This window comes from Nostoc sp. DSM 114167 (genome assembly GCF_052692655.1).
Genome location: NZ_CP195116.1, coordinates 5,722,093 through 5,837,435, shown reverse-complemented (window position 1 = coordinate 5,837,435; position 115,343 = coordinate 5,722,093). Strand labels below are relative to the sequence as shown.

Genomic DNA, 115,343 nt, shown 5'->3' with positions numbered 1-115,343 from the left:
TAAATTTGTAAAATAGATGGCTACCACACTTCTTACAGAATCCACGCTCTGCCCATTCTGAAGATTGATAAACTTCGATATATTCTTCACCAGAGAAGCTAACATCATCACTTTCGCACTCAACTACTAACAAAGGTCCTCCACCCCAGTTGCGACACATACTACAATGACATGCTTCTACCTGATTACTCATACGGGTTGTAGAAACGTTTACTACTCCGCACAGGCAGCTACCTTTTGCAATGCTCACATTAGACATATTTTTTCTCTGCTCCCAAAAATGCGCTTCAATTTGACATTCTTTTTTGTTTTATGCTGGAAGTATCTGCACTATTGAGTTTAGAGGCTGATACAACTAATCTAGTCGCTTCTTGACGCTGATTTAAATCAACATTGATGTTACATCTCCAATTTAAAAATATTGGAGTTTTGCGTCGATCGCGTGGAGTGTAACTCAATGGATGGGCTGAGGTACGAAGCCCATCTACCGTGCTTGAGTACAAACGTCTTATTTGAGTTTGCAGCTTGCGGTAAGTTCTAGATTGTAGAAAGTCCCTGGTTTGGGATTAATTGAACGCAACTGCTGGATAAAAGCATTAAATGTTGTATTGCTGATTCCGAAGCCAGCTTCAGCACAAGCAGATAAACCTCCTTCGATGGGAATAGATCCAGCCCTGGGACTATATACAATGAATTTATCGACGGTACTAGTGCCGACAGCAGACCCGATAACCTGACGAACTGTTCGCAAAGCAGCATTATCTAAGGAACCACCAATACTGCCAATACTGATATTAACGGCACGACTTTCAGCCACAGCCGGCGCACTAATCGACAATATTGCCCCCACAATCATCAAACAGCTGAACTTCTTCATTTTTCTCTCCTCCAAAAAATTGAAAAACTAATAATTAGGTTTCGACATGGATGAAGTACATCAGAGACTTTACCATGTAAGGTTTTCAGACACTAGGGTGTGTGTAAACTACAAAATCTATGATTCTGAACTTTTGGGGATTACTTCAGCATTAGGTCTTTCGTTTTCTGAAAAATGTTAATTTCTTAAAAATTCTTTATAAAATTGCCTTTGCAGACCCTAGCTGTCTAATTGGTGTTGGTTACAGGAAAGCTGAAAAAACATCTAGCAACAACCATCCCAGCATGAGACTGACTAACTCAATCTCAATCTAGAACAGACTAGCGCTGTCGAATCCTTGCCTGATTCGCAACTTCAGCCGCTTATATCCTTCAATAACAATATCAGGTAAACTTGGCAGTGAATTTAGATATCGCAACTAACTGCCATAAATCCTCTTTTCATAACCTATCCATTCTTTTTCTCGTAAAAGATACTTTTGAATTTTACCAGTACTAGTTTTTGGCAGAGTAGTAAATTCAATTGTCGTAGGGCATTTAAAAGCAGCAATTCGATCGCGGCAGAATTGGATTAATTCTTGTGCTGTAACTTGCGCGTTTTCTTTGAGGGTAACAAAAGCTTTTGGCACTTCACCACGCTTGGCATGAGGTACAGCAATAACTGCACATTCTAACACGGCTTCATGGCGGTAAAGACATTGTTCAACTTCAATACTAGAGACATTTTCCCCATTTGTAATGATGATATCTTTCATGCGATCGCGCACCTCAATATAACCGTCAGGGTGCATTACTGCTAAATCACCGCTATGAAACCATCCTCCTCTAAATACCCTTTCAGTTGCTTCTGGGTCATTATAATAGCCTGTCATCACCATATTTCCCCGCATCACCACTTCCCCCATTGTTTCACCGTCCGCCGGGACATCATTCATATTTCGATCTATAACTCGCAAACCATCTGCACCGATATAAGGTACGCCTTGGCGTGCTACAAGTTTTGCTTGTTTTTCAATATTTAAATTATTCCAATCTGATTGATATTCACAAACACTATATGGGCCATAAACTTCTGTTAAACCATAAACGTGAATAATTTTTGCGCCAATTTTAGTAAGTTTTTCAATTAATATTGGTGATGGTGGTGCGCCTGCTGTAGTGATAGTTAGAGGTTTTGCTAATAATTGCGGACAGTCTGGATGATTGAGGAGAGAAATTAAAATTACAGGTGCAGCATTTAAATGAGTTACTCCTTCTTGTTGAATTAACTTCCAGATATTACCAGGGTTAAACTTACGCAAACAAATATGAGTACCACCAATAGCAGTTACCGCCCAAGTAAAACACCAACCATTGCAGTGAAACATCGGCAGAGTCCATAAATAAACCGAGTTAGGTGTTAGTGTTGTTTCAATTATTTCTCCTAAAGAGTTAATATATGCACCGCGATGAGAATACATTACACCTTTGGGTTTACCAGAAGTTCCACTAGTGTAATTAATAGAAATCGTATCCATTTCATCTGTAATTACCCAAGGCAAAGGAGTAGGATTACCAGTTTGGATAAATGCTTCATAATCCTCTCCATTTATTGGTTCAAATCCTTGATTATCGCTGATATTGATTATATACTTAACAGTTTTGAGACTATTTTGAATAGGTCGAATTATATTTGTTAACTCTGTATCAATAAAAAGAAATTTAGCACCGCAATCATTTAAGATATAAGCAACCTCCTGGGAAGCCAAACGAGTATTAATAGATACTAAAATACCACCTATTAAAGGCACAGCAAAATGGGCTTCTAGCATGGGTGGAGTATTGAAACAAAAAAAAGCGACGCGATCGCCTTTTTCAAGTCCAGCATGATGCAGTGCTGAGGCTAGACAATTGATCCGCTCTGCAAATTCCCTGTAAGTGAAGCGTTTTTGATTATATATAATAGAAACTTTATGACTATAGACTTTCGCATTACGTCGAATAAAAGTTAGAGGTGTGAGAAAGCTGCGGTCAACTGCTTCAGGATTCATGGCTAATGCTAACAGTAATTATTTACTGCATGAGCATACCATACGGTCATAAAGCACTACATGATTTTTACAGTACTTAGTTACTGCGATCGCATTCAATTAGACTAGACTCAGAGGCAGGCTCAGTCTACCTTGAGATTCTGGTTACTTGCAAATGGTACGCACTCAAGGTTTTTTCTCACAGAGATGCCAGTATCATTTTTACGATGGTGACTGCGTTTATTATGGCTTTGTTCCAGTGTTGATGATGAATTAAAAAGTTTAAATTATACAATTAACATCCGGAAAACCAAGGTGGAGTGAGGAAACAATAGTGAAGATATGATTGTAAATTTCTTTGATTGAGTTAATATAAAAGGTTTTCACAATGGTTACTACTCCTGTACACTATTTGCAAATTCTGGGCAATCCAAATATTGAAATTTCTCAAGATGAGTTGCGATCGCTTTTAGGAGAGATAGAAGCACAACTGCATCGTAGCCGAGTTTATCGACGTGCTTTAGCGATTGTGCAGAAGTTAATAGGTGAAGAAACAGATCGAGCTCAAGATTTATTAAAAGCCGTAGGAAGAGAAGCGATCGGTTTAGCATTTCGACAATTTGCCCAACAAAATCAAAAAGTTGAAACAGCTACAGATACGAAGCAAGCCACGGAAACAGTCAATTATTCATCAGACATACAGCAAGAGTGTTGCACTCAACAGGAGGAATCCTCTAAAAATGCAGCAGAAAATTCGCTGTGGAAAAAACCACTGCAATTGCTGAATCATCAGAGAATTTCTCAAGCAGAACTTGCCTTGCAAGCAGACCAACAACGCATGGTGTGCCTACGTCAAATCGGGCAACAACTCCAGAAAACCCGTTTGTCCAAAGGGCTTTCTTTGGATCACATCCAGCTTTCCACTCATATCCGAACCGAGTTGATAGATGCATTAGAAAACGGCAACTCAAAAGAATTGCCAGATGACATTTTTTTACGTGGATTTATCCGACGTTATGGAGATGCTTTAGGACTTAATGGTGTTGCTTTAGCTGCTTCTTTGCCAGTACAAGCAGCTATACCAGTAACTCAGCCTCTTTCGTCCCAATCTAAAAAAGGAATGGGATTGGAAATTCGTCCGACGCATTTATATGTAGGTTATACAGCTCTTCTTGCAGGTGCAATGGGAGGATTAGCTTTGATGTCCCAGCAACAAGCAAATACCAATATATCAACTGAGCAAGATAACTCTTCTTCTGTTTTACAATCGTTAAAACAACAATCCCCTACTGTTAAACCGGGGATTAAATCCACTAATAATACTGGTGTGGTTGTCGGATCTGATATTTCCCCACCAGAAGGATCGTATTAACGTGCACCACAATCCAATTACATCTTAAGATTGACCTGAGTTCGGGAAAAGTCAGTTTAATGTAGAGTTTCAGCTTATCCCGAACTCAGCTTTTATTAAATCTTACGCCGTCCTCGCCACTCCATTCCAATCATAAGTGGTGAGCATAGTCTGCGTAGGCAAAAAATATTGTGTAAAAGCTAAAAAACTGTAACTGGGAGTTAATTGATCTGACTTTTCACGGTATCTGGAAAACCTCTCTCTAAATCTCTCTCCTTTTAGGAGAGAGACTTTGAATTTTCCCCTTTCCCGACGCGGGAAGGGAGTTATATCATGTCCGCCTAATTAGTTATAATTCCCGCATTTGTGCAAAAACCAGGAAACCCTCTTTCCCCCTACCCTCTGCTCCCCTGCCGTCTTAATGATAAGTCTTTAACCGGAAACGATATTAGGGGGTTAGGTTTTTGGTAGATTTTTCCACATAACGTGAAAAGTCAGGTTAATTGATATATTGGAACCTTTATGAAAGTCAGGTTAAAATCGCAAGCAAAGTGTAAATCTGAAGTGAAACTATGAAAACTGCTGAAAAATTAGCTGCCGGTTGGCTACTGACACTCGGATTCATGTTTGTAACTCTATCAGCAACAGCGGCACTAGAAAAATTCGCTACACCTAAAGCCATCTCAATACCGGCGGGTGAGTATGACTTTAACGCACCGAATGCCACTTATGAAGATAATAATGCTGCTGTTGGCGGTCTAATTTTTGGTGTCCCTACCCTAACACTGGGCACGTGGTTAGCATTGGGATTGTACCGTCAAAGTCGGCAGGAGAAAAAGGCAATTAATCAACAAGTTAGCGATCGCCTGCAATCGATTTTTTATGAGATGCTACAAGAAAATCACGGGCGCGTAACTGTTTTAGGCTTTGCCATCCAGTCACAATTACCCGCAGCCCACGCCAGACAATATTTAGATGAAAAAGCTAAAGAATTCAATGCAAATTTTAAAGTGAACGAAGAAGGGGCTGTATCATATCATTTTGATGTCTAATTGTCATTAGTCATTTGTCCTTTGTCTTTCGTCCTACCCTGCGGGAAGCCGCTGGCGCGTCTATGTTATTTGTTATTCATTAATGACCAATGATTAATGACTAATGACTACAATACTCAACTTACAGCTAGGTCTAATGAAGCAGATTTTTTTGAGCGTAGCTGCCATTTTAGGTGGTTTGTCGGTTGCTGCTGGTGCTTTTGCTTCCCATGCCCTGCGGGAAAAGATTAGTGAGCGATCGCTAGAAATTTTTGAGACTGGCGCTCGTTACCAAATGTATCATGCTCTGGCACTTTTTCTAGTAGCCATACTAATTAGTCGTACCGAGTCGCCTCAACCCACACTCGTAGCCAGTGGATGGCTATTTATCATTGGCATTGCTATTTTCTCAGGTAGCTTGTACGCCCTTAGCTTAACCGGTATTAAATCCTTGGGAGCGATCGCACCACTAGGCGGCACAGCCTTTCTCGCAGGTTGGGGTGCTTTAGCTTTTGCTGCTTGGAATTTGAAGTTGTAAAAAAGTTAGGAGTTAGGAGTTTTTAACTCTTAACTTCATTTTTTAGAGGCTCATTTATCTTGTCTTTACAGCATATTTTCAACAAAAATATTTTCCAAAAAATAAAATTGGTCAATTCATCAATCATAATTTCAACAAGGTGCATACAAATCAATTAACCCCGTTATTTATAAATAACGCAGAATTTTCAATGTTTAAATTTATCTTTTTTAAAATGCTAGTAGTGAGGAGTTAAAAGGTTATGAATTATAGCTATTTGCTCTTAGACGTATTAACAAATTATCCAAATCTGCATTACATGAAGGTGCTTCAGGTAATGAGCTAGATTGATATGCCTCCTGTAAATTATTATGCAGACGTTCATATTCTCTTTGATGAAAAGCTACATTAATATCTGACAAAACAGACTTTTCTGTACCTGCTAATTTTTGGGCGATCAAATCAGAAATATATGGCAAATTAAAAACCTCATTTAGCTTAATTAAATTAGACTCAACTATTCCTGTTTGCATCAGATAGATCCCAGTTAATAGAACTCGATAAACATAAAGTAATGGTTTAATTCGATGCGCATTTTCTTTCTCAAAAAGTTTCCATTGTGTTGCGGCAAAACCAATATAATGGTAACTATGATGACGGGTAATACAATTTTTAGCAATAATTTTCAATTCCTCATGCTCAGGTGAGGTTATTAATATTAAAGGAGAATACAATTGTTCCAACACATAACCATTCTTTTTAAGTAGCATCAAAAAGAATTTTTTGACATCATGAGTTACTAAATCAATTTCTAAAGATTCGCGAACTTCTGAAACTTCAATAGTTTCATTTTTAGTCTGTAATCCCACTACTTCTTGAACTGGTAAAATATGCACACCACGCAAGTCATAATCAGAATCGGGTGAGGGAAAGCCATATAAGTGGGAACCACTAATGATGGCGAATAAAAACGGGTAAGGCTGTTGCCTAATAATTGTGTTAAGAGAAGTTGGAATATTCATAATGTGCCGTTTACTTGCTTACCTCGGTTCGCCTATTTCTTTAAAAGATATTCTATATAAACCAGAACACTCACTCATCGTCCAGAGTTTCATTAGTGTGGGAGCAGACTGTGAAATTCAAATTGAGTAAATTTAGTGTGAAAAAGGCTATTTCTCCAGCCTACGATGAATATCGCTCGAAAACTTTGGCGCTATTCCAGGATATGACTAAGCCATATTCTTTAGTCAACCTCATTCTGACACGATCTGCTATTTGCTGGTACTTAGGGTATATTGCCTATATCAAATCTTTATCGTTGCAAGAACATAGCACTTAGGCACTTACTTGCTACTATTTTAATGGGAAAATGCGGAAAAATAGCTTGAAAGCTTGAGCTATATTGCTCAAACATGATTTTATTAACTATGGCTATGTGTTTCACTGATTGGAATAAAGGTCTGCTATCAAAGTAACCTATTACGCCAAGCAAACGGAGGTTTCATGTCGATATCTAAAGCTGTTAATAGCAAGGTTATTTCTCAAAGCAGCGTTGAAAAACGCTTGCAGATAGAGCGTTTGATAGGAGCGACTCAAATAGTTGCATCTAGTGCTGGGAGTGATGTAGTGAAGGGATTAACTCAAACACCTAAATCTCTACCCCCTTGTTACTTTTATGATGACCGTGGTTCCGATCTGTTTGAGCAAATCTGCGATTTACCAGAATATTATCTTACACGCACAGAAACAACGATTTTACAGCAGTATGCTGGTGAAATTGCCAAGATAACTGGCGTTTGTGAATTGGTAGAACTTGGCAGTGGTAGTTCTAGTAAAACCCGCATTTTACTAGATGCCTACCAGCAACTAGGCTATCCTCTGCATTACCTACCAATTGATGTGAGTGCAGGTATGTTGGAAAATAGTGCCAAGCAGTTATTGGGAGATTATCCTTTACTCCAAGTTTATGCACTAGCGGGAACCTATGAATTAGCCCTTGCAAAACTCCTACCGACGCAATTACCCAGTCGGATGATTTGTTTTATTGGTAGCAGTTTAGGTAATCTTACCCCTGATGAATGTGATGTGTTCTTCTCTCAAATAACTAATGCTCTACAAGTAGGTGAGTATTTTTTATTGGGGATAGATTTACGAAAGCCAAAACAGATTTTAGAACCAGCTTATAACGACAGCCAGGGAGTGACAGCTGCATTTAACCTGAATATGCTGGAACATTTAAATCAGCGGTTTGAGGGTAACTTTGACACCACCCAGTTTGAACACCGAGCATTTTACAATGAAAGCGAGCATCAAATAGAAATGCATTTACGCAGCTTGCGATCGCAAATTGTAGAATTACGCGCTCTTAATCTTAAGGTTAATTTTGCACTAGGTGAGACTATCCTCACCGAAATTTCTCGCAAATTTGACCTTAATATTATCAAACAGCAACTAACTGCACAAGGTTTATTACCTCTTCATGTGTGGAGAGATCCAAATCAATGGTTTGGCTTAATCCTCTGTCAGCTGCAAGCATAAAGCAAATCAGAGTATGCCTGATATATATAGTGGTTCTCAGTTGAGTCCAATATATAGCTAACAAAAACAGCCCTTCCCTACAAGCATTAAGGAGTCATAATTCAAAGCCTCTCTCCTTAAAGGAGAGAGGTCAAAATGTATGAATGCAAATTTTGATCGACCCAAGCAAGTAAACTAAATGTTTAATCGCTAATTATTGCTGCATCGAAGGTGTAGGAAAAATTCTGCTAAATATAGGAACTCGTGGACGAGGTTTATTTGCTATTATATTGGTATTAGTAGCAGAAGAGTTATTAGTTACCTCAGAAAGAAGAGGTGGTTTGCTATTAGTAGAATTGGTAAAATCAGTTAATTGGGTAGCCTGAGGTGAATTTGAAGATATGGAAGTAACATTTTCAGGATTTTGATTCTTGGTTTTTACCGGAGTTTGAGCTTGAGATGGAGTAACAAGGAAAGTTGAACTTGTTCCTAATACCAGTACGAGCAAATGAGAAATATATTGTTGCATAGGGATTGGGATTGATTATATGCGTTCAGAAGTATTCAAAGCTTAAAGAAGTTGTGTTTGTTCTCAGTTAAAAATAAAACTGCAATTTTTCCATAGAAGTCATGACGCTGTTGTTCAATAAACTTGAACACAGCGTTTTCAAATGAACAGACTATTAATGCTTAGTACATTAATTCGCTAACAACAATCTAATTTTCTCAATCAATAGAAAGCTAAACTCTCTTTTGTAAAAGAAAGAGAGCAGTTATTTTAAGACTATTGAATCTGTCTGAAAAAAAGTTAGCAAATAGATACACCTGGAATAATTGACGTTTTTTAATCAACTAAGCCAGCACAACTTTTAATATTGTATTTATATTTAACTTTTTAATAAAAGAGGAATGTTACTGAATTTTAAAAGAAAACTGATTTATATAAAATCAGCTTTCACTCGCATATTTAACTAACTAAAGCAAAAAGTATATGAATTTTTAATAAAATCTAAGTTTGATAAAGTAGTTTTCAGAACGCTTTGCTGCAATTAAAACAGAAATATAACATCATTAGGAAGATTAAAGGATACCTACGTAAGAGGAAAGGGGGCAAGAATTAGGGGAATTCCTGCATCTTGCTCCCCTTCTCCTTGCTCCCCTACCTCTCTAGTCTGAATTATCAAAAAGCGTTACAGCTTTGTGCCACACTCAGCGCAAAAATTGTGAGTGGGAGCATTTTTGGCATTGCAATGGCTACAATACACTGGCTCGGCTGCGGCTTTCGGTGCTTGCTTCTGTAAGCCGACCATTTGAGCGTTGCTCTTACCAGGGGCTACCATTGGATAGCAGTTTTCGTCTCTGGTGACGTGGACATTTAAGATTACTGGGCCTTTGTGTGCCAGCATTTCGGCGATCGCATCTTTTAATTGACTGCGATCGCTGATTACCATACCCTTAATGCCATAAGCTTTTGCCAATAACTCTACATCTGGCATCCCTATTTCCATGTCGGAGCATGAGTAGCGTTCACCATAGAAGGCTTGCTGCCACTGGCGCACCATCCCTTGCCAGCCGTTGTTGATAATTATTGTCTTGACATTTATTCCATACTGTGCTGCTGTTCCTAGTTCCTGTAAACACATTTGGAAACTAGCATCACCACTAATACAGATGACTTCTTCATCAGGAAACGCCACTTTCGCGCCAATTGCCGCAGGTAAGCCAAAACCCATCGTTCCCAAACCAGCGCTAGAAATCCAGCGCCTTGGGCCATTCTTTAGGAATTGTGCTGCCCACATTTGATGTTGTCCGACATCTGTAGTGTAGAAAGCGTGGGGTGCTTGGCGATTGACTTCTACAATTACTTCTTGGGGTGAAATGCTATCCGGATGCTGCGGCACTATCAGAGGATACTCTTCGCGCCAACGGTTAACTAGATTCAGCCACTCTTGGTTTTGATTTGGTGTAGCCTTAATTCCTGCTTCTTTGCAGCGACGCAACAAGTCTACTAAGACGTTCCGTACATCGCCGACGATGGGCACTTCGGGAATGCGGTTTTTGCCGACTTCTGCTGGATCGATGTCGATGTGAATTACTTTGGCGCGGGAAGCGAATTCGTCTAACTTACCTGTAACGCGATCGTCAAATCTCGCGCCGACGCAAATCAGTAAGTCACAATCACTAACAGCGAAGTTAGCGTAAGCCGTGCCGTGCATCCCCAACATTCCCAAAGCGAGGGGATGATGTTCGTCAAAGGCACCGATCCCCATTAAGGTTGTGGTGACAGGGATATCGAATAATTCAGCTAGTTGTTTGATTTCTTCATGAGCACCAGCGGCGATCGCACCACCACCCACATACAATAGCGGACGGCGACTTTCAGTAATCAACTGAATCGCGGCATGAATTTGTCGGGGATTTCCCTTCACCGTGGGACGATAACCGCGTAACTTGACTGAACCTGGTTTTACAGGTATGTAGTCAAATTCTTCTAGAGCTACATCTTTGGGGACATCAATCAAAACTGGCCCCGGACGCCCAGTGCTAGCGATGTGAAACGCTTCGGCGACAATTCGCGCCATATCTTTGGGATCGCGCACCACATAGGAGTGCTTGACGATTGGGAGGGTAATCCCGTAAATATCAGTTTCCTGAAACGCATCTGTACCAATCGACGGACGTGCTACCTGTCCTGTAACCACAATCATCGGGATTGAATCCATGTAGGCGGTGGCGATGCCTGTCACCAAGTTAGTTGCTCCTGGGCCAGAAGTACCAAAGCATACTCCTACTTTGCCTGTAGCACGGGCATAACCATCAGCAGCGTGGGCTGCGCCTTGCTCGTGTCTCACGAGAATGTGCTTCATAGCACCAGTTGCTTCCACCTTATATAGGTCATCGTAAATTGGGAGAATTGCCCCACCAGGATAACCAAAAATATAATCAACGCCGTGGCGATGAAGGCTGTCAAGCAGAGCAAAACCGCCAGATGCACGTTTGGGCACGACTGGCGGACTAGAAGCACGAGACTGTTTGTGATTCTCGATTTGTGGGAGACTAATTGGGGAAAGCGATCGCACGGTCAAACCTCAGACTATAGCTAAAGTTAATGCTGAATTCTGTAGTTAAGATTTCATTTTAATGGAAAAGTCCAATTAAATTCAGAGAATTTTATATATTAGATATAAAGCTAGATTATTAGCCTACATTAATTAAATTACGTCTTGCAAGACATTGCGGGTATTTTTCCAAGCCCAAACACCGACAACCACGACAACAATACTGATTCCTACTAGTACAAATCGCAAGCCCAGAGCATCAGTTAATGGCCCAGTAATCGCCAGAGGTAATGCCAGAGCGATGTTGACGGCATGATTTTGAAAGCCAAATACTTTACCGTGCATGGTCGGTGGTGTTTGCTGTTGAATTAAAGTTTGCATGGGGACACCAATGAAGGCAGCACCTATACCCAAAAATGCACAAAGTCCTAGCGCCAGCAACAAGTTGTGCGTAAAAGTGAACACTCCTAAAACTAGTGCCATCATCAAAAATCCAATTAAAGGTAGAGGCTTACGATGCAATTTATCACCCCAGTGACCTAAAATTGCCGCACCAAAGACCATACCTACTCCTGCTGCTGCCAAGAAAAAGCCAAACTGTTTTTCTTTTAGACCAAACTCCTCGGCTAATCGAATCGTCAGCACTGTTAAGGCTGCAAACACACAATATAAGGTTGTCAGTTGCAGCATAGCATTCAAGATCAAAGGGTTTTTCTTAAGATAGCGCAGGCTCTCTGTGAATTCTGCCCAAAGGTGATTTGATGCCCGATGTTCCCGGTGAGGTTTGTCTTCTTTAAACTTAATTGGCTGCATAATTGCAGCCGATAATATGTATAATCCACCAACTACAAGCTCTTGACCGTATTCTTCTCCCATCCAGCTTTTCGCCAAACTCAAAATCGGCTCTCCAATGGCAAAACCAACAATTAAAGCTCCCATCATCGTGCTGCTAAATAGTGCATTAGCTGCCAACAAATTTTCTCGCTTCACTAACAAGGGAATTGCTGCTTGCTCGGCTGGTGCAAAAAACTGCGTCACCGTGGAAATGGCAAAAGTCAGGATTAACAAAATTAGGAATTGTCGTGGTAACAAGGGAAGACACAGCGTTAATATTCCCCGCACGACATCTGAGCCGACCATAATCAGCTTTTTTGGCAAACGGTCAACAAAGATGCCACCAGCAGAGCCGAACAAAATTGCTGGGATTGTAAAGGACAGCATCAAGGTTGAGTACATTGAGTTTTGTGCCAACCCAGGAAGCGGTGGGTAGTTCTCCAGCAGAGCAATCAGCAAAACGAAGAAGACCTTATCTGCTAATTGGGACAGCAGTTGCCCAATCCACAGGAGCATAAAACCACGGTTTTTTAGCAGTGCGCTAAACCCGTTATTAACAGCAGCTGGTTCAGTTGGAAACATTAGATACTTTGGGTAGATGGGGCATTGGGCATTGGGCATTGGGCATTGGGCATTGGGCATGGGGCAGAGGCTAGAATAAACGCTAACTCCTCACTCCTAACTCTTAACTCCTAACTCCTAACTCCTAACTCCTCACTCTTAACTCCTGTTTACTTACTCCATTGTCCGGATTAATTTGCTTCATAGTGCTTTAACAGCATAAGCAAAAATTCACTTGCTGTCAGACGACCTTTGGGTGGAATAATCTCGATGGATGAATCTACCCAGCAGCCTTGTACAGTTTGGGGAGATTTCCAAATGGACAAATGATCGACTGCTGGCTCTGCATAAAAGTTATTTTGCCCGCTACCAAGTAAACATGAACTCCAATGAGTGAAATAATCATGACTTATCCGATGAATCGGAAAATTTCCCTGTAGTGGTACTCCCCATCCATCTATAGCAATAAACGCTTTCACACGACCACCCAAGAGTTGCCACAAATGTGCTGCCCCTATTGCCCCAACTACGCCAGCACTAAAGCTTATGAATATAATTGGTGATTCTAAAGAGTCGGTCAAGCAATCGCGCAAAAACCGCAAAATGTGCAATGGTGATAAAACCAAAACATCTTTACCCGGATAAACGAGTATATTTATGGGGTTAGGTGTGTTAGCGTAGCTCACCGCAGGTATCGCGCTATGAGAAACTAAATCTAACAATTCGACTCTAAAGCTTTCAGTTAACTCTGGCTCATGAATTCCAGGGCAAATAATTATACTCATCTTTTACACTACCTTTGATTTTTTGACTCTTCCGATGTAAAGAGCTTTTTCACAAATCAAGTGTTTTTGATATATATTACCTTGTTTTTACTGAGTAAATTATAGCTTTTTCACATATTTTTCCGAAATAATACTATTCTAAAAGCTTCTTATTTTTGATTATAAATAATATTAGATTAATCTCCTAAATTAAATGTTTATTTGTTTTTTAATTAATTTTATAATTTTAGGAATAGTTTGTATTATTTCATATAATAGTTTAATTAAAAAAAAGAATCAAGTTAATAATGCATTTTCTACGATTAATGTGATTCTGCAAAAAAGAAGCGATTTGATACCTAGACTTGTTACCTTAGCTCAAATATATATGCAATTTGAGCAAAAAACATTGATAGAAATTAGCAGGCTCAGAAGTACAGTAACTTCAAAAAATTTAAGTGACAATAGCCGAGTTGTTGTAGAAGACCAAATTTCGAGAATGTTAAGCCAAATTATAGTAATATTTGAAGCCTATCCCGAATTAAAAACAAACGACCATTTTATCCAATTACAATATTCATTAAGTGAAGTAGAAGAACAACTTTCTGCCGCTAGAAGATTTTATAACTCTGCCGTGACTGAATATAATAACGCTGTAGAAATGTTTCCAACAAATATTATGGCTTTATTAATGAAATATGAATCAAAATTGCAGTTTAAAGCTAATCCACAAGCAAGAAACAATGTAAATATTGAAATAAACCATAAGTAAGTTTAAATATGCCAAAATCTAATTCTGCACCAAATCAAGAATTATTAAATGGAATAGCTAAGTTATTACAATATCAAAATTACAATTTAGCGCTTCAGACATTGGAAAAGTTTTTCCAAAATAATCCAGAAACCAATACAAAAGAATATTTGTATGCACGAGTATTGCTTTTAGACGCATACCTTTATAATGGACGCTTTGATAAAGCAATTAATTTATGCAAAGAATTGAGTAACAGTAAACATAAAACTACTCAGATATTAGCACAGTACTATCTTGCCGAAATTCTTCCAGAAGCTAAAGTTACAGAGTCAAAATCATCACTAAATTCAACTAAAGATTCACTCACTCCTGCACAAGAGACTGAACTTATAAATACTGGATATGAAGCCTTGACCAAAAAACGCTATAAAGAAGCAATTCGAGCATTTAAAATTTTTTGTAAAGCTGCTTCTCCAGCTACAAAACAATATTTGCAAGCACACAAATGGCTGATAAAAGCATATTACGAGAATGGACAAATTAATCAAGCGATCACTCTTTGCCAGCAACTCCTAATTAATGAAGACGAAGCAACGAGAAAATGGGCAAGGCAACTTTTATTTACAGAGCTATTTACAGATGATATTAATGTGTCTGCGACTGCACCAAACCCCAATGAATCAGAAGTTAAGCTACAATTACCAAGCGAAACATTGGCAGAAGAAACCGAATCAACTATTGAAAAATTTACACCAAAAACATTAAAAGAATTCAAAGTATTTTGTCAAAACAGTTTATTGAGCGAATTAAAAGTTTTTGAATCTCGTAGAAAACAAGTTTTATTATCTGTTTTTACTGCTCATTTAGTTTTTTTATTTATTGCAATTGTCTTAGTTAGGTTGTTTCCAGTTATATCTTATCTTCTTAAAGTTTCTAATGAAAATAGTTTGTTTTTTAAAATTAACTCTAAAACAATAATAGTAATAACATTTCTATTTATCTTTTTCTTTTTTAGCTATTTATTAGCTTTTTTATTTATTTTTTCGATTTGGATAACTTTTTATAGCGCAGCATTTGAAACATTTTCTATTCCATATAAATTAAAAATGCCTGAAAAAATATTTACTTTTGTAGATGAAAAACGAAGATTAAAGTATATATATCATTCTTCAGTCAGAGATATCAAAAATATTACAGATAGCTTTAATCACAGCCAATTGTTTCAAGGAATCATAAAATCAAATAGTATTATACAAGATGATTATATTTATGGCAGAATTCATGGTGTTAATATCCACTTTTCTAATATTCGCGCAGAATCAGAATTGAAACATTCTCGAATAAATCCTCTAGATATTCCATCAATTAGAAGGTTGCAAAAAGACAGAATTTATTCAAATTGGTATTTGTTATATAACCTTACTATTATTCCACCATTGATATCTTATATATTTTTTTTATGTGTTAGATTATTAAAAACAGTTCCATATATATTTGGCAGTATTTTGTCAGGTAAAAATATTGAATATAAAAAATTTGAAGGTGAAGTTTTTAGAAATCAATTTACACGTGCGAGTATAATATTTAAAGGATTGTTTTTTAAAGCTAAGTTTCACAAAATTTTGCGAACTGTTACAATTGTTCAACCAAAAGTTATCAACGCGAATATTCATGCTCTTAATCATGCTAAGAAACAGCTAATTAAATTAGAAGATCCAGAATTTGCTAAATTTTTTACTGTTTATGGTGATGACCAAATAGAAGCACGCTATGTCTTATCTACTAGTTTAATGGATAAAATAGTTAACTTTCGCAAGAAAACCAATAGAAATATTTATATTTCTTTTGTTGATGACATGATATATATAGCCATTGAAGAAGCGGTAGAAAATAATATATTTGACCCTAGTTTATATAAAAGTGTGTTAAATTTTGCGCCTTTAAGAGAATATTTTGACACCCTCAACTTGATGTTGGGAATTGTTGAAGACTTAAATCTTGATCGACATATTTGAGACAGAGTTTCACCAAATAAGTTTCAGGGAGAATGCAGCTTTTCAGCATCTTAAACGCTTTCGTTATTCTAGGATATAGACATTTTTAATTGAATAAGGTACGCAGACCTAACCCCCTAACCCCCAACTCGTGGCGGGAAGGGGGAAAAATTCAAAGCCTCTTTTCTTTTAAGAGAGAGGTCAAAAGTGTACTTTGATTCAATTTCCCATACCCAATGCCGCACAAAAATCTTACTTTTGATGTATTATTTTGATTTTCTCACCTATCCTATCCCCCTGGATGGGATAATAAGTTACAAGTAGGGAAAATGTGCAAACTATTCCCTAAGGTTATATTTCTCTGCACTCTGGTTATATTGAGGAATTAATTGTGGTTGCCACGCCGGAAAAAGTACAACACACCCACGAGCATCTATCAGGTAAAGACCGTGTAGCCGTACTGCTTATGGGCTACGGCGAAGTCGAAAGCTACGAAGATTTCGCCAACTATAACGAACAGGCTTTAAATCTACTGACAGCAAAATTCGCACCAGTACCAACCTGGATTTATCCGCCTCTGGCAAAACTTTTGGCGCTATTTGACCGCCATGAGTGGGGACACACACACCACGATTTTATCTCCCCACACAATGCCATCTTTGAACAGCAACGGGCTGGGATCGAGAAGAATTTACAAGAAAAATGGGGCGATAAGGTTCAAGTTTTTAAGGCTTTTAACTTCTGTGCGCCTTTCCTACCCAATCAAGTTTTGGCAGAAATCAAAAACCAAGGCTTCGAGAAGCTGCTAATTTACCCACTGCTGGTTGTTGATTCTATCTTTACTAGTGGGATTGCGATCGAGCAAGTTAACAATGCTCTCGTTGAGTTGACTGATGGTGAGGAACACTGGGTTAAAGCACAGCGCTACATTCCTTCTTTCTTCAACGAACCAGCTTACATCGATTTAATGGCTCATCTGGTTGAAGAAAAAATTGCTGAGTTAGCCGGAGCTTATCTACCTTCTCAAATCGGCATTGTGCTAATGAACCACGGCTGTCCCCACAAAGCTAAAGGCTTTACTTCTGGGATTGCCGAAAGTGAAGCAATGTACGACTTGGTTCGGGATAAGTTGATTAACCGCTATCCGCTAATCTCGGTAGGTTGGCTCAATCATGACACGCCCTTAATTGATTGGACACAGCCAAACGCCGAGCAAGCGGCAAATAACCTGATTCAACTGGGTGCAAAAGTGGTAATTTTTATGCCGATTGGCTTTGCCACAGAAAACCACGAAACTTTATTGGATGTACACCATATCATCCACGCTTTAGAGAAACAGCATCCTGGTACGAACTACGTACAAATGGCTTGCGTCAACGATCGCCCAGAATTTTTGGCTATGGCGGCGCAATGGGCTGATGCTCATATTGCAGAGTTGTTGTCAGAGCAACCTTTAGCAGTTAATCCCCAACTAGCTGGCGATCGCCATCATCACCACCATCATCATTAAGTTTTGAGTTTACGAGGGTGGGCAAAGCTAGACCCACCCTACAATTAATTCACACCCCGCAGCTTGCGAGTGTTATCAACTAAACTCTGAGCAAATTGATCGAATCTTTGAGAGAGTTTCTCATCTACTAGTTTGCCTTCAGGACTGAAAGCACCCCAAGCTTGTCCGATCGCAATTTGTTCGGGAATCACCCAACCGTGAACCCAACGGATTATTAACCGTAGGTCATTTAGAGCGTTGCTATTAGACTGACCACCCAAGACACTAATCAATCCCGTCACTTTATCAGACAGTTGGTCAAAACTCATCAAATCTAAGGCATTTTTCAGGACACCACTAACGCCACCATGATACTCAGGTGTCGCTAAAATTAACCCATCAGCCTGACTAACTGTATTTTGCAACCGCTGAACATCTGGATACTCTGGATACTCCTTTGCGCCAGTGCAAAATGGTAGCTGCAACTGTCGTAAATCGAGAATTTCTACTTCTGCGCCTACAGCTTCAACTCTTTGTGCTGCTACTTCTAAAGCAAGCTGGGTATAAGAGTTAGGTCTTAAACTACCACCAATGCCAATAATTTTCACCATAATTAACCTACAAACTATTAACTAGCTACTATCGTCAGATTTCTTAAAAAGCGGAATCGTTATGACTATGTTTATCTTAGCGATTTGTGCCGGAATGTGTCAAATTAATATCTACTGGAGATTGGGGAAGCAGGGGAGCAGTAAGTCCCCTTTGCACCTCTGCCTTTTGTGCCCAATGTCTAGTCTTAACAACTACATAAATCTAGATAACGATCGCTCAACTTTATGTAATAGCCTGAAGAAACTTGGGAATGCTTTTATGTGGAAGTTAGACTAGATAAGAAAAGTGTAATTTCCAGTTATTACAATTTTTGATAGAAGAATAGGCATAAAACCAGCGCTTAACTTGTGCCAGCAGACAAAGGGTAATTATTATGACAAATTCGGGAAAAAAAGCATTGATAAAAAGGCAGTCCTCAAAGCGCGTTGCTTGGGTTGGTGCAATTGCTGCTAGTTTGATTATGTTGCCAGGAATTTTCGGAACTACTCCTGTGATGGCACAAAAGGCAGAAACCGCTTCTTTAAATTATGGTGACTTGATCAAGAAAGTTAAGGCGGGAGAAGTTGAGAAAATAGAGTTAGACGAAACCGAACAGCTAGCAAAGGTTTATCTCAAGGGGCAAAAAGATAATACACCACCGCAACAGGTGAGACTTTTGGCACAAAACACTGAGTTAATCAACATTCTCAAAGACAAGAATGTTGATTTTGGCGAAGTTTCCTCTGCCAACAGTCGAGCTGCTGTTGGGCTGTTGATAAATTTGATGTGGATTTTGCCACTGGTAGCTTTAATGCTATTGTTCCTCCGACGCTCTACTAATGCTTCTAGCCAAGCGATGAATTTCGGTAAATCCAAAGCTCGCTTCCAAATGGAGGCAAAAACTGGAGTGAAATTTGAAGATGTCGCCGGGGTTGAAGAAGCGAAAGAAGAACTCGAAGAAGTTGTGACTTTCCTGAAACAGCCGGAAAGATTTACGGCTGTAGGCGCACGGATTCCCAAAGGAGTGCTGTTAATTGGCCCTCCCGGTACTGGTAAAACTTTACTAGCAAAAGCGATCGCAGGTGAAGCCGGTGTACCATTCTTCAGTATTTCCGGTTCCGAATTTGTAGAAATGTTCGTAGGTGTGGGTGCATCTCGCGTGCGCGACCTCTTCAAGAAAGCCAAAGACAATGCCCCATGTCTAATATTTATCGATGAAATTGACGCAGTAGGAAGACAACGGGGGGCTGGAATCGGTGGTGGTAACGACGAGCGCGAACAAACCTTGAACCAACTGCTCACCGAAATGGATGGTTTTGAAGGTAACACAGGCATCATTATTATTGCTGCCACAAACCGCCCAGATGTTTTAGATACAGCATTACTCAGACCGGGACGCTTTGACAGACAAGTGATGGTCGACCCACCCGATCTCAAAGGGCGACTGGAAATTTTGAAAGTCCACGCGCGGAATAAGAAAATCGATCCTAGCGTATCATTAGAAGCGATCGCTCGCCGCACTCCTGGTTTTACCGGCGCAGATTTAGCTAACTTACTCAACGAAGCCGCCATTCTCACCGCTAGAAGACGCAAAGAAGCCGTCACTCTTTTAGAAATTGATGCTGCTGTAGACCGAGTTGTTGCAGGTATGGAAGGTACCGCCTTAGTAGACAGCAAGAGCAAGCGCTTAATTGCCTATCATGAGGTTGGACACGCTTTAGTAGGCACATTGCTCAAAGACCACGATCCTGTGCAGAAAGTGACATTAATTCCACGGGGACAAGCATTGGGATTAACTTGGTTTACTCCCAACGAAGAACAGGGGTTAATTTCCCGTTCCCAACTCAAATCCCGGATTACTGCTACTTTAGGTGGTCGCGCCGCCGAAGAAATTGTTTTTGGGAAGCCAGAAGTTACCACAGGTGCAAGCAATGACTTGCAACACGTGACAGGCATGGCGCGGCAGATGGTGACACGCTTTGGGATGTCAGAATTAGGTCCATTGTCACTAGAAAATCAAAGTGGAGAGGTATTTTTAGGACGCGACTGGATGAATAAATCAGACTATTCTGAAGAAATTGCTGCCAAAATTGATTCACAAGTGCGCGAAATTGTTAGCAATTCCTACATTAAGGCCAAGGAACTTTTGGAAGAAAACCGCGTAGTTTTGGAGCGTTTAGTAGATTTGCTAGCAGAACAGGAAACAATTGAAGGTGATGTATTCCGCAAAATTGTTACCGATCATGTTCAGGTAGCCGATGAACAATTGGCTGTACCTCATTAAAAATATGAGTAAAAAAATGTAGAGATGTAGCAGTGTTACGTCTTTACAAAGGTTCTGGATAGCGCATCTTTAATTTCACTAGATGTCTATTAATTGGCGTTTAGACTACTGAAAATCCAAAGGTTAAGATTCCCAACTTCTGAAAAAAGTTGGGAATTTTGTTGTAAAAAATTACAAGACTACCTCAGCCTTCCCAGAAAGTAGCACACATAAAGTCTTGTCACTGTAAAGCTTAGGCTATTGTATTATATATATCGAAATAATGTACTACAAGTAAACATAAACAATTATGAAACATAGATTTTGGGCAAGCTATCTGCTTGCTGCTTTAGCATTTCTGCCCTTTGAGCCTGTAAGCATTACTCAGGTTTTGGCAACATCAGTTTACCAACTCGCACAAGCAAAATCTGCTTACACCCAATATATGCTGGCTGGCTATAATGAAACCAAACGCAGAAACTATAGAAAAGCTTTATTGAATTTTCAGCAAGCAGAGCGGCTACGTCCTGGAGATAGATATGCTACTGCTGCAATTAGAAATGTTACAAGTTACATTCAACGCGGTAGCAGTAGAAATCGTATCGCCTTTGTGCCAGGTAGACCTGGTAGGGTAAGGTCAGCAGGAACACGGGGAAGTTGCTTTCAAACTGGACAATATATTATTCCCTTGACGCCAACAGATAAGGAAGCTCAACGAACTACAGCAGAGCGTCCCACATTCTTTTTCTATATTCCTCAAACCTCGACAACAGTGCAAGCACTAGAATTTGTTTTGCGGGATGGTGATAGCATTGACCCATTATATAAGGGAACTTTCAAACCTGTTGGTCAGAATGGGATTGTTAGTGTAAATGTACCTGTTAATCAGCCATCTCTACAAATCGGCAAAGAATATAATTGGACTTTTTCGATGATTTGCGATTCTAATAACCGCGATAAAGACTCTTATGTAGAAGGTACAATTGTGCGATCGCAAGATGAAAACCTATCTCTTCAGCTAAACCAACCAAACACAGACTTAGATCGGGCAGTTTTATTCGCCACAGCAGGATTTTGGGAAGATGCTTTGAGAACTTTAGCTAATTTACGCCGCCAGCGTCCTAACGATCCTGAAGTTCAAAAATATTGGGAAGATTTATTGAGTTCAGTAGACAGAAAAGAAGTTATAAATAAGCCTTTATTGCCCTGTTGTACTAGTCAGAAGTAAATTAATAATTAGTTAAAAACCCGGTTTTGATAAAGAAGCTGGGTTTTTTACCCTGAATATCAGTCACTTGCTAATTTACGAAATGCTGTCAACCAAAAATTTGATACTACCGGAAAAAATATGAAGCGGGATAGTGGTGTAGATATTCTCTCTGGTAGTGACAGAGAAGCAGCAAATAACTTATTTGACAAACTTGCAGAGTATGGTTTGTTTGTTGTGCGGAAGGGGGAGTTGGAGTCTTGGCTTCTTCAACTTGCTGTGCCTGGACACGGGCCCAATTGGTTGATTAAAATCTTTGAGAAAATGGGAGAAGATCCAGAATCGCAAGATTATCTCAAACCCTCAGATGATGATGTCTGGAGTTTCTGTGGTGAAATAAAAAAATGGTTTACTAATCCAAATAGGAAAGGCATACCTTCATAAAGTCTTTGATAATTTCAATTCCTTCCGTTTTCTTTTTAATTAAAGACTCGATAAACTGAAATACTGATAGCAATTTGAGATGTGTTAAGTACAGATTTGACTATATACGTAACGCGATCGCTCGGCTACTTTTTCGGTTAAATGTTTGCAGGTTACAATAATAAATAACTACAACTATTTTGCTAAAAACAGTGTATGAAGTTCAATGTAATACTTGATCGTGATGAAGATGGGGTTTGGATTGTCGAGTGCCCCAGTATACCTGGTTGTGTTAGTCAAGGTCAGTCAAGAGAAGAAGCCCTCGAAAATATCAAGGACGCGATCGCAGCTTGTCTTCAAGTTCGTGCCGAACTTGGTTTACCGCTCACTGTGGAAACTCATCAAGTAGAGGTTACAGCTTAATCATGGCATCTGCTCTTCCGGTTCTAAGTGGACGTGAAGTTGTTCGTGTGTTTGAATCGTTCGATTGGGAGTTTGCACGTCAAAGTGCTAGTCACATTATCCTGGTTAAGAAAGGCGAAACAGTAACCTTATCTGTGCCAGATCATCGTGAGGTGGCAAAAGGAACATTACGTAGTCTCATCCGTACTGCTGGACTTACAGTTAATGAATTCATTGCCGCTATCTAATGGCGTGGTCATTGCGCTGGGATGATTTACTTCTAAACTGAGTTGAGTAATTTCCTAAACTTTTTGGTACAGTATTTTAGAAAATCCAGATGACGAAGATAGGCGATCGCTCATTGCAATTGCCAGTTTATTGCTCAGAATCAAGAACGCAGTTGCTATGATCAAACGCCTGCTTGTGGTCGAGTCTCCCGGAAAAGTCAAAAAGCTCAGTCAAATTCTGGGTTCGGATTGGAAAGTTCTAGCCAGTTGTGGTCATATCCGAGAACTCAGCAATGAAGGGGACGATTCCTTGGGCTTCGTCATGGACGGTAGTAATGTTCGGTGCAATTACGTTCCGCGTGACCAACGAGCGAAAGAAACAATTCAGAAGCTCAAGTCTGCGGTGAGGCAGGTTGATGAAGTTGTCTTAGCAACTGACCCAGACCGGGAAGGCGAAACGATCGCTTGGCATCTTAAAGAAACGCTGGGTTTAAGGGAACCGAAACGAGTAATTTATACTGAGATTACAGCATCGGCGGTACAGAGTGCGATCGCTAATCCCAGAAAGCTAGACCAAAACTTGATTGGTGCTGGGTTGTGCCGAGATTGTCTAGATAAGCTGGTAGGTTACAAGGGTAGTCCTTTAGTTTGGGCATTGAATAACGGTGCTAAGAGTGTTGGCAGAGTCCAAAGCGCGACATTGCACCTGATTTGTCAGCGAGAAAACGAAATTCTGACGTTTGTCCCCCAAGATTACTGGAGTGTCTGGGTAGATTATGCGGAAGGATTTCGGGCTTTTTACAAAGGTACGGTCGATTCTGCAAAAGATGCAGCAGAACAAGAAACTGAAACTCATGATGACGCGAAGGTAGGTAATAGTCCAGAAACACCGGAGTCTAAGCGCGTTCTTTCGGAAGCAGAGGCAACACGTTTAGTTGAAGAAGCACAGCGACATCCTCATCAGGTTATCCATTTTGAAGGAAAAATCGTTAACCGCCAGCCACCGCCACCGTTTACAACTTCTAGCCTTCAGCAAGCAGCCGGTTCAAAGCTGAGGTTTGCTCCCGACAAAACTATGGTTGTTGCCCAAAAGCTCTATGAGGCAGGGCTGATCACATATATGCGAACAGACTCAGTAATGCTGAGTCCAGAATTTTGTGCCAGCGCCCGTAAATGGTTAGAGCAAAACGACCCGCAGAATGTACCGCAGCAACTCGCCAAGCATCGTAGTAGTAAATCGGCTCAAGAAGCACATGAAGCGATTCGCCCCACGGATGTATTTCGTCCCTCAGCTCAGTTGCGCTTAGAACTTCCTGATGATGAGTTTAATCTGTATGTAATGATTTGGAAACGGTCAATTGCTTCTCAATGTAAAGCTGCCCAATTGCGTAAAACTTTGGTGATTACTCAATCTGGTTCTCTACTGTGGTCAGCTAGAGGGCAAGTAATTGAATTTTACGGTTATGCCCGTTACTGGAACAATCTCAGTAAAGATAGTGTTTTACCTTCATTACAACAGGGACAAGCATTGAAACTGGAGAATGCTGGACATGAAAAGAAGCAAACTCAGCCACCACCGCGTTATAGCGAACCCAAATTAGTGCAACTAATGGAACGTAAAGGAATTGGTCGCCCAAGTACTTATGCTCCTACTGTTGCTACCTTAAAAAAACGCAATTATGTCGAGTTGAAAAAAGACCATCTGCAACCGACAGCGTTAGGGTTAGAAGTTGATGCCTTTTTGCTCAAAGCACTGCCGGATTTACTAGAGGCGGAATTCACAGCGAAAATGGAAGATGCCCTTGATGCCATTTCTGAAGGAAAGAATTCTTGGCAGCATTATTTAACTAGTTGGAATCAGAATTACTTTGTACCAGCACTTTCCAAAGCTAAAACTGTAGTTGCGAGTTCCCCAAAAGGTAAAGCTAATGTGATAACTGAGCGCAAATATGAAACTTCCAAGACGCGATGTCCTGAATGCAAAAATTTTCTTTCCAAAATTCCGAGTACTAAAGTTAAAAAGAAATATTTCCTCAAATGTACAAAAGGCTGTGAAAATGTCGTGTTGTTTTGGAGCGACTTTAACAAAACTTGGCAGCCACCACAAACTAAAACAGTCCAAGCTGAGAATCAACAAAGGCCTCCCGTGAAGGTGACGGCATATCCCTGTCCAGTATGTAAGAAACCTCTAGAGGAGTACAGTTATATCAAAGAGGGGCAGAGTAAGACAATGTTGCGATGTTCTAATTCACAATCCCGTAAGGATACCAAACATAAAGATGTGGCTTATTTCAGTACACAAAAAGGGTGGTGGAGTCCTAAGTTTGGGGAATTAGGAGTTAAAAGTTAGGAGTTTTGAATTAATAACTCCTCACTCATCATTCCTAACTCCTAACTTTATTTACCTTACCCGCAAGTTCTGCGGGGTTCAGATTTTCATAGTGTTCAAAGGGTTGATGAATCCAGGGGTTGTCAGGCAGATAATCAACATAATAATTGGGTGCTATAACTGAACAAGCTTTATACCAAAGAACGGCAGTGCGAATTTCCTCAATGGGAAAATCAATATTTTGCTTGAGCCAAGGTATAGTCTGTTGGAGTGTGATCCCAGAATCTACTAAGTCATCCACTAGGAGAATGCGCGAACCCAACTTTTCGGCAGTCATTGTCAAGTGGCGGGAGAAAATTAGATTATTTCTTTCTTGCTTGCCAGGGCCACTGTAAGATGAGGTTGCTAAAATTGCCAGTGGTTGCTGGTATATACGCGAGAGAATATCTCCAACTCGTAGTCCTCCTCTGGCAAGACAGATAATCTGGTTGAATTCCCAACCTGATTGATAAATCTGAATAGCCAGTTGTTCAATTTTTTGGTGATAATCTGACCAAGAAACATAAAGGTCTGGCATAAGTCTAACGGGAGTGGTAGATGGCTAGTATTGAAGGCGATTGCAGATTTTTTATTTTAGTATGAGTGCAAAGTTTTATGAATGATTCTGCTGCTGATGGTGATGTTCAACGAAATCCTCTCAGTGAAAAACTTGACCTTAAAACAAAGCTGGCTTACGGTGCAGGGGATTTAGGCCCAGCAATTACTGCAAATATCTCCGTCTTTTTTCTGCTGGTTTTCTTTACCAACGTCGCTGGTATCCCTGCGGGTTTAGCTGGGAGTATTTTGATGATTGGCAAAATTTGGGATGGGGTAAACGATCCGGTTGTCGGGTTTCTGACTGATAAAACGAAATCTCGTCGTTGGGGTCGTCGTCTTCCTTGGATGTTTTATGGGGCTATTCCCTTTGGAGTTTTCTTCTTCTTGCAGTGGATTGTACCGCGATTTAGTGCAAATCAGAGTGATAATATTTGGCCGCTGTTTTTGTATTACGTAGCGATTGGGGTGATATCTCAGGCGTTTTACACAGTTGTGAATTTGCCTTATACGGCAATGACTCCAGAATTAACTCAAGATTACGACGAACGTACCAGCCTTAACAGCTATCGGTTTACATTTTCCATTGGTGGCAGCATTTTATCGTTGATTTTAACGCAAATTGTTTTTTCTCAAATTAGCGATCGCCAACAACAATATCTCGTTTTAGCAGCCATTTGTACGGTAATTTCGATTTTAGGATTATATTGGTGCGTTTTTGGAGTCCGCGATCGCATCTTGGCTTTTGAGGCTAAACGCAGCCAAACCGAGGAACCTGCATCTCTCCCCTTCTTTGAACAGCTACAAATTGTCTTTAGCAACCGACCTTTTTTATTTGTTATTGGTATATATCTTTGTTCTTGGCTAGGCGTACAGGTAACAGCCAGCATTATTCCCTATTTTGTAGTTGATTGTATGGGACTCAAAGAATCAGATGTGCCCACAGTCATGATTGCAGTCCAAGGAACTGCTCTGTTAATGCTATTTGTCTGGGGAGCGTTGAGTAAAAAAATCGGCAAAAAAGTTGTTTATTTTCTGGGAATGAGTTTGTGGATTATAGCAGCAGCCGGGCTATTTTTCTTACAACCTGGTCAAATAGTTTTGATGTATGTGATGGCTGTGATGGCAGGTATTGGTGTCTCCACAGCTTATCTAATTCCCTGGTCAATGATTCCAGATGTGATTGAATTAGATGAACTGCAAACCGGACAACGCAGAGAAGGCATTTTTTATGGCTTCATGGTTTTGCTGCAAAAATTTGGTTTAGCTTTGGGACTATTTTTGGTGGGAAATGCTTTGCAAGCATCTGGTTTCAAAGAATCTGTAGCTGGAAGTCCACTACCCATCCAACCGGAATCAGCACTGTTTGCTATTCGTGTTGCCGTTGGCCCCATACCAACAGTTTGTCTGATTTTTGGCTTAGTTTTAACGTATTTTTACCCAATTACCCGCGAGATGCACGCCCAAATTATGCTGAAACTCAAAGAACGGCAAGAGAAGAAGGGGAGTTAAAGAGCAAGGAGTAGGCGGCAGGGCAATACTTGTCAGGTTTTGGGGAAAAGGGAAAGAAAAAACTGTAAATAAAATTTAGCTCTCTGGTGGTGCGGGGGACATTTCATGCTATTGTCTGACTGGTTTTATAGGAAATTTCATATAAAATGGATGAAGATGAGGATATTATAGAAATTCCTTTACGACCTCTGGTTTGGATGGGAGACTCTCTCAAAAATATCCGTTCATTTCCAGAAGAGGTACGTGCATCAGTAGGCTATGCACTGCAATTGGTGCAAGCAGGGGAAACACCAATGGATGCCAAGCCTTTTAAAGGGGTTGGAAGCGGCGTGTATGAAATTGTCAAACGCTACGATACCGATACTTACAGGGCAGTCTATGCGGTAAAGATTGCAGAGAGAATTTATGTCCTGCACGCTTTTCAAAAGAAATCAAAGCAGGGGATTAAAACTCCACAGGCTGATGTTGACCTCATTAAACAACGCTATAAGGATGCGATAGCCAGGGAGAAACAACAATGACACAGGAACCGATTTTTGAACAAAGCAGTGGCAACGTATTCGCTGACCTCGGTTTGGAGAATGCGGATGAACTTTTTACACGGGGCAAAATAGGGATTCAGGTACTCCGCCTTTTGAAACAACGCAACCTGAAACAGCGTGAAATCAGCGAACTTCTTGGCATTCCGCAGCCAGAAGTATCTCGTTTGATGAAAGGAGAGTTTCAAAGATTCAGCGAGGGCAAACTGCTCATTTTCCTCAAGCGACTCGATACGGAAATCACTTTACATCTTCGCCCTCGTCACGCGCAGGGCGAATCTACTGAAACTGTGATATCGCTATAGGGAAGGATGGAAGCCTGAAAATTTCTTAATTCTTACGGTATATGAAATGGCTCTTGACAATACCACAGACCATTATCCAGCAACGAGGCCACAGTGAAGGGGTTTTATCCGTGAGTAGACGACACCATCGGGCGATCGCTGTGTGTCAATGCCATCCTAGATAGCTCACGCATTAGGCAAGCTAAATGTAACCAAATAATCCTTGTGTGGGGTTGAGGGAGGATGCGCTGCGATTTTCTCTGCAAACAGTCAGAGATGTTTTGCATAAATGGCAGAAACTTGGTATGGAAGGGCTTTGGGAACGACCAGGACGCGGGGGGAAGGCAAAGTGGAAACAATCTTGTCATAGTGTTTTTGGAAGAATGTCTAAAACAAGAACCACGCACCTACAACAGTTCTCAATTGGCTAGAAAATTAGAAAGCGATCGCGCTATTATTAGGCATAATTGTTTCTTGAAGATTTACGCCGCTGAGGTTAGCTCCTCGAATGTCGGCTCCTCTAAGGTTAGTTCCTCTAAGATTCGCCCCTGCCAAATTCGCATCTCTAAGGTTAGTCCAACTCAAGTCAGCTTGAGTCAAATCAGCTTGACTTAGGTTAGCCCGCAACAAGTATGCACCACTTAGGTGAGCTTTGGTCAGATTAGCTTTGTATAGGTCAGCTTTGTAAAGATAAGCTCCTAAAACCTCTGCTTCGTACAAACTCGCCTCGCTAAGGTCAGCCGCAATCAAGTTAGCTTCAATCAGGTTGGCAAAAGAGAGGTTAGCCCTGATCAACTTTGCTGCACCTAAATCGGCATCTCTCAAGTTAGCGCCTTTTAAGTCAGTGCCAATTAGATTAGCAGATGCGATCGCAGCACCTCTAAGATCCACCCCGCTTAAGTCAGCTCCAATCAAATTGGCATGACTCAAATCTGCCTGCGTAAGTATAGCACCACTCAAGTTAGCAACACTGAAGTTAGCCGCACTCAGGTTAGCTTCATTCAGGAAGGCTTTATAAAGGTTGGCACTACTGAGGTCAGCACCACTGAGGTTTGCCCGCACAAGTAAAGCATTACCCAAATCAACTCTTCTCAAATTTACCCCTTGGAGGTTTGCACCTCTGAGGTTATCGCCTTGCAAATTCGCGGCGCTCAGGTCTGGTTCAATCTGGGGATTTTTCTTTCTCCATTCAATCCATTTAACTGCACCTGCTTTGAGTAAAGTTAGATGCTCTCGATTTGCCATTTTCTCTCCTTTACTCCTGACGCCCACCCAGAGAATTTACCCGACCAGCGACACTTTCAATAGCCGTTAATGCTCCCGCTGCTCCTGCTAGGATATCCTGTTCTTGTCCACCTAAGTAAAGCCGTCCAAAACTACCTACAGCTTGAACTTCTAAAATGTTAATCCTCGCTGCTTTTTCCGCTTCATTGGCAGCTAGTGCGGCGTAAGCAGCAGGCTCCACTTCTAATACATACAGCGTTTGACCTGCTAGTAGTAGCTGTCCTCGGCGCGTGCGATTAATTAGTTGGGTTTGATAAGCATCGATGTTGCGGATAATCTGACTAGAAATAACGCGCGGTTTCAGACATTCTTCTCTTCGGACTCCCAGGAACGCCAAAATAGCTTGACCAGCAGCTCTGGTTTCGCCTTGGGAGCTAGAATGAACTTCTAGTAGTCCGTATAGTCTTTCCACTACCTGTACTCCCGGACGGACAGAGGCAGATTTCAGGGCGATATCCGTAATTTTATTAATTTCGATACCAGGAGATATTTCAATCCACAGTGATGTATCTCCTGGTAATGGTAAGAAGCCTTGGGCTACTGTTCCCATATATGCTGCATGTTGAGGTTGCAGGCTGTCGAGAAATACGAAACTGCGTAATTCTATGCCCAAGATTTTGCTCTCCAGTCGTGAGGGTAAAAGTTATCTATATGCGAGATATAAGTGCCTAACTTGACAATATAGGGTATAAAAAAGCGCAAAATCTGTTATACGGATCTATACCCGTGTGTCAAATGGCAATTATAGAAGCTAATGCTTATTTAAAAGACCATCGTCGTCTTGGGATAAAATCTACTTCGAGCGGACGACATAATTTTTGTTTAACACGGCTGCTTTGTAAACATCTTGACTCTTTTACATTACCCCAGTTTTACCCAAATATTTCCCCAACATCTCCCAACCGGAACTGCAAGGATTAGATACCAATAAATATGGCTCTTTCTAGCTTAAGTTGTTTTTCCTAAAGTATTTTCATCCTTATCCTTCCAATCAGGTAAATAAGCAGATACAAAGCACTTAAAGGCTTTGCCGTGATTTGATATTTTGGCGCGATCGCCAATATTCGGCAAAAGGGGCGATCGCGATTTTTCTGGTATATCTATCAAGTACTGGGCAAGTCCCCTTCCGGTAAGACATTATCGATGCTGAGTACCCACGGTATGCCTTTGTCAATTGGAGAACTGACAGTAATTTTAGCTCTGTTAGCAAACTGTTTTAAGCGATCGGCAAATTGGGGAACAGTTTTCATGATATTGCGATAACTTTCCATGTTATTACAAATCAGGATCAACGTCAAAACGCCACTATTGATTTGGAAATACCAATGACAACTCGATAACAAAATCCGTGTCATGCGATCGCACGCTAGGAAAAAGCTTTTTTTCGTTGCTTCTTCAAGTTGTCGAAATAGTATTTCACTTAGCTTGATTGTTTGAGGTGAAGGCAAATCATCTGGATGTAGGCATGGTTGATTCATAAGGTTTTGGCAAGCTTCAAAAGTAACGAAGCTGCGATGAAGATTGGTACTTTTGATTTTTTGCAGATTGAATATTGCAAAAAAATCAGGTTTACTAGGTTATTGTTCTTGAGTAACAATCCACAGCAAGTCTAACCACAACTGGGGATAAGCTTGCTTGAGGTTTGAGAGTGGATCGCGCATCAAGTTATTGGCATTAAAGCAAACAACTTCAACTAGCCCTAAGTATTCTGCTACTTCTTTGAGTAGGTTTTTTTGTTCTACGACAGCATTAATTAGTCTATCAGGGCAATAAATACCAATGTATTTTGTATGGCGGATGCATGTTTTTATATTCATTCTTGTTAAATGAGGATGAGGATTGATTATCTTCACATAACATTGGTTTAACAGGTTCCATACCTGTGGGTGAGTGTGTTCAATAATTACGTTAAATTGCTGGGCTAAGTCTTCTTCGGTAATCATTACTTTCTCCACTACTTTGTTGCCATCTGTTGCATACTTTGGTAAATACCTAATTGATTGTGCAAAAACCTCAAACAGCAATTATTTGCTGATGCTATGTGCATATTCACTTTAGTCAAATAGGTAATTTTTCGTCAGGGCAAAATTTACCCCTAAAAGCGAAATTGGTTGGTATGTTTTCTACTGTTTGTGTTACTCGTCTATCTATCAAGCATCAAAGCTGAAACTAATCTCTAAAACTGTATTAAATATTACTTTTTACCAATTTAGTTGGTAAAGCTTGACTGCAAAATAAATGCTCTGTTTATTGGAGTTTGGGGCTTTTGAGCCAAAATAGCAGGTAAAAAACAACCATCTGCAAAAATAATTTGCGCTTCGCAAGCAAATTGGCAATTTCTGTGATAGTCTTTTTATATGGGGAATCAAGACAGCGAAAGCACAAAAAGTCTTCCAAGAGAAATGATATAAACTCAAAGACCAGACTTTCGCCTTGGCAGATGCAATATTTAAATCCGCTACGGCTTTTTGAAACTAAGAGACAAAGCCAATGAAGCAGGATAGTGACCTCCGTAATAACTTGAAGTCAATTAGAACTCGCTTAGGTATGAGCCAACAAGATTTGGCTAACATTGCTAATGTAACTCGTCAGACTATTAGTGGTGTAGAGTCGGGATTATATGCTCCCTCAGTAGCCATCACACTTCGCTTGGCCAAAGCGCTTGGCTGTCAAGTTGAGGATCTATTCTGGTTAGAGCGGGATTTACCTGAAATTGAAGCCGTTCTTGCCAAACCCGTTCCTAACGGTCAGCAACTGCGAGTTAGCATGGCTCGTGTCGGAGGACAATGGATAGCTTATCCGTTGATTGGTAAGGATGCTTTTCGCCAAGATATGATTCCGGCTGACGGAGAAAGTACAAGCCTTACAGGTACAAATAAAGTTCGAGTCCGTCTTTTAGACGATAATCTCGACACACTTCACAACACCGTTGTGATTGCTGGTTGTGCCCCTGTAATTTCACTATGGGCAAGAGCCACCGAACGCTGGCATCCCCAACTGCGAGTTCAATATAACTTTGCCAATAGCATGGCTGCATTGCACAGTCTATGCAGAGGTGAGGCGCACATCGCTGGGATGCATCTCTACGATCCTGAGACTGGTGAGTATAATACTCCCTTTGTTCGAGATGTTCTGGCTGGGAGGGAAGCAGTTCTGATTACCCTTGGTGTCTGGGAGGAGGGACTTTTGTTAAAGTCAGGGAACCCAATGGGAATTAGAACAGTTAGTGATTTAGTTGCAGGGGCGACTATTGTCAACCGCGAAATCGGTTCTGGTAGTCGGATGCTTTTGGAACAAACACTCCAAAAAGAGCAGATACCGTTCGATGCTGTTCAGGGCTTTGATAATGTACTCAAAACTCACCAAGATGTCGCCCAAGCTGTAGTCAGAGGAGTTGCCGATGCTGGTATGAGTACGGCATCTGTAGCTACCGCCTTTGGGCTGGGATTTATCCCTCTACATCAGTCACGATATGATTTGGTGATTCTCAAGGAATATTTGGAAGAAGCACCTGTACAACAGTTGCTCAGTACTTTGGGACATCGCATGGTTCACTCCCAATTTGAAATTCTTGGCGGTTACGATATCAGCAAAATCGGGGAAGTTGTAGCGACTGTTTAGAGTGGATTGCAATGGTTGGTTGTGTGGTTTAGGGAAAACTTGGCGTAAATTTAAATCCTGCTGCAACCACTCTTTAGGTATGAGCAACCTTCAGGAGATTACAACAACTGATGATGCTCAATTCGTAATTCGGATTTCAATTTGAGTTTCCAGTTTGGAATCTATAGCAATACATCCTTGGGTAAAGACGCGATTCATCGCGTCTCTACAAATGGTCTATTTGTCGCTTTCTTTTTTCCAATTGGTATTAACGTGAGTTCGACGAGTGCTATTTTGACCTCTCCCCCAGCCCCTCTCCTACCAGGAGAGGGGAGCAAAAACTCTCCTTACTGGTTACTCCTCCCTCTCCTTACCCAGACGCACTCGCGTTCGCCTTTTAGGAGAGGCAGGCTGTCCGGGAGAGGTCTGTCGAACTCACGTGGTATTACTACCGTCAGAGAAATCATTTGGATGAGTGGATGGTAATACTTGCAATATTCCTTGAGTGATGTCTTATCGCTCTAGTCATTAGTGAGAAAAAACAATGACTAGTGGCCAATGAAAACTGACCAAAACTTAATTATGTTCTGGATACAGACTCTTTTTGCTGTAGAACGAGCACCTCCAACAACGTTCTACATCAGGTTACTGCTGTAACTTGACAGCACTCTGGTAAGCACTACTTTGTGCCAACGCCTCATCAACTGACAGACCCACCAAACAAACAATTGCAGGATAAATTATCATGTCCGACGACAAAATTAGACAAATTGCTTTTTACGGTAAAGGTGGTATTGGCAAATCTACCACTTCCCAAAACACCCTTGCTGCAATGGCAGAAGTGGGTAAACGCATCTTGATTGTCGGATGTGACCCCAAAGCTGACTCCACTCGTTTGATTTTGCACTGTAAAGCTCAAACTACCGTGCTGCATTTAGCTGCTGAACGGGGTGCTGTGGAAGATATCGAACTCGAAGAAGTGGTAATCACTGGTTTCCGCGATATCAGATGCGTAGAATCAGGTGGGCCAGAACCTGGTGTAGGTTGCGCCGGCCGGGGTATCATCACCGCTATTAACTTCCTTGAAGAAAACGGCGCTTACTCAGATGTAGACTTCGTATCCTACGACGTTTTGGGCGACGTTGTATGCGGTGGTTTTGCGATGCCAATTCGTGAAGGTAAAGCCCAAGAAATCTACATCGTTACTTCTGGTGAAATGATGGCGATGTTTGCAGCTAACAACATTGCTCGTGGCGTTCTCAAATATGCTCACACTGGTGGTGTACGTTTGGGTGGGCTAATTTGTAACAGCCGGAAAACTGACCGGGAAGACGAACTGATTAGCACTCTTGCAGCTAGATTAAGTACTCAGATGATTCACTTCGTCCCCCGTGACAATATCGTGCAACACGCCGAATTGCGTCGGATGACGGTGAACGAGTACGCACCCGACAGCAACCAAGCTAATGAATATCGCACACTAGCAGACAAGATTATCAACAATACAAATCTCGCCGTTCCCACACCCATCGAAATGGATGAGCTAGAAGATTTGTTGATTGAATTCGGTATCCTTGAAAGTGAAGAAAATGCTGCGAAACTAATTAGCCAAGCCGATGCTGTTAAGAAGCAAGAAGATGCTGAAGGTGAAGCCTTAGAAGCACTGAAAAAAGGCAATGTAGAAATAGTTTCCGGTAGCGAGAAAAAGTAAGGTTCTTGTTTAGACTCCGGTGCTAAATACAAAGTAAGTATTAGGTGGGCAAAAAATAGCCCACCCTCTCACCGAAACAGTTCTGAGTGCTAAGTAACATTAGCGGATAGCTAAGGTTTAGTGCGTGCTGAGTAAAAAGTAAAATTAGACCGACTAAGCATCAAATTAGTTTTGAGTAGCGAATGCCTCGGCTAAAAGTAGGAAGATTCATTAATATTACTTATTCATTACTTCTTACTCAGGACTCAGCACTCATCACTCCTGAAAAATCTTTTAAAATGGAGGTAATCGAATAGCCAATCTTAAATTTTGTTTGTTTCAACTTCACCGTGCTAACACTAATTTCTCAAGGTTTACACAGCAAAATTAATACTTGAATAGTCTAATTCGTGTTTTTGTTTTCTCTTTCTCTAACCTAGTTGGTGTTTATGTTTTAGGGGATGTAAAATTCTCTTTATCATTCCCTTTTATTGCATATTTTAAATACACGGTTAATAACTTAAAAATTTATGAAAATTTAAAATTTACTTAACACCTAATAACTTCTACCTATTGTCACCAAACAAATGAATCCTACCCCAGAAAAAATCAACGATTCACTCAGTGACTCCACTTCTGAAGATACTCGTCAACAGCAGAAACTGCATAAAAAAAAGTCCTCCACACAATTACCCCAACCTGGAACTACTCAAGGGAGTTGTGCTTTTGATAGTGCAATGATTACCCTAGTACCAATCACCGATGCTGCTCACGTAGTTCACGGGCCAAGCGGCTGTGCTGCCAGTATTTGGGGAAGTTACAGCAGTCTCTCTTCTGGTTCGATGCTGTACAAAATACGCTTTACCAGCGATATCGATGAGAACGATATCATCTTCGGTGGAGCCAAAAAACTGTACAAAGGCATTTTAGAATTAGCAAGACGCTACAAACCATCGGCGGTATTTGTTTACTCCACTTGCATCACCGCTTTGATTGGAGATGATATCGAAGGAGTTTGCAAAGATGCCACCGAGAAAACAGGAATACTTACTATCCCTGTACATTGTCCTGGCTTTATTGGGAACCAAAATTTGGGCAATCGTGTTGCTGGTGAAGCATTGCTAGAACACGTTATTGGAACATCTGAACCAGAGACTAGTACACCATACAACATCAACTTGATTGGTGAACATAACATCGCAGGTGCAATATGGAATGTTCTACCGTTATTGGAGAAATTAGGTATCAGAGTTTTGGCAAAAATTACAAGCGATGCTGTGTACAAAGAAGTTTGCTACGCTCATCGTGCCCAACTTAACGTCATACTCTCTTCCAAAGCACTCATCAACGTGGCAAAAGGGATGGAGAAAAAATATGGCATTCCCTATATTGAAGAGTCTATCTATGGTATAGAGTCAATCAATCAATGTTTAAGGAATATTGCTGCAAAGTTGGATAATCCTGATTTGCAGGAACGTACAGAAAAGCTAATTGTAGAAGAAACTGCTGCAATAGATGAAAAACTTGCTCTGTATATTACCCGATTACAGGGTAAGCGCATTATCCTTTCTATTGGAAGTTTCAAGAGTTGGTTGATTATCTTTGCTGCTAAAAAATTGGGGATGGAAGTTATTGCTATTCTGACTAAGAATAATACTGATGAGGATCAAATTAGAGTCAAAAGTTTGCTGGGTCAAGATGGCATAATTTTAGAACAAAATAGTCCTGAAGAAATCCTACAGATAATTAACGAAAATCACGTTGATATGTTAATTGCTGATAAACGCCATCAAGACACCTCTCTCACTGCTAGGATTCCATTCTTAGATATTAATACTGAACGCAATCATGCCTATGCGGGCTATATAGGAATTTTAGAAATAGCACGAGAACTGTATGCCGCTTTTTACAACCCTGTATGGGAGCAAGTATACCAGCCAGCCCCGTGGTCAGCAGAAAATTCTTCTGAGGAGAAAATTTGATGGCGATTATTAGCGTTACGAGTACATCTGTTGCAGTTAATCCCCTGAAGCAAAGCCAAACTGTGGGTGCAGTTTTAGCCTTTTTGGGGTTGAAGGGAATCATGCCTTTATTACACGGTTCTCAAGGCTGTACTGCTTTGACTAAAGCAGTATTAGTACAACATTTCCGTCAGACAATTCCTCTTTCCAGTACAGCGATGACCGAAGTTGCAACTATTTTGGGGGGCGAGGAAAGAGTTGAACAAGCAATCTTGACTTTGGTGCAGAGATCCAAACCAGAAATTATTGGTCTTTGTAGCACTGGGCTGGTGGAAACCAGAGGCGATGATATGGGGCGTTTTGTGAAGGAGATTCGTCACCGTCATCCAGAACTGGATTATTTACCAATTGTGCTTGTCTCTACACCGGATTTCAAAGGTACATTACAGGATGGCTTTGCTGGTGCAGTTGAGAGTATAGTCAGGGAAATTCCTCAAAAAGGCTTCAAACAAGACCCTTGTCCCACACAAATCACTATTTTGGCGAGTTCTGCCTTCACACCAGGGGATGTACAAGAAATCAAAGAGATTGTCACCTCTTTTGGACTTGTACCTATTGTTGTACCCGATCTTTCTAGCGTACTAGATAGTCATATAGAAGATTCTTCTAGTGCCATAACAGCTAATGGCACAAATGTAGTACAGTTGCGCTCAATTGGTAGTTCTGTATTCACTTTGGTACTAGGTGATAGTATGCGGGGTGCAGCACAAATTTTGGAGCAAAGATTCAATATACCTTATGAGGTATTTGGTGAACTGACGGGACTAGCAGCAGTAGATAAATTTCTGCAAGCTTTGGCGGATATTAGTGGTGTCAGCGTACCACAGAAATATCGCCGTCAACGCCGTCAGTTACAACATGTGATGTTGGAAAATCACTTTTACTTTGGGTGCAAGCGAGTTTCTTTGGCGCTAGAACCTGATTTGCTTTGGTCAACAGTTGCTTTTTTACGATCGCTAGGAGTTGAAATCCACGCAGCAGTGACAACAACACGCTTTCCTCTGTTAGAAAAACTTCCAATTAAAAGCATCACTATCGGCGATTTGGAAGACTTTGAGCAACTGGCGGTTGGATCTGATTTGCTAATTACCAACTCTCATGGAGTGGCGATCGCTCAACGCTTAAAAATTCCTCTCTACCGTCAAGGTATTCCGATTTTTGACCGCTTAGATTATGGTCAGTTTACCAAAGTTGGCTATCGAGGTACTATGCAACTTTTATTCGATATTGGCAATCTGTTTTTAGAGCAGGAAACAAAGGTTAAGCATTAATATTAGTTATCATGCCGATGTTTCCTTCAGTGGCACAGATATTCTAAATAATGATGAAAAGGTTTGTAAAGTGGTGTGTTGAATTTCTTTCTTGGTGGAATATTCGCCAAAGTAGAAAGTTTCTTTTGTTTGTCGTTACGCTGACATTGAGCGCGATCGCGACGCTGATTTTGTCGTTCCCTTTGAACGCTCAAATTAATCTACCGTCAACGCCAAAATCTGAGTTAAGGGGAGTGTGGTTAACAAATATTGATAGTGATGTGTTATTTGAGCGCGATCGCCTCAAGGGATCTTTGCAACGGCTTGATGAACTCAATTTTAACACCGTATATCCGGCGGTTTGGAATTGGGGATATACATTGTATCCTAGCAAAGTTGCCCAAAAAGTTATTGGGCGATCGCTCGATCCCACACCCGGATTGCAAGGGCGAGATATCCTCAAAGAAATTGTTGATGTGGGACATCAAAAAGGGTTAACAGTGATTCCCTGGTTTGAATTTGGCTTTATGGCACCAGCGGATTCTCTATTAGCTAAAAATCGTCCCCAATGGCTCACTAGTCGCAGCGATGGGACTCGGATTGTCAAAGAAGGGACACATAATCGCGTTTGGCTAAATCCCTTTCGTCCAGAAGTACAACAATTTATTCAAGATTTAATCGTTGAAATTGTTAGAAACTACAATATCGATGGTATTCAATTTGATGACCATTTTGGCTTACCATCAGAATTAGGATACGATACCTATACAGTGGCACTTTACAAAAAAGAACACAGTGGTAAAGCTCCCTCCAAAAACTTCAAAGATCCAGAATGGGTACGCTGGAGAGCTAACAAAATCACCGAGTTTATGAAACGGGTATTTACAGCTATCAAAGCTACTAAAAAAAATTGCCTGGTTTCCGTTGCTCCTAATCCTCAGCGTCTTTCCTACGACTTCTTTTTAGCAGACTGGCAGAAGTGGGAACGGCTGGGAATTGTTGAAGACTTAGTTTTGCAAATATATCGGGATGATTTGAATGTTTTTATCAGCGAATTAGAGTATCCAGAAGTGAAAGCGGCAAAGAGCCATATTCCAGTCAGTGTAGGCATTTTGGCTGGTTTGAAAAACCGATCCATACCAATCCAGCAGATTCAAACACAAGTGCAAAAAGTACGCGATCGCAATTTTGCTGGAGTCTCCTTCTTTTTCTATGAAACCCTCTGGAACATGAGCAAAGAAAAGCCTCAAGAGCGTCAAACTGCCTTCCAGAAAATTTTCCCCACACCAACAGCTTACCCGAATTTGCTAGCAGGTTGGAAACCATTCAGTTAATTTTCTTCATAAGCTGTCGGTGAACATATCACTTAATTACAGTGAAGGTTCACTGACAAGAACTTAATAATTTATCTTGAAATGAACTAAGTTTTTTAGTAAAAAAGCAACTGATTGGAGAATATTTCTATTTTTTAATTTCAGAGTTAGTTAAATTGGTAATACTTGTATTGTGTTGGCAGGGCACTTTACTACACTGTTTATATATTCTGGTTGAGAGGGTAGCTCATAACTTTCTTTGTTTCGACAGACAATACTTATCATTTTAAGTTGCTTGTACCCATTCATGCAAACAGCAAAGACTGCTCCAACATACGACCTAATTTCAAAGCCGAACATACCACCGCAGTCGTCTTGAACGGCATAGCTATAAACAGCATCAATACTTGTCTGAGAGAAAACTTTAGTATCTGTTTGAGTATAGTAACGATAGCATTTTTGTGTTCCAAAAATTGGTGGAAATGAGCCATACTTAGTTGCTTGTTCGTCAGGAGGTTTAAAAAAACTTTTGTGCTTTAAGAAGTAGTTATTTTGAGTCTTAACTTTAGATATAATATTTTTTTCTGCTTCTTTCTCCAGTCTTGATATTTGTTTTTGCTGCGCCTTATTTTCATCTTCTTTCTCACACCCACCAAGAAGGAAGTTTAGAGAAATAATACTAAAAAATAATAATTTTAGATAAAGGTAAATAAATTGATTACTATAATTACAAATCAGGTTTAACTTTTCTAAATATCGCATGTACTTCACTTCTAACTCCTGTACAGACGCGATTAATCGCGTCTGTATTCTTAACTCACCACTATCCTATTCCTAAACGCCCAGCCAAGCCGGGAGTCAGGGGTAGAAGCGTAGTAATCATCAAGAATAGAGCCAAAAGACCCAAAGCGGCTCTAGCATCATCAGGTTCAGTGATTTCATTTAAGCTGGGGCGTTCTTGATCTCGTTGCAAAAAGAAAATCACGATCGCCCAATACATGGCAAGAGTATTACCGAGAGACACTAGCGCTAGTAAAATTAAAGTTGCGATCGTTGCTCGTCCTGCGGTTTTGCGTCCATAAATCGCCTGAATAATCCGCCCACCATCTAGTTGTCCTGCGGGCATTAAGTTCAAAGCGTTAATTACTAACCCCAACCAACCAATCACTACTAAGGGATGAACGCTTACCAGGGATGACTGCAACGCCGAACCAAGGACAACTCGCGCCAAACTTCCCACCAAAATCGACCCTTGGAAAAACTGATTGGGCAATTGAAATAAACTACCTGGATGAGAAAGCAGCAAGCCCGTCACCAACATTAACAAAGAGACAATACCACCTGCGGCTGGCCCTGCTAAGGCAATATCAAATAATACCTTGCGGTTGGGCAACAGAGATTCAAAGCGGGTAATTGCACCAAAAGAACCAATTTGCACTGCGGGGAGAAAAAAGGGCCAGCTAAGGCGAATTTGGTGACGCTGGGCAAGTAACCAATGACCAATTTCGTGAGCTACTAAAATCGCAAATATTCCCGCGCCTATGGGCAAAGCTTCTTGAAACCGCCCTGGATTGGCAAAAAAATCAAAATTTAGCAGTAATCCCGCAGCTTCTAAACTTGTAGCAATGGTCGCTATCAACAGAACACCTGCAAAGGCTTTTTGCGATAACAACATCGGCCGGGGATCGTTGCGGCTCGGTAGGACAATCACTACAGGTCTACCGTCTGTATTTTCCACTAAAAACAGACGATATTTATCGCCAAGGCGTTGTTGTAAACTTGCAGTTAGACGGTTGTGAGTCTCTTCTGGTTCTCCCCGTAGATTGCCTTTAAAAATGGCTCCATCTTGGTAGGCGATCGTTTCTGTAGCAAAAAATGTATCGATACCGAAAATACCTTTAACTGCATTCAAGTCTTCTTCTGGTATCGGCGGAATCTCTGGTTTCAGTTCTGCTACTTTTGGTTGTGGGGAATTTGCTTCAAGTGAGGAAGCAGCAGCGAGTCTTTCTGTGGCGCGTTGCTTGAGGATGGCATCTTGCCCAGCTTGGCGTAACTGTCTGCCCAAGTAGACGTACAATCCGGCGGATGTGACCACTAAGAACAATATACCCGCTATATTGATGTAAATCCCTGCGGCAAACAATCCAAAAAACAGGAGCCAGGGAGTCATCAACACCACCGACTGTAACCAGGCTAAGATTCCCAGTTTACCAAAAGGTCTGGCGCGATAAAAGCCCCAGCCCAAAATGCCTAAAGCTACCAGTAGGATTGCCGCCAGGATAGAAGTTTCTGATAAAGTAAACATCTCCAAACCTTTGCTATTGAGACTAAGCCAGAACAAGTCCGGTATTGCAGATACACTTATTAATGTATAACGCCGCCTGTCGTCTGCCCAAATTATCCCGCTTTGCGTGGGCGTAGCCAAACCCAGGTCAGGGGTAAAAAAGTTCGTAGTCAAAACTTTAGTCCTAGATTTTTAAGCACGCTTTGTGCCTGAGCAACCGGAAAAAAGAGCGATCGCATCATATATCAATCGCTCTCTCGTGCAATAATTAATTTGCTCAAACTCTATATGAGCGAAATATTCTTCTAAGTCCAATAAAGAATTTCAGCATTTGGAAAGCGCCTACTAATCTCACTCTCAAAAAAGCTACGCAACGTCTTCATTGTGTCCTTCTCATAAACGTATTTCGTCCCACCAAACTTATTACGCTTGACACTGCGTTTTGCCTCATCCATTTCTAATTTTGATTGCGGATACCAAGTTTGTAACACTTCTTTTGATCCAGGTGTGAACCGATGCGAGATCAACTCAAAGGTAAGGTTACAATCAAAATCCAGTGCCTCGTTTATTTGGTCAAACAAACGACTATAGTGCATCTGCCAATCGTCTATCGGCATAATTGGCGCAATGACCAAGCCTACTGGATAACCGCCACCGCCACGCTCTCGTGGTAGCGCCAACCGTCGCAATGCATTTAGTCTGGATGCTACGGATGCCGTGCCACCTTCAAACTTACCAGAAATCGGTGCGGCATTAACGCTCATTCGACAGCGAGTATGCCCATTGTGTGGTAAATCGAGTAATCCATCCACAGCATCAAACTTCGATACCCAACGTAGATGCGCATTGCTACGAGTGCCAAAGTGACGGATACATTCAGCAAGACTTCCAGTTAAATGCTCAATACCCAATGGGTCAGTGTAACAGCTAACTTCAAAACTTGTAGTTTTACCCTGTTGCTCGTAGTTAGCTAAGTTTTCTAATATCTGCGGTAAGTTGGCAAAAGCGCGGATGACAGGTGGTCCCGACAAGCTACCTGCTAAGTAGCAGTATTGACAATGAGCCGGACAACCTTCGGCAAGGTGAAACTGCCAATCCGCAGAAGGTGGGATCGGACTCAGTTTAAAAGAACTAGGGGGTGCAGTAACCACCGCTAAGGTACGCTTGGCGATATTGTAAGTATCCCGCTCAGATTCACCGCGCAGTCCCTTCAGGCGGTTCTGTGATAGTTCTTCTATTGGTAAGTTGAGTGACTGCACACGTTTAAGAATCTGCTGCCCCCAATCTTCATCTAGGGCAGCAGGTGTAAACAGTACCCGTTCAGGTATCCACAACCTTGGCGATCTTGTTTGTGTATCTGATACTGAAACTTGGTCTGTAATGGTATTCAGCAATATCTTTCTCCGTTGTTTAGTTTGCTGATTTCTGCAATTAATTTTCCAGGACTTGCTTAATTCGTCGTTCTAACAAATCGAGATCCAAACTGCCTTCATCACGGTTAATTCGGCGCACAGTGGAATTAACATTGGCCAAATTAACCAATAAATCTTGAAGAATTTCCTGCTGCTGACGGGCTTGAGTAACTTCGCGTGGTTCCTGTACTAAATCACGCACAATGGTATCTTCAGCGCGAGAGGCGATAATGGGATCGTTTTGCCCTTGAACGTGAACAAAAGTTCGTCGCCCTGGGCCTCGCTCCTCTTCTATTGGTATAACTGCTGTTACTTGGTCAGAACGCACATATTTGCCAAATCCTAAATGGACTAGTTCTGATGAGAGGATTTTCATATAATTGAAGCGTTATTTTTATGTCTTACTTATATTGTAAATTCTAGAAAAGTGACTTAAAGCTATGGAGCATACGGGTTATACCCAATTCAAGGTAGTAGTTTCCTTTCCCAATTGCTACTTGATGTCTCTATGTCAATCACACTATTTTTACCAGCTTTGGGGCTTGTTCTGGGTTTTAGCAAGCTCAATAAACTCAAGTTTAAGGTTGCAGTCTTAACCTTGGCTTGTTAAGTACAGCATTTCATTAATTCGTAGCGAATTAAATTTGGTAATCCCTTGTAATGGCAATGCGTCCCCTTGCAATGCTAATACCAATTCAATTAATAATTGCAACATATCCTTGGGTAAAGACGCGATGAATCGCGTCTCTACAAATGGTCTATTTGTCGCATTCTTTTTTCCAATTGGTATAATACATCGACCGCATTGTTAATGTGTGCCCTTGCAATGCCAATGCGTCGGGATACATTCTAACAGTCATCTTTGTGGGAGTTTGATTGTAAATAAATTAGTAGCCTCTTTCTAAACTGGCAGGATTGTTTAATCTTGCTCTGATTCAATGTCCTCATCTGCGATCGCTCTCAAAGGTGTGATTACTCCAAAAAAACTTTGACTTTCTACGTGTTTCTTACATAACCTCAAGTTTGGGAATAGGCGAGCGCACTTCATAAAGCGATCGCAATTTGAGGATATCTTGCCATTCAAGATCGGTAAATGCTTGGGTAACTAATTCTATACCAAAGTACTGTTTTGCCGTCTCTGTCAATGTCTCCACAATCTTTGCAATCCAGTCATCTTGTTCCTGTGTGTTGCAAAGTGAGGTATTCCACGGAGCAGGTTGTTCAAAGATTTTCTGAAATAAACCTTTGTCTGTAGATAAAATCATCGAGCCGTGTTGCAGAATTGTATTTCTTCCCTTGCGTTGGGCGCTACCAATAAATTTACTTCCATCGGCAGTAACTAAGTCGGCTGCTGTTGCTGTGTTGAAACAACTGGGATTATGAATGTAACCCCGTCCAGCAGAACCATAACTTAACTCAATACCCAAGCTTTGCCAGCCTTGGATCAAAAAATTACAGATTTTTTCATAAGTACTCCAGCTTTTTCCACTACTAGCTGAGGTAATCAGGGCGTAGCTTAAGTCTCTTTGGTGGAGAACAGCCCTACCACCCGTTGGCCGACGAACTAGATCGAGTACCTTTCCCTGGTAAATCAAATTATGCCACTGGGCAGGCCATTGTTTTTGCAAATGTCCTAAGGAAAGAGCATAAGGACACCAGGTATAAAAACGCAAGGTAGGTGGGTGCTGTCCCTTTTCAAATTGGTTGAACAACCAAGCATCGATCGCCATTTGCACTCCCCCTGATGTCTGAAGCATTGGGATGAAACGCCAGGTGGATGGTGATTCGGTTGCTAGTTGTCTCATAGGTTTCAGACTATAGAAAGAAAATCAAATAATTGATGCGCCATTTCTAATTTAGAACAAGGTGCAATTTCTACTTGATTTCCTTGTATATCTAAAAATATCGCTTGATTATTATCGCTACCAAAACCACTATCCGGCCGATCGATGGGATTGGCAACAATAACATCGAGTTTTTTATTCTGTAATTTCTCTAATGCAGGCTTGACAATATCTCCACTTTGTGCTGCAAAACCAATTAATATTTGATGCGGCTGTTTGAGTTTTGCTAATTGAGCGACTATATCTGGTACGGGTTCCAAGGGTAAAGTTTGGGGGAGCGATCGCTTGGGTAATTTTTCTGTACTATAATCTTTTGGCTTCACATCGGCCACGGCTGCTGACATGACAATGATATCAGCGTTGGGTAAACATTCCACCATCACGTGCTGCATTTGGTCGGCACTAACAACGGGAATCGCTTGTACTCCCAATGGTACATCCCAACTAGCTGGGCCATGTACCAGAGTGACGTTTGCGCCTCGGTGAAATGCGGCTTGTGCTAAAGCTAATCCCATTTTACCTGTGGAAGGATTACCAATAAACCTCACTGGGTCAAGAAATTCTCGCGTTCCCCCAGCACTAATTAAGACTCGTTTATCAACTAAATCTCGTTTGCCTTGAGTGTGTAACAGCGATTGGATGTGAGCGAATATTTCTGGAGGTTCTGCTAATCTACCAGCACCGATGCGATCGCACGCTAATAATCCTGATGCTGTATTCATCCCATGATATCGGCTATCGATTAATAACTGTTGCCAATTCCGTTGCACCGATTGCTGTTCCCACATATCAGTATTCATTGCCGGTGCTAACAGCACGGGACAAGTAGAAGCCAGCACAGTATTTGTGAGTAAATTATCAGCCATCCCGTAGGCTAATTTGGCTAATGTATTAGCTGTTAAAGGGGCAATTACCATCACATCTGCCCATTCACCCAACTCAATATGTAACGGACGAGAGTGAGTTGATTGCCAGAAATCATCATCTGTGTAGGCGGGATGACGAGATAAGGTGGATATTGTCAGAGGCGTGATAAATTTTTGCGCCGAACGGGTGAGGATAACTCGAACCTCTACCCCACTTTTAAACAGCGTCGAAACCAATTCACAGATTTTGTAGGCGGCGATACCGCCACCTACAGCAATAAGAACCCTGTTCAATTTTAGATTTTGGATTTTGGATTTTGGATTTAAAGGAGATTGCATTGGTACTTTCGGATTAAGCAAGTGATACATTAACCCCTGATAATCTCTGATTGTAGCCAGTTGACCCCAATCTAAAATCTAAAATTTAAAATCCAAAATTGTTACGCTTCATCGTAGGGTTCCAAGTCTAAGAGGTAGATATAGGGTTCAACTAACTCCGGACGCTGAAATGCGATCGCTCGCAATAGATGCCAATCATTTAAACCCTCAAAAGCATTACTATAATTATCCAGTTCCAGACGTGTAGCTAGTTTTTCTACTTCCACTGCACTCATGGCAGCAATTTCTTTTTGGGAAATGCTTAGAGTTGTCATAATACTTGCCCCTCCTTATGCAGCACTCGCCTTCAGCATGGGTTAAGTTGCGCTCTTTCGCAGCCACCCAATATATATTACTCATTAGAAGTCATTAAGTTCGTGAAAATTGTCAGAATTTGTACCAGAATTTATAAAAAATTCGTAATCCTGACTAAGCAATTGTATTTACAACGAAATTTCGTAGCACTTCTAACGTTTTTGGATCTATTTCATGCCCCATATCAAATTCGTGGTATTCTACCGCCACTCCTAAAGACTTTAGAGTTTCTCGTGCCTTCAAAGCAGCTTGCAGGGGAACAACTTCATCATATTTACCGTGAGTGATTAAAGTCGGCGGAATCGCACTTTTAGCTGCCGTTAGTGCGTCAGGATGTAAATACCCGCTCATGACAACTAAACCTGCTAAGGGTAATTTTGAGCCGACATCTAAAGTCATGGCTCCGCCTTGAGAAAATCCACTCAAAATGGTACGTGACAAAGGTATGCCAGTGGTACTTTCTAAAGATTCCAAGAAATCCGTTAGCAGTTGCCGACTTTCTGGCAACCCTTGATACATATTTTCCCCCCGCAGGTCATACCATGCCCTCCCTATCGGGGAATAGGGATAAGGATAAGGTGCATTGGGCAATACAAATTGGTAATTGGGTAAGTTGAGCAAGGGTAACAAAGATGCTACATCCTGAGCATTGGCTCCCCAACCATGCAAAGTGACAATTAAGCCTGCTGGGAGTTGAGAAGTCGCTGTGGGAACGGTAATAGCTTGTAAAGACAGAGGTTTGCTCCTAAAATTCTACTTTTATACATAGATCCTATCTCTTCAAGGAGACTTAGTATTTTACGGCATTTGCTGCTTGTCTAAAGAATGCGATCGTCATAGACATCGCTAAGTAATTCCCAAGCGTATATTAACTATTTGTTCTCTGCTTCATCTTCAAGCAGTATGGTGTTCAGAAGATTCAATTCGCTGGATGCCATAAAGTAGCGATCGCTAAAAACTGTTTCTAATTGTGTAAAAATCCGTCTACCTGCCACCGCTACCCAAGGAAATGTTCGATAGTGAGGTACTACAGGGATAATTAAGCCTTGAGGAGTTAGAGAACGTCCTAGCGCACTTCTCCAAGCTTGCGGATCTTCTAACACCTGTTGGCGGATGTCATCTTCTGATTGTTCATTCCAGAAATGGGGATAGTCTAGAGGTAAGCCAATAACTATGTTTTTAGTTTTTAATGCTTGACGTGTGGAAGATTCAATCACAAATCCCTCTTGTTCTCGACTCAATAGTTTATATAGTTCGTTGGCAGGACGTTTGAGTTTTGAAGGAAATTTGAACTTTTTACTTTCGGCAATTTCTTTTAACGATCCTAAAAGACAACTGCTATTTTGTTTAATATCAGCTTTCCATGCTTCAAAGCTAAATATTTCTTCAGTTTGGCGATCGCTCCAATCTTCTATCCAAAAAGGGCCTATACAAGTGAGACTATCAGGTATCTCTAGCGCATCTCTAGATAGTGATGGCAATAAAGAACTCTGAATCCTAGAAACAGCTTTAACCAAAGCTTGTAAAGTTTGATAATTTGCGTATGATTTGGCATTTTTATCTAATGATTGACCTCTCAAGTCAAAATGTTTAAAGATGTTTGCAGTTAACTGCTCGGCTTTTTTCACAATTGCTTTTGCTTCTTGAGGGTGACTATCGCTGATAAAAATTTTGGCTTCACGCAAGAAATCTAATAAATCATCAGACATTAAACGCAACAATTCTTCATCACCAACAGAGCCAACGGGTACAAATGCAATTCGGTTTTTATTAAGTCCTGCATCACCTTTAATGCGAGTATGAATTGTAGAGCGCAACATTACCAGTAAAGTCAATAAATCGCTGGACTGACGCAGCCATAACCTTTTGGGGTCAATATCTTCTCTTTCAATGATGAAATCATTGATTAGCATAACTAACCGTCTATCTTTGTTATCTCCAGAAACTTCCATTCCAGTTTCTGAATCTATATACATTCCTCGACCCCGGTAAATTAATTGCGCGACTTCCATTAAAGCAGCTTCGATATTAAATCGGGGAATTGCAGCTATGATGCAATCTGTTTTGGGGAAAGAAACACCTCTTGCACCTGAAGAAGTCATGAGGAAAGCTCGGACTTCATCGCGTCGTGGCGGTTTGACTAATTTCAATCGCTGATCGGGTGATACACTTTGATCCAAAACCTCCACCTCTCCCCTTTTGAGGAGAGCTTCTTTACCAGTGGTCAATTTTTCCTGTAACTGACGTAGAAAAGCTTTATCTTGAGCAAAGAAAATTAACTGCTCTGCTCCCTTGTGTAAACCATCCTTAATTTCTAAGTAGGCATTTGTTAGCGTTTCTTCTTCTGATTTTTCTCGAATTGCTTGTCTAATTGTCTGCTCTGTGCCGTCACTGTTTTGACCTGGTTTAATGGGCGACAGCCGAATACTGTAATCAATGCTGAGTTTACTGGCGGGGTAGCTATTTGTCATGACGTGTAGCGTTGGGTATCTTCTAGGGCCAATTTTTGTACAAGTCCCTGTCACCCGAAACGCTGCTTCACCTCGACTTTGACTTATTAGAACTTTATCAGGGGCGCGATCGCCTGAGTTCAAAAAGCTATCCAACACAACTTCATTGCTGAGTGAGGCATCAGCCAGAATTAGCACAATTTTAAACGGAGATCGATTTGTATCAAACGGTTTAATAAATTGCTGTTCCAACCATTCTGCTACCTTACGGACAAAGGGCGCTCCTGCACCATCACCAGCTAGTTCATCTACCATGACAACTATAGTAGGAATCCGCGCTGCAAATGCTGAACGTTCATTCTTTCCAGCTTTAGTATCGGCTTTTTTTGCAAATAAGTTGTTGAAGGCATTAACCGTGGTTGATTGATCGTTGAGTGTCCGATAACCTTGAATAGCAGCAGTCATCACTAGCTGATTAACCTGCGGGTTGGCTTCTAGCAATTTGCGGGCTGACTTTGCGATCGTACCCAATACACCAGGACTGTAAAGAGATTCTATGCTGTAATCTCTTTCGTTAAGACGGCGTTTAAAGCGAGTAGAGCCGACTATATTGCAATCAATATCAAGTTCTTGTTCTGGGGTTAGGAAGAAGATACTGCCAAGAGGACGTGTAAGTTTTTCAATACCATCAACAACAACAGCACTATCAATACTATGGGGTGGAAAATTGTTTTGCTCAACCTGTTTTTTATACCATTCAGGAACTGCATCAATCAAATTTCTATTACTGGTGATAGTTAATATCCCTGTGGGTTGCTCGTTTTCTCTAGCAAGTTTGTCGGTAACATCTCGATTAATTACAACTCGCGGACTGAGATAAAAAAATAAGAAGCCTTGAGATTGCTGTTTGAGAAATTTCATCACAGCAGTGGTTTTACCAATACCCGGATTTCCTTCTAAAGCTAAGACATTAATTTTACCGACTTGAGCAGCACTCAGACCGGCAAAAACTGCTGCCTCGTGTACTTGTCGTAGAGGAATTGTTTCCTTGTCAGGATTGATTTTATTGACAAAATTAGCAATTTCTGTAATCGGGTCGCTTCCAAAAAACTCATGTAATGCGTCGTGGTCTTCAATAGATGCGATCGCCTCATCCTTGCTAATTTCACCCATTGGATTGTAGAAGTCCGTCACATTCTCCTGAAAGAGAAAGTGGGAGTATTGACCTAGAGCCGGTTTTTCAGCTAGAGACTTTGCTTGTTCTTTAAAAGCAGACGGTAGTCCTCCTAAGAGCTTCTTAAACACCAAACCAATTTCTGCATCTAGATCGAGTGGCACATCATCATTTGAATGTTTAGCCTTGCAATATGCTTGTCCCAATGATTTCATTAACTTGGCTCTAGTATCTGGTTCAGGTTCCACACCCCAGAATTGAGCAGCAAGACTTTCAATACCATTGGATGTGACAGCGATCGCTCTAGCATGACAACTTCCTTCTAATCGCTTACGTGCGCGTAACACTTTAATCAGGCTATCTGTATAAGATGATGCCTGACAGAGCTTGAATAATGGTTTATCTTGACCGCTAAATGCTGACAGAAAACTTTCCAGCCTTTTAGAGAGAGAAAATTCTTCACCCTCAACCTCTGCACAAACTCTAGAGAAGACGCCTCGTGATTCAATGTAACGTGCATAACGACTTATTTCTTCTGTGTGAGGAGCTTCATTTTTAAAATCTGCAAATTTGATGGGTGCGTTATACGAAAATTCCAGACAGAGAATTAAATTCTCAATTTTTTTGCGTTTTATATCTTTTGGCTGGGAGAAGGCACTTTTAGAGTCTTCAGAGGGTATTATTTCCTCTGTGTTTCTGTGGGAACTAGATTCATTGGACAGCCATAAAATAAAATCGGCTCTGGCTGGTTGTCCTCGCTTGATTAAGTTCTCGTCTAGTTTTGGTAGTTTGAAAGCTTCTTGAAATGCTTTTGCTGTCTCTTCTTTTTCTTCATCCCGTTGCATTTGCTGACTTGGGAGTGTCAACGGACACCAAATTGCTTCTAGTTTAGGTTGTCTAATTTGACTGTGGTTGAGACACTCACGCATTGTTGTCCAACCTAAACCATAGCCGAGTACCAGCAGATGACGCAGCATTGTTTCCACCCATTCTTTGTGATTGGGATCTGTTATTTTGAATGCTTTCACGAGCTGGTGGGAGACATCTGCATTTTTGTGAGATTGCCAAAGCTGAAAAACGTGATTCTCTTTCAAAAGTAAGTTTTGATGAATCAAATATTGTAAAACACCGCGTTTAACAGCAATTTCAAATATTTGCCCCCAAATAGAGGCTCGTTCTAGAAAAGATAATTCCATTACTTTCTGTGCAGAACTTGAGAAACGTGGGTAAGTACAGCGCGATAATTAAGTAATACCTGTCCTTTACGGCGGGTATGAAGAACTTTGACTTCACCAGCCTCTTCAACTGTATTAGGCGATATCCAACTAAATGGATCTAGTACTGGGCTAAGTTGACTTCTGTACACACCTCGTTCAGCTTCAATAAAATGTAAGCCCCGTAGTACAGCTAGTAAGCAAGGATGAATACGAGAGTTTGAATCAGGATTAATCAAATGCTGACGAGCGCGTTCAGTCCAGTTAATATTACTAACTTTTCCATCCGATACTAAGAAATAAATGCAGAAACCAGATTGTAAGCGCTCTTCTGCTTGAATAGCATGAAGCGTAGCAAAAGTATAAACCGGAATTAAATCACGAAAGTAATCTGCCCTAACAGATCGCTGAAAATCTGAATGATCTCCAGCTTGCAAAATTTCAAATGCCGCTTCACTGTAACCGCGATCGCGCAAGCGTGTAGCCGGAAATACATCCCGTATTATTGGATAAATGTTGATATCAGGAAACGTTTGAAAGACTGCTTCTAAAAATTCTGTAGGTATTAAAGAAGAATTGTTATCTGCGGCTCGATTAATGCGGCGATCGCCATAGGCATGAGCTAATAAAATAATATGCTGACATTCTTTAGCTCTAAGGTGACGAATTTCTTCTTGAACTAGGCGTTGCGTTTTCAGTTGTTCTGGAGAATCAAGCACATCAGACTGCATCCGTTCTCTTTTCAGTTCATAACCGATAAACGGTTCATTAACGGCTGTAGCAATATAACTTTGAGTGAGAAAAAGATATGCCTTTTCACTATCATTGGGAAAATTTCCCTCATTACAGGGACGGCTGGCGTATGAAATTAAACCAATCTTGGGGGCTGAATGAGAATCTGGACTACTAATGCAAAGTGGAAACGCACTTAAAAACGCCTTAAAAGTACCAGATTTAATAAAATCTTGGTCTTTTTTGGATTTTTTAACCAGATTATCTAGAATAAGTCCCTGCATTCGGATTGGGGTATCTTCACCTAGTATGGCTTCTAAGGTTTGGGCGGCTGCATAAATATAAGCATCGCCGCTCTTGTCCTTATCTTCATCTAATTGTTTTCCTGTTTCTTGCAGTCGCAGCATTAAGGTTGTAAAGTCAACCGATTTTTCCTTCTGACCACGTTTTTGCAATCGTGTAATAATCCGCCATAAACAACAGTAAACTAGGACAGCAAAGGCGGTAACTGCGGCTGCATGATACTGCTTATTTTCCTCAGAGTCTCTTGTATTCGCTCGTCGCCTCACAGTTTCAACATCGTATTCCACTATGATTGCGGCTGATAATGCCCACCCAGCAAATTGAGAAGCATTTGTAGATAGTTCATAAGTCCATTGACGATCTTCTCCCCTCTGCCAAGAACGAGGAACCCAACAAACTTGGAGGAGTTTCTGCGGTAATATACGCTTTGCCCGTAATTTACTAATTGTATCTTTAGTTTTTAAGTCATACTCGGAAATCTCGGCAGTAACCTTAACCGAAAATAGAAGTCCTGATGTTGCTGGTTGCTCACAAATTTCAATATGTTTGAACCATTCAACTTTTTCGCTAGTATTTTCTTGTGGCTCTACAAGCAACTTTCTCACACCTAATGTTGCCCCTTCTAGGCGATCCCAATTAATGATGCTGCTTTTTACACAGATAAATTGTTGTGAGGAGCGATTTTGAACTTGAGAGATAACTTTTTGGCTCTTGTCCTGTAGTACTTTCTTCAGACCTTTGGCAATAGAAATCATTGACTCGGAGCGTTCTTGTAATTCTTCTAAAGTCTGGCGAATAGCTTTTGTGCCCTGCGATTGAAAATTTGCTAGGAGTTGATTCACAATATCTGTTAGTGATTCTTTAGTTAGTGGTTCCTCGTCCTTTTTGGGAACGACTACTGCCAAAAAGATCAGTTGAGCTAAACGACGACAAATTTCCCAAGGTTTTTGTAAAGAAGATTCATCATTACTCAGTAAATATTCTCTAATTTGATCGAGTCGTACTTCAAAAGCAGGTTTGCCCAATTCTGGATTTTGCCCATTGACTCGAAAACGATAACTTACTTCACGCTCTACTTGATTTTTAGTCTTTTGCTCGAAAATTTGAGTTTTCCACTCAGGCCAAACAGCTAGACAATAATAAAAGGTCGCTTTGCTAAGTTCATCTGCTAAGTCGAACTCTGCTGCACTACCAAAATGAGCCGTTAAATCAACTGTATAGCCTTCTTCTTTAGCAGATTCAACTAGAATAAGTATTCGATTGACATATTCTGCTAAAAGTTGGTAATCTGGGTCACTACTTGAGCGGGCATTTTCTGCGATCGCCTCCATAATCCGAAAGCTAATTGTTAATCGGACTCGTGACAATGCTTCATCATCTAAAAAGTTCAAAAAACGCTGGATTTGGCTATCGTATCGATTTTTTTCTTCTTCCAAAGTTGCGATCGATGAATCCACATCATCTTCATCGTTGTCACATTCGTCTTTCAAATATTGCGCGGCAGCACTGCACATTTGCTCAAAATAATCAGTATTTTCCACTCGTTCGCGTGCAGAAATAACTGTAGCCACAGACTTGTTATCCTTACTATCTCCAGCTTGAAATGCTAGGTGTACGAGATTAGCAGTATGAGCTATATTCTGGAAAGACGTATTTGCTTTTTTAGCAAGATGTTTGAGTTGCTGTTCAGATTGATCTAACAGCAATGTTGATAATAAGCTCTCGGAAGGTACAGCAGTATTGAGTGCTTGGTCAATAGCAGCCATTAATCTATCTACCGCACCAGGTAACTTTGTTAGATTACCATCACTCAAACAACCACCAACGCGCGACTTATCCCCTTTTGCTGGCATCGATAAATTTTGAATAAATCCTCTGTCTGGAGCAGGGTTCAAAGCCTCTCTAAATTGAGGCTGTGCAAATAGCCGATACATAACGGCTGAAGTACTTATTCTCAGGCGTTTATTTTGCTTTTCATCAAATTCAAACAGCTGCATACCTTTAGGGTTTAGCTGGTTAGCATTTGCCTGATTACTGTTAGGATCTATAGCTTGAGCAAGTAACTCTATGACTGTAGCGAGGTCAATAGACGGCTTAAGCGATCGCGGGTCAACGTTAGCGCCAGTACCTTGTGAAGGCATAATTATTTCCTTTGTAATTTTCAGTATTACGACTGCTTCACCTGCTTTAACTTCACAGTTTAGGCAGATGGACTCTATATTTTTTTATCTTAAATGTGTTTAATCTGTCAAGATAGGTATATTTTAGGTTTACAATACTTTTTTAATATTTATTACGTAAATAATTTATATAATGTGTACTTTTGAAAAGAGATAGGAGAATATTAATGAATATAAATTTACAAATATAACTAATGTAAATTTTAATTTTTTCTAAAAACTAAAGATGGATAAGAATAATTTTGAAGCATTTACTAATCTACCAGCATTGAAAAAGAATGCTATTCAAGTCTGTGGTCAAGAATTTATTGATAGCTTGACTAAAAAAGGTATCTATGTAAAAGATCGTCAATTCTGGGTAGAAGTGAATAAAAAGCTAAATATTCCTGATGATGCTTATGAAAGCAAACAGACTAGAGAACAAACAGAACGCGAACAAGTGCTGTTAGAAAATAAAGCTAAAAAGCAAGCAGAAAATGAAAGATTGCTGGCAAATAAAAAAGAGGTACGCAGTGAAAATAGAAAAGAGTGGAAAATTACTGTTTTTGAACTTAACGAATCAGATATTTTTGGTAAGAATTTTATAGCAGAGTGTACTAAAGAACCAGACTTACAAGAAAAAACTTCGTTTTGTAATACTAAAGGAGACGCTTATAGTCAAGCTTGTGATCTTGTAGATCACTTTGAAATACAACAAGAAAGCTTAAGGATTTTTATGGAGCATTACGCAGTCATGAAAGATTTATATCTCATGATTATATACCTTTCGAGTGGAGATCAACATAATCAATACCTTAACAATATCCGTAGAAACTCTAAAGAGAATTTTACTGGCGTTAGCTGTTGGAATGGATTTGACTTTAAAATAATTGATGCTTTAGAGGCGGAAGGATTATTAGAACTTTCGTCAACTAAAAAAAATCTTACAATGAATAAAAAAGGTATGAAAGCTGCAATAAATATTTTACAAAAAATTAATCTTGATGGAGTAGACAGGCTACTAGAACAGCGCAAATATCATGAAGAATATATTAATTATAAGAGTCAATTAGATATTATGGAAGAGCAAGAAGAAGAGGAGGAATAAATGTCACCCTGGCAGAATGTCTGCCATCTATAGCAATATTAATCGATAAAACTGATGACAAGATAGTTATTAACGCTATTATCCTTAATGGTCTTGAACTGAGCCAAGGCTTATGCAAAACTTGAGATCCTTCGCTTCTAGCCTACTTTTAAGGAATCGATCAATGGCGCGTCTAGCCCTGCTGAGTGTATCTAACAAAACTGGTTTAATTGACCTAGCCCGTAGCTTGGTTGAAGAATTCGACTTTGATTTAATCAGCAGTGGGGGAACTGCCCAAGCACTCAAAGATGCGGGACTCCCTGTTACAAAGGTTGCAGATTATACAGGCTCACCAGAAATTTTAGGTGGTCGAGTCAAAACCCTACATCCCCGGATTCACGGTGGAATTTTGGCGCGGCGAGATGTTCCCCAAGATATTACAGATTTGGAAAATAACCAAATTCGCCCGATTGATTTAGTGGTAGTGAATCTATATCCTTTTGAGGAAACGATCGCTAAACCAGGGGTAACATTATTAGAAGCTGTTGAGCAAATTGATATCGGTGGGCCAGCAATGCTACGGGCATCATCGAAAAACTTCGCCCATCTCGCTGTATTATGCGATCCAGCACAGTATGACGAGTATTTGCAGGAATTGCGCCAAAATAACGGCGTAGCTTCCCTAGAATTTCGGCAAAAGGCGGCATTAAAAGGATTTTCGCACACTGCTAGTTATGACCAAGCGATCGCATCCTACCTTGCAGAAGCACAGCAGTACACTCTTAGCGGTACACAATTGCAATCTCTGCGTTACGGCGAGAATCCTCATCAACCTGCCACCTGGTATCAAACTGGTACTACTCCAACGGGATGGGCAGCCGCGACGAAACTGCAAGGTAAAGAACTCAGTTACAATAACTTAGTTGATTTAGAAGCCGCACGCCGAATCATTGCTGAATTCACTGATACCCCAGCCGCAACGATTATCAAACATACAAATCCCTGTGGTACGGCACTGGGAAGTACTATTTCAGAAGCATACCAAAAAGCTTTTAACGCTGACTCTACTTCTGCCTTTGGTGGGATTGTGGCACTCAACCGTCCGATTGATGCGGCTATAGCTAGCGAGTTAACGAAAACATTTTTAGAGTGTGTGGTTGCACCAAGTTGTGACGCGGAAGCTCAAGAAATCCTGGCTAAGAAATCCAACGTGCGGGTTTTGACTCTAGCTGATTTGAGCAGTGGTCCTAAGGATACAGTGAAAGCGATCGCAGGTGGTTTCCTTGTCCAAACTAGCGATGATATCATTGCTGATACTAGTCAATGGCAAGTTGTGACTGAACGTCAACCCAGCGACAGCGAATTAGCCGAGTTGCTGTTTGCTTGGAAAGTTTGCAAACACGTTAAATCTAATGCCATTGTTGTAACTAGCGATCGCACTACACTAGGAGTAGGCGCTGGTCAAATGAACCGCGTTGGCTCAGTTAAAATAGCTCTAGAACAAGCTGGAGATAAAGCTAAAGGTGCAACTCTCGCCAGCGATGGATTTTTCCCCTTTGATGATTCAGTCAAAACAGCCGCCGCCGCAGGAATTACAGCCATTGTCCAACCAGGGGGAAGTTTGCGCGATAAAGATTCTATCATTGCTGCTAACGAACTGGGTTTACTGATGGTCTTAACTGGTGTACGTCACTTTTTACACTAAATCATTGCTTATTGAGTGTGCGGTTTACAAAGTGTCACACTAAATACTTTCTTTATAATTGAAGCAATGATATTATCTAATGGTGTGTGAGGAGCAAGTTAAAAATAAAAAGCGTTTGGGGTGGAAACACGGCAACACTCCCAAGCGCTTTTTAATTTGTCAAAAATTGGATTGCTTGTGCAGTTTTGAAAATATCACTCAAAATACTTGCCATTTGATAGAAGTAGTGATATGGTTTATTTGTGTGTGAGGAGCAAGTTAAGAATAAAAAATGTCTGGGGTGGAAACACGGCAACACTCCCAGGCATTTTTTAATTTGTATATAGAAATTATAGAAATTAATGCTTCCAAAATAATTTCATATTTTTACTTCCAGTTAAAGACAGGAATATTGTTAAAGTTAATCGCGCCATATCTGGTCTCGATTGTCCTGCATACATAAAGCGACGTTTAATCACTCGCGATAAACATAAAAGCCGGGGAAAATCCAAAAAAATTACTGTGTCTGCAACCGACAAACGAAGGTCGAGAGTACCGCCATATTTACCATCCATAATCCAAGATTCTCGTCGGGTTAGGTCTTGAATTATGCTTTGCCATTCAGTTTTTGGAGTCTCAATCCAACCAGGATTCCAGTACCAAGCATCCAAGTGAATCACTTCTAAACCTAAGATGGTTCCCAGTTCGCGGGCTAGGGTAGATTTACCAGCACCTCCAGAACCAATGATTAAGATTTTCTTCACCTTAGATATGCATCTCCCTTTTTAAGCTCAATAGGTAAGCATTGCTCACCCAAATAACCGTCTTCAGGGCAACTCAATACGCCGCTACAATAGTACCCTAAGAAGGATTATGCCGAAATAGTGATATTATGACGACTGCTAGCACTGTAAAAACTGAGTATGAAGCGATTATTGGTCTAGAAACCCATTGTCAACTGAGTACCAATACCAAGATTTTCTCTAATAGCTCTACGGCATTCGGCTCTGACCCCAATACTAACATTGACCCGGTTTGTATGGGTTTACCTGGGGTCTTACCTGTACTCAATCAAAAAGTATTAGAATACGCCGTCAAAGCTGGTTTGGCACTAAATTGTCAAATCGCTAAATATAGCAAATTTGACCGGAAACAGTATTTTTATCCAGATTTACCCAAAAATTACCAAATTTCTCAATACGATCTACCGATCGCAGAACACGGTTGGCTAGAAATTGAGTTGGTAGATGCTGAGGGTAATCCCACTCGCAAACGCATTGGGATTACGCGTCTGCACATGGAAGAAGATGCGGGAAAATTGGTACACGCAGGTAGCGATCGCCTTTCTGGTTCTTCCTATTCTTTGGTAGATTACAATCGCGCAGGTATCCCATTAGTAGAAATTGTTTCCGAACCCGATTTGCGTTCTGGACTAGAAGCGGCTGAATATGCCGAAGAGTTGCGTCGGATTGTCCGGTATCTCGGCGTGAGTGACGGCAATATGGAACAAGGATCTCTGCGGTGCGATGTCAACATTTCCGTGCGTCCTGTGGGACGAAAGGAGTTTGGCACCAAGGTAGAAATTAAAAACATGAACTCCTTTAGCGCCATCCAACGGGCGATTGACTACGAAATTGAACGCCAAATCGCCGCCATCGAAGCAGGCGATCGCATCATCCAAGAAACTCGTTTGTGGCAAGAAGGCGCTCAATGTACAAGTAGTATGCGGGTAAAAGAAGGTTCCAGCGATTACCGCTACTTCCCCGAACCAGATTTAGCACCAATTGAGGTGTCAAATGAACAATTAGAGAAGTGGCGGAGCGAATTACCAGAATTACCAGCTCAAAAACGCCATCATTACGAAAGCGAGCTGGGGCTTTCGGCTTACGATGCGCGAGTGTTAACAGAAGATCGTTCAATCGCCGAATATTTTGAAACTGCGATCGCATCTGGAGCAAATGCCAAAGCTGCTGCCAACTGGATTACTCAAGATATTGCCGCCCACCTGAATAAGCAAAAACTCACTATTACTCAAATCGGACTGACTCCCACCAATTTAGCAGATATCATCACTCGCATTGAAACGGGCAAAATTAGCAATGCTCAAGCTAAAGAAAAGCTACCAGATTTGCTGAGTGGGATTTCTCCTGAAAAAGCCTTTGCCGGTCAAGAGTTAATCACCGATCCTAGCGTACTCGAACCCATCGTTGATGAAGTCATAGCCGCCAATCCCAAAGAACTAGAAAAGTATCGCAACGGTAACACCAATCTCAAAGGCTTCTTTGTCGGACAAGTTCTGAAAAAAACAGGCAAACGTGCCGATCCTAAGTTGACTAACGAATTGGTCGAGAAAAAACTGAACGCCTAGCGATCTATCAAGCTAACTTCGCTGGGTGAGGAAGCAGGAGGGGCAGAGGGGACAAGGGGGACAAGGGGGACAAGGGGGACAAGGGGGAATTATTGAACAATTCTCTCCCTTGTCTCCCCTTTCTCCTTGTCTACCTTGTCTCTTCTCCACACCCAATTCCCAATTCCCCAACTAAGTATTTTCCCGGTCTTGCTTCACACAATCTTCATATAAAAACTGGTGACAACCCTCATACGTAAAATGATATGCTGTGGTAAGTAGATGCACCCTGATGATCTGGAGAGCTGCCTAAGTAGCTCTCTTTTTTATTTTATTTTCGTGGTATTTACGGATAAAGTTCAAAAATTTTTAGAAATAATCTCAATAAATAAGTATTAACCCTTAAAAAGTAAATTAGAGAGATTAGTAAGTAGATGTATCCTAACGATCTACAGAGCAACCCAAGTAACTCTCCTTTTTTTGTTTTTGTTTTTCGTCATAAGAAAGGTAAAAACAATTATGCCAATCGCCAATTGGTGCATTATTATTGCCATCAGCAAATAAACTCACAATAAAAGGGAGTGGGGAGTGGGGAAACTAATAACTCTTGACTCGTAACTCCTAACTCAGCAGTTTTGTAAAGTACAAATTGACCTATCCAACCAGATAGTTGTAAGGAAGAATGATGGCAGATTGGCAAAAAATCACAGGTGGTATCACAGCACCAAGGGGGTATCAGGCGGCAGGAATTACCGCAGGGTTGAAACCTTCGGGGCTGCCAGATTTAGCTTTGATATTCTCCGAGGTGGAAGCGATCGCAGCGGGTGTATTCACCACCAGCCAAGTGAAAGCTGCCTGTGTAGAATATTGTCGCCAACGCTTGCAAGCCAAACAAAGCGCTCGTGCCATCCTCTGCAACGCTGGACAAGCAAACGCCGCCACAGGAACTCAAGGCAACCTTGATACCCTAGAATCTGCTCTGGCAGTAGCCCAAGCCCTAAACATCTCGTCTGAATCTGTGTTATTGGCTTCTACTGGTGTAATTGGTCAAAGAATTAAGATGGATGCTTTGCGAAGTGGGATTCCCAAAGTAGTAGCAGCACTATCAGCAACAGGTTCGGATGCTGCTGCTGGGGCGATTATCACTACAGACTTGGTGACAAAATCTATTGCTTTAGAGACAACTATAAGCGATGCCTCCGGCGGGCTGCGCCAACGCCCAGTAAGAATTGGCGGCATTGCCAAAGGTTCCGGCATGATTCACCCCAACATGGCAACCATGTTGGCATTTGTTACTTGTGATGCTGTGGTTTCGCCTCATCTTTGGCAGCAGATGTTAGCAAGGGCAGCTGATAGAAGTTTTAATTCCATTACCGTGGATGGTGATACCAGCACCAACGATAGCTTAATTGCTTTGGCAAATGGTCAATCCCGCACCCCAGCAATTATAGAATGGGGCGCAGAAGCAGAAAAATTAGAGGCGATGTTAACAGCAGTTTGTCAGCATTTAGCCAAAGCGATCGCTCGTGATGGTGAAGGCGCAACCTGTCTAATTGAAGTGGAAGTGACAGGGGCGCAGAATGAACTTTCAGCCCGACAAATAGCCAAAACCATCGCTGGTTCATCCTTAGTTAAATCTGCAATCTTTGGACGCGATCCAAATTGGGGACGCATCGCCGCCGCTGCCGGACGTGCAGGTGTGCCATTTGAGCAAGAAAACCTGCAAATTAAGCTAGGGGATTTCTTAATGTTAGAAAATGGACAACCTCTGCAATTTGACCGTGCAGCCGCAAGTACTTATCTGAAAAAAGCAGCTGCGGGTGCTTATCTGCAACAGGATACGGTGTTAATCTCCGTTAATGTTGGCAATGGTTATGGTGTAGGTAAAGCTTGGGGTTGTGATTTGAGTTATGACTACGTAAAAATTAACGCCGAATACACTACCTGAACTACTCCCAATTATTTGCGTTGTATTGTTTGCGTTGTATTGTTTGCGTTGTAGAGACGCGATGAATCGCGTCTTTCCCCAAGGATGTAGTTAGATAAGTTTTATCTTGCCAGCATCGTCAAGTACCGTGGCATCATTGCGCTGATGTAAGACTTCTTTTCTGATATGTGGGAAAACAACAAGAACACTAAACTTCGTCACCCAGAACTACGGCTGCTGCTTAAAGAGACGGGGTTTATTCGTGGTATGGAAACGGCAGATAATTGCGATCGCTAGATAATAAATACATCTATTTAGAGTCTTTACTTAGGTCTTCAACTTCCCCAGCCTTACCATCTCGCTGCGCTCCTAAATTATAGGGATAACATAATGGTTGTGATAGATCAAAATTTATAGATGACAATTTACTACTAAAATTTAAGTTATAAAAGAAGTGAAGATAGTCAATCATCAAGTAAACACAATAGTCTTCATAAATAAGAGTTTATATCTTAAAAATTATTCCTATAGTTGAGGATAATAGATAAATTTTTACTTATACATCCAATCTAATATTTGTTTAATAATCTCGATTCCAAGTTAACAATTTCGGCTTCAAAGGCTGTAAACTGATTTCAACAAGGTGAATGATACCTCTGCATCACACTAGAAAAGCAGAGCCAATAATTTAACCGAGTTCTTATATAGGTAGCTATTTCATTCATGAAATGGCTGCGATCGCTTGGCCAAATATAGCTTGATTAATCATTAATGATGCAAGAAACACAAGGTTTTTTGCCTAAATTGTCATAGCTATAAAAAATAACATTTACGTTTTCAGGAGATATTTATGACAGAATTTTTTAATCAAATTTCTCGCCGCAAATTTATCTTCACAGCCGGAGTATCTGCGAGTGCTGTATTGCTCAAAGGCTGTTTGGGTAATCCTCCTGAAAACCTGACTGGTGGAAGCACCCAAGTACAGCCAACTGCTCAAACGGTTGCTAATATTAGTCCCGAACAAACACCAGAAACTACTACAGTCAAGTTAGGATATATTCCCATTGTAGAAGCGGCTCCTTTAATTATTGCTAAAGAAAAAGGATTTTTTGCCAAGTATGGCATGACTAATGTTGACCTTTCCAAACAAGCTTCTTGGGGTGCAGCCAGAGATAACGTAGAAATTGGTTCTGCCGGTGGTGGTATAGATGGCGGTCAATGGCAGATGCCAATGCCACATTTAATTACAGAAGGTTTAATTACCAAAGGTAATCAAAAAATTCCCATGTATGTATTATGTCAGTTAATTACGCATGGAAATGGAATTGCGATCGCCAGCAAGCATCAAGGCAAAGGTATTAGCTTACAACTCGCCAGTTCTAAGTCTTTATTTAAAGAATTAAAATCTTCAACCCCCTTCACAGCTGCATTTACCTTTCCCCACGTCAACCAAGATTTATGGATTCGCTACTGGTTAGCAGCAGGTGGCTTAGACCCAGATGCAGATGTCAAATTGCTCACAGTACCAGCAGCGCAAACTGTAGCCAACATGAAAACCGGAACGATGGATGCCTTTAGTACAGGCGACCCCTGGCCTTATCGCCTGGTGCAAGACAAAATTGGCTACCTAGCAGCATTAACCGCAGAAATTTGGAAAAATCATCCTGAAGAATACCTCGCGATGAGAGGCGATTGGGTTGATAAAAATCCCAAGGCTACCAAAGCAATTTTAAAAGGAATTATGGAAGCCCAACAGTGGCTAGATAATTTTGATAACCGCAAAGAAGCAGCTGAAATTTTGGCTGGACGAAATTATTTCAATCTTCCTTCACCTGAAATACTAGCCGATCCATACCAAGGCAAATATGACATGGGCGATGGTCGCAAAATTGATGATAAATCAATGGCTGCTTACTACTGGAAAGATGAAAAAGGTAATGTTTCTTATCCATACAAGAGTCACGATTTATGGTTTATCACTGAAAATGTTCGTTGGGGATTCTTGCCAAAAGATTACATTGCCAATAATGCTGCTAAAGCCAAGGAACTGGTCAACAAAGTCAACCGCGAAGATATTTGGAAAGAAGCTGCTAAAGAAGCTGGAATTACTACTGCTGATATTCCCACAAATACATCCCGTGGTGTAGAACAGTTTTTTGATGGCATCAAATTTGACCCCGAAAAGCCAGAAGAATATTTGAAGAGTTTGAAAATCAAAAAAGTCAGTATTTAGAGACGCGATTCATCTCTTGTAGAGACGCGATTCATCGCGTCTAAAGATTCATCGCGTCTAAAGATTCATCGCGTCTAAAGATTCATCGCGTCTAGAACAAATAAAAAATAAAATTTGCGGAGAATACAGCATCATGACACTCGCCCAAAAACGCCCTGCAAGCCCTAAATTTAGTAATAGCTTTATTTCCAATCTGCAAAAGCAATTTCCCGATCTGATCCCACCAGCGATCGCGATCGCCATCTTCCTGATTATCTGGCAACTTTTCGCTTGGATTCCGGGAGCCACATTACCAGGGCCAATACAGGTTATCCAAGACACTTGGGTTTTGATTTTCTGGCCCTTTTATGACCGAGGTGGCATTGATAAAGGTTTATTCTGGCAGATTCTCGCTAGTTTACAACGAGTTGCCATCAGTTATACCCTAGCTGCGATCGTTGGTATTGCTTTGGGTATTTTGATTGGGGTGAATAAAACCATGTCCAAAGCATTAGACCCCATCTTTCAATTACTGCGGACTGTACCACCTCTAGCTTGGGTTCCCATTTCTTTAGCAGCTTTACGGCAAAACGAACCAGCCGCCTTATTCGTAATTTTCATTACGGCAATTTGGCCCATCTTAATTAACACTGCTGTTGGCGTTACCCAAATTCCTCAAGATTACAACAACGTCGCCAAAGTTCTGCAACTTAGCCGCAAAGAATATTTCATTAATATTTTGATTCCGGCGGCATTACCCTATATTTTTACCGGCTTGAGAATTGCGATCGGTTTAGCTTGGTTAGCGATTATTGCTGCTGAAATTGTCATGTCCGGTATTGTCGGCATCGGATTTTTTATCTGGGACGCTTATCAAAATAACAACGTCAGCGAAGTAATTTTAGCTCTAGTTTACATCGGTGTTGTTGGCTTAGTGCTAGATAAAGCAATGGCTTGGCTACAAAACAAGATTTTACCAGCAGAACAGAAATAGTGAATGGGGCATAGGGCATGGGGAATGGGAACTAAGAAAGATTTTTCCAATCCTTAATCCCCAATCATCTCTAATCTTCAATGCCCAATGCCCAATGCCCAATGCCCAATGCCCAATGCCCAATGCCCAATGCCCAATGCCCAATGCCCAAATACCAAATACCAAATACCAAATATCTTATGTTTGTAGCTGTTGACCAAATTGATAAAGTTTTTGAATTAACTGGTGGTGGCAAATATATCGCCCTCAAAGGAATCGACCTCCAAATTAAAAAAGGAGAATTTGTCTCTCTAATTGGTCACTCCGGTTGCGGTAAATCCACACTCTTAAATATGATTGCAGGTTTGGATTTGCCAACTGAAGGTATTGTCACTCTTGAAGGGCAAAGAATCACCAAACCCGGCCCAGACAGGATGGTGGTGTTCCAAAACTATTCGCTATTACCTTGGCGGACGGTAAGAGAAAATATTGCCCTCGCTGTGGACTCAGTAATGAAAGGTTCACCCGCAGCCGAACGCAACGCCATTGTCGAAAAACATATTAATATGGTGGGTTTGCGTCCCCATGCTGACAAACAGCCGGGAATGTTATCAGGCGGACAAAAGCAGCGAGTTGCGATCGCCCGCGCCTTAGCGATTCGTCCCAAATTACTCTTGCTAGATGAACCCTTTGGTGCATTGGATGCACTCACACGCGGCAATTTGCAAGAACAATTGATGCAAATTTGCGAAGAAAATGAAGTCACTGCGGTGATGGTGACACATGATGTCGATGAAGCCGTGCTGTTATCTGACAGAATCGTGATGTTAACCAACGGCCCCGAATCTAAAATCGGCGACATTCTAGAAGTGGATATTCCCAGACCCCGCAAGCGGATGGAAGTAGTAGAACATCCCAGCTACTACAGCTTGCGGAGTGAGATGATTTACTTCCTCAATCAGCAGAAACGGATTAAGAAAATTCGGGCGCGGAAAACTGCTGACATTGCCCGTCATGGATTAGAAAAAGTTAACTTAGAAATTGGCTTTTTACCTCTGACAGCTTGCGCCCCCTTAGCAGTTGCTAAAGAAAAAGGCTTCTTTCTCAAACATGGTTTAGATGAAGTTAACCTGGTGCGGGAAAGTAGCTGGCGGGGTATAGAAGATGGCATCAGTGGTGGTTATTTGGATGCGGCTCAAATGCCTTCAGGGATGCCGATGTGGCTTTCTTTGGGAGGACATAATAACCAACCTTTGCCCGTTGTCACCGCCCTCACCATGACTCGCAACGGTAACGCCATCACCTTAGCAAAACGCTTTTACGACCAAGGCATACAAACCTTATCCGATTTCAGAAATCACCTGATTCTTACCCACGACCAACGGCACACAATGGGGGTAGTGCATCCCGCTTCTATGCACAACTTGCTGTTGCGTTACTGGCTAGCGGCTGGAGGAATTGACCCCGATAGCGATGTGGACATGAAGACCATTCCGCCAGCGCAGATGGTAGCTGACTTAAAAGCCGCAAGCATTGATGGTTACTGCGTCGGCGAACCTTGGAACTACCGCGCTGCTGTGGAAAATGTCGGCTTTACTATTGCTACCGATTTAGAAGTTTGGCTGGGACACCCCGGTAAAGTTCTTGGTGTGCGGGAAGATTGGGCAGAAAATTATCCAAATACGCATATTGCCTTAACCAAAGCTTTGTTAGAAGCTTGCGTGTATTGTGCAAATCCCGAAAATGCCCAAGAAATTCGGCAAATTTTAGCAGGGCGAGAGTATGTCAGCACTGATTTAGAATACATTCAACTCGAAGATCCAGATAATCTCACCTGTGACTTAGACCATCCGTTGCGGGACTATGCCCATCACCAGTTTTATTCTGAGTCTGCCATTAACCGCCCCAGCCGTACCGAACAAATTTGGATTATGAGTCAATTGGCGCGTTGGGGTGACACTCCCTTCCCCAGAAATTGGGTAGAAGTTGTGGAACGGGTGTGTCGCGTGCGTGTTTTCAGCACCGCCGCACGAGAATTAGGTTTGGATATTAGCTATATTCGCCAACCGATTCAACTGTTCGATGGTACTCCCTTTAACGCCGACGATCCGATCGCATATCTCAACAGCTTGAAAATTAAACGTGATTTTTCAGTCGCGGAAGTTGTTCTCGATGCACCAAGAAGAAGACTCGCATCATAAAAGAATCGTGAGAGAAAGAGGGAGTGGGAGAAATAGGATATCACGCGCGAACCTCTGAACTCCGTCAACGAGTATTTGAACCGGATGAATCCACCTTTGATCTCCGTTAACGAGTATTTGAACTGGATGAATCCACCTTTTATCTCCGTTAATGAGTCTTTGAACTGGATGAATCCACCTTTGATCTCCGTTAACGAGTCTTTGAACTGGATGAATCCACCTTTGATCTCCGTTAACGAGTCTTTGAACTGGATGAATCCACCTTTGATCTCCGTTAACGAGTCTTTGAACTGGATGAATCCATCTTTGATCTCCGTTAACAATCTGACTTTTTACATCATCTGAAAAAACCAGCAAAAGACCTAACCCCCATCCCCTTCTCTTGTAGGGAAGGGCGAAAATTCAAAGCCCTTTCTACACACAAATCGAATTACCCCCCTTAATCCCCCCGATGTATTGGGGGGAAAAAAGAAATCTAGTTCCCTCCCCTTTACAAGTAGTGTTAAACCCTAAGTCATCAGCCATTATTTCACTCAGCTAAGGGGAAAAAGAAATCTAGTTCCCTCCCCTTTATAAGGGGAGGGTTAGGGTGGGGTAAAACCCTGGTTAATCAGCTATTTCAGACTTGTGTGTAGTAGCCCTTAGACGAAGAAAGGTCAGAATATTCATTTTTGCATCCCGTACATTTAGCTTTTTAATCCCCAAATACCAAATACCATGCAAAACCGTAACTCAACAGCTACAAGCACACTAGGAAAACCATTCGTCAGTGCAACCACCAACCGCAGACCTTTTCTAGAAATTAAAGACGTTACCAAAGTTTATCCGACAAAGAAAGGCCCCTTTACCGTACTCGACGGCGTTAACCTCAACGTAGAACAAGGCGAGTTTATTTGCGTCATCGGTCACTCTGGCTGCGGCAAATCGACATTGTTAAATATGGTATCCGGTTTTAACTTTCCCACCTCCGGGCAAGTCTTACTCGAAGGAGAACCCATTACCAAACCAGGCCCAGACAGGATGGTTGTCTTCCAAAACTATGCCCTGTTACCTTGGCGAACTGCTTTTGAAAATATCTACTTAGCTGTCAACGCCGTTTATCCAAATAAACCACAAGCTGAAAAAAGAGCGATCGTCCGCGATCATCTAGCAATGGTGGGACTGGCTGATGCAATGGAAAAGAAACCAATGCAAATGTCCGGCGGGATGAGACAAAGAGTTTCTATCGCCCGTGCTTTGGCGATTCGTCCGAAAGTCTTAATTTTAGATGAACCTTTTGGGGCGCTAGATGCCATCACCAAAGAAGAATTACAGGAAGAATTGCTCAAAATTTGGGGCGATAACCGTTGTACAGTGCTAATGATTACCCACGACATCGACGAGGCACTATTTTTAGCAGACAAATTGGTGATGATGACCAACGGCCCCCACGCGAAAATAGGTGAAGTTATGGAAATTCCCTTTTCTCGTCCGCGCGATCGCAGCCGCATCATGGAAGATCCCCAATACTACCAATTGCGTAACTATGCCCTAGACTTTCTCTTTAACCGCTTTGCCCATGATGACGTAGGTTGAGCGCGATCGTCATTCTCATTTTTGCAAAATAGTACCAGATGGTAGCCGGAAGAACCATGCAATCAGTAGGGGCAATTCATGGATTGCCCTTACAACTACGTCTACAAGTTATAAAGTATGTGTAGAGCGAGTATGTTGAGAAAAAATCTGTATGACCAGCTACCCAGAAACCCTAACTAGTAATAACGAATCCGTTAGTGATTTAATCGCCGAGACGACAAGCATTAACCATGTTGAGGTAATTGAAAATGTCATCGACTCTTTGGAACAAGATGATAGTGCTATGGTTAGCCACACTCCAGAGGGTGGTTATCTCTGGAAGTTTAAGTATGGAAGCGTGGAAGTATTTGTCCAACTCAACGGGACAACCGATGAAGACACAATAACGGTTTGGTCTGCGGTGCTAAATTTACCTGCCAAAGATGAACCTAAGTTGATGCGGTATCTTTTGGAGTTGAACTGCTCTAGTACTTTTGAAGCGCGTTTCGGTATTATTGAAAACCGAGTGGTTGTAATATCGACACGCACCTTAGCAGAGTTATCTCCTGGCGAAGTGTCTCGGCTAATTACCATTGTGGCAACGATCGCTGATAATAACGATGAAGCCTTACAAGCTGAATTTGGTGCGGCTTAAGGAATTTTAGATTTTGATTGGGCTATTGCTACATCCGATGTCTAGCAATCCGGTTTGGGTGAATCTGCAAAAACTTTTTTCTGTGTACCAATTAAAAAGCGCCTGGGAGTGTTGCCGTGTTTCCACCCCAGGCGCTTTTTATTTTTAACTTGCTCCTCACACAACTAAATAGTATCACTGCTTCAATCAAAAGCCGAGTCTAGTAAGTGACACTTTTAGAACTGACTGCTGAATTGACCCCATCTGCATTTAGGGTGCGATCGCTCAAATTATGGCAGTTTGCTTGACAGACTCGATGGCGTCCAGGTTATCTGTTGGCTTACTGATTTCATTACACAGCCGCTTTATTGCTAATCACCAGCCCTCAAAAGGTGAGTTAGGGAGAATCTAGGCTTTACAAGTCGTAACATAACTAATTAAATAATTATTAAAGATATATGCATCCTTTAATTAATGCCTGAAACTTTTTAGTAATCAATCAAACTCTCAAATAAATATTAGCACTCAATGCTTGTAAGTGCTAATTTATCGCTGAAGTTTAACGCCTATGATATAGCCCAAAACTGCACTTTCTGTAGATGCATTAGTTCCTTTCCAGATATTATTTTAGAAATAGAAAAAACTAAATATTTTCTGTAAGTAATATAAAATTGGGAGTAGTGGCATGAAATACACTTTTGATATTGTAGGAATATCTCCACTTTTGCAGTTTTTTAATCAGCAACAACAAAACGGGCAAAAACCACCCCACCAAGGTGTGGAATACTTGGGAATGCATACGTGTACGTTAGATACGTTTTTAGAATCGGTAGAATCAGTTCCAGCCAAGTGGGATTGGAATTTGGATCAAGTGGTAGATACCGTGATTAAGTTTTGGTTGAATAACTCAGACAGTATTCGTTATTGGAAAATGCGTTTAAATGATGCTGGTAAAGATAATTTACTAGTCACAAGGTTGGCGGATATAACCGCCTTACAAGCTGAATTTGAATCCCTATTAAATAAGGAGTGGTGAAGAAATCGTTAGAATTGCAAAAGAATTCCGGAGGGGAGCAATCTCTGCTTCGCCTCCAATCAAAATCAATTATTTATTCTGTTATTCTCGTTTTCAAGTATTTTGAGAACTTGGAGATATAAATTTTCGACTCTTTTCGTCTGAACTTCACCAAATGACGCATAGTGAGTTAAGCTAGGAGCGCCATTTACTTCAATAATTGTATAATCTTCCATTGGTGAGGTTATATCATTAGCAAGAATATCCACACCTGATAATCTCAATTCCATATCTTTTGTAATATTTACTGCTAATTTTTTAAAATCAGGATGGATATTGTCAGTGAAATCTATTGCCTCACCTCCAGTTGATAAATTTGCATTCTCTAAAAGATAGACTATATTATTTTTAGGTATAACATTACTAAAATTTAGCTTCCGTCTTCGCAAGTTTTTTTTGATTCTGTAATCTTCAAAATCTATAATTTCTTTTCTACCATTTTTGATAAAAGTTTCTTGCTTCTGTTCCATAAGTTGCAAAACAGTAGATTGACCATCTCCGATGATAAATAAAGGAATTCTTTGATATGCCGAAACTACTTTATCATCAAGTACTACAATTCTATAATCATTGCCATTATAGAATCGCTCAACAATAAATCCTGAGGCTTTTCGCAAGATTTTCTTAGCTACTTGATAATATTCTTGCTTATTGTGAACCTTGGTAACAAACATTCCTTGGCTAAGGTTAATCGGCTTGACAATTACAGGAAATCCCAACTCATGAGCATAATAAAATCCTGCATCTATATTTCTAGGATTAGCTATTTCTTCGCATAATTCGTCACTGAAAAACGTTTTCCCTTCAGTAACCTTATAGCCAAATTTATTCAGAAAAAAGTTTGAAACTGCTTTATCTTTAGCTATTGCTACTGAACCAAAAGAATTAATACTAAACCTGGTATTACGAAAAAATGTTTTATTGCCGTTTTTAAATGTAATCAATCCCATAAAAGTGCATTCTGGGTCTATTAAAACTGCTGCTTCTATTTCTGTTGCTATTTTTTTAATTATTGATGTTAAAAATGGTGTTTTCATTATCGATAACTAGAATTTCGTCGAAAAAATTTTAACTATTTTGTGACAATTAGTCAAGAATTTTCAATTTTAACAATTGCACTATTGTTTGTCCCTAAAACTCTAGTCAAAAACTGAAGGAAAATTAATTTTTGAATATTTCAATAAACTCTGAAAATTTAATTATTTTCAACTAACTATAAAAAATGTAAATGCCTGCAATGTAGCTTTACTAATCAGACTATAGAAAAATTAAGAGTGCGTACATTATTTATTTTCTCTTCAACTTGTAAATAGTATGTTTTCAGACATTAATGTTTGTTTTACCACTGATGCGGACTTTACTTATGTGTATACATACAAATAATGCAAACCCAAAAATTGCCAAACTTTCTGTTTGAACATTGTTGTGTCCTGGAAACAATTGCAAATTAAGGCTTTGAGACTCACTGCCACCTGAAAATTTCAACTTAATTGGTCTAAAATATAGCGCTCAGTGTTGACAATTTATTAATAATCGAATAACAAGGTGGCAGCAGCATTAAAAAAAGCGTTGGTGCATTCCTACCTAGAAACTAATTAAGGCCCTTCATTAAACTTCATACGGTTAAGATAATTATGCCAGAAAATACGGATAACAAAACTTCCCAATCAGACAATCAAACTATTGCGTATAAAGAACGCCTGAATTCTTGGGCGATCGCTCGTCAACTTCCTAATACGCAACGGGAAATTGTTGCTCGCTTCCGCAGCCGTTCTGATGCCGATGGCTATATGCGGCACCTTCCTCAAGAAATACCAGATGCTTCCTACATGGTTGTTTTTGATTGTCAACGCCAAGAAGCTGCAATTTAAAGTACAAGCAAATGGCATTAACCCTTGTTTTTAATCCAATATGCTTGGTTTAAGGGTTATTGGTCTTTCAAGACGCGATAAATCAAGACGCGATTTATCGCGTCTCTACAATCTGGTTTTGAATTTCCATTACCCTTTTCTTGCGATCGCAGGCGTAGTCTACTTAAAATTTGCGCGAACCACTATATTTAATTTGCTCTCCAGCGAGAGGCTTAGATCCCCGGCTTACTTCAAGAAGTTGGGGATCTTTTGGTTTCTAGTACCTTCTACCATCTCAATTAACGTGAGGGTATACTACAAAAAATTAACAGTTCTCATACTAATTTTCGGTGAAGCTGCACATTAGATTTCTTGCAGAAATCGGGTAAAGGTTAAGGGTTAAAGGGGAAAGGGATAGAATTAACATTCCCCTTTAACCTTTCCCCCTTTCCCTACAAGAGTGCAAAAAGCACTTTTGCCAACAGGTCTATTGTTTTGACCCTTGCCAACCTTACCAAGGAGATGTGCCGCAGGTGGTGGGATTTTTTACTATGCGTATTCATAAATAATTAGTATCAAAATAAATGTAATTATAATTAGAAATAATTAAGTTTTTCGGGCAATACATAAATATCTTGATATATTAACTAAAAATAAATTCCGTAAATTCCCCCTTGCTACTGATATTTTAGATTACTTAAAAGTAAAAGTTAGTGCAATAAGCCCTGAAAATTCTAGAGAGTTAATAAGTGGAAAAACAGCACCGATATTACTGGTTCAAAGCTGTGAGATTTTTTCGTCAACAAGAATTACTTGCCCTGTTGCTGGGGATTTTCTTCTCAATCTCTGTATTCCTACTCTGGCAGAGACTTTTAATCCAAAATCCGAGGTTATTAGCACAACTAGAATTGATTGCAGGGTTATTAGTTGTTATCACGCTGACATTATCAATTTATTTTGCCTTGGCAATGAATGCAAGAAACCAACAAATAACAGCAATCAATCAGGAGTTAACTCATAGGATTTTTGAACAGAAACAGGTAGAAATTGCCCTGATCGCCAGTGAAAATCGTTTGCGACAGTTGGTGGAAACTGTCAAAGTCATCCCTTGGGAATTGGACTTGAAAACTTGGCGATTTATTTACGTAGGGCCACAAGCGGTAGATTTGCTAAATTATCCGATCGCAGAGTGGTATGAGGAAAATTTTTGGGTTAATCATCTGCATCCAGATGACAAGGAAAATTCTGTTCGTTTTTGTCAAGAAGCAACTGCTAGGTGCGAAAATCACGAATTGGAATATCGGATGTTAGCTGCTGATGGGCGAGTTGTTTGGCTGCGAGACATTGTTAGTGTCGTTGAGGAAGCCGGAACTGCGATCAAGCTGAGGGGATTTATGTTTGACATTACTGATTTGAAACTGGTTGAAGAAACTTTGAGGCTGAGGGAAAGGGCACTTGCCGCTACCAGTAATGGAATTATGATTGCCGATGCCAGAATCGCCTACAATCCCATTATTTACGTCAACCCTGCCTTTGAGCAAATAACAGGCTACAGTGCTACTGATGTAATTGGGCAAAACTGTAGATTCTTGCAACGCACAGATACCCAGCAACCAGCACTTAATGAATTGCGCTCATCTATTCAAACTGGAACAAGTTGCAAAGTTGTTCTTCGCAACTATCGCAAAGACGGTACTTTGTTTTGGAATGAATTGAGTATTTCTCCGATTCATGATGACAATGGTGAGTTAAGCCACTTCATTGGTATTCAGAGAGATATTAGCGATGTCTACAATGAGCTTTGTTTACGCAAGCAAGCCGAAGCCAATCTACGTCGGCAAGCCCTCACCTTTGAAAATATGCATGATGGCGTAATTATCACAGATTTAACTGGAAGTATTATTGATTGGAATCCTGCTGCCGAAGGTATGTTTGGCTATACCAAAGCTGAGGTTTTAGCTAAACATCCCAGTATTTTGCATCAGCCGGAAGTAGCCGCAACATTAAGCGCCAACATTTTGTCAACAGTCACCCAGCAAGGACGCTGGTCAGGGGAAATACACTTTATTCGCAAAGATGGTAGTGAGGGAATTTGCGAAACAACCGTAGTCCCTCTACAGGATGAACAGGGGGAAACTGTTGCGACTGTCGGCATCAATCACGACATTACCGAACACAAACGAGCTAAAGAGGCACTGCAACGGCAATTGCATCGCACCCTACTACTTGAACAAATTACTCAAGAAATTCGTCAAAGCCTTGACACCACCAAAATCTTTAAGACGGCTGCTACCCAAATTGGACAAGCATTTGCAGCCGATCGCTGTCTAATCCACTCTTACATTAGTAACCCCACACCACAAATCCCTCTAGTAGCAGAATATAATACACTCCCTGGTTACTGCTCTGTATTGAAATTGGAAGTTCCCATGACTAACAATCCTCATGCCGAGCAGATGATCGCCCAAGAAAATGCGATCGCTTCTCCAAATGTCTACGTTGAGCCTTTACTGCAAATGGTTCAGCCTATTTGCCGAGAAATTGGGCTGAAGTCTATGCTGTCAATCCGCACTTCCTATCAAGGAGAACCCAATGGAGCGATCGGTTTACATCAGTGCAGCTATTTTCGTCAATGGACACAAGACGAAATCGAATTACTAGAAGCGGTGGCGGCTCAACTAGGTATTGCTTTAGCACAAGCTCACTTACTGGAACAAGAAACACGCCAACGTGAAGAACTTACTTTGAAAAACTTTGCTTTGGAGCAGGCAAAACGTCAAGCAGAAGCCGCAAATCGGGCAAAAAGTGAGTTTTTGGCGATGATGAGCCATGAAATTCGGACTCCGATGAATGCTGTTATTGCCATGACAGGTCTATTGCTGGATACTGACCTTACACCTCAACAGCAAGACTTTCTGGAAATAGTTCACAGTAGCGGAGATACTTTACTCACCATCATTAACGACATTCTAGATTTCTCCAAAATTGAATCGGGCAAACTGGAATTAGAAGAACAGCCTTTTAATTTGAGAGCTTGTGTGGAGGAGGCTATTTCCTTTTTAGCTCCGAAAGCTGCCCAAAAGGATATCGAACTAGTTTATCTGATCCAGCCCCAAGTTCCCATTGAGATCGTCGGTGATTTGACTCGTCTGCGCCAAGTTTTGATGAATCTTCTCAATAATGCTATCAAGTTTACCGAAACCGGAGAAGTATTACTCTCTGTTGAACTGGGGAGCAGGGGAGCAGGGGAGGCAGGAGAGCAGGGGAGGCAGGGGAGCAGGGGAGCAGGGGAGCACAGGAGAAGAAGTAGCAGTAAGTCTTTCCCCTCTGCCCCTCTGCCCCTCTGCCCCTCTGCCTCTTATGCCCAATCCCCGATACCTGTTGAAAAAGAACAACTTCTCTACGAAATTCAATTTGCAATCAAAGATACAGGTATTGGCATCGCACCAGAGAAAATAGAGCGATTATTTCAACCTTTCACTCAGGCTGATGTCTCCATGACTCGACGATACGGTGGCACAGGGCTAGGATTGGCGATTAGTAAGCGGCTCAGTAAGATGATGGGCGGCACTCTTTGGGTAGAAAGCCAGGGGTTTGTTGGTGGTAATTCTAGCCCTAGATGGGATAAGAGAAAATTATTATCATTTCCTGACTCTTCACCAGGTTCAACATTTTATTTCACCATTATTACCAAAGTGGCTGCTCAACCAGAACAAGCTGTAAGCACTTCAACCCTGCTTGCATCCAAGCGACTATTGATTGTGGATGATAATCTAACCAATCGCCAAATTCTTAGCTTGCAAGCTGAGTCTTGGAAGATGGAAACTTATGCTGCCAAATCTGGAAAAGAAGCTTTAGTTAAACTTGCTCAGGGAACGCAGTTTGATATAGCTATTTTAGATATGCAGATGCCAGAAATGGATGGCATAAACCTAGCTCGTCAAATCCGCAAGCAATCTGGTTGTCAAAATCTGCCTTTGGTAATTATGACCTCTTTAGCGAAAGTAAAAACTTCTTCTGACTTTAATGATGTCGAGTTTGCTGCTTCTTTGAGTAAACCCATCAAACACTCTCAACTCTACGATGTTATGACTCGTGTTTTGGGAAATCAGCCGATCCTCAACAGTATTTCTCATTTTCCTTTGGTAGATCGGCATTTGGGTCATCGACTGCCACTGCGAATTCTTTTGGCAGAGGACACGGTTGTTAATCAGAAAGTTGCTCTATTGATGCTACAGAAAATAGGTTATGGCGCAGAGGTCGTCAGCAATGGGCTAGAAGCGATCGCAGCTCTGCAAAAACAGCGATTTGACGTAGTGTTGATGGATGTTCAGATGCCCAAAATGGATGGTTTAGAAGCAACTCGGAGAATCTGTCAAGAATGGGGGGTGGGTTTTCGTCCCCATATCATCGCCATAACTGCCAATGCCATGCGGGGCGATCGCCAACTTTGTCTTGCCGCTGGTATGGATGACTACATTAGCAAACCCATTCAACTACAAGAGTTAGCTCAGGCACTCAGCAAATGTCCACCCCAAAGAAATTTTGAATTCACTTCCATCGAACAACAAGGGGAAGTAATGCGCCCAGAATTGCAACCTTCGTTAAATATCTTACAGTCAGGGCAAAACCAGACATTAAAAAGTACCAAAATTGATGCCAAAATCCTCCAATCCTTGCAGCTTATGCTTAGAGGAGATCGTGTGGCATTTGCTGAACTAATTGAGTGTTATCTTACAGAGACAGCCAGACTAGTGCAACATATCAGCACAGCGATTGCAAGTCAGGATATCCAAACTATATGGAAGACAGCACACAAACTCAAGTCCAGCAGCGCTTCTATTGGAGCGATCGCCTTGGCACAAGTTTGCAAGGTGTTAGAAGTACAGGCACGCAGCAGTAACTTAGAAAACAATTTAGAATTACTTTCACTACTGTATCAGGAATATGAACAAGTTAAAACTGCCTTAGAAAAAGAACTCGCGAAGGAAGCACTATGAAAGCCACTGCTCAAGAAAGCCAATCTTTAGTTTTAATTGTTGATGATGAACCTTTTATTCGCTTGATACTGCGGCATTTCTTAGAGCGGGAAGGCTATCAAATAGTGGAAGCTCAAAATGGCATAGAGGCAATAAATCTTTTTAACCAACTGCACCCTGATATAGTACTCCTTGATGCCATAATGCCGGATATGGATGGATTCGAGTGTTGCACTCAGTTGGAACTTCTGGATTATAACAAGCATACTCCAGTTTTAATGATTACAGGACTTGAAGATCAAGAGTCAGTTGACCGTGCATTTGCAGTGGGAGCAATGGATTTTGTTACCAAACCGATTCACTGGCCAGTTTTGCGACAACGGGTAAAACGCTTGATTCAGCAATCTCAGTTACAGCAAAAACTAGAAGCCGTAAATCTGGAATTGCAGCGATTAGTTACTATCGATGGATTAACTCAAGTAGCCAATCGCCGACGGTTTGAAGAGTATTTTTCCCAAGAGTGGCAGCGTCTAAAACGCGAGCAACGTCCGCTTTCTCTGATTCTTTGCGATGTTGATTTTTTCAAATTATATAATGATACCTATGGTCATCGGGTAGGCGATCGCTGTCTTCAGAAAATTGCCCAAGCTATCAAAGACATTATTAAACGTCCCGGAGATTTAGTTGCCCGTTATGGTGGGGAAGAATTTGCTGTGATTTTACCAAACACAGACACCGAGGGGGCGACTCATGTTGCCGACCAAATTTGTCGTGCTGTCCAAACATTAGCAATTCCTCATCAAAATTCCCAAGTTAGTTCTCATGTAACTATTAGTGTTGGGTTTACAACAGAAATTCCTCAGCCAGATTCTGATTTAGAAGAAATGATTGCCGCAGCCGATCGAGCGTTATATCAAGCAAAGGCAACAGGACGCGATCGCTTTGTGCAAAATATTCTACTACCCGAAAGTACAAATTTACGCTAATGTGTCAACATTCAGTTATCTGCCCAATGCCCTTCAGGAGTGCTCAGTGCTGTTAGCGGAAGCGGGGCGTTTAGCCCGTGCTGAGTTGTGAATCTCACTCACTTATTTACTCGGAACTCAGAACTGTTTCGCCCAATGCCCCATTCCCCATTCCCCATTCCCCATTCCCCATGCCCCATTCCCCATTTAAAAATCTACCCCTCGTTTAAGTTCTACACCTTGATTAGCATAGTGTTTGTGGCAATAAACCTCTGAGTGAACGCTAGCCAAATCAAAGTACGCGGGTGGATTTTGGCAGCGGCCAGTGATAATAATTTCGGTGTCGCGGGGTTTGCGGAGTAAAGCTTGGACAATGGGTTCAACGGGGAGTAATTCTAAGTCAACGGTGGGATTGAGTTCATCGAGAATAATAGTTTTATACAATCCAGAAGCGATCGCAACTTTGGCAATTTCCCAACCTCGTTCGGCTTCTACATAATCTAATTCTTGCCGGGAATTTCGCCAGACGATCGCATCTCCACCGCAACGCTGATGATCTACCACTTCTGGATACGACTGCTGCAAAGCGGCGATCGCGGCGTCTTCTGTGTAGCCAGTACCACCTTTAAGCCACTGCATAATCAATACACGGGTAGACCCTGGATGGTTAATTCCTCTACCAATTGCCTGTAAGGCTTTGCCCAAAGCACTAGTAGATTTACCTTTACCAGCACCAGTATAAATTTCAATCCCTTCCAGGAAGAGGGCTTTGGCTGTTGGGTGGTGATGAGGTTTCATTTCTGAGTGCAAATCTGCAATATCGAGCAATTTTTGCGGTGCGGCGCGTCCAGTGGCGATGATTTCCAACTCTTGGGGTTTAGATTTTAATGTCTTTACGACTTCATCCACTGGTAGCAAACCCAAATCCAGAACTGGGTTAATTTCATCTAAGACGACAACTGAATACAAACCACTAGCGATCGCACCTTTGGCGACATCCCAACCCCGCATTGCTTCGTCTCGGTCAAAAGTGGTAATTTCTTCTGGCCCAAAAAATTCCGCTCTCCCGGTGCGAACCTGGTCAATTAAATGGGGAAACCCGCGCTGTAAAGCTGCGATCGCGCCATCTTCGTCATAATCACGTTCTGGCCCTTTTAAAAATCGCAGCAGTAAAACACGATTAGAATTGCTAGGCGTATTTATTCCCAAGCCAATGGAGCGCAAAACCACCCCCAAAGCCGCTTGAGATTTACCTTTACCCAGACCATCGTAGACGTGAATTTGACCAATAAGCCGTTCTTGACGCACTTGCGCCGTCCGAATTCCAATACCGTTCCTTGTCATCTCTGGAAAAGCTATAACTATGGCAGTCTTTAATCTTACCTAACCTCTTGTACTCTCAGGTAGAGAAACTGCCCCTCTAACGCCTCTGTACAAGGGTTAGTTCGATCTATTAACAATCTCAATAGAGGAATACTGGCACACTCGCATAGTAAAGGACAAGAACAATGGGATAATTTCCCCCATCACCCTTACTATCCCAGTTATACTCACTACAGTTAACCCTTACCCTTAAACATTTATGCTTGACAATTGGATGCTTCCCAGGGTTTTTCCCATTGGTGGATTTCTGTTTGACTTTTTATTTGTACTGATTGCTATCCCCATCGAAGCTTATGTTTTGCATTCTCGACTAAAATTTGACAAAAAAACCAGTACTTTTTATGCAATTTCTATCAATCTGTTTTCTAGCGTAATTGGTTGGTTCATATTTTTTGTATCAGAACCAATGTTACCAATACAGGTGAAATCAGAATTAATTAACTATGTATTTTTTAATAATTTCAAATCGACGAACACACAACCTTTTATTATTTTAACTGCTTGTATAATTTTTTTTACTACGTTTTTGATGAAATTTTTCATTTTAAGGGTCTTGTTATTCTCATTAAATGAATCATTTGTGACAAAGGAAGAAGAACCTAAAACATCTCAGCGCTTGCAACGGCGTCGTTTTATCACTCTGAATTTCCAAAATACTAATTTGGTTACTACTGTACTAATAGCAAATTCTCTAAGCTATACTGCAATAACTATTATTTTATTATTTCGTTCAAAATAGCAATAAACTACTTGTTTATTTCAGAGGAAAAATATTGATTAATCAGGTGTACGGAGGAATATGAATACGCTACTAAAAGATTTCTTTGGGGCTTTTAAATTTGTTGAAGGGCTTTATGCAGGAATTAGAAAAATATTAGTTCCACCCAAAGCTTATTCTTGGCAGACATTTATTTATTTGAGTATTTTTTCTTGGGTACTTTCATATTGTGCTACAGGTTATATCAAAGATATAATTGCCTTTTTCGGTTGGTTATTTTTAATTGCCGGCACAGCTTGGTATACAACTGAAGATCCTTTGAGGGTTCCTGGTACTTTTATGCCAGTCGGGGCAGTAATCACTGGATTCTTAGTGAGTGTTTTTGCATTTGGAGATCAACGAGATGTAATTACACCCAGAACAATTGTTTTTTGGCCGACAATTTCAGCACTAATTACGGCAATACCAGAGTTTATTGAAGGAAATGATACTGATGCAAAAGCTCGCATTCCTAAACCACAAGATCGCCAAAGAATCATAATTTTGGTTGCTAGTAGTATGCTGCTAAGTTGCTGGATTCAGTTTCACTTTGTGACGGATAATTGGTTACGACAATATCCCAGTTTGCAGGCAGATACTTTTAAACATAGTACCTTTGTTCCTAGAACAGAAGAATTAGTAAAAATTCCCCGAAACGGCGTTGTCATTCTCCAGAGACTTCAACCAATAGTAGTAGATCAAATAGCCCAAAGACCTTGGTCAGAAGTAGAAAAATGGTTGCTAGATGCGAAACAGCGGGTAGGAAATCTGGGCAGGGAAATCATTAAAAAGAACCTGAGTAAATATGAAGAGAAGGAACTATGGCGCGTTGAACCGCGTGTAGCTAATACTAAGTCTGGATATATATTAGATTTATTAAGTATTTGGATAGGCCCGAGTTCTAACCCACGGGGCTATTACTTAAAAAAATCTTGTCGCATTGAACCAGTTGCAACAGGTACTAATTCCGAGAATAAGATTACAGTTGCAGAAATCGAATGCGATCGCGCCAGTAAATTAATTTCTGGTTCACCGCCTCCGCAGCAGTGACGAGTGGGGCAGGAGGGCAGGGGAGCAGAGGGGCAGAGGAGCATACTTCGACTGCGCTCAGTAACCGGAGGAGCAGGGGAAGAATAACTAATGACGAATGACAAATGACAAATGACAAATGACCAATGACTATTAACAGAATTTTTGTATTGGCAAAGAATGTGTTTCAGGAAGTGGTACGCGATCGCATCCTATATATTATTGGTTTTTATGCGCTAGTACTCGCTACTGCCTTCCGCGTCCTTCCTGAATTTGCAGCTACAGCTGAAGATAAAATGTTTTTAGACTTTGGGATGACGGCGATGAATGCCATCGGGTTAATTATTACGATATTTATTGGTACGGGACTAATTAATAAAGAAATTGAAAAACGCACTATTTTAGTATTAATTGCTAAACCCGTTAGTCGCAGCGAAATTATCGTCGGCAAATACTTGGGTTTATCCGCAGTCCTAGCTGTGCTTGTCGCCACGATGACAGTAATTTATCTGCTATTTCTGCAAATTGGTAATATTCCTCATCCTACAGCAAGCATTCTAATTGCTGCAATTTTCTTATTTTTGCAGTTGTCATTAATTACTGCTGTGGCTATTACCTTTGGTGTTTTTACTGCTTCTCTGCTAGCGACTATTTTAACCTTTGCGGTATATTTAATCGGAAATATTACTCAAGATTTAGTACAACTGGGTCGTCTGAGCCGTAACCCTGGTATGGAACGTCTAACTCAAGCTTTGTTTCTTTTCTTGCCAGATTTATCTCGATTAGATTTGAAAAATGATGCCGTTTATGGTCTGCAAGCACTACCTGACACTACTGCACTGATTATGAATGCTAGTTATGGCTTACTTTATAGTGCCATGTTGTTAGCGATCGCTATTGCAATCTTTTCACAACGTGAATTTTAGACATTGGGCATTGGGCATTTGTCATTGGGCATTGGTCATTTGTCATTTGTCATTGGTTATTAATTCGTAAAGATTCAGGTCTAATATTTAGAAAGTAGAGATGGGGGAGTACAGATAATTATTAGAATCAGCCAGTAGTGCTTGTACAAAAAAATCAATAATAGACTTGCCTTGACGACGACAAGTCTGCACCACCGTCAATAAATCGCTAACCTTCCAAATCGAAGATCTCCCTACAGGACAACTAGCCGAAGCTCAAATCACCAAATTCGACTCCTTTGGTCGCCCTAACGGCGGCACAATCCTCATCGACGACGACGCCAACGGTATCGGATGGTTCATCGACCCCACACCCCTAGACAACAGCGAATTCACCCAAACCCTCACCGATACAGCCTTCTGCGCCACTACAGGCGATGCATTCGGCAAATACGACCTGCTCACCAGCATCCTGCACGAAATGGGACACCTAGCAGGCATCATCAACGGCTACAGCTAATTTGACCGCCACATCCAAACCGTCAACGGCTCCAAATTCTTCCGAGGCGACAACTTCACCGCCACCCTTACCCCCGATGGTAGTAGTTTTGTAGGTTGGGTGCAGCGATAGCGTAACCCAACATAAATCAGGTAGTAATGTTGGGTTGCGTTTCATTCCACCCAACCTACATAAATACAGCACTTTGTGTAACGGTTTGGTACAGTAGTTGAGAAGATAAAAGTAAAAAATCAGATGAAACCCTACTCAGTAGACCTGCGGGAGAAAATGATTAGTGTTTACGAAGCGGGAAATACATCTATTCGCAAAGTAGCAGAAAGATTCAAGGTAAATAAAAATACAGTACAAGACCTCGTGAACCGAAAACGAGAAAAAGGGACACTAGAGCCAAGTGTAGCAACTGGAGGAAAACCGAGCCAACTATCTGGTTATTCTCAACAGATAGAGGAAATGGTAGCAGAACATCTTTTCTCACTGCTGCTACTGTACCAGTTAGTCGCGCAAAGTGCTGTATATCTTTTAATATTTTTTAAAAAACTCTAGGTTTCAACATAGATGAGGTTTATCTGAGGTTGCTCAATTGTGCCATCAGGCATGATAGTATCTCGCAACTTCGCATAAATCAAATTTGTCTTCCAAAGGTTTGCCTTATTCAAGTTTGCTTTAGTTAAATTTGCCCATGTCAAATCTGCACTAGTTAAGTTAGCCTCAGTCAAATTAGCTTCGAGTAATTTTGCTCCACATAGCTTTGCTCGTGTGAGATTTGCAAAACTTAAGTTAGCTTCAATCAGGGATGCTTCAATTAATTGGGCTTCACTTAAGTCTGCTTCTCTCAAATCTACATCACATAAAGAAGCACCCCAAAGATTACTACCTATGAATTTAACTCGCCATAAGAATGTTCCGCACAAATTTGCTCGTGTTAAATCAGCATTAGTCAAATTGGCTTCACATAAAGATGCTTCATACAAATTGGCTTCACGTAAGCTAGCTTGCATCAAATTTGCGCCACTTAAATTAGCACGAGTTAGAACACAGCCAGACAAATTTGCATCACGCAAATCTGCTCCGATAAAGTTAATACCATTTAAATTAATTCCTTTCAGGTCGATTCCCCTCAAATCACATCCACTGAAATCTCGGCGCTGAAAATGTTTATTTGTGATTTGACTTAAAATAAATTCCTGTTGTTGAGCATAATTGTTCATGGTATTCACCTCTGGGTGTAATTGATCTCAAAGGTTGAGTGTGCTAGTTATCGCAATACTTCTCGGTTAGGCATTTTTAATTCGGAATCGGGTTTTGGCAAAAGGTTACTGGGTTTGGGTTAAAGGTTTTTTCTTTCCCCTTAACCGAGAAGTATTGGTAGTTACCGTATATTGAGAGTACACCGCAAACGGAGATTAGCTCAGTAAATAATCAAAAATAAATTAAAAGAAAATCGGCAATCACTTGAAAATGCGTTTTTTCAGTGGTTTCTAAAACAAAAAATGCTGACATAAGTCAGGAAATATTGATACGGTCGCAGTCATTTGTACTAATGGCAAATGACAGATGACTTCGATTTTCTCACGGCTTTTATGAAAAGCCTTGGGATAAGTTACAACTATTTTCAGGTAAATAGACCACGCGGTAGGGGCGCAAGGTCTTGCGCTCCTCCAACAGATGTGGTTCAAATACATGAAAACTGCTGTAAGATTCAAAACTTTTATTATTACTGAGTACTTACCCTCACTCAGGATTGATAGCGAAGGCATAACTCAACTTAGTTATGGCGTATCTTTTTGTTGCTTTCACTACTGTGCTTTTTGATTTACTTGTAACCAAATTTCTAAACTAGCAAGCAACCACAGCTTTACTCCATACCGGCTCCAAGTATCTCCTTGATAGTTTAACCAATTACGAATTGGCAACTGGTTTAAGTAAGGAGTAATACATGCATTTCGATTGAGCAATAAATCTCTGGCTTCTTGCTGCCAATATTTCCGAAATCCTAACTGCACTGGTACCATCATGCCACTTTTGGGACGATGAATAATTGTGTCTGGTAAGATATCTGCGATCGCCAAAGATGTACCGTAGGTAATTGCTTGCTTTAAAACTGCTTTTTCTTCTACTCCAGAAAGCTTATACTCTGGAGGTATCTCCATGCTTAACTCTACTATTCGTTGGTCGAACAGAGGAGAACGACCTTGCAAAAGAGCAGCTTGAGTCAAGTTACTAACTTTGGTCAGAATTTGGTCAGCGCCTTTAAATTTGATATTCATTGCCATCAAACGATTCAAATAGCTAGCTTGGGAATATAAATCTTCTGTAAAAACCCAAGGCGCTGTTTGTACTGCTGTCCAAACTTCTGGTTTTAAAAGTTGCGGTAAGTCAACAGCACACTTTTGAAAGGAAATTAAATAAGCATACAATGCATCTTGATTGGTGACGGAGCCATATAAACTATTAATTAGCATGGGCTGATTTTTTGGCCCGCCAAAACAGGGGTCGCCACCTTCACCATTTAAAACTACTTCTACACTTTCTCTCGCCAGTCGTCCTAGCAAAAAGTTGGGAACAGTCAGTGGGTCGCCAATAGGATCGTCTAAATAAGCCATTGTTTCCGGCAAACGCGACCACATATCCTGAAAAGTAATTTCTAAAATGTGGTGCTGCGTCTGACAATGGGATGCAACGAGACTGGAAAATTCTAATTCATTGGGACATTCCGAACCAAAATGAATCGAGAAGGTGTGGACTGGTGCTTTGTGGAATTTTGCTACTAAAGCTGTGATACTACTAGAGTCCAAACCACCAGAAAGAAAAACGCCAACGGGTTCATTTGCTGGTGGTAAATATTCTTGAACAACTTGCTCTAGAAGTTCTCGCAAGCGATCGCCATGCCATGCTAAAGGTCGATCGCTTGCGATAATCTGTTCTTGAAGTTGCCAATAAGCTGTAACTTTGTGGTCGGGAAATTCTAAAACGGTTCCAGGTCGTAGTTCCCGCACCTGTTCCCAAAGGGTTCGTTCGCCGGGAATAAAAGCACAACAAAGATAATCTCGCAACGCCACCAAATCTAAATCGGATGAACGATGGGGTGATAAAGTTCTCAGTTGAGGCGCAATCCAACGAACTGAACCACTGGTAGTATAATAGAGAGTACGAACACCGATGCGATCGCGAATCAATCTCAACACCTGTTTGTCTCTATCCCAAACCACCAACGCAAACATCCCTACAAGTTGGCTGAGACTTTCATTACCCCATTGTTCCCAAAGATTGGCCACCAGTTGCAGAGAACTTGCTTGAAAGCTATCCGGTTCAATTCCCAACTTTTGCAGCAACTGCACTCGGTTAGTTAACCAAACATCACCAATCACAACAAATCTTCCTCTAGAACTGATTGCTAATTTCTCTGCCGGAAATTCCGAAGTTGTGTGTGGTAAAATTACAGAAATTTTTTCATCTCGCCAAGCTATATCTTCATAATTTGGATTAATGTTTCCCCATGCTACGCGCCAGGTTGGATTAGTTTTGATGAATTCGATTTTAGGAGATTTACGATTTTTAAACGCATCAAATAGCATGGGAAATTTTTAACGCATAATCCAACATTTTGAAACGCAGATTCCAACTGAACCACCTGCCACCTGCCTCTTGCCTACTTATAAAGATCCAGCAATCATCCCAGCAAGTAAAATAAAACCAATCCACACGTTTTGCTGAAACATCTTACCATAAGCAGAATTAGGTAAGTTTCCCTTTCTTAATCGCAGAGACTGCCAAACCCATCCGATAGTAGCAATTGCAAGGCTAATCCAGAAGGCTAAGTGTAGATGTATAACTACGCCTAACCAAGACAATAACAAAATTGTGCCAGCAAAGAAAATTCCAATGGCTAGAGGGGCATAATTACCAAAAAATAGGGCGCTAGAATTAACACCAATGCGGCGATCGTCTTCTTTATCGCTCATGGCGTAAACTGTATCAAATCCCAATGTCCACAGTACTGTCGCGCCCCAAAGTAACCAAGTTGGTTGAGAAAGATTTTGCGTGACTGCACTCCAGCTAATCAAGACCCCAAAACCCCAAGCGATGGAAAGCACCAGTTGCGGTACGGGAAACACCCGCTTTGCACCTGGATAAAGCAAAATTACAGGCACTGCTGCCACGCATAACCAGAAACTCAGGGGGTTAAGATAAAAGGCCAAGACTGCTGCACACGCTAAAGAGACGATCGCAACTACAATTCCAACTTTCACAGATAAGGCGCGAGAAGCAAGGGGGCGATCGCGTGTTCTCTCCACTTCTGGATCGATATCCCGATCCCACAAATCGTTGACAACACACCCAACCGCACTCGTGGCCAGAGTACCCAATATAATCACACCAACCAGAGGTAAAGGCGGTTTTCCTGAAGCTGCCAAAAACACAGCCCAAAGGGCAGGAATCATTAAAATTAACCGCCCTTCTGGTTTATGCCAGCGTAAAAGCCGGATAATTACAAGCCAAATTGGTGACTGGGGGCGTTCTGGCGTCGTTAGCATAGGATTGAGGGGGCAGGGGGCAGGGGGCATGGGGCATTGGGCAGGAGGCAGGAGGCAGGGGGCAGGGGGCAGGGGAGCAGGGGGAGATGAGGGGGACAAGGGGGACAAGGGGGACAAGGGAGAATTATTGAACCAGTTTCTTCCTTGTCTCCCCCTTCTTCCTTGTCTTCCTTGTCTTTTCCCAATGCCCCATTCCCTATTCCCTATGCCTTATTTTTTAATTCACACTTCTTTACATCTATAGAATAACGTTATTTGTTATTTGTAAAAACATAACTGAAAGTGGCAACTTTAAATATCTTTAAATAGTCACTGAGGTTATAAGTAGTAGGGTAAATATACATAGCTAGTATGGGTTAAACCCTAGCTATCTACTAACAGCACTCAGCCTGAGCAAGTGTGTTGTCATAAATATCAGTGCTAGCTACCCCGACATATCACCGTTTGCGATCATTTCTTATAAAGAGAGAAAACTAGATGCTGGATTTAGTTTCTAGCTGGGAGAGTAGTCCTACTCAACCATCTAAGCAACATCGGATTATTGCTGCCATTGATTTGGGAACAAATTCTCTACACATGGTAGTAGTCAAGATTGACCCTACACTACCAGCTTTCAGCATTATTGCTAAAGAAAAGGAAACCGTAAGGCTTGGCGATCGCAATCTTACCACTGGAGAACTCAAACCAGAGATAATTGAAAAGGCGATCGCTGCTTTAAGACGCTTTCAAGAAGTTGCCAAAACTATCAACGCTGAAACAATCATCGCTGTAGCAACTAGTGCTGTGCGAGAAGCGCCCAACGGTAAAGATTTTTTGCACACAATAGAAACGGAGTTGGGTTTAAGCGTTAACTTGATTTCTGGTCAAGAAGAAGCGCGGCGAATCTATCTTGGTGTGCTCTCGGGGATGGAATTTAACAACCAGCCCCACACCATTATTGATATTGGCGGTGGTTCCACAGAATTAATTTTAGGCGATAGTCAGCAAGCCCGGATTCTCACCAGTACCAAAGTTGGTGCAGTGCGACTCACTAGCGAGTTAATCACTACTGATCCCATCAGCACCACTGAGTTCCAATATCTGCAAGCTTATGCACGCGGGATGTTGGAACGTTCTGTAGAAGAAATTTTAGCAAACCTAGAGTCTGGGGAATCTCCGCGTTTGGTGGGTACGGCGGGTACAATTGAAACCCTGGCGATGATTCATGCACGGGAAAAGTCGGGTGTCATTCCTTCCACTCTCAATGGCTACCAATTTAGTTTGAAAGACTTGCAAGAGTTGGTAAATCGCCTGCGGAAACTGAGTAATTCCGAAAGGGCTGAAATTCCTGGTATGCCAGAGAAGCGCCCTGAAGTTATCCTCGCTGGCGCAGTCATATTACAAGAAGCAATGACCCTTTTGGGTAGTGAATCAGTAACAGTTTGTGAGCGTTCTCTGAGGGAAGGCGTAATCGTAGACTGGATGCTAACCCACGGTTTAATTGAAGATAAACTACGCTACCAAAGTTCAATTCGGGAACGGAATGTCCTCAAACTCGCAGATAAATACCATATCAATTTAGAATACAGCGATCGCGTGGCAAAATTTGCCGAGAGTTTATTTGACCAAACTCAAGGTACTTTACATCATTGGGGAACTGATGAACGACAAATGCTCTGGGCAGCGGCAATATTACACAATTGCGGTCATTATATCAGCCATTCGTCTCACCACAAGCACTCTTACTATTTAATTCGCAATGGAGAATTACTCGGTTATACAGAAACCGAGATTGAAATTATTGCCAATTTAGCGCGTTATCATCGCAAATCGCCGCCTAAGAAAAAACATGAAAACTACCAGAGTTTGCTGACCAAACAACAACGACAAATTGTTAGTCAATTAAGTGCGATTTTAAGATTGGCAGTAGCATTAGATAGACGAAAAATTGGTGCAGTTGCTCAAGTGCAATGTGAGTATTATTCACAGCTTAGGCAGGTCAACCTGCTAATTTTCCCTACTCAATCAGATGATGATTGTGCTTTAGAACTTTGGAGCTTAGATTATAAAAAAGAGGTGTTTGAAGAAGAATTTGGAGTGAAATTAGTAGCGAGTTTAGAAAAGTCTAGTATTCCTAACTTCTCTTAGAAATTCGGGTGCGTTAACACAGTGTAACGCACCTGCATATAGCTTATATTTATATTTGCGATCGATAATCGGCTTGAGAAGTTAGTCTCAATATAAAAGCTTAAGGGAAAAATCAAAAAAATTATTTAATGAATTTTTAAGAAGTTATTATTAACAAGTAATATTCTCATATACAACAAAAATCTTAATTAAATTTGTAAAGTGGATCGAGCTAAAAAATATATATCATTTTGACATCTAACTTAAGGACGAATTTATAACTGTCCCAAGGAAACATTTAAAAACAGACATTAGTAATTAGAATAGAATTAACAATCTATTAAATGTAGGTTATGTTGCTAGTGGATATCTAAGCCGGGAAACTTAGATATCCTTATATAAAATGTCACTAGTTTAATAAGTAAGGGACTTCCAAAGAAAAAAACATTCAATTTTTCTTGTGGGGCGGGCGGACGAGACGCCCACCCAATGGTTAAGGCGGACAAGATGTCCACCCCACAAGATTGAATAATTTATTTCTTGGTAATCCCTAATCAAGCAGACATAATATTGAGGGCTGCAAAAGAAACTTGCGCAGAAGCTTAGAAAGGGGAAGGGAGACAAAAGCCTAGCAAGAAGTAGGGGCGTAAGGACTTGCGCCCCTACGACTGTTGTTTGCGCTCTGAAGTTATTACGAAAATACTACGCACTGCGATCGCCTAATGCGCTTTTGGAGGGTTAACAACCTGATTTGGTATAAGTATTAACTGTATCCATATCTAAAGCTAAACGACCTGAAAGCTATTAGGAGGTATTTATTAAGTGATTACACCGCACTATGTTCCATTGCTAGTGCTTTTTATCATGATTGGATAGATAATAGAACTAAGTATGAGCAAAAATAGAGAACTCACATTTAAGGAGCTTTAATGACTAAACGTATTACCAGTGCTGTAAATTCGCTAGTAGCAAACTTCTCGCGACGAAATGCACTTTTGTGGCTTGGAGGTAGTGGAATAACAACCGCCTTGATGGTGGGAACACAAAAGGAAGTGAGCGCTAAAGACAACAAAGAGTTGAAATTGGTGAACCCACCAACATTATATAATCCAACCCAAAATGGCTATAGCCATATAGCTGTGACACCATCAAGGGCGAGAACTGTCTATATTTCTGGTCAATTTGGTTCCGATTTGCAAGGGAATCTTGTCTCCAATGAATTTGAAAAGCAGTTAATACAGGCTTTTAAAAACCTCCGTTATGCCTTAGCAGCGGTTGGGGCACAACCACAAGATGTCGCAAAAACTACTGTTCTGATAGTGGATCACAACCAAAATAAATTGATCCCGTTAGGACGTGAAATTATAAATTTATGGGGGAATCAACCACCAGCAAACACTCTTATTCCCGTTCCTAGACTTGCACTTGACGGTATGTTGTTTGAAATTGATGCTTATGCGGTAATTCCAGATAACCGTAGTTGAAGACTGGTTTCAAAATTCTATCAATCACAGTCGGCGGAATAACAAACTTCCGCTACTGTCAATCAATAATAGGCTCTCCTATTTGAGTAAGTAATTGCCTTTAGTCAGACTACGAAACCTAACTAAAAATCCCAGCAAGTACTATAGGAATCCGGTTTGATTTCTGAAAAGATACGTAGTGGCGCGGCAAGGCTAAAATGTTGCAATAAATTTTTTTGTGGTGTGGGCCGAAAAGCCCGCACCGGACGGGCGAGACGCCCATCCCACAAGACTTTGTTAATGCACAATTTTTTTGCTTGCCACGCTACTACAATACCTAATTTTGTTCAAAAATCAAATAGTAGTCCTATAGTAGTTTGCTCTTGTTAACTTGGTTCTTTAAAGTTTAAAGGGAAAAGGTGAAAGTTTTTAACCTTTTCCCTTTTAATCTTTCCCTAGCCCTTACAAGCATATTTTTGAGTTAAAAAATTCCTACTTTACCTTTGTAGATTCTTAATTTACTATTGAGAACCTTGACGCTTTGTGCCAGATGTTCTATCTCTGCATTGAATGCTTTAAAGCTAAGGCAGCGTGTAATGTACACTAAAATTTAAAGCTTATCTTCATAAATGGTCTTAAAAGTAAAGCCATAGTAATCTTTATTAATTAACATTAAACCGCCGTTATGAATTTGGGAATAATCAACTTATAAATTACTCGGATTTAACAGTATGTTTAGCACTCATGTTAATATTTCTGGATACCAAATCATTGAAGAAATCTACAATGGTTCGAGAACTGTAGTTTACCGAGGATATCGAGAAAGTGACTCATTACCTGTAGCGATCAAACTACTGAAAAATCCATATCCCTCCTTCAACGAACTAGTGCAGTTTCGCAATCAGTACACCATTGCCAAAAATCTCAACTCATCTTTAATCGTCCAAACCTATAGCCTGGAAGTGTATCAAAATACCTATGCATTGGTGATGGAAGATTTTGGTGGCATTTCTCTAAAAAATTATTTTGCTCGCGATCAAACACGAGACATTAGGTTTTTACAAGAGTTTTTACAAATAGCGATCGCACTCTGTAATACCTTAGAGATACTCTATAGTCAGCGCATCATTCATAAAGATATCAAACCGAGCAATATTTTAATTAATCCTGATTCCAAAGAAGTTAAATTAATCGACTTTAGTATTGCCTCTCTATTACCAAGGGAAACGCATACGCTAATCAGCCCCAATGTGTTAGAAGGAACACTAGCTTATATTTCTCCAGAACAAACAGGGAGAATGAATCGGGGAATTGACTACCGGACTGATTTTTATTCACTTGGTGTAACTTTTTACGAATTACTCACAGGTGAGTTACCTTTTCAATCAAACGATCCAATGGAGTTGGTGCATTCACATATTGCTAAGGTAGCCTCATCAATAGATGTAATTAACTTACAAATTCCGGCGGTAATTTCGGATGTCGTTAGCAAATTAATGTCAAAAAATTCTGAAGACCGCTATCAGAGTGTATTAGGATTAAAGTATGATTTAGAAAATTGTTTAGCTCAACTGAAAACAACAGGTAAAATTGAAAATTTCCCAATTGCTCAAAGGGATGTGTGCGATAGATTTATTATCCCTGATAAACTCTATGGACGAGAAGCAGAAGTAGAAACTCTGCTAGAAGCATTTGAAAATGTCAGCCTGGGAGCAACAGAAATAATCCTGGTAGCTGGGTTTTCAGGGATTGGTAAAACTGCCGTTGTTAACGAAGTTCATAAACCTATTGTTCGCCAACACGGTTATTTTATCAAAGGCAAATTTGACCAATTTAATCGGAATATTCCTTTTTCTGCATTTGTCCAAGCTTTCCGTAACTTCATGGAGCAATTACTAGCAGAAAGTGATGTCCAAATACAAAAATGGCAAAATCAAATTATTCAAGCATTAGGTGAAGACGGACAAGTAATTATTGAAGTCATTCCCGAATTAGAAAAAATTATTGGCAAACAACCACCTGCACCAGAATTATCAGGTAACGCAGCACAAAACCGATTTAATTTATTATTTCAGAAATTTCTCCAAGTATTTACAACTAAAGAACATCCTTTAGTCATATTCTTAGATGACTTACAGTGGGTAGATTCAGCTTCCTTGAAACTGATGCAATTATTAATGAATGAAGCTAATCAAGGATATTTATTGTTAATTGGTGCTTATAGAGACAATGAAGTATTTCCAGCCCATCCGTTGATGGTAATGTTGGATGAAATTCGCAAAATAGGTGTAAAGGTAAATAGTCTTAACCTGAAACCGCTCAACCAATTACAAGTGAACCAACTTGTCGCCGATACGTTAAATTGTGCAGAAAATGTGGCATTATCTCTTTCACAATTGATTTATCGTAAAGCTCAAGGGAATCCATTTTTTGCAACTCAAATCTTGAAATCATTACATCAAGATCGACTCATTCAATTTAATTCTGTAGAGGGATGTTGGCAATGCGACATTTCTCAAATCAATCAGCAAACTCTAGCAGACAATGTTGTTGATTTTATGGTTTTCCAATTACGAAGACTACCAGAATCAACTCAACAACAATTGAAGCTAGCTGCTTGTATTGGTAATCAGTTCGATTTAAAAACATTAGCGATTGTTTCTAAACAATCAGAGGTAGAAACCGCAGATTGTTTGTGGAAGGCTTTGCAAGAAGGGTTGATTTTGCCGCAAAGTGAGGTTTATAAGTTTTTTGTTGGTTCCGAAAATCAAGCAGCTACTCAAGAACAGTCTGAGATGGTTGTATATAAATTTTTACACGATCGCGTCCAGCAAGCTGCCTATTCACTCATTCCAGAAGCACAAAAACAGTCAACACACTTGCAAATTGGGCAATTGTTGTTGCAGAATACACCTAAAGAGCAGCAAGAGTCAGGAATTTTTGCGATCGTTAATCAATTCAATTACGGGCTGGAATTATTAAAGGAAGCTGACGAACGAGAACATTTATCCCAGTTAAATCTGATAGCTGGTTGTAAAGCCAAAAACTCGACAGCTTATGCAACAGCAGTTGAGTATTTAAAAGTGGCAATGCTTCTATTACCGATAAATGCTTGGCAAAGCAGCTACGATTTGTCCCTTGCTGTTTACGAATCTGCGGCTGAGGCTGAATATCTGAATACAAACTTTGAGTCATCAAAATCATTAGTAGAAATTATCCTCAAAAATGCTAAATCTCCATTAGAAAAAGTTCGTACCTATGAGATTCAAATCCAATCTTATACAGCGCAAAATAAATTCATTGAAGCAATAGCCACAGGTAGAGAAGCACTGCAATTACTAGATTTGACGTTACCTGAAGATGGTAGCACTCAAATTATTTTTGAGGAATATGACCAATTAAAACAAATGTTGGTTCATCAATCGATTGCAGCATTGGCAGATATGCCAGAAATCATTGATCCCCAAAAATTAGTTGCACTCCGCATATTATCAGGTTTATTTGCTCCAGTTTATATAGCCAAACCGATGTTATTGCCGCTCAAAATTTTTACAATGATCGAAATTTGTATTAAGTACGGCAACTCACCACAGGCAGCTGTCGCTTATAGTCTCTATGGATTATTTTTGTGCAGTATTGGTGCAATTGAAGATGGGTATCAGTTTGGTAAACTGGCAGTACAACTTTTAGAAAAATTTCAAACTAAAGAACTTAAAAGTAGGGTTTATTTAACATTTAGTTTGTTTATTAAACATTGGAAAGATTCAATTAAATCCACATTGAATCTCTTTTTAGAGGGATTGCAGAGTGGATTAGAAACCGGAAATTTAGAATATGTAGGCTATTGTGCCAATTGCTATTGTCAATTTCTCTTTTGGAGTGGAGAAAACCTAGAAAATGCTGTGCTGGAGGCTGATAAATATTGCGATCTCATGCAGCAAATCAAACAAGAGGTGTCTCTGGTTTGGGGAAATATCTGGCGGCAGACGGTGCTAAATTTACAAGGAGAAGCGGCTAATCCCTGTTGTTTAATTGGTAAGCATTTTCACGAAGTTAAAATGTTACCGACTTTAATTGAAACAAACAATATCAATGGTATTTGTTATGTCTATCTAGCAAAAACGCTCCTAGCTTATCTTTTTGGTGAGTATGAATCTGCTTGGGAATATTCCCAAAAATTTGAGCAGTATGAGCAGGGAGCAGCAGGTTTATTAATTGTTCCCTTGCGGAATTTCTATCAATCTTTGAGTTTGCTAGCTCTTTGTTCTCAGGTAAATGAAGCACAGCAACAGCTTTATCTCCAAAAAGTAGCCGAAAACCAGTCAAAAATGCAAGAATGGGCGGCTCATGCGCCAGTCAATTATCAGCATAAGTACAATTTAATTTTAGCTGAACAAGCTCGTGTAACTGGCGATCGCTTACAAGCCGCAGATTATTATGAAATAGCGATCCAAGAAGCGATCGCCAATGACTATGTTCAGGAAGCAGCGATCGCTAACGAACTTGCTGCCAAATTTTACCTAGAATGGGGTAAAGAAAAAGCCGCAGAAGGATATCTGCAACAAGCATATTACAGTTATGCCCATTGGGGAGCAAAAGCCAAAACTGATGACTTGGAAAAACGCTATCCCAAATTACTCAAACCCGTTTTGCAACAGCAAGAATTCAACTTAAATCCCTTAGAAACCATAGCCAGCATTGCTCGTACATCTAGTTACACTACTAGCAGTACTAATATTTCTGATGCTCTTGATTTAACCTGCATTCTCAAAGCAGCTCAAACTATCTCCAGTTGTATCGAATTAGACGCACTGATCGGCAGTCTCACTCGCATTATCTTAGAAAATTCTGGTGCGAAAACATCTGTATTAATTCTTCCTCAAAAAGATACTTGGCAAGTGCGGGCAATTACTTTTATCGATGAACAGTTAAATTCCCAGACTGATGTCAAAACCATTCTAGATTCACAACTAATAGATGCTTGCCAATATATTCCGCGAAAGCTAATAAATTACGTTAAAAATACTCAAGAAACCGTCATCATAGACAATTGTGAAACGAGTATTCCTGGTGTAATTGGAGAATATATGCTCCTACATCAACCTCAAAGTGTATTATGTACGCCCATTATTAACCAAGGTAATTTGGTAGGGATTCTCTACCTAGAAAATCAATTGAATCAAGGAGTATTTACTAGTAACCGCTTACAGGTGATTAACCTACTTTCCTCTCAAGCAGCAATTGCCTTAGAAAATGCTCGGCTTTATCAGCAAGCTGGGCAAGCTTTAGAAGATTTACAACAAGCTCAACTACAAATCGTCCAAAGTGAAAAGATGTCTGCGTTGGGCAATTTAGTTGCTGGCGTCGCTCATGAAATGAATAATCCTCTTGGTTTTATTGCTGCCAGTCTCCAACAAGCTAAACCAACATTTATTGATGTGATCGAACACTTGAAACTATATGAACAAAAGTTTCCTACTCCCGGAGATGAAATTTTTACCCATGCTGAAGAAATCGATTTGGAATATAGCTTAGAAGATTTGCTCAAAATAATTGATTCGATGACAATAGCGTGTGATAGGCTCAAGAACATTAGCACCAGTCTGCGTACTTTTTCTCGTGCTGATAGAGATTACAAAGTACCGTTTAACATTCATGAAGGCATTGATAGTACGATTTTAATCCTTAAACATCGCCTGAAAGCGAACGAAGAACGTCCAGCTATTGAAGTAATGAATGAGTACGGAAATTTACCCAAAATTGAATGCTTTCCTGGGCAATTAAACCAAGTATTTATGAATATCTTAGCGAATGCTATTGATGCCTTAGATGAATCAAATATAGATAAGAGTTTTGAAAAGATTCAAGCCAATCCCAATCGGATTAAAATTACCACCTCTTTAAAAAATAAACAAGTTGAAGTGAGTATTGCTGATAATGGTCAAGGGATGAGTGAATCAGTCAAACAAAAGATATTTGACCACTTATTTACTACGAAAGGTGTAGGTAAAGGAACAGGATTAGGATTAGCGATCGCTCAGTCTATTGTTGTAGAAAAACATGGTGGTTCACTGGTTGTGAATTCTACCCTGGGCGTTGGAACAGAATTTGTAATTACCTTACCGATTCTGGCTCAGACTCCAAATTAACTGAGAGTTGAACCAATACAGTTCAGAATGAGCAACAAAACCCTGATGTAGAGACGCGATTTATCGCGTCTTGCAAGACCTTTTTGCAAAATTGGAATGCTCGTTATAAATCTGGATTAATACATTTAAGATGCTCACAGCCAAAACCTTGAGTCATCATTGCAGATAGCTGTGGAAAAACTTGTTCATCAAAGTTGAGTTCTCGGATGATTTGATCATAGGGTTGCCCCTGCGCTATCCGCTTTGCCATTTCCTGAAACTCTACCCAAGTTAAATTACTCTCAACAAATGCTTTAGCAAGGATAATTACCAGTTCTTCATAATCATTGTCTTCCAATTTTGTCATCATTCGGTGTTCAATGTGAAGCGAATCATCGAAACAGTAATACCAGGATTTCGGTTGCTGCTGAAGTATTCTTCGGAAAAAATCCTGCTGTTTCGAGCGACTAACAGCACGATCTGCCTCACTACATACCATTAAGATTGGGGCAGATACACAGTCTTGAGCCTTGTCTAAAACCTGATATCCCAATTCGAGAAATATCCGTAAAGCCTTGAGACGAAAACCTTTATAACCAAAATTTCCAGGTGCATCTTTGTTGAACCATTCAAAGTAAATTGGCAGAATTTTGATGAGTCGATCGAATAGTAAATAGCGGCTACCTAAAAAAGGCGTAAACAATAAAGTGCGGTCAATCTCTTCAGGATGCTCCAAAGCTAACCAAGCAGCTAAAGTTCCACCTGTTGATAATCCACCAATTACAACTTGTTGACCTAGCGTTTTGGCAATCTGCAACCATTTGATTACAAATTGTTGATAAATCTCAATATCTGTTGGCAAGGGTGGAGGATTTTGCGACTTCCAGTTACCTGAGCGTCCATGACCGGGTTGTAAAGGAATTAGAACGTTATATCCCTTGTTAAAGAAGGCTTTACCAAGCGGCTCGAATTGGTAAGGGCCTGCTGTAAAACCATGCAAAAACAAAAAAACTTTTGACGTGAAGTCAGGATGAATCAAAAATTTAGAACGGCAAGCTTCATTTTTAAGACCTAGTGCAGACTCTAATTGGTGAACTTGCTCTAGAATTTCTACTGTATTTTGAATGCCAACTTTCATTTATGTAATTATTATGTTCGTATACATATAGTAATCCTACTTGACTTACGATCGCATACTGAAAAGTAAATCTTTGTCAGGTAAGGTTTTAAGCGGCTTAGTTATTCAAAAATTAAATAGAATCCTAGATATATGTTACTTTAGGAATTAAGTAGTTACTTCGAGTCTAGCAGAGGACATATTGTTGAGTTGCCCTGTCAGAAGTAAGAAATGTTTTAAAATTGAATGAGTATTCACTCCAAACTAATTTTCCACAACCCGTCTAGCGGATTAGACAGTTGGAATTGACTATCATTGCTACCGAGCCAATTATTGTCATACACCAACCCCACACTGAATATTCTATTTAGAGGATATTGTCCTAGTTTTCCAAAACCTTCAATATTCTTTGAGTCAGCGATCGCTCGCTGGTTCAACTGTATAGTTGTTTGGTTGCCGTCGTCAAAGTAAATTGTGGCTCGTTTGTTGTGAAAGCGCACCTGAACTTTGTAGACCCCACCAGTTGCATAGTAATAAGCTGTAGCAGGTAGCTTTTGACCATCAATATTTTGTCCTTTAAGCTCAACTGCCATAGCAGGACTGCATAGCAGCAACAGGATTGGCAAGACTGATCCTAAAACTTTCATTGGTAGTAACAAACACTTTCAATCAACTACTTTCTACTTTAAAACATAAGTAGAGCGACTTACAGCAGATTTCAAGTTGGTGAAGTACACAAGCTAAGTTTGTTATCCAGATATAAAAGGTGTTTACTTCTGAATTCTGAATTCTGCTGTAAGTTTCACAGCCAATGCCAGAAAGTCTTCTTTCCGTACTCTTGTAGAGAGACGCGGTATATCGCGTCTCTACCCTTACTCCCTACTCATGAAATAAATCCAAGTCTGTGACAGCACCAACACTACTAGAGGAAACTAACTTGGCATATTTTGCTAAAATGCCTTTTGTATAACGGGGTGGGCGGGGTTGCCATTTGGCGCGGCGACTGGCTAATTCTGCATCATAAATGTTGATTTGTAACAAGCGAGAATTAGCATCAATAGTGATGCTATCACCTTCTTCGACTAGAGCGATCGCACCACCAACGGCGGCTTCGGGAGCAACGTGTCCGACTACCATCCCATAAGTACCGCCTGAAAACCGTCCATCAGTAATTAACCCGACTGCATCACCTAAACCCGCACCAATAAGTGCTGAGGTAGGTGCTAGCATTTCCCGCATACCAGGGCCGCCTTTGGGCCCTTCGTAGCGAACGATAATTACATCACCGGCTTTAATCTTACTTGCAAGGATGGCATCTAAGCATTCTTCCTCGGAATCAAATACCCGTGCAGAACCAGTAATGTTGGGATTTTTCACCCCGGTAATTTTTGCTACTGCTCCCTCTGGAGCGAGATTCCCTTTCAGGATGGCTAAGTGACCTTGGGTATACATCGGGTTATTCCAAGTCCGAATCACATCTTGATTGCTTGGTGGTTCGTCGGGGACATCTGCTAAAATTTCGGCGATGGTTTTACCTGTGATGGTGATACAGTCGCCGTGAAGTAATCCATGCACCAATAGCATTTTCATTACTTGGGGAATCCCACCAGCTTGATGTAAGTCTGTGGCAACATATCTACCACTGGGTTTTAGATCGCATAAAACAGGGACACGATCGCGGATAGTTTCAAAATCATCTAGATTAAGTTCTACACCAGCTGCACGAGCGATCGCTAGAAAATGTAACACGGCGTTAGTTGAACCACCCACAGCCATAATTACAGAAATAGCATTTTCTATAGATTTGCGCGTGATAATCTGCCTGGGTAACAGTTGATTGCGAATTGCTTCTACTAATACCTTGGCTGATTCTTCAGTGCTATCGGCTTTTTCGTCATCTTCCGCCGCCATTGTGGAAGAATAGGGTAAACTCATACCCATCGCTTCAAAGGCCGAGGACATAGTATTGGCTGTGTACATCCCACCGCAAGAACCAGCACCAGGACAAGCGTGGCGTTCTACTTCCATCAGTTCGGTGTCGTCAATTTTTCCAGCACTGTATTCACCCACAGCCTCAAAGGAACTCACAATAGTCAAGTCACGGCTGTTGTAGTGTCCGGGTTTAATTGTCCCACCATAAACAAAGATAGCCGGGATATTCATCCGTGCGATCGCAATCATTGCCCCTGGCATATTTTTATCACAGCCACCGATGGCAATGACACCATCCATACTTTGACCATTACAGACGGTTTCAATGGAGTCAGCAATTACTTCTCGTGACACTAGGGAATATTTCATTCCCTCAGTTCCCATCGAAATCCCATCACTAATAGTAATTGTGCCGAACATTTGCGGCATTGCCCCGGCTAGTTTAATTCCAGCTTCAGCTATGAGTGCTAGTTGATTAATTCCCATGTTACAGGGAGTGATGGTGCTGTAGGCATTAGCTACACCGACAATTGCTTTCTTAAAGTCTTCATCCTGAAAACCTACTGCACGCAGCATAGCCCGATTTGGCGATCGCTGTACTCCTTGTGTAACAGCTTTACTTCTAAAATTCTCTGACGTTGTTTTTTCACTCATTGCTCAGGCCTCAATCAAATCTCTGTACGAGTATGATATGTAGCCTTTTTTGAGATGTCCAATATATATTTATTTAAAATTGAGACGTATAAAGTATCAAAAATATGAGACTACGAAATTTGAGCTACTTTATTGCTGTAGCTGAGAAATTACATTTCAGCAGGACTTACACAAACGTATAATTTTATTCAGCCATAAATCGAATGGCTCTCTGCGTTCATATTACTTACCCACAGAAATTATCAACCCTCAACTCGCGCCACACATCAGACGGTTGCCAGCCAGAGTTACCTACGGAGCGTAAAGGGCGATACTGTTCCCAGATGTAGTCCGATTCGGATGCTTCAATGTACACAGGTGGATTTGGTTCAACCACCGATTCAAGAATATCTTGACTCTCAGGCATCTCAATGGGTTCAGTCGATGGTGGAGTTACTTCTGTTATCTTGCGAATTGGATTAGAAGTTTTTTTGATGAGTCGTTGCATATTCATAGTCATTATTTGGCTTTCCACAAGGTAGGATATCCCACAATACAGTAAGTTATCAGAAAATCCGAAATATTTTGTTGGAAAGTTTTTCCAAATGCCGATTGCTTTTCTCTTTTTAAAGATGGGAGCGTAGTATGATTACACTAATAGGCGTTGCCTAAATGCAGGATGAATTAGCTAAATACGGGTGTTTTTTTATACCTAAAATAATCAAGTAAGAATCGAATTGAATATTTAAGCATATCTACTGGTTTGGAATAGCATAGTTTTTTCGATAGCGAAGCGGTAGCGACGTTAGGAGCGTCTGTAGGTGTGTAAGATCGTGACGTAAATGTGCATTTTCACCTTCTACTCTGGTCATATATGTTTTACTGACGATACGATCTTCTGGGTTAATAAAACTGAGGTAAACTTTCCATCCGTCACATAAAAATAGCACTGCCAACTGCAAAAAATGTCCTATAAAGGTTGAAAATTTTCAGCACTATGGTCTCCTAAAGACCAAGTTAAAATTGCAAAATGTTTCCCTCATCAAGAAAGATTGAACAACAAAATTAACTGACTATTTTATCGAAAGAATCATGAATAACATTAAATCATTTAATCAATTTAAACGCAGATTTTTCAAGAAAACTGCTGTAAAAACACTGTTATTTACAATAATACTATTATTTACAATAGGTTTATTAAATCATAGCACTATTGGAGTAAATTCTGTCCCTCAAAGCCTGCGTTCTGATATCAAAGTTCGCAATATTATTAACACATTATCAGTCTCTCCTTCTGTGCGGATTGTAAAAGATCCACGAAACAATACTCTTTATTACCTCAAACGAAATGGTGAGATTTATCAAGTCAATTTAGCCTCCTCTACTAGAACTCTTGTATACAACTCTAGTAATCATAATTTAAGTGAAACTCAAGGTTTGGCCATTGGCCCTAACGGCACAATTTATTTAGTTGGCAATGCAGACCTAGTGAATAACCAAACTCAAGCTATTATTGTTAAAGGTGTAATTAATTCGAGTACAAAACAGCGTATCTGGTCTATCTTAGCTAAGAGTGAAGCTTATCCCAAAAGCAAAACAGCTTATGACCATCGCTTCAACGGCGTAGTTGTTAGCCTAGATGGTAACTTTATCTATGTGAATAGCGGTTCTCGTACCGATCATGGTGAGGTTCAGTCTGTTGAGGGCCTATATCCCAATACTCGCGAAGTCGGATTAACCGCCTGTATACTCCGTCTTCCTAGTAATGGTAACAATCTCTTTCTGGCAAACAATCGAGCAACTTTAAAGACAGCTGGCTATATTTTTGCAGAAGGAACGCGTAATACTTTCGATATGGCTTTTGCATCCAATGGGGATTTATTTGGCACAGAAAATGGCCCAGATCGCGACATGTCAGAAGAATTAAATTGGCTACGTTTAGGTGGTAATTACGGCTTTCCTTGGCGTATTGGTGGGACAGATAATCCACAACAATTTCCAAATTATAATCCTGCCACTGATCGATTGTTAAGCCCTCAATTTAATGCCATCCAAAAAGGCTACTATCGTAACGATCCAACCTTTCCTATTCGGCCTACTGGAAATTTGATTGAACCAATTCCTAATCTTGGTCCGGACGCAGATAATTACCGCGATCCTGTAGATGGAAAAATCAAAGATGCCAGTGTTCTTGGGCAACCTTTGAGCACTTTTACAACACACCGTTCTCCTTTAGGGTTAGTTTTTGATACGCAAGGGGTAATGAGTCCAGAATTCAATAGAGATGGATTTATGTTGAGTTGGACAGCAGGCGATCCCACTGGCGAAAAACTGATAGGCCCTTTTAAAGATGCCAGCCAAGACCTACTACATTTAAATTTAACTAAAGTAGGAAATACCAACTATAAACTTAATGCTACACGCCTTGTCATAGGTTTTAGTAATCCCATTGATGCTGAGATTATTAGCAATAAGATTTATGTTTTGGAATATGGCGGAAATCAAGGAATTTGGGAAGTCTCTATGCCTACCAAGTAAAGTAAATTGGGTATTTCTGCATTACTTAATCGAAATTAGGCACCCAAGCTATCCTGATTGAAATAAGCTTGTACTCTTGTGTAACGCTTTCTTGCACCCCTAGTCCTAGCATAAGAAACGTTTTTTCACAGCTTTATATAAATTTCTGCGTCTCATTGACTCGTCAAGTAATTTCACCAACCGTCATGATGGAAAATGTCGTGGGCTTTGGTAGTATTGGCATTCCTAGAGAATTGCATTACGCAAAAAAAGCGATAATGCTATAGTAGTATAGGGAATCCAGCAAGATTTCCCTAAATTTACAGCATTTGAATGTAGAATAGACACTCAAATGTCTGAATAAATAGTTGGAGAGGTGTCCGAGCGGTTCATGGTGACGCACTCGAAATGCGTTTTGGGGAAACCCAACGGGGGTTCGAATCCCCCCCTCTCCGTTCAAAAGATTGAAAATTCACTATAATAGACTTCTTGCATAAGTCGGGAAAAGAGGAAAGGGGAAGGGGAAAAGGTACTGCAAAAGTCCCTTTCCCCTTTAACCTTTTCCCTTTTCCCCAAGAGTGCAAAAAGCACAAATGCCAAGAGGTCTAATGTGGCTGAAATTTGCCTACCTTTAGCAAGGATCTTGAGCAACTTGTCTGTTTATTTGGAAGTTAGATAGGATTATCGCTCAATATTTACGTAGTCAAATCTTTGCCAAAAACACTAAAATATACACTGCTAATACATATTTTTGGGATAAACTAATGCCATTGTGTGAGGAGTGAACGATGGTAGATCGCAGCTTGGGGCGAGTATTCTCATTTAGTCTGATTAGTATTTCTTTATATCTGGGTATTAGTATAGGAGTCATTATCCGGCTTGGTTACTCACAGCGATTAAACGCTGCTACTATGCCGAATAAGACTATGCAGTTTCCATTAGCTATTCCTGTTACCCCATCAAAAACACAACAACAAACCTTTCCAAATACTATTACTATCAAAGCCGTTGGAGATATTATTCCCGGCACTAATTTCCCTAACTATAGATTACCTCGTTTTCGAGATCAATTATTACCAAAGTCGGTGAGAACTCACTTGCAAGGATCTGATATCTTGTTTGGGAATTTTGAAAGTAGCCTAACTAATTATCCCTATACTGCCAAAGATATTAATCGAGGACAAGTCTTTGCTTTTCGCTCTCCACCTGCATACGCCCAACTTTTTGCTGAAGCTGGTTTTAATGTGTTCAATATGGCAAATAACCATGCAATGGACTTCGGCCCGGTAGGATTCAAAGATACAATGAAAAATCTTCAGGCTGTAGGCATTGCAACATTAGGCCATAAAAATCAAATTCTTTATTTGAAAGCTAACAATATCCCTGTGGCAATGATCGGATTTTCTCCTTATGAAATGTATAACTCCATCCATAATTTAGGAGCAGCTAAAGCACTTGTGGCAGAAGCGAAAAATAAAGCCAATCTTGTAATAGTATCGATGCACGCTGGAGCCGAAGGAACGGGAGCACTACACGTTAAGAATCAAACAGAGTTTTTTTATGGAGAAAACCGAGGTAATGCGATCGCGTTTGCTCGAAACATGATTGATGCCGGAGCAGACTTAGTACTAGGACATGGTCCTCACGTTCCCAGAGCGATGGAAATTTATCAGGGAAAAATTATTGCCTATTCTTTAGGAAACTTTTTGGGATATCGGACTTTATCTACAAATGCCCAAACAGGTGACTCCATGATTTTAGAAGTCAAACTCAACTCAGCAGGAGATTTGGTATCAAGTAAAATCATTCCCGTTCGGATGGATCGGCAGGGAATTCCTCATATCGATCGGAGTTTTCAAACTGTAAGACTTATGCGTTATTTGAATAATCAAGCTTTTCCTAAGAATCCGGTGAAGATTAATCAGAAGGGGGAAGTTGTTGTACAGAATAAACTTAATCCTTCCTAAAATAATTCGTAATTCGTAATACTTCGGCTCCCAACTCTTGGAGAGGCTGCGCCAACGACTTCGCTCAGGGCAAGATGCTCAGTACAAGTTCGTAATTTGTAATTAGTTAATAGGAGTCAGCGTGGTGCTGGACTCACTGCGCTGCTTTACCAAAATCCAAAATTGACTAGTTATTGTCATCTTGTGGCTTCTCCTCGAACTTCTGAATATTCTGGGGTTGATTATTAGTCGGTGAATTTTGCTTTTCTAGTGTTGGTACTAGCACAGCAGAAGGATCTGATTTTTTGGATTCTGTTGGTGGTGCTGGTGGTATAAGTAGAGGTTTTGATGGACTGACGGGTTGAGGAGAGGCAGGATTTTGACTAGAAGCGGGTAAGTTCTTTTGTGGGAATGGCAACGGTGTAGGGGCGGGGGAAGCTTTTCGAGATGAGCGGATTGCCCGTAGTTTCTCCACTAAAGAGGGTGTGGGGGAAACGCTAGGTGAAGGTGTGGATTGTTCGGAATCACCGCTTTGCGATTCTCTTGTAGGGGTACTGCTGGAAGATTCTTCTGGAGAAGAACGACGATTGCGGCGACGCTGCCTGGAATTAGAGACGGGTGCTTTTTCGGTTCTTGAAGTGGTGTTAGTTTCTTCACCTCTGGGTGAAGATGTACTATCAGAATTAGGTGTTTTCGCGGCTGGTTGTTGAGTTGGCTTTTCAACAAGTGGCTTGGCAGTCGGCTGCTGCTGAGATTTGGGTAATATACTGGCGATCCCAAAACCTGCTGTCGCAGCAACTAGGGCTACACCCATACCAATAAATACTTTAGATGACCCCAGCTTTTTAGCCAGTAGAGTTTCCTTAGCCATACCTGGGTTAGGTTGCGCCAGCACAGATGGTCTATGAATAGAATTTTGGGTACTTTTCCCAATTAAAGTTGCTGCCTGCTGGGCAGATAAATTGACAGTTGGCACTGCGTAAGTGGGTAAAACTTGCGGTGTTCCATTCACCCCATTTCCAGGTAGCAATTGCAGCCACTCAGCAACTGTCGCTGGCCGAAAACGAGACTCTACCGCCATACCGCGCATTACCGCCTGGTTGACAGCAGCACTCAAATGTGGTTGCAGTTCGCGGGGGGAAGGCATTTGTTCGCGATCGCGCAATAATGCTGGCATAGGAACTTGGGCTGTCAACAGTGCATACAAAGTCGCTGCTAAACCATAAACATCCGTGGCGGGTGTACGCGCTGCTTGCGTCATATACTGCTCAATCGGAGAATAACCCTCAGAAACCAAACCTGTGTGAGTCTGTCTGACACCACCATTAAATTCCCTAGCAATGCCAAAATCAATTAGTATTACTTCCTGTGTTCCTTGACGAAGAATAATATTATCTGGTTTGACATCGCGGTGTAACAAACCGTTGTTGTGTACTACCTGCAACGCTGCCCCAATTTGCCGGATGTAATGAATTGCTGTGGCTTCTGGCAAAGTTATCCCTGGTAATACAAATGCGTCTCCCAAGGTTTCACCAGGAATGTATTCCATCACCATATAAGGCAGTCCAGCCTCCACAAAAAAGTCACTAACTCGGACTATATTTGGGTGAATACACGTAGCTAATCGTCTGGCTTCATCTTGGAATTGGCGCTCGAATTTGGCAAAATCAGGATGTTGTCGCAGCCGTTCATTGATGGTTTTCATCACCACCTCCTGACCCAAGTAGTGATGCGTAGCTTTAAAAGTAATGCCAAAGCCACCCCGCCCTATTTCTTGAATTAGGGTATATTTTCCATCCTGCAAAATTGTGCCTGCTAACATAAAGAGTCCTGAGTCCTGAGTGAGCAGATAAGTACCGAGTCCTGAGTTTTGAGGGATTTCCCAAAAATTTTCCCATATTTTTATCGGGCAGGGTTCTTGCCTGTCTATTTTACGGGATGTAGTTGTTGGAATTCCTGAAGTGAGAAAGACCTCCCCACGATCGCAACAGTTTTATCTTTCTCAGATGATAGCGCGGGAGTGCGGCAAGCTTAAAGCGGAAGACGAGAAGACGGGCTATTTTTGAAGTTTTATAGAAAATTAGGCGAAAGTTTAGTGTCAAAACAGAATTCAGGAGTCAGAATTCAGAATGAACGATCTACAACTGGCAAATTTTGTGAAGTTTCTGTTTAAACTTACTAGAATCTTGCTTAATTTTGGATTTTAGATGTCTCTGAAATCTAAAATCCAAAATCTAAAATCCAAAATTCTTACAGTTGCCGCACTAATGGCTGACCATCTTTGACTTCGCCAATTAAAACTAAATCCACACAGTTAACGAAGATACCATTTTCCAGAACGCCGGGAATGTTATTCAATGTTTTTTCTAGTCCGGCTGGATCTTCGATGGAGTCAAATCTGACATCTAAAACAAAGTTCCCTTGGTCAGTGATTACTGGCCCAGCTTTTTTTACACCCATGCGGAGTTCTGGTTTACCACCGAGTTTTTTGATGGCATTGGTTACAGGAGTAATTGCCATTGGAATCACTTCTACGGGCACAGCGAAAGTAGAACCTAAACGGTCTACTAACTTGCCACTGTCTACCACGACGATGAACTGTTCTGCTAGGTAGTCTACGACTTTTTCGCGGGTATGTGCTGCACCACCGCCTTTAATCAAATTCTTCTGCGGATCGACTTCATCTGCGCCATCAATGGCAATATCAATGCGATCAATAGCATCCAAGGTGGCGAGAGGGACACCGTACTGCTTCGCTAGCACTTCTGACTGAAACGAGGTAGGTATACCAATGATATCTTTGAGTTCGCCCGACTTGAGGCGATCGCCTAAAAACTGAATCGTATATGCTGTAGTTGACCCCGTACCCAACCCAACAATGGAACCCGATTTGACTAGGGCGGCGGCGGCTTTGCCAACTTCTTGCTTCATTAACTTGACGGGATCTGTTGTTGTCATTCCCAAAACTCCTGAAAAACTGACTATAGTCCATAGTAGTGGGCGGATAACGCCAAAACATCAAAGGTAAAAAACAAGTTTCTGCTGATTTTCACTCCCTTGACGATCAAAACCAGCTAATGCACTACGTAATGGGAGCAACATTGCCTAGCCGAAATTCGTCATTAACTGAGATTAAATTTTGCGTTCACCTCAGTAACGTAGTTTTTTCAATTCCCGTTAGCAGCTACAAGTGGTTATCATGATCCGTCAGCTTTCAATTACTCTCTCTTTAATGGCACTCCTACAAAGCTTGCCAGCAATTGCTCAAGTACCAGAATCTACTTCTGAAATACCAGCTGATTCCATTCAACAGGTAACTGCTGTCAAATGGATGACAAATTTTCCCGATGGCAAATTTTATCCCGAAAGGTTAGTGAGTCGGGCAGAATTAGCCTCGATTATGGTAAAAGCATTTCGCCTAGATAAAAGAGAAGCTGTTACCAAAGAAAATTTAACTATTCCAGATGTTCCTCGTTCTTATTGGGCATTTAATGATATACAGACAGTCCTAAAAACTGACATCATGAAAGGCTATCGGGGTAATGAATTCTTTCCTAACCAAAAAGTGACAAGGGCAGAAGCTCTGGCTATTTTCGCCCAGGCCTATGGTGTATTTCAATTTCCTGATGCTGCTGTCAATGAGATTCTGGCTTCACATCCAGATGAAAAGTCTATCCCAACTTGGGCTAGAAAAGCGATCGCTACAGTAGCTACTGAGGGATTTCTGAATACAGATGCTCAAGGCAATATTTCCCCATTAAAACCCGTAACCCGTGGGGATATGGCTTATGTATTGAGTAAATATTTGCAACGACAACAGCAACAACCCGAAACACCGGAAGTTCCGATAATTCCAAATAGCCCACAATCACCTTAGCTAGACTTTTTCTAGCCGACGTACTTCAAATCAGTTTTGACCCGGATTTTTATACTTGTCTCGAAGTTGGCGAAGAAGATATACGGAATTAGACTGTGTTGGTTGCTGCAAGACATTATTCCCATAATTAGTTTGTGGTAGTTGCGTCGGTTGCTGCAAGCCATAATTTCCATAATTAGATTGTGGTGGTTGCATCGGTTGCTGCAAGACATTATTCCCATAATTAGTTTGTGGTAGTTGCGTCGGTTGCTGCAAGCCATAATTCCCATAATTAGTTTGTGGTGGTTGCGTCGGTTGCTGCAAGCCATAATTCCCATAACCTACAGGGTTTGTGGGTGTGACAACACTTTGACTCGGATTCTGGCTAGAGTAAGGTACAGTATTACTCGGTGCTACATTAGGCACTACTTGACCGTTATTTAAATAAGTGTAAGGATTTTGCGGTAAGTTTGTACCCGTAGTTAACCCATTATTAGGCAATACCTGACCGTTATTTAAATTACTGTAGGGATTTTGTGGTGAGTTCGTACCTGTTGACGTGTTACCTGTCCCAGCAGTTAACCCAGTGTTTGGTAGAGAATTCTGACTGGTTAAGCTATTGATGGGTGGCATTAGGGTTGTTCCTGAAGCGGAGACTTGCCCCAAGGTATTTGTCTGAGTTGCAGTGGTATCATTCAAGCTAGACAATTTCTGGTTTGTCGATTGATTAAGCGCTGCTTGCAAAGGGTTGATAGAGAGAGAATTTTGATTCTTATTGGTTTGATTATTGAATCCAACACCCAGGCTAGAAGATGTTTGGTCTCCCCCTGTTGGTTCAGATGCCGTATTAAAGGTTTTAAGACCTAGAAACGGGTTACTACTATCAACTGTTCCAGTACGCAATAAATTGTCTGTTTGTTGGACAAAGGGATTTTTCGCGGCTGCGGAAGTATCGCCGTTAACACCTGAACCAGGATTTAATTTGGTATTATTAGCAGACTTTTGTTTGTTAGTTACATCATCTAATAAGCCTTTGCTCTTTTTCGCCTCAGTCTGTTGTTCAGGCGCATTTGCCGTTGATGAGAGAGTTCCTTGCTCAAAGTCATTAAATAAAGCTGGCAGGTTATCAATATCTGCTGCAATAGCTTTGTTTTCTTCTGACAGGGAAGAATCAGCAGACTTTTGTAAAACGACTGGTTTTTTTTGCTTATAAACGAAAATATCTGGATTTGACCAGTATTCCCAGGTTGCTAGCCCAACTACAGATAAAAAAATCGCAGTTCCCCAAAAACCAGGTCGCCCTAGATTCCATAACCTGGCTTTGAGATAGCGTAAGTAAGCGGGAGGATAATGACGATGTGGCATGGGTGCTAAGTGAGATTTACTATAAATTGGTCAAATTCGACGGAAGAGGCATTGCTGTTTGATGTTTTTATTTGCCTGGGAATGAAATGTCTCAACTAAAGTTCGATTGTGATTTCATCGTAACTTCTCAAGAAATTATTAGTCATTAGGAAGTCAAAAATTTACTAATCACTGTTTTAAACTAAACGGTTTAGTCTAAAAACTAATTTTGAGTATCTTAGCTGCGATCGCCCCAACTTCCATTTCGCTATCTTGATTTTCTACAGAACTAGCTTACAGTTAACAGAAGTGGCATCTCTGCGGTGGAAATAGTTGACCGCCATTGACCAAAGCGATCGCCAAGTCTATTTTTTATACCTGATAAAACTTGATTTATGAATTATAACTGTACAGACGGGCTATGACGCTCTTTTAACTCCTTCTTTGAATTATGCTATACAAACTCCCTCAACAAAAGCTGTTGAGATGGATTGCATTGTTCCTAATTGGAACATTTCTGCAATTTTTGTTTTACATCCCGACACCAGTCTTATCTCAAAATTCCAATAGCTGTAGCAATATTACAACCCCGCTCACATCTGAAGAACAAACTTATGCTCGTGGGGCTTGGCAGTATTTTGTCAAAAATTATCAGCCAGCAACGGGATTTACCAATTCTACTGGGGGTTATCCTTCAGGTACACTCTGGGATATGGGTAACTACCTGATGGCATTGAATACTGCACGATGGTTGAATCTTACCGATCAAGCAGACTTTGATTCTCGCCTCAATAAGTTTTTGACGACTCTTAGCAGTCTGAAGTTATTTGAAGATGCCTTGCCAAATAAAGTCTATAATGCAGCCACTGCACAGATGGTTGATTATGGCAACAATCCACTAGAGCGGGGTATTGGTTGGTCTGCTTTGGATGTTGGGCGAATACTGGCTGCGTTTGATGTCATCCGTACCTGTCATCCGCAATATAATGACTGGCTCAAAGGAATTATAGCGAAGTGGCAGGTGGCGCGATCGCTCAAAGATGGACAACTTTATGGCGCTACTGTTCTCCCTGACAACAAAACCTTACTAGTGCAAGAAGGACGACTCGGCTACGAAGAATATGGCGCTAGGGGTTATCAACTTTGGGGTTTCTCAGCACCCAAAGCTATTGCTTTAGAACCGTTTAAGTTAGTTGAAATTAATGGTGTGCAAATCCCTGTTGATAGCCGTGACTTTCAAAGCACCAATGCTAATAATTACGTTGTGAGTGAGTCTTATATCCTTGATGGGATTGAATTTGGCTTGCAGGGTGAGTTAGCTGATTTTGCCGCTAGGGTTTTAGATGTGCAAAAACGGCGTTTTGATACCACAGGTCAGTTAACTGCGGTAACAGAAGATAATATCGACCAAGCACCTTATTTTCTCTACAACACCGTTTACGCCAACGGTACAAACTGGGCAACTATTACCGACACCAATCAACCTTACCCACAGTTTCGCAGCCTCAGTACAAAAGCTGCTTTTGGCTGGCGCTATCTATTTCCAGATAATGCTTATGCCCAAAAAGTTTTTGATGCAGTCAAGGATCTCCGCAGTCCTGATGATAGCGGTTACTATGCTGGGATCTATGAAGAATCAAAACAACCCAACAAAGCTTTAACAGGTAATACGAATGGGTTAATTTTGGAGATTTTATACTACAAGGCTAGGGGAAATCACCCTTTAATTGCTTCCGCTTCTACGAGTGTGTCTACTAGTAAGCCTAGTGAGAATGCTTCTTCAGCAACACCCTCAAATCAACCGAATTCTCCTGGCAAGCCTAGTGAAAATGCCTCTCCAACAACACCTGTAAATCAACCGAATTCTCCTGTTACAACTCCGATCGCAACTTCTAAACCTACAGAAGTAGCTGTTGCACCTATTCCACCAGTGGATAGTCCCCAGTCATCATCTAACCTGAAACTAGATCGATCGCTAACGCCTGTTGAACGGCGCTATGCAGAGGCGGCTTGGCGATACTTTCAAGCCAATTATCATGCCAAGAATGGGCTGATAGACGATCGCAGTGATTTCAAAGGTGCAACCCTCTGGGGATTGGGAGATTATCTCGCAGCACTCCACGCAGCGCGATCGCTCGATACAATTACCCCTAAAGAATTTGACCAGCGCACCCGCCATCTCTTAGGAGCTTTGACAAAGTTACCGTTATTTGCTGGGGAATTGCCAAGTCGGAGTTATGATACGCGATCGCTCCAACCAGTCGATTATGGTGGTAATCCAGTTCCTGAAGGCAACGGTTGGTCAGCTTTAGATTTGGGTAGAATGCTGGCAGCGCTTTACAACTTAAAAAGCTGTCATCCAGAATACACGGTTGCGGTAGATAAAATTGTCCTGGATTGGTCATACTTGCGTGTAGTGCGTGAAGGTATTCTCTCCAGTGCCACCGTTACCAAAGAGGAAGAAGGGCGATATCTCACCCGCGTTAACCCAGAAATCCGCTTGGGTTATGAGGAATATGCCGCTCGTGCTTTTCAATTATGGGGGTTTAATCTCGATCGTTCTGCTGTTGGGGGTGAATATCAAACTGCCTCAGTGGAGGGATTAAAAGTCCCAATTCAACGCCATCGCACAGATACTAATTCTAAAGTTAACCAATATACAGTTAGCAATCCTTTTGTACTTTATGCATTGGAGTTTGGATTAGATCCAAAAATGCGATCGCTCTTTGAACCAATTTTTCAAGCACAAGCTGAACGTTACCGTCGCACCGGCACGCTCACAGCCTCAGCCACTACCTTAATCGATCGTAAACCTTACACTGTCCACAGTACAATTACTGGACAAGGGGAGGCTTGGGTAGCTTTAGGAGATGATGGTCAACCAGTACCAAAGGGGCGATTGGTAAGTACAGCAGTAGCTTTTGCCTATAATGCTCTGCTTCCAGACAATAAGTATAGTCAACAGTTACAAGAAGGAACGACTGACTTATATAATCCATTAATTGGATTTTATGAAGGCTTCTACGAAACCACCGGCAAAACAGCAGTTGGTTTCACTAGCAGCACCAACAGTATGATTTTGCAATCCCTACTATACAATGTGACAAATCGACAACCCTTAATTCGTCCGATTACTACTACGAACTCCCTTTGGTGGCAGACAGTTGCTAAGGGAAATTCTGGGCGAGGTCTACCAAACAGCGCCACACAACAAACCAAGTTAACTTCTGATAGTTCTGGAAGTTACTGGGTTTCAGATAGTGAAAAGACTCACCTAGTAACTGGCACAAAATAACACAACCAAAACCCTGATTTTCAGGTAAGGGCAATTTTATGAATTGCCCCTACAGTCTGTAGTTTTGTATAAGTCATAGTAATCCAAAATCCTTGTAGAGACGTAGCAATGCTACGTCTCTACATCTAGATTTGTAGCTCAATTCAGCAACGCCAATTTTGGATCGCTCGAGAAAATTTGTTAGTCGCAAATTTAACTAGGGAATACTTATTTTGATGAGGATGCAGATACATTAACTATTGGTACTAAGATGGCTTCAGTTTCTCTAACAAACTTTCCTGGTAACAGTCGCTCATTACTCAAAAAAAGAACGCTGTTATTTCGTTATTTAGCAGAAATCAATTTAATTTTTGGTATCTGGTATTTGCAATGGCGCGTCACCCATTCGATCAATTTTGATGCCCTCTGGATTTCTATTCCTTTGCTGATAGCCGAGATTTACAGTTATTTCGGTGGCGTTATGTTTGTAATTGGGTTGTGGCGACCTTTAGTCAGACAAATTAAGTCTCTCGACCAGATGACCCCACCGATACCCAAAGCCGACTGGCCAACAGTGGATGTATTTGTAACCTGCTACAATGAGCCGCCGGAAATTGTCGAAGAAACTGCCAAAGCTGCCTTAGCAATGGATTATCCGCCCATCAAGTTACGCGTTTATGTGCTAGATGATGGGAACTCGGCTGAGATGCGAGCGATGACAGAAAGATTGTGTATTCAAGATTTGCAGTCACCGCAATTACAGCTAGAAGCGGAACGGATTGATGCAGAACATGCTGGATTGTTGGAGCGTTTGAAGCAACTGGAAAATCTGACACCTAATACTCAAGCTGCCGAACAATGGCTGCAAACATCATCAGAATCAGTGGTGAATCAGCCTGCGGTTGGATTTGTACAAAGTTTGCGATCGCTGATTCTTTGGCTACCTCCGACTCATCAAAGTATTAGCGATTCTTCGACAAAGACGCTACGCGATCGCCTAAATATTGAACGGAATGCTTTAGAAGAAGCTATTTACAAAAAAGAACTAGAACTAGTTGAACTCGCTCGTTTTCGTTACATTGCTCGTCCGAAGACGCCTGGTGTTGCACATCATGCCAAAGCAGGCAACATCAATTATGCAATTTTTTCTGGAGAAACGTCAGGAAATTTTATTGTTACTCTAGATGCTGACCATATTCCTAAACGAAATTTTCTCAAGCGAGTTCTGCCTTATTTTTACACCTATAATCTTTTAATCGGAAAATACGACCAGAATCAAATTGCTTTTGTACAGACCCGCCAGGATTTTTACAATATTCCTCCAGGCGATCCTTTTGGACATCGAGCAAATTTATTTTATGGGCCACTTCAACAAGGTAAAGATGGCATGAATGCTGCGTTTTATACGGGCACAAATGCGATTCTTAGACGTGAAGCATTAGTTAGTGTAGGACTGCAAAACTTTGCTGATGAATTTGCCAAAGATGAAAAACGTTTAGATGAATTTGATTTAGTTGGTGGGGTATCCAGTAATAGCATTACGGAAGATATGAATACAGCTATGCGTCTGCATAGTGCTGGCTGGAAATCTATTTACCACAATGAACTTTTGGCAGAAGGTTTAGCACCAGACGATCTCAGTTCTACTCTAAAACAGCGGTTACGCTGGGCACAAGGAACTATCCAAGTGCTAGTGAGAGAAAATCCACTGACAAAATCAGGGCTAACGTTTTGGCAAAGGTTGCAATATTTCAAGACGATGTATAGTTATTTCTCTGGTTTTGCAACTCTGGTTTTTATTTCTTGTCCAATTATCTATTTTTTTACGGACATTGTTCCAGTTAGAAGCTACGGAGCTGACTTTGCCATACACTTTTTCCCAGCTTTTATTATTAACCGTCTGACTTTCCTTACAGCTACTTGGGGGATTCCAGCTAGAGAAGTATGGCGTTCTGAACAATATGCGATCGCTTTATTTCCCTTATTAATTCAAG

Annotated in this window: 87 protein-coding genes, 1 tRNA gene and 2 pseudogenes (2 of these 90 only partly in view); 50 read left to right on the top strand and 40 right to left on the bottom strand. The window is 40.9% G+C overall.

Going from position 1 to position 115,343, the window contains the following annotated elements:
* The 3 genes from NSTC731_RS24805 to NSTC731_RS24795 form a co-directional block, all read right to left on the bottom strand.
* Window positions 1–259: the 5' portion of a GFA family protein gene (locus tag NSTC731_RS24805; RefSeq protein ID WP_445627246.1), read on the bottom strand. The gene continues 176 nt to the left of window position 1, outside the view; 259 of the gene's 435 nt are visible here — the first part of the coding sequence; its start codon is at window positions 257–259; its stop codon lies beyond the left edge, outside the window.
* Between the two features lie 249 nt (window positions 260–508).
* Entirely contained in the window at window positions 509–877 is a 369-nt protein-coding gene (locus tag NSTC731_RS24800; RefSeq protein WP_445627245.1) for a hypothetical protein, read from the bottom strand.
* 418 nt (window positions 878–1,295) lie between these two features.
* A complete protein-coding gene (locus NSTC731_RS24795) occupies window positions 1,296–2,906 on the bottom strand; it encodes an acyl--CoA ligase family protein (protein ID WP_445627244.1) in 1,611 nt (536 codons plus the stop codon).
* A 367-nt stretch (window positions 2,907–3,273) separates the two neighbouring features.
* Here NSTC731_RS24795 and NSTC731_RS24790 point away from each other — a divergent pair, with 367 nt between their 5' ends.
* From NSTC731_RS24790 to NSTC731_RS24780, 3 genes are all read left to right on the top strand, one after another.
* Window positions 3,274–4,257: a helix-turn-helix domain-containing protein gene (locus NSTC731_RS24790; RefSeq protein ID WP_445627243.1), complete on the top strand. Its 984-nt coding sequence runs from the start codon at window positions 3,274–3,276 to the stop codon at window positions 4,255–4,257.
* Between the two features lie 551 nt (window positions 4,258–4,808).
* Window positions 4,809–5,288 carry a hypothetical protein gene (locus tag NSTC731_RS24785; protein ID WP_322712904.1) on the top strand — a complete coding sequence of 160 codons (480 nt, stop codon included), beginning with the start codon at window positions 4,809–4,811 and terminating at the stop codon, window positions 5,286–5,288.
* A 136-nt stretch (window positions 5,289–5,424) separates the two neighbouring features.
* Window positions 5,425–5,805 carry a DUF423 domain-containing protein gene (locus NSTC731_RS24780; protein ID WP_445627242.1) on the top strand — a complete coding sequence of 127 codons (381 nt, stop codon included), beginning with the start codon at window positions 5,425–5,427 and terminating at the stop codon, window positions 5,803–5,805.
* Window positions 5,806–6,044: 239 nt separating this feature from the next.
* Here NSTC731_RS24780 and NSTC731_RS24775 read toward each other — a convergent pair whose 3' ends face one another.
* Window positions 6,045–6,806 carry a nucleotidyltransferase domain-containing protein gene (locus NSTC731_RS24775; protein ID WP_445627241.1) on the bottom strand — a complete coding sequence of 254 codons (762 nt, stop codon included), beginning with the start codon at window positions 6,804–6,806 and terminating at the stop codon, window positions 6,045–6,047.
* 1 nt (window position 6,807) lies between these two features.
* Here NSTC731_RS24775 and NSTC731_RS24770 point away from each other — a divergent pair.
* From NSTC731_RS24770 to egtD, 3 genes and pseudogenes are all read left to right on the top strand, one after another.
* Window positions 6,808–6,897 (top strand): annotated as a pseudogene (locus tag NSTC731_RS24770) (ergothioneine biosynthesis protein EgtC); the annotation flags it as partial.
* A 46-nt stretch (window positions 6,898–6,943) separates the two neighbouring features.
* A complete protein-coding gene (locus NSTC731_RS24765; RefSeq protein WP_445627240.1) occupies window positions 6,944–7,123 on the top strand; it encodes a hypothetical protein in 180 nt (59 codons plus the stop codon).
* 164 nt (window positions 7,124–7,287) lie between these two features.
* Complete coding sequence (egtD, locus tag NSTC731_RS24760; protein ID WP_445627239.1) at window positions 7,288–8,322, top strand: L-histidine N(alpha)-methyltransferase; 1,035 nt, start codon at window positions 7,288–7,290, stop codon at window positions 8,320–8,322.
* Window positions 8,323–8,515: 193 nt separating this feature from the next.
* Here the strand turns inward: egtD and NSTC731_RS24755 are convergent, their stop codons facing one another.
* The 4 genes from NSTC731_RS24755 to NSTC731_RS24740 all read right to left on the bottom strand — a co-directional run bounded on the left by NSTC731_RS24755 (window position 8,516) and on the right by NSTC731_RS24740 (window position 13,540).
* A complete protein-coding gene (locus NSTC731_RS24755) occupies window positions 8,516–8,830 on the bottom strand; it encodes a hypothetical protein (RefSeq protein ID WP_445627238.1) in 315 nt (104 codons plus the stop codon).
* Between the two features lie 661 nt (window positions 8,831–9,491).
* Window positions 9,492–11,387, bottom strand: coding sequence for a biosynthetic-type acetolactate synthase large subunit (ilvB, locus tag NSTC731_RS24750; RefSeq protein WP_445627237.1), 1,896 nt, complete (start codon window positions 11,385–11,387; stop codon window positions 9,492–9,494).
* Window positions 11,388–11,513: 126 nt separating this feature from the next.
* Window positions 11,514–12,776 (bottom strand): MFS transporter, encoded by a 1,263-nt coding sequence (locus NSTC731_RS24745; protein WP_445627236.1) that lies wholly within the window; start codon window positions 12,774–12,776, stop codon window positions 11,514–11,516.
* 170 nt (window positions 12,777–12,946) lie between these two features.
* Window positions 12,947–13,540, bottom strand: coding sequence for a hypothetical protein (locus tag NSTC731_RS24740; RefSeq protein WP_445627235.1), 594 nt, complete (start codon window positions 13,538–13,540; stop codon window positions 12,947–12,949).
* 193 nt (window positions 13,541–13,733) lie between these two features.
* Here NSTC731_RS24740 and NSTC731_RS24735 point away from each other — a divergent pair, with 193 nt between their 5' ends.
* The 3 genes from NSTC731_RS24735 to NSTC731_RS24725 all read left to right on the top strand — a co-directional run bounded on the left by NSTC731_RS24735 (window position 13,734) and on the right by NSTC731_RS24725 (window position 17,777).
* Window positions 13,734–14,291, top strand: coding sequence for a LemA family protein (locus NSTC731_RS24735; RefSeq protein ID WP_445627234.1), 558 nt, complete (start codon window positions 13,734–13,736; stop codon window positions 14,289–14,291).
* Window positions 14,292–14,299: 8 nt separating this feature from the next.
* Entirely contained in the window at window positions 14,300–16,288 is a 1,989-nt protein-coding gene (locus NSTC731_RS24730; protein WP_445627233.1) for a DUF3137 domain-containing protein, read from the top strand.
* A 370-nt stretch (window positions 16,289–16,658) separates the two neighbouring features.
* Window positions 16,659–17,777: a ferrochelatase gene (locus NSTC731_RS24725; RefSeq protein ID WP_445627232.1), complete on the top strand. Its 1,119-nt coding sequence runs from the start codon at window positions 16,659–16,661 to the stop codon at window positions 17,775–17,777.
* A gap of 44 nt (window positions 17,778–17,821) precedes the next feature.
* Here the strand turns inward: NSTC731_RS24725 and NSTC731_RS24720 are convergent, their stop codons facing one another.
* Window positions 17,822–18,367 carry an NADPH-dependent FMN reductase gene (locus NSTC731_RS24720; protein WP_322691571.1) on the bottom strand — a complete coding sequence of 182 codons (546 nt, stop codon included), beginning with the start codon at window positions 18,365–18,367 and terminating at the stop codon, window positions 17,822–17,824.
* 374 nt (window positions 18,368–18,741) lie between these two features.
* Between NSTC731_RS24720 and ftsH the strand changes: the two genes are divergently transcribed.
* The 6 genes from ftsH to topA all read left to right on the top strand — a co-directional run bounded on the left by ftsH (window position 18,742) and on the right by topA (window position 25,219).
* Entirely contained in the window at window positions 18,742–20,631 is a 1,890-nt protein-coding gene (gene ftsH, locus NSTC731_RS24715) for an ATP-dependent zinc metalloprotease FtsH (RefSeq protein ID WP_445627231.1), read from the top strand.
* Between the two features lie 289 nt (window positions 20,632–20,920).
* Window positions 20,921–21,838: a DUF928 domain-containing protein gene (locus NSTC731_RS24710; RefSeq protein ID WP_445627230.1), complete on the top strand. Its 918-nt coding sequence runs from the start codon at window positions 20,921–20,923 to the stop codon at window positions 21,836–21,838.
* Between the two features lie 120 nt (window positions 21,839–21,958).
* Window positions 21,959–22,261 carry a hypothetical protein gene (locus tag NSTC731_RS24705; RefSeq protein WP_445627229.1) on the top strand — a complete coding sequence of 101 codons (303 nt, stop codon included), beginning with the start codon at window positions 21,959–21,961 and terminating at the stop codon, window positions 22,259–22,261.
* 195 nt (window positions 22,262–22,456) lie between these two features.
* The gene (locus NSTC731_RS24700) at window positions 22,457–22,663 is read left to right on the top strand and encodes a type II toxin-antitoxin system HicB family antitoxin (protein ID WP_292857025.1); all 207 of its coding nucleotides are present in this window, start codon (window positions 22,457–22,459) and stop codon (window positions 22,661–22,663) included.
* A gap of 2 nt (window positions 22,664–22,665) precedes the next feature.
* Complete coding sequence (locus NSTC731_RS24695; protein ID WP_292857027.1) at window positions 22,666–22,890, top strand: type II toxin-antitoxin system HicA family toxin; 225 nt, start codon at window positions 22,666–22,668, stop codon at window positions 22,888–22,890.
* A gap of 157 nt (window positions 22,891–23,047) precedes the next feature.
* Window positions 23,048–25,219: a type I DNA topoisomerase gene (gene topA, locus NSTC731_RS24690; RefSeq protein ID WP_445627228.1), complete on the top strand. Its 2,172-nt coding sequence runs from the start codon at window positions 23,048–23,050 to the stop codon at window positions 25,217–25,219.
* 34 nt (window positions 25,220–25,253) lie between these two features.
* On the opposite strand, the gene NSTC731_RS24685 is transcribed toward topA, so the two are convergent.
* A complete protein-coding gene (locus NSTC731_RS24685) occupies window positions 25,254–25,775 on the bottom strand; it encodes a phosphoribosyltransferase (protein WP_445627227.1) in 522 nt (173 codons plus the stop codon).
* A gap of 77 nt (window positions 25,776–25,852) precedes the next feature.
* Here NSTC731_RS24685 and NSTC731_RS24680 point away from each other — a divergent pair, with 77 nt between their 5' ends.
* The 3 genes from NSTC731_RS24680 (at window position 25,853) to NSTC731_RS24670 (ending at window position 28,148) form a co-directional block, all read left to right on the top strand.
* On the top strand, window positions 25,853–27,304 hold the full coding sequence (locus tag NSTC731_RS24680; RefSeq protein ID WP_445627226.1) for an MFS transporter: 1,452 nt from the start codon (window positions 25,853–25,855) through the stop codon (window positions 27,302–27,304).
* Window positions 27,305–27,450: 146 nt separating this feature from the next.
* Entirely contained in the window at window positions 27,451–27,825 is a 375-nt protein-coding gene (locus NSTC731_RS24675; protein WP_445627225.1) for a type II toxin-antitoxin system RelE/ParE family toxin, read from the top strand.
* Entirely contained in the window at window positions 27,822–28,148 is a 327-nt protein-coding gene (locus NSTC731_RS24670) for a helix-turn-helix domain-containing protein (protein ID WP_445627224.1), read from the top strand. Before NSTC731_RS24675 ends, NSTC731_RS24670 begins: the two co-directional genes overlap by 4 nt.
* A gap of 414 nt (window positions 28,149–28,562) precedes the next feature.
* Here the strand turns inward: NSTC731_RS24670 and NSTC731_RS24665 are convergent, their stop codons facing one another.
* From NSTC731_RS24665 to NSTC731_RS24645, 5 genes are all read right to left on the bottom strand, one after another.
* A complete protein-coding gene (locus NSTC731_RS24665; RefSeq protein ID WP_445627223.1) occupies window positions 28,563–29,372 on the bottom strand; it encodes a pentapeptide repeat-containing protein in 810 nt (269 codons plus the stop codon).
* Window positions 29,373–29,382: 10 nt separating this feature from the next.
* Window positions 29,383–30,024 (bottom strand): hypothetical protein, encoded by a 642-nt coding sequence (locus NSTC731_RS24660; protein ID WP_445627222.1) that lies wholly within the window; start codon window positions 30,022–30,024, stop codon window positions 29,383–29,385.
* A 335-nt stretch (window positions 30,025–30,359) separates the two neighbouring features.
* Window positions 30,360–30,518 (bottom strand): hypothetical protein, encoded by a 159-nt coding sequence (locus NSTC731_RS24655; protein ID WP_445627221.1) that lies wholly within the window; start codon window positions 30,516–30,518, stop codon window positions 30,360–30,362.
* Complete coding sequence (locus tag NSTC731_RS24650; RefSeq protein WP_094353382.1) at window positions 30,515–30,889, bottom strand: hypothetical protein; 375 nt, start codon at window positions 30,887–30,889, stop codon at window positions 30,515–30,517. The genes NSTC731_RS24655 and NSTC731_RS24650 overlap by 4 nt, the downstream gene beginning before the upstream one ends.
* Before the next feature lie 99 nt (window positions 30,890–30,988).
* Window positions 30,989–31,354: a hypothetical protein gene (locus NSTC731_RS24645; RefSeq protein ID WP_445627220.1), complete on the bottom strand. Its 366-nt coding sequence runs from the start codon at window positions 31,352–31,354 to the stop codon at window positions 30,989–30,991.
* A gap of 547 nt (window positions 31,355–31,901) precedes the next feature.
* Between NSTC731_RS24645 and NSTC731_RS24640 the strand changes: the two genes are divergently transcribed.
* From NSTC731_RS24640 to NSTC731_RS24620, 5 genes are all read left to right on the top strand, one after another.
* Window positions 31,902–33,032: a substrate-binding domain-containing protein gene (locus tag NSTC731_RS24640; protein WP_445627219.1), complete on the top strand. Its 1,131-nt coding sequence runs from the start codon at window positions 31,902–31,904 to the stop codon at window positions 33,030–33,032.
* 724 nt (window positions 33,033–33,756) lie between these two features.
* Complete coding sequence (gene nifH, locus NSTC731_RS24635) at window positions 33,757–34,722, top strand: nitrogenase iron protein (RefSeq protein WP_445627218.1); 966 nt, start codon at window positions 33,757–33,759, stop codon at window positions 34,720–34,722.
* A gap of 566 nt (window positions 34,723–35,288) precedes the next feature.
* Complete coding sequence (gene nifE / locus NSTC731_RS24630; RefSeq protein WP_445627217.1) at window positions 35,289–36,683, top strand: nitrogenase iron-molybdenum cofactor biosynthesis protein NifE; 1,395 nt, start codon at window positions 35,289–35,291, stop codon at window positions 36,681–36,683.
* A complete protein-coding gene (nifN, locus tag NSTC731_RS24625; protein WP_445627216.1) occupies window positions 36,683–37,993 on the top strand; it encodes a nitrogenase iron-molybdenum cofactor biosynthesis protein NifN in 1,311 nt (436 codons plus the stop codon). The genes nifE and nifN overlap by 1 nt, the downstream gene beginning before the upstream one ends.
* 53 nt (window positions 37,994–38,046) lie before the next feature.
* Window positions 38,047–39,306 (top strand): glycoside hydrolase family 10 protein, encoded by a 1,260-nt coding sequence (locus NSTC731_RS24620; RefSeq protein ID WP_445632165.1) that lies wholly within the window; start codon window positions 38,047–38,049, stop codon window positions 39,304–39,306.
* Between the two features lie 150 nt (window positions 39,307–39,456).
* On the opposite strand, the gene NSTC731_RS24615 is transcribed toward NSTC731_RS24620, so the two are convergent.
* The 10 genes from NSTC731_RS24615 to NSTC731_RS24570 all read right to left on the bottom strand — a co-directional run bounded on the left by NSTC731_RS24615 (window position 39,457) and on the right by NSTC731_RS24570 (window position 54,398).
* Window positions 39,457–40,047, bottom strand: a complete 591-nt coding sequence (locus NSTC731_RS24615) for a hypothetical protein (protein ID WP_445627215.1) — start codon at window positions 40,045–40,047, stop codon at window positions 39,457–39,459.
* Between the two features lie 61 nt (window positions 40,048–40,108).
* Entirely contained in the window at window positions 40,109–41,590 is a 1,482-nt protein-coding gene (locus NSTC731_RS24610) for a site-2 protease family protein (protein ID WP_445632164.1), read from the bottom strand.
* A gap of 284 nt (window positions 41,591–41,874) precedes the next feature.
* On the bottom strand, window positions 41,875–42,897 hold the full coding sequence (locus NSTC731_RS24605; RefSeq protein ID WP_445632163.1) for a spore photoproduct lyase family protein: 1,023 nt from the start codon (window positions 42,895–42,897) through the stop codon (window positions 41,875–41,877).
* A gap of 103 nt (window positions 42,898–43,000) precedes the next feature.
* Window positions 43,001–43,357 (bottom strand): hypothetical protein, encoded by a 357-nt coding sequence (locus NSTC731_RS24600; protein ID WP_104900334.1) that lies wholly within the window; start codon window positions 43,355–43,357, stop codon window positions 43,001–43,003.
* Window positions 43,358–43,988: 631 nt separating this feature from the next.
* Complete coding sequence (locus NSTC731_RS24595; RefSeq protein WP_445627214.1) at window positions 43,989–44,786, bottom strand: lipoyl protein ligase domain-containing protein; 798 nt, start codon at window positions 44,784–44,786, stop codon at window positions 43,989–43,991.
* A 5-nt stretch (window positions 44,787–44,791) separates the two neighbouring features.
* Window positions 44,792–46,030 (bottom strand): bifunctional phosphopantothenoylcysteine decarboxylase/phosphopantothenate--cysteine ligase CoaBC, encoded by a 1,239-nt coding sequence (coaBC, locus tag NSTC731_RS24590; RefSeq protein ID WP_445627213.1) that lies wholly within the window; start codon window positions 46,028–46,030, stop codon window positions 44,792–44,794.
* A gap of 101 nt (window positions 46,031–46,131) precedes the next feature.
* A complete protein-coding gene (isiD, locus tag NSTC731_RS24585) occupies window positions 46,132–46,344 on the bottom strand; it encodes a protein IsiD (RefSeq protein WP_322698325.1) in 213 nt (70 codons plus the stop codon).
* A 154-nt stretch (window positions 46,345–46,498) separates the two neighbouring features.
* Entirely contained in the window at window positions 46,499–47,104 is a 606-nt protein-coding gene (locus tag NSTC731_RS24580; RefSeq protein WP_445632162.1) for an alpha/beta hydrolase, read from the bottom strand.
* 152 nt (window positions 47,105–47,256) lie between these two features.
* Window positions 47,257–51,204 carry a helicase gene (locus NSTC731_RS24575; protein WP_445627212.1) on the bottom strand — a complete coding sequence of 1,316 codons (3,948 nt, stop codon included), beginning with the start codon at window positions 51,202–51,204 and terminating at the stop codon, window positions 47,257–47,259.
* Complete coding sequence (locus NSTC731_RS24570) at window positions 51,204–54,398, bottom strand: hypothetical protein (protein ID WP_445627211.1); 3,195 nt, start codon at window positions 54,396–54,398, stop codon at window positions 51,204–51,206. Before NSTC731_RS24570 ends, NSTC731_RS24575 begins: the two co-directional genes overlap by 1 nt.
* Window positions 54,399–54,663: 265 nt before the next feature.
* Here NSTC731_RS24570 and NSTC731_RS24565 point away from each other — a divergent pair, with 265 nt between their 5' ends.
* Both NSTC731_RS24565 and purH read left to right on the top strand, forming a co-directional pair.
* A complete protein-coding gene (locus NSTC731_RS24565; protein WP_445627210.1) occupies window positions 54,664–55,524 on the top strand; it encodes a hypothetical protein in 861 nt (286 codons plus the stop codon).
* 163 nt (window positions 55,525–55,687) lie between these two features.
* Entirely contained in the window at window positions 55,688–57,208 is a 1,521-nt protein-coding gene (gene purH, locus NSTC731_RS24560; protein ID WP_445627209.1) for a bifunctional phosphoribosylaminoimidazolecarboxamide formyltransferase/IMP cyclohydrolase, read from the top strand.
* Window positions 57,209–57,546: 338 nt separating this feature from the next.
* Here purH and NSTC731_RS24555 read toward each other — a convergent pair whose 3' ends face one another.
* Window positions 57,547–57,951 (bottom strand): hypothetical protein, encoded by a 405-nt coding sequence (locus NSTC731_RS24555; protein WP_445627208.1) that lies wholly within the window; start codon window positions 57,949–57,951, stop codon window positions 57,547–57,549.
* A 128-nt stretch (window positions 57,952–58,079) separates the two neighbouring features.
* Here NSTC731_RS24555 and gatB point away from each other — a divergent pair, with 128 nt between their 5' ends.
* The 9 genes from gatB to NSTC731_RS24510 all read left to right on the top strand — a co-directional run bounded on the left by gatB (window position 58,080) and on the right by NSTC731_RS24510 (window position 70,071).
* Complete coding sequence (gene gatB, locus NSTC731_RS24550; RefSeq protein WP_445627207.1) at window positions 58,080–59,555, top strand: Asp-tRNA(Asn)/Glu-tRNA(Gln) amidotransferase subunit GatB; 1,476 nt, start codon at window positions 58,080–58,082, stop codon at window positions 59,553–59,555.
* A 664-nt stretch (window positions 59,556–60,219) separates the two neighbouring features.
* On the top strand, window positions 60,220–61,482 hold the full coding sequence (gene argJ / locus NSTC731_RS24545; RefSeq protein ID WP_445632161.1) for a bifunctional ornithine acetyltransferase/N-acetylglutamate synthase: 1,263 nt from the start codon (window positions 60,220–60,222) through the stop codon (window positions 61,480–61,482).
* A gap of 829 nt (window positions 61,483–62,311) precedes the next feature.
* Entirely contained in the window at window positions 62,312–63,694 is a 1,383-nt protein-coding gene (locus NSTC731_RS24540; protein ID WP_445627206.1) for a CmpA/NrtA family ABC transporter substrate-binding protein, read from the top strand.
* Between the two features lie 133 nt (window positions 63,695–63,827).
* Window positions 63,828–64,667: a nitrate ABC transporter permease gene (gene ntrB, locus NSTC731_RS24535; RefSeq protein WP_445627205.1), complete on the top strand. Its 840-nt coding sequence runs from the start codon at window positions 63,828–63,830 to the stop codon at window positions 64,665–64,667.
* A 179-nt stretch (window positions 64,668–64,846) separates the two neighbouring features.
* Window positions 64,847–66,847 carry a nitrate ABC transporter ATP-binding protein gene (locus tag NSTC731_RS24530; protein WP_445627204.1) on the top strand — a complete coding sequence of 667 codons (2,001 nt, stop codon included), beginning with the start codon at window positions 64,847–64,849 and terminating at the stop codon, window positions 66,845–66,847.
* A gap of 84 nt (window positions 66,848–66,931) precedes the next feature.
* On the top strand, window positions 66,932–67,192 hold the full coding sequence (locus NSTC731_RS24525; protein ID WP_445627203.1) for a hypothetical protein: 261 nt from the start codon (window positions 66,932–66,934) through the stop codon (window positions 67,190–67,192).
* 372 nt (window positions 67,193–67,564) lie between these two features.
* Entirely contained in the window at window positions 67,565–68,422 is an 858-nt protein-coding gene (locus tag NSTC731_RS24520; protein ID WP_445627202.1) for a nitrate ABC transporter ATP-binding protein, read from the top strand.
* Between the two features lie 151 nt (window positions 68,423–68,573).
* On the top strand, window positions 68,574–69,056 hold the full coding sequence (locus tag NSTC731_RS24515; RefSeq protein ID WP_445627201.1) for a YbjN domain-containing protein: 483 nt from the start codon (window positions 68,574–68,576) through the stop codon (window positions 69,054–69,056).
* Between the two features lie 664 nt (window positions 69,057–69,720).
* Complete coding sequence (locus NSTC731_RS24510) at window positions 69,721–70,071, top strand: hypothetical protein (protein WP_445627200.1); 351 nt, start codon at window positions 69,721–69,723, stop codon at window positions 70,069–70,071.
* 65 nt (window positions 70,072–70,136) lie between these two features.
* Here NSTC731_RS24510 and NSTC731_RS24505 read toward each other — a convergent pair whose 3' ends face one another.
* A complete protein-coding gene (locus NSTC731_RS24505; RefSeq protein ID WP_445627199.1) occupies window positions 70,137–71,147 on the bottom strand; it encodes a cyanophycin synthetase in 1,011 nt (336 codons plus the stop codon).
* Window positions 71,148–71,744: 597 nt separating this feature from the next.
* Between NSTC731_RS24505 and NSTC731_RS24500 the strand changes: the two genes are divergently transcribed.
* The 3 genes from NSTC731_RS24500 (at window position 71,745) to NSTC731_RS24490 (ending at window position 77,925) form a co-directional block, all read left to right on the top strand.
* Entirely contained in the window at window positions 71,745–71,981 is a 237-nt protein-coding gene (locus NSTC731_RS24500; protein ID WP_322660092.1) for a hypothetical protein, read from the top strand.
* Between the two features lie 728 nt (window positions 71,982–72,709).
* Complete coding sequence (locus tag NSTC731_RS24495; protein WP_445627198.1) at window positions 72,710–76,960, top strand: PAS domain S-box protein; 4,251 nt, start codon at window positions 72,710–72,712, stop codon at window positions 76,958–76,960.
* Window positions 76,957–77,925, top strand: coding sequence for a diguanylate cyclase domain-containing protein (locus NSTC731_RS24490; RefSeq protein ID WP_445627197.1), 969 nt, complete (start codon window positions 76,957–76,959; stop codon window positions 77,923–77,925). Before NSTC731_RS24495 ends, NSTC731_RS24490 begins: the two co-directional genes overlap by 4 nt.
* 186 nt (window positions 77,926–78,111) lie before the next feature.
* Here NSTC731_RS24490 and NSTC731_RS24485 read toward each other — a convergent pair whose 3' ends face one another.
* Window positions 78,112–79,248: a cob(I)yrinic acid a,c-diamide adenosyltransferase gene (locus NSTC731_RS24485; RefSeq protein ID WP_094351432.1), complete on the bottom strand. Its 1,137-nt coding sequence runs from the start codon at window positions 79,246–79,248 to the stop codon at window positions 78,112–78,114.
* Window positions 79,249–79,486: 238 nt separating this feature from the next.
* Between NSTC731_RS24485 and fraC the strand changes: the two genes are divergently transcribed.
* The 3 genes from fraC to NSTC731_RS24470 all read left to right on the top strand — a co-directional run bounded on the left by fraC (window position 79,487) and on the right by NSTC731_RS24470 (window position 81,999).
* Entirely contained in the window at window positions 79,487–80,026 is a 540-nt protein-coding gene (gene fraC, locus NSTC731_RS24480; protein WP_445627196.1) for a filament integrity protein FraC, read from the top strand.
* Between the two features lie 60 nt (window positions 80,027–80,086).
* Window positions 80,087–81,094, top strand: coding sequence for a septal junction protein FraD (gene fraD, locus NSTC731_RS24475; RefSeq protein WP_445627195.1), 1,008 nt, complete (start codon window positions 80,087–80,089; stop codon window positions 81,092–81,094).
* Window positions 81,095–81,219: 125 nt separating this feature from the next.
* Entirely contained in the window at window positions 81,220–81,999 is a 780-nt protein-coding gene (locus tag NSTC731_RS24470) for an ABC transporter permease (RefSeq protein ID WP_445627194.1), read from the top strand.
* Window positions 82,000–82,468: 469 nt separating this feature from the next.
* Here NSTC731_RS24470 and NSTC731_RS24465 read toward each other — a convergent pair whose 3' ends face one another.
* Window positions 82,469–82,654 carry a hypothetical protein gene (locus NSTC731_RS24465; protein WP_445627193.1) on the bottom strand — a complete coding sequence of 62 codons (186 nt, stop codon included), beginning with the start codon at window positions 82,652–82,654 and terminating at the stop codon, window positions 82,469–82,471.
* A 78-nt stretch (window positions 82,655–82,732) separates the two neighbouring features.
* Between NSTC731_RS24465 and NSTC731_RS24460 the strand changes: the two genes are divergently transcribed.
* Window positions 82,733–83,041 carry an IS630 transposase-related protein gene (locus tag NSTC731_RS24460; protein ID WP_445627192.1) on the top strand — a complete coding sequence of 103 codons (309 nt, stop codon included), beginning with the start codon at window positions 82,733–82,735 and terminating at the stop codon, window positions 83,039–83,041.
* Here the strand turns inward: NSTC731_RS24460 and NSTC731_RS24455 are convergent.
* The 3 genes from NSTC731_RS24455 to NSTC731_RS24445 form a co-directional block, all read right to left on the bottom strand.
* Window positions 83,038–83,706, bottom strand: a complete 669-nt coding sequence (locus NSTC731_RS24455) for a pentapeptide repeat-containing protein (RefSeq protein WP_445627191.1) — start codon at window positions 83,704–83,706, stop codon at window positions 83,038–83,040. The two genes, NSTC731_RS24460 and NSTC731_RS24455, sit on opposite strands and share 4 nt — an antisense overlap.
* Before the next feature lie 588 nt (window positions 83,707–84,294).
* Entirely contained in the window at window positions 84,295–86,073 is a 1,779-nt protein-coding gene (locus NSTC731_RS24450) for an asparagine synthetase B family protein (protein ID WP_445627190.1), read from the bottom strand.
* A 78-nt stretch (window positions 86,074–86,151) separates the two neighbouring features.
* Window positions 86,152–87,033, bottom strand: a complete 882-nt coding sequence (locus NSTC731_RS24445; protein WP_445627189.1) for a 4-hydroxybenzoate solanesyltransferase — start codon at window positions 87,031–87,033, stop codon at window positions 86,152–86,154.
* Window positions 87,034–87,510: 477 nt separating this feature from the next.
* Between NSTC731_RS24445 and NSTC731_RS24440 the strand changes: the two genes are divergently transcribed.
* The 3 genes from NSTC731_RS24440 (at window position 87,511) to NSTC731_RS24430 (ending at window position 96,751) form a co-directional block, all read left to right on the top strand.
* Window positions 87,511–89,160 carry a Ppx/GppA phosphatase family protein gene (locus tag NSTC731_RS24440; protein ID WP_445627188.1) on the top strand — a complete coding sequence of 550 codons (1,650 nt, stop codon included), beginning with the start codon at window positions 87,511–87,513 and terminating at the stop codon, window positions 89,158–89,160.
* A gap of 908 nt (window positions 89,161–90,068) precedes the next feature.
* The gene (locus NSTC731_RS24435) at window positions 90,069–90,623 is read left to right on the top strand and encodes a RidA family protein (protein WP_445627187.1); all 555 of its coding nucleotides are present in this window, start codon (window positions 90,069–90,071) and stop codon (window positions 90,621–90,623) included.
* A 710-nt stretch (window positions 90,624–91,333) separates the two neighbouring features.
* Window positions 91,334–96,751 (top strand): trifunctional serine/threonine-protein kinase/ATP-binding protein/sensor histidine kinase, encoded by a 5,418-nt coding sequence (locus tag NSTC731_RS24430; RefSeq protein WP_445627186.1) that lies wholly within the window; start codon window positions 91,334–91,336, stop codon window positions 96,749–96,751.
* 103 nt (window positions 96,752–96,854) lie between these two features.
* Here NSTC731_RS24430 and NSTC731_RS24425 read toward each other — a convergent pair whose 3' ends face one another.
* The 5 genes and pseudogenes from NSTC731_RS24425 to NSTC731_RS24405 form a co-directional block, all read right to left on the bottom strand.
* Entirely contained in the window at window positions 96,855–97,868 is a 1,014-nt protein-coding gene (locus tag NSTC731_RS24425; protein ID WP_445627185.1) for an alpha/beta hydrolase, read from the bottom strand.
* A 233-nt stretch (window positions 97,869–98,101) separates the two neighbouring features.
* On the bottom strand, window positions 98,102–98,440 hold the full coding sequence (locus NSTC731_RS24420; protein ID WP_445627184.1) for a hypothetical protein: 339 nt from the start codon (window positions 98,438–98,440) through the stop codon (window positions 98,102–98,104).
* Between the two features lie 286 nt (window positions 98,441–98,726).
* Window positions 98,727–100,433: a dihydroxy-acid dehydratase gene (ilvD, locus tag NSTC731_RS24415; protein ID WP_445627183.1), complete on the bottom strand. Its 1,707-nt coding sequence runs from the start codon at window positions 100,431–100,433 to the stop codon at window positions 98,727–98,729.
* Between the two features lie 226 nt (window positions 100,434–100,659).
* Window positions 100,660–100,932 (bottom strand): hypothetical protein, encoded by a 273-nt coding sequence (locus tag NSTC731_RS24410; RefSeq protein WP_445627182.1) that lies wholly within the window; start codon window positions 100,930–100,932, stop codon window positions 100,660–100,662.
* 164 nt (window positions 100,933–101,096) lie between these two features.
* Window positions 101,097–101,445 (bottom strand): annotated as a pseudogene (locus NSTC731_RS24405) (IS1 family transposase); the annotation flags it as partial.
* A 59-nt stretch (window positions 101,446–101,504) separates the two neighbouring features.
* On the opposite strand from NSTC731_RS24405, the gene NSTC731_RS24400 reads away from it, so the two are divergent.
* The 3 genes from NSTC731_RS24400 to NSTC731_RS24390 all read left to right on the top strand — a co-directional run bounded on the left by NSTC731_RS24400 (window position 101,505) and on the right by NSTC731_RS24390 (window position 104,896).
* Window positions 101,505–102,950, top strand: coding sequence for a PQQ-dependent sugar dehydrogenase (locus NSTC731_RS24400; RefSeq protein WP_445627181.1), 1,446 nt, complete (start codon window positions 101,505–101,507; stop codon window positions 102,948–102,950).
* Window positions 102,951–103,299: 349 nt separating this feature from the next.
* Window positions 103,300–103,384, top strand: a tRNA-Ser gene (locus tag NSTC731_RS24395).
* 333 nt (window positions 103,385–103,717) lie between these two features.
* Complete coding sequence (locus tag NSTC731_RS24390; RefSeq protein WP_445627180.1) at window positions 103,718–104,896, top strand: CapA family protein; 1,179 nt, start codon at window positions 103,718–103,720, stop codon at window positions 104,894–104,896.
* A 166-nt stretch (window positions 104,897–105,062) separates the two neighbouring features.
* Here NSTC731_RS24390 and NSTC731_RS24385 read toward each other — a convergent pair whose 3' ends face one another.
* Window positions 105,063–106,697 (bottom strand): protein kinase domain-containing protein, encoded by a 1,635-nt coding sequence (locus NSTC731_RS24385; RefSeq protein ID WP_445627179.1) that lies wholly within the window; start codon window positions 106,695–106,697, stop codon window positions 105,063–105,065.
* Between the two features lie 428 nt (window positions 106,698–107,125).
* A complete protein-coding gene (gene rpiA, locus NSTC731_RS24380) occupies window positions 107,126–107,833 on the bottom strand; it encodes a ribose-5-phosphate isomerase RpiA (protein WP_445627178.1) in 708 nt (235 codons plus the stop codon).
* Window positions 107,834–108,074: 241 nt separating this feature from the next.
* Between rpiA and NSTC731_RS24375 the strand changes: the two genes are divergently transcribed.
* On the top strand, window positions 108,075–108,752 hold the full coding sequence (locus NSTC731_RS24375) for an S-layer homology domain-containing protein (RefSeq protein WP_322693971.1): 678 nt from the start codon (window positions 108,075–108,077) through the stop codon (window positions 108,750–108,752).
* A gap of 30 nt (window positions 108,753–108,782) precedes the next feature.
* On the opposite strand, the gene NSTC731_RS24370 is transcribed toward NSTC731_RS24375, so the two are convergent.
* Complete coding sequence (locus NSTC731_RS24370; protein ID WP_445627177.1) at window positions 108,783–110,096, bottom strand: hypothetical protein; 1,314 nt, start codon at window positions 110,094–110,096, stop codon at window positions 108,783–108,785.
* Window positions 110,097–110,526: 430 nt separating this feature from the next.
* Between NSTC731_RS24370 and NSTC731_RS24365 the strand changes: the two genes are divergently transcribed.
* Both NSTC731_RS24365 and NSTC731_RS24360 read left to right on the top strand, forming a co-directional pair.
* Entirely contained in the window at window positions 110,527–113,370 is a 2,844-nt protein-coding gene (locus NSTC731_RS24365) for a DUF3131 domain-containing protein (protein ID WP_445627176.1), read from the top strand.
* A gap of 250 nt (window positions 113,371–113,620) precedes the next feature.
* On the top strand, window positions 113,621–115,343 hold the 5' portion of the coding sequence (locus tag NSTC731_RS24360) for a glycosyltransferase (protein ID WP_445627175.1). 272 nt of this gene lie beyond the right edge of the window; only the first 1,723 of its 1,995 coding nucleotides appear in the window; it begins with the start codon at window positions 113,621–113,623; its stop codon lies off the right edge, out of view.

Coding starts and splice junctions, on each gene's coding strand:
- NSTC731_RS24800 (WP_445627245.1), bottom strand. CDS start 877: ATGAAGAAGTTCAGCTGTTTGATGATTGTGGGGGCAATATTGTCGATT.
- NSTC731_RS24795 (WP_445627244.1), bottom strand. CDS start 2,906: ATGAATCCTGAAGCAGTTGACCGCAGCTTTCTCACACCTCTAACTTTT.
- NSTC731_RS24790 (WP_445627243.1), top strand. CDS start 3,274: ATGGTTACTACTCCTGTACACTATTTGCAAATTCTGGGCAATCCAAAT.
- NSTC731_RS24785 (WP_322712904.1), top strand. CDS start 4,809: ATGAAAACTGCTGAAAAATTAGCTGCCGGTTGGCTACTGACACTCGGA.
- NSTC731_RS24780 (WP_445627242.1), top strand. CDS start 5,425: ATGAAGCAGATTTTTTTGAGCGTAGCTGCCATTTTAGGTGGTTTGTCG.
- NSTC731_RS24775 (WP_445627241.1), bottom strand. CDS start 6,806: ATGAATATTCCAACTTCTCTTAACACAATTATTAGGCAACAGCCTTAC.
- egtD (WP_445627239.1), top strand. CDS start 7,288: ATGTCGATATCTAAAGCTGTTAATAGCAAGGTTATTTCTCAAAGCAGC.
- NSTC731_RS24755 (WP_445627238.1), bottom strand. CDS start 8,830: ATGCAACAATATATTTCTCATTTGCTCGTACTGGTATTAGGAACAAGT.
- NSTC731_RS24745 (WP_445627236.1), bottom strand. CDS start 12,776: ATGTTTCCAACTGAACCAGCTGCTGTTAATAACGGGTTTAGCGCACTG.
- NSTC731_RS24740 (WP_445627235.1), bottom strand. CDS start 13,540: ATGAGTATAATTATTTGCCCTGGAATTCATGAGCCAGAGTTAACTGAA.
- NSTC731_RS24735 (WP_445627234.1), top strand. CDS start 13,734: ATGTTTATTTGTTTTTTAATTAATTTTATAATTTTAGGAATAGTTTGT.
- NSTC731_RS24730 (WP_445627233.1), top strand. CDS start 14,300: ATGCCAAAATCTAATTCTGCACCAAATCAAGAATTATTAAATGGAATA.
- NSTC731_RS24720 (WP_322691571.1), bottom strand. CDS start 18,367: ATGGTGAAAATTATTGGCATTGGTGGTAGTTTAAGACCTAACTCTTAT.
- ftsH (WP_445627231.1), top strand. CDS start 18,742: ATGACAAATTCGGGAAAAAAAGCATTGATAAAAAGGCAGTCCTCAAAG.
- NSTC731_RS24710 (WP_445627230.1), top strand. CDS start 20,921: ATGAAACATAGATTTTGGGCAAGCTATCTGCTTGCTGCTTTAGCATTT.
- NSTC731_RS24705 (WP_445627229.1), top strand. CDS start 21,959: ATGAAGCGGGATAGTGGTGTAGATATTCTCTCTGGTAGTGACAGAGAA.
- NSTC731_RS24700 (WP_292857025.1), top strand. CDS start 22,457: ATGAAGTTCAATGTAATACTTGATCGTGATGAAGATGGGGTTTGGATT.
- NSTC731_RS24695 (WP_292857027.1), top strand. CDS start 22,666: ATGGCATCTGCTCTTCCGGTTCTAAGTGGACGTGAAGTTGTTCGTGTG.
- topA (WP_445627228.1), top strand. CDS start 23,048: ATGATCAAACGCCTGCTTGTGGTCGAGTCTCCCGGAAAAGTCAAAAAG.
- NSTC731_RS24685 (WP_445627227.1), bottom strand. CDS start 25,775: ATGCCAGACCTTTATGTTTCTTGGTCAGATTATCACCAAAAAATTGAA.
- NSTC731_RS24680 (WP_445627226.1), top strand. CDS start 25,853: ATGAATGATTCTGCTGCTGATGGTGATGTTCAACGAAATCCTCTCAGT.
- NSTC731_RS24675 (WP_445627225.1), top strand. CDS start 27,451: ATGGATGAAGATGAGGATATTATAGAAATTCCTTTACGACCTCTGGTT.
- NSTC731_RS24670 (WP_445627224.1), top strand. CDS start 27,822: ATGACACAGGAACCGATTTTTGAACAAAGCAGTGGCAACGTATTCGCT.
- NSTC731_RS24665 (WP_445627223.1), bottom strand. CDS start 29,372: ATGGCAAATCGAGAGCATCTAACTTTACTCAAAGCAGGTGCAGTTAAA.
- NSTC731_RS24650 (WP_094353382.1), bottom strand. CDS start 30,889: ATGAATCAACCATGCCTACATCCAGATGATTTGCCTTCACCTCAAACA.
- NSTC731_RS24645 (WP_445627220.1), bottom strand. CDS start 31,354: ATGATTACCGAAGAAGACTTAGCCCAGCAATTTAACGTAATTATTGAA.
- NSTC731_RS24640 (WP_445627219.1), top strand. CDS start 31,902: ATGAAGCAGGATAGTGACCTCCGTAATAACTTGAAGTCAATTAGAACT.
- nifH (WP_445627218.1), top strand. CDS start 33,757: ATGTCCGACGACAAAATTAGACAAATTGCTTTTTACGGTAAAGGTGGT.
- nifE (WP_445627217.1), top strand. CDS start 35,289: ATGAATCCTACCCCAGAAAAAATCAACGATTCACTCAGTGACTCCACT.
- nifN (WP_445627216.1), top strand. CDS start 36,683: ATGGCGATTATTAGCGTTACGAGTACATCTGTTGCAGTTAATCCCCTG.
- NSTC731_RS24620 (WP_445632165.1), top strand. CDS start 38,047: ATGAAAAGGTTTGTAAAGTGGTGTGTTGAATTTCTTTCTTGGTGGAAT.
- NSTC731_RS24615 (WP_445627215.1), bottom strand. CDS start 40,047: ATGCGATATTTAGAAAAGTTAAACCTGATTTGTAATTATAGTAATCAA.
- NSTC731_RS24610 (WP_445632164.1), bottom strand. CDS start 41,590: ATGTTTACTTTATCAGAAACTTCTATCCTGGCGGCAATCCTACTGGTA.
- NSTC731_RS24600 (WP_104900334.1), bottom strand. CDS start 43,357: ATGAAAATCCTCTCATCAGAACTAGTCCATTTAGGATTTGGCAAATAT.
- NSTC731_RS24595 (WP_445627214.1), bottom strand. CDS start 44,786: ATGAGACAACTAGCAACCGAATCACCATCCACCTGGCGTTTCATCCCA.
- coaBC (WP_445627213.1), bottom strand. CDS start 46,030: ATGCAATCTCCTTTAAATCCAAAATCCAAAATCCAAAATCTAAAATTG.
- isiD (WP_322698325.1), bottom strand. CDS start 46,344: ATGACAACTCTAAGCATTTCCCAAAAAGAAATTGCTGCCATGAGTGCA.
- NSTC731_RS24575 (WP_445627212.1), bottom strand. CDS start 51,204: ATGGAATTATCTTTTCTAGAACGAGCCTCTATTTGGGGGCAAATATTT.
- NSTC731_RS24570 (WP_445627211.1), bottom strand. CDS start 54,398: ATGCCTTCACAAGGTACTGGCGCTAACGTTGACCCGCGATCGCTTAAG.
- NSTC731_RS24565 (WP_445627210.1), top strand. CDS start 54,664: ATGGATAAGAATAATTTTGAAGCATTTACTAATCTACCAGCATTGAAA.
- purH (WP_445627209.1), top strand. CDS start 55,688: ATGGCGCGTCTAGCCCTGCTGAGTGTATCTAACAAAACTGGTTTAATT.
- gatB (WP_445627207.1), top strand. CDS start 58,080: ATGACGACTGCTAGCACTGTAAAAACTGAGTATGAAGCGATTATTGGT.
- argJ (WP_445632161.1), top strand. CDS start 60,220: ATGGCAGATTGGCAAAAAATCACAGGTGGTATCACAGCACCAAGGGGG.
- NSTC731_RS24540 (WP_445627206.1), top strand. CDS start 62,312: ATGACAGAATTTTTTAATCAAATTTCTCGCCGCAAATTTATCTTCACA.
- ntrB (WP_445627205.1), top strand. CDS start 63,828: ATGACACTCGCCCAAAAACGCCCTGCAAGCCCTAAATTTAGTAATAGC.
- NSTC731_RS24530 (WP_445627204.1), top strand. CDS start 64,847: ATGTTTGTAGCTGTTGACCAAATTGATAAAGTTTTTGAATTAACTGGT.
- NSTC731_RS24525 (WP_445627203.1), top strand. CDS start 66,932: ATGAATCCACCTTTGATCTCCGTTAACGAGTATTTGAACTGGATGAAT.
- NSTC731_RS24520 (WP_445627202.1), top strand. CDS start 67,565: ATGCAAAACCGTAACTCAACAGCTACAAGCACACTAGGAAAACCATTC.
- NSTC731_RS24515 (WP_445627201.1), top strand. CDS start 68,574: ATGACCAGCTACCCAGAAACCCTAACTAGTAATAACGAATCCGTTAGT.
- NSTC731_RS24510 (WP_445627200.1), top strand. CDS start 69,721: ATGAAATACACTTTTGATATTGTAGGAATATCTCCACTTTTGCAGTTT.
- NSTC731_RS24505 (WP_445627199.1), bottom strand. CDS start 71,147: ATGAAAACACCATTTTTAACATCAATAATTAAAAAAATAGCAACAGAA.
- NSTC731_RS24500 (WP_322660092.1), top strand. CDS start 71,745: ATGCCAGAAAATACGGATAACAAAACTTCCCAATCAGACAATCAAACT.
- NSTC731_RS24490 (WP_445627197.1), top strand. CDS start 76,957: ATGAAAGCCACTGCTCAAGAAAGCCAATCTTTAGTTTTAATTGTTGAT.
- NSTC731_RS24485 (WP_094351432.1), bottom strand. CDS start 79,248: ATGACAAGGAACGGTATTGGAATTCGGACGGCGCAAGTGCGTCAAGAA.
- fraC (WP_445627196.1), top strand. CDS start 79,487: ATGCTTGACAATTGGATGCTTCCCAGGGTTTTTCCCATTGGTGGATTT.
- fraD (WP_445627195.1), top strand. CDS start 80,087: ATGAATACGCTACTAAAAGATTTCTTTGGGGCTTTTAAATTTGTTGAA.
- NSTC731_RS24470 (WP_445627194.1), top strand. CDS start 81,220: ATGACTATTAACAGAATTTTTGTATTGGCAAAGAATGTGTTTCAGGAA.
- NSTC731_RS24465 (WP_445627193.1), bottom strand. CDS start 82,654: ATGAAACGCAACCCAACATTACTACCTGATTTATGTTGGGTTACGCTA.
- NSTC731_RS24460 (WP_445627192.1), top strand. CDS start 82,733: ATGAAACCCTACTCAGTAGACCTGCGGGAGAAAATGATTAGTGTTTAC.
- NSTC731_RS24455 (WP_445627191.1), bottom strand. CDS start 83,706: ATGAACAATTATGCTCAACAACAGGAATTTATTTTAAGTCAAATCACA.
- NSTC731_RS24450 (WP_445627190.1), bottom strand. CDS start 86,073: ATGCTATTTGATGCGTTTAAAAATCGTAAATCTCCTAAAATCGAATTC.
- NSTC731_RS24445 (WP_445627189.1), bottom strand. CDS start 87,033: ATGCTAACGACGCCAGAACGCCCCCAGTCACCAATTTGGCTTGTAATT.
- NSTC731_RS24440 (WP_445627188.1), top strand. CDS start 87,511: ATGCTGGATTTAGTTTCTAGCTGGGAGAGTAGTCCTACTCAACCATCT.
- NSTC731_RS24435 (WP_445627187.1), top strand. CDS start 90,069: ATGACTAAACGTATTACCAGTGCTGTAAATTCGCTAGTAGCAAACTTC.
- NSTC731_RS24430 (WP_445627186.1), top strand. CDS start 91,334: ATGTTTAGCACTCATGTTAATATTTCTGGATACCAAATCATTGAAGAA.
- NSTC731_RS24425 (WP_445627185.1), bottom strand. CDS start 97,868: ATGAAAGTTGGCATTCAAAATACAGTAGAAATTCTAGAGCAAGTTCAC.
- NSTC731_RS24420 (WP_445627184.1), bottom strand. CDS start 98,440: ATGGCAGTTGAGCTTAAAGGACAAAATATTGATGGTCAAAAGCTACCT.
- ilvD (WP_445627183.1), bottom strand. CDS start 100,433: ATGAGTGAAAAAACAACGTCAGAGAATTTTAGAAGTAAAGCTGTTACA.
- NSTC731_RS24410 (WP_445627182.1), bottom strand. CDS start 100,932: ATGACTATGAATATGCAACGACTCATCAAAAAAACTTCTAATCCAATT.
- NSTC731_RS24400 (WP_445627181.1), top strand. CDS start 101,505: ATGAATAACATTAAATCATTTAATCAATTTAAACGCAGATTTTTCAAG.
- NSTC731_RS24390 (WP_445627180.1), top strand. CDS start 103,718: ATGGTAGATCGCAGCTTGGGGCGAGTATTCTCATTTAGTCTGATTAGT.
- NSTC731_RS24385 (WP_445627179.1), bottom strand. CDS start 106,697: ATGTTAGCAGGCACAATTTTGCAGGATGGAAAATATACCCTAATTCAA.
- rpiA (WP_445627178.1), bottom strand. CDS start 107,833: ATGACAACAACAGATCCCGTCAAGTTAATGAAGCAAGAAGTTGGCAAA.
- NSTC731_RS24375 (WP_322693971.1), top strand. CDS start 108,075: ATGATCCGTCAGCTTTCAATTACTCTCTCTTTAATGGCACTCCTACAA.
- NSTC731_RS24370 (WP_445627177.1), bottom strand. CDS start 110,096: ATGCCACATCGTCATTATCCTCCCGCTTACTTACGCTATCTCAAAGCC.
- NSTC731_RS24365 (WP_445627176.1), top strand. CDS start 110,527: ATGCTATACAAACTCCCTCAACAAAAGCTGTTGAGATGGATTGCATTG.